Here is a 98,270-nt window from a genome sequence, read left to right as displayed (position 1 = left end):
AGGGCTTACCAAACCGCCTACGCTCCCTTTACGCCCAGTAAATCCGAACAACGCTTGCCACCTTCGTATTACCGCGGCTGCTGGCACGAAGTTAGCCGTGGCTGCTTCTGGAGGTACCGTCCGAACGATTGCTCGTCCCATCTTCCCTCCCGAAAGGGGTTTACAATCCGAAGACCTTCATCCCCCACGCGGCGTCGCTGCGTCAGGCTTTCGCCCATTGCGCAATATTCCTCACTGCTGCCTCCCGTAGGAGTCTGGCCCGTGTCGCAGTGCCAGTGTGGCTGATCGTCCTCTCAGACCAGCTACCCGTCGAAGCCTTGGTGAGCCGTTACCTCACCAACAAGCTGATAGGACATGAGCCCATCCTTGAGCGCCCTGCCCACGGCAGAGCTTTCCTTCCCAATCCGCAGACTGGGAAGCGTACGCGGCATTAGCCAACCTTTCGGCTGGTTATTCCCCTCTCGAGGGTAGGTTACCCATGTATTCCTCACCCGTTCGCCACTCTACAAGCGTATTGCTACGCCTTCTCGTTCGACTTGCATGTGTTAAGCGCGCCGCCAGCGTTCGTTCTGAGCCAGGATCAAACTCTCATTTGGTGTTTTGGAATTGGATCCAAGGGCCACCACTTCAATACACCTTACTCATTCGCTCTATTCAGTTGTCAAAGAACAAAGAAACCCGCGAACAAAAATCGTCCGCCAGGACCGCTAACTCTACTCCATCACTTTCGCGATGTCAAGCAGGGTATAAAACCGGCAGGACTGTCGAAGAACAGATGACGTTATACACGCGCAGCCGGAATATTGTCAAGCGTCCTTTTTTAATTATTTATCTACGTATGTTTCCAGGACGGCGCGTCGAATTAGGACGCCTTGCCCCTCGCCTACACCCAGAAGAACACCACGATGAGGCCTTCTCATACTGCTGCAGCGCGGCCTGTTGCGTCTTGGCCTCGTTGACCTTCACCTGGCAACCCAAGGCCGCGCACTGAACAACAGGCCCGTGATTGCCCAGCCGACGTTCGAATGCATGCGGGGCCGAACGTCCAGCAATCAGCTTGTATTGGAGGCCCAACCTCGTTACCCTGGTCAGACCATACCATCTGCACAAGGAGGCTCCCATGACCGCCTGGATCTCGGTTCTTGCCCTTATTGCCGCCCTGCTGGTCGGATGTTCACCGACGAAGCAGGCGCGATCCATGGAAACCTCCGGCTTCCTGGGCGACATCTACCCGCGCATGCACAAGGGCGGGGACAACGAAGGGCTGTTGCTCTACAAGAATCCGAAAATCCTCCTGATCCCGCGCGGCACCTACAAAAAGATTCTCCTGGATCCGGTCCAAATTTGGGGCGAGGCCTCAGCCGATCCGGCCAAACAGAAAGAGATGCAGCAGGTGGCAGAGATGCTGCACAGCCTGGTCTACCGAAGCCTGGAGAAAGACTATGAAATGGTCACGAGCCCAGGCCCGAACACCTTACGTATTCAAGCAGCGCTAACCAGAGCGGACAAGGCCGACGTCGTCCTGCGCGCCGCCTCCACCATACCCGCGCCGATGAACGTCCTGGCCTTGAGTTCCCTGGTGAAAAACCTGGGCACGGGCAAGCCGATGTTCGTGGGCGAGATCAGTGCCGAAATCAAAATGCTCGACGCGCAGAGCGGCGAGGTGTTGGCCGCGTCCGCGGATCGCCGGGTCGGCAACAAGCGCCTGGATGTGGACTCGTTTGACTCCTGGGACGACGTGCACAAAGCCATGGAGTTCTGGGCCGAACAGATACGGTACCGGCTGTGCCAGCAGCGGGGCGGGGGCAACTGCGTCATGCCGAAGAGCTGACCCTCCGGCCCGGCTTTGACAAGGGCCGGAGCCTGTGGGATGCTGATTGCACGATGAGTTTTTCGCGCCGCACCATACTGAAAGCCGCCGGCCTCGGCGCTCTGGCTGGCCTCACCGGCTGCGATGCCATGGGCAGCATGTTCGGACGCATGTTCGCCATGCCGCCGCGCGACACCCTCTACTTCACGCCCAACGACAAGTTCTACATCGTGAACTACGCGGACTCAGCCGTCAGCGTCTCGCGCGAGGTCAACATCGAGCAGTGGCAGGTGCACGTCACCGGCTCGGTCAAAAAGCCGATGAAGCTGGGCTGGCGCGACATTCTAAACCGCGATTCTTTCGACCAGGTCAGCACGCTCATGTGCATCGACACCCTCCCCGGCGGCGACAGCCTCGGCAACGCCCAGTGGCGCGGCATCTCGCTCAAGAAGTTGTTGCAGGATGCGGGCGCCGACGAGGACCTGGCGCGCGACGTGGTCTTCCGCGCCATCGACGGGTACCACGACAGCATCCCCTTCACCCGCGCCATGCAGGACGACGTGATGCTCGCCTATCTCATGAACGGCGAGAAACTCCCCAAGGCCCATGGGTTCCCGCTCCGGCTCATCGTGCCGGGCCTTTACGGGATCAAGAACGTGAAGTGGATCACGGAGATCGAGGTCTACCCCGGCGACTACAAGGGCTACTGGCAGCAAAAGGGCTGGACGGACGACGGCACGATCAAGATCTTCTCCCGCGTGGACAGCCCCGGCCACTACCAGGCGCTGCGGGGCCCGGAGCAGAAGTTCCGCGGCATCGCTTTCGGCGGGCCCAATAGCATCGCCAAGGTGGAGATCAGCTTCGACGCGGGCAAGACCTGGAATAGCGCCGAACTGGAAAAGCCCATGTCCCCCTACTCCTGGGTCATCTGGAACTATGCCTGGCGGCCGCCCAAGGCAGGCAAATTCCAGGTGGCCGTCCGCGCCACCGACAGCAAGGGCCAGTTGCAGATCGAAGAGATCGTCCGCCCTCAACCGGCCGGCGCGAGCGGGCTGCATACGATCATCGCCGACGTAGAGCAAATTTGAGCGGGGCGGCTGGGCGATCTCCTTGCTCGCAAAGCCCCCACGATAAAACGGTGGTCGCTCGATGCGCGCAGTCGAGATTATCCCAGCCACCCCTTGGGGAAGGCTAGAGGATGGACCTCGGTTGCACGCGTAGTGAATTAGGCTTGCCGCAGTCGCGGCAAGCCTAGCCGTACCACATTACTACTTACTCCAAGATCCAAATAGATCCGAATCATTGCCCTCAACTATCTGACCTTACATATGCTACGGCGCAAACCAAGCAGACTAAAACCCCAACAGCAATTTGCCAACTGAAAGCCTGCCCGCTTATTGCCCAATTGGCAAAATGTTCACAGTTTGCGTCAATCAGACTGTAGGGCTTGCCAATGACCCTCCGAGCCCTGCGCAAAATAGAAGCCTGCTCATCTAACGACTGTGGGACGCTACCAACTTCGATCGGCTTGCCTTGGGCGAACCCATTGAGAATTGTCCTCTCGACCCCGCATCCTTTTCGACTGTGCAAGACCATTTCCGTGCCGTCCTGCATCGGCCAGTCAATGATCCCATAATGAAACACCCCATCCCACACTCTCACTTTTGACCCAGGCACATATCGGCTCCTTCTACTTCCAAACATCCCAGCACCTCCATCAGTACAATCGTCAACGGAAAAGCGCTCTCAAACCTTAGACGAGATCGTGCAAGTCCACCTTGGATAATCGTCACCCTTGCCACGATTATTCTGCCAGTGAAGCGGTTGCAGATTTGCAAGATCGTCTGTTCCTCCCCTAGAAACTGGAAAAGCGTGATCAATTTCCCACCCATACTGAGAGACTGTCCCGTAAGCTGCTCTGTTGATCCAGACCCCGCATTGATCAACTCTCCACTGGTTTGAATCATAACCCGCAACAGCTCTTGCCTTTCTCCAAACGGCTTCGATGGTTAACTGATCAAAAGAACCCCCACGGGTTGTTGTGCTTGGATTTCTTGCCATGGCAACTTTCTCCTTTTTCTGATTGATAAATTTTGGCTCATGCTCCTTGTCATTGACTGCGTCACTCGGTCATCAATCCGCTATGCTTCACCTCCTTTCACCAAATAAAAAAGCCGCAGGCAGAGTCCCACAAGACTCCACTCTACGGCTTCAGCGCCCTTCTGCTTAGGCCTACTTGGCCAGGACGGGCTTCACGCCATTTTCAAAACTTATTCTCTTTATAACTCAACCAAAGCCTTGGGACGCCAAGGGCACCAACCAGGATAGGGCAAATGCTTTTTGCACTCAGGGCATTCGACAAACTCATCACCCCATACCCTACACTTCGTTATTGCCACGCGGCCTTCGACTCGAATGAGTTCTTGCCCACATGGGCATGCATAGATTCGACGAGCCATAACCTTCCGTACTTGCAGTTTGAATATACTCGCGTCATTAAAATGAAGCGCGATTTTAATCCTCTACGGATACGGCTAAACTATATATCGCGGCGTCAGAAGTTTGTCAATACTAAATGTTGTATGTACATGTGAAAATAAAGGGAAAACCTGTGAATAGCAGATTCAACAAGTACAGTGCGAAAGCTAGCGCAATCACCTAGTCATTATCCACAGGATAATTGGTATAAACTTGGGCACTTCTAAGACTACCGCGGGGAGAAAATCACTTGAACAGAATTATTCCACTGCCTTCTCCAGCAATTTACCCACCGGCTCAAGTCTCGCAGCCAACTCCGCAGGCAGGCCGTGGCGCTCTTGCAGTAGATCCGGCGCGTTGTAGGTGAGCCAGACCTTGCCCTCTTGATCTTCCCAGGCCAGGGCTTTCATGGGGAGGTCAATGGCGGCGGTCGGCCTGGCCACCATCAAGGCGGTTCCGCCTTTGGGATTCCCGAAAATGAGCAGCACCGTGGGTTTCATCTCAAGCCCTACGCTCTTCGCCTCTCCGCTATGGTCAATGCGGGCAAAGATTTTCATACCCTTCGCTGTGACGGCCTTCTCGATCCGGTCGATGGTGTCCTGGACCGAGTACTTGCTGGGCTTGGTGACCAGATTGCCGCCTGCGTGAGCCGTTCCAGCCGAGAGGGAGGCGACCGCCACGCTCGTCCAGAGCAGACCTTTCAGGAGTTCATTGGCAAACTTCATGAGTGACTCCTTTGTGCCTTCATCAACGATGACTCTCGCCCTTGGTTGCCGCAGGTGATCGCAGGGTCGCCAGGTAGGCCAAGAGATCATGGATGTCCTGATCGCTCAAGCTGACATCGGGCAGCATGCCGGTTCCGACATGGCCCTCTCGAATGAGCTGAAACCGTTCTTTGTCGCCAGCTATTTTCAGCCCAAGCGCCTCGCGCAAATGAGGGGGCTTAGGGTCGAGATGCGCGATATAGGCGGCAGTCTCCGGCGCCAGTTGCGGAAGCCGGTCCGGATGGGCATCCAGTCCATGGCAGTAGAGACAGACCCCCTTGCCGTTGAACAGGCTCCGGCCCCTGGTTGCATCCCCTGCTCCACCGGCCGGACTGCCAAAGACAGCAGTTGTGATGCCGACGGACCAGCCGGCAACGACCATGAGCCACAGGAGCGCGAGGCCAGCCCTGAACAGGGCCTGTCGTTCCCGCTTACGTTCCCTCGATTGCACTAGCCCTTCCCTTTCCATGGCCTCATCCCTTTCAGCAAGCAGCCTCTGCCCGGACAACCAGGCTTGATTGCCTCACGATCCCGGCTTGAAGCCATCCGTCACGCAATAGGTGGGCGACAGTTCGCCGCCGTGGCCTTCGGACTTGTGGGTCCAGTTGCGCAGAACGCCTTGCCGGTCGAAGGTGAGCACATATTCGTCACACCAGGTCCCTGGCGCGCCCCAGCTATTCTGATTGCTGGGGTCCTGCCACATGACCTGATAGACCCAGATCGGCTCGCCAGCCAGCGTGCTGGCCTGATACTTGGGCTGTCCCATCTTCTTGCGAACCTCTTCTTGAGTGGCCTGACCCTTCGCCGATTCGAGGTAGACCGTCTCCTTGCCCTCCACGTAGACACAACCGGCCCCCAACAGGGCCAGGCCCACCACGATCATCCTTGCGAACCTGTTCATGCCCCACCTCCCTGCTGCGCAGCCCGTTTTATCTGCTCAATCTCCCGGCTCGTCAAGTCTCGCCATTGGCCCGGCTGGAGATCGCCCAGCTCGATCGGCCCGATCGCCACCCGGACGAGCCGCAAGGTCGGATGGCCGACCGAAGCGGTCATGCGCCGCACTTGTCGGTTCGTCCCTTCCCGCAGCGTGATCTCCAGCCAGCCGGTCGGCACAGATTTGCGGAACCGGATCGACACGGGCCGTTCGGGCAACTCCGGCTCGTTCGGAAGCAGGCGCACCTCGGCCGGCCTGGTGCGCTTACCATTGAGCAGGACTCCCTGCCGCAGCCGTGCCAGCGCCTCTTCGTTGGGAAGACGTTCGATTTGCGCCCAGTAGACTTTCGGGAGTTTATGCCGTGGGTCGGTAATGTGGTGCGCCAACGAGCCGTCCGAGGTGAGCAGCATGAGCCCTTCGCTATCCAGATCCAACCGCCCCGCCGCATACACGCCGGGAATCGCCACGAACTCCGCCAACGTCGGCCGGCCTCCCGGATCGGTAAAACAGGGCAGCACCCCATAGGGTTTATTGAAGGCAATCGTGCAGGGCATCAGCCACTTCAAAAATGGAGATAGTGATCGCGAACTGGCAACACACGGGCGACATTCGTCTTTTCCATTTGCTCGCGATTGGAAAAGCTGCTACAGGGAAGCCTATCCGACCTGTAGCACTGTGTCCAGCGTGTACGACTCCCAGGGCCTGACCGGCAACGCACGCCTGTTCGCTGTGGTCGGCAACCTGTATCGTCATCACATCCGCTCCCTGTCTGGAGGCTCATCGTGCACCGATCCCCTTGCAAAGCATCTCGCCGGCATTCCTTCCCGCACAGCCTGGCCCTCCCGATTCTTTTCGTCGCCATGATCGTGGCGGGTGGCTGCGTCAGCCACGATCGCGGTCGCCACGGTGGCGACGCCCCCATAACCACGTCCACCGCTAAACAAACGGCCTCGCTTGGGCTTCCCTGGGAGAATGAATTCGGCTACGCCCAGGGAGTGAAAGCCGGCCCCGTCATCTACGTCGCGGGACAGATGAGTCTGGATGACACGGGCGCGGTGATGGGCACAGGGAACACCGAGACCCAGATGCGCCAAGCCTATGCCAACGTGAGAAAGGTCCTGTCCCAATTTAATGCCGAAATGGAGGACGTGCTGGAGGAAACCCTGTATGTCACGGACATGCTGGCGGCGCTCACGGCTGCGTCGAAAGTGAGGCGGGAGGTCTATCCCGGGCAGCCGGCCGTGGCGAGTACCATCGTGCAAGTCCAGCGACTCGCTCTCAAAGACGCCCTTGTCGAAATACGCGTGACCGCCAGGGCACAACAGGCCGCATCAGCCCGACCCTATGTCGAACAGCAAAGCCAACCATCCGGGAGGCGCGGAGGGGGGCGGGGAGGTGGCATGGGAGGCGGTGGTCCCCGCTAAGGATCGCATGCGATGTCAGGAGCCCGGCTTGAAACCGTCGGTCACGCAATAGGTCGGCATCCGTTCGCCTCCATGCTTCTCGGACTTGTGCGCCCAATGACGCAGAATGCCCTGCCGGTCGAAGGTGAGCACATACTCGTCGCACCAGGCCCCGAACGACGACCAACTGTTCTGACTGCCCGCCTCTACCTGCCGCACTTCGTAGACCCAGATCGGGTCTCCTGTCGACGCTTGGGCTTTCAGGCGAGGTTCCCCGAGTTCCTTCCGGACCTCCTCTTGTGTCGCCCGTCCCTGAGCCGACTCCAGATACAGTGTTTCCTTCGCGACGAACAGTGCGCATCCCGTCCCCACCAGAGCCAGACCGATGAGCAGCACCATCACGAACGCGTGCATATCATGCCATCCTGCTCGGCCAACCGCATGAGCGGCCCATCCTCCAGCAGGCCAAGGCTGCGACTTCGGGCCTGATCCGCTCCGCCGTCCCGTCCGGACCACGGCGTGCCATTATTTCTTAATCGGCGTGCGTGCTAGTTGCCTCAGACGCGGGTCCGCATCTTTTGCCAATCGGGCCAACACCTTGGCCACGCGGGGATCCGGGATCTGCGCAAGGGCGTGCGCCGCCGCAGCCCGGACATCAGCGGACCATCGCTTATGGAGGCGGAGGAAGCCCTTGGGCGCTACGATGCGTGCAAGCGGCTCGAATGCGGCAGGGTCGGCAACCTGACCAAGAGTCTGGCAACAGGCGACCTGTAACGCCGGATCTTTGGCCGACTTCATGATACCGAGCAGCAGGTTCGTAAATTTTGGCGGCTTGAGCTTGCCCAGGCACTTGATCGCCCCTGCCGCCATGACAGGATCCTTATGTGCGGCATAGTCCACGAGTAGAGGCGTGAGCCGCGCATCGTTCAGCCGCACGGCAAGCCCGTAGGCGGCTTCCCGCACTCCGGGGTTGGCGTCGCCGAGGGCGAAGGCCAGTTCTGTCCGAAGCGCCCGCGTCACTGTCTCCCCGACTTCCAGCATACGAACCCGCTCTTCCGGAGTGATCTCGAGCACCAATTCTTTCTTGTACGCCTTGGCGGCCCTCGCTCCCAATGGCGCAAGCAGGTTGGCTGCAAGCTGTCTGACCCGGAGGTCCGCTTCGTGCTTGATGACCTCGATCAGGGTCGGCACCGCCCCAAGCCCAAAGCTGCCCAGGAGCTGGAATGCCTGCTCCTGCCGCGTCGGGTCGGCGGACTTGAGATCGTCCATCAGCAGCCTTTGCATGGCAGGCTCCAACGGACGCTCCAGCACCTCAACGAGCACATCCGCCCTGGGATCGTGGGCCTGTTCGAGTCGCGCAAGCTTCGCCTTCAATCCCATGAGAAGCCGGCACGCCGGTCGGTATTCGGCAAACGGAACAACCGCGCATGCCATCTGGCGCGCGAGTCTCGCAAGCTCGCCGCCGGTCTTGGGATTCTGCTCCTCCTCAAGCGCCTGCAGAATTTGATCAATCGCCTGCCGGACGAACTCTTGCTGGAAGCCCACAGGGACGTTGAGAAAGGCAGCCTTGACCGCCTCCACGACTCTGCCGCGGGTTGCCTCGTCCTGCGTCCGAATTCCCTGGAACAACCTGGTCAACAGCGTGCCGAGTTGAGCGCCGCCGCCCCTGAGAAGGACATCGGTGGCAAGATCGGAAAAGCTCGACAGCAAGGCGTCCAGGGACGTGGCCGTCATCTCCTCGGCCGCCGTTTCTGCGCGGACCGGAGCTAGGGACTGTGCACTCCTCTGCACCACCGCGACCGGCGCCATGACGATCGGCTGAGTGAGCGCCTCCGCTTGCTCCGCAGGCACCCCGGCCGCCGGAACGGCCGTCTCTTCCGTCTCCCCGACCGGCGGCGTCGCTTCTCCCGCCATTGGCTCGATGGCCTCCGATTCGACGACGGCTTTCGGCAGCCCCGCCGTCTGTTTCAAGGCAATGTGGGCGAGTCCGTGGTCGGCGGCAAACCGGCTCCAATAGTGCTCGTCGATCTGCTCCGGTTTGGTTTGGGCGAAGCCTTCGAGGAGCCGGTTCAGCTCGTCGTCGGTCACCCCTTGTAGGACGGTCAACCCGCGGAGCGCGGCGGCGTCGAGAAACGCGCGGAACGGTTTGGCGACAAACTCGTATTCGCCGACATCGTTCACCCGCTGCCCATTCACCAGCAGAGATCGTCTCGTTTCCACGATGTCCAGCCGTTCATTTTTCGCGAGCACCTGCTGGACGTTCTTGATGAATTCCTGGCGTGGATTCACGACGTTTTTATTGTCGGCGGCATACAGTCTCCGGTTCCGCACCGCCGTCTGCAGACTCCTCACGACCGTGGGGACGAACGACAGACTGGCCGGATCAAGCGGCGTCTCCGTGCTTGTCGGCCCTTCGCTCTTATACGCGCCGGCCTCTTGGACATTGAAGAGCAACGTGTTGTCGGTGGCCACCACGCGCGCGTAGGCCGCCGCCTTCTGACTGTTCGTGGATCGCGTAAAGTGGTGGGCCAATGGCGCGGCCGACGGCAACAGGCGCTTCTTGAACAGGGTTTCCTGATAGTTGCCGACCTTTTCATGAAGCGCTTTCCTGGTGGCCTCACCGATGGCCTTGTAGGCGACGTCCAGCACTGTCTTGCCGGCAAACCGAATCTTTTCGTCGTTGACCTGATAGTCGGCGCTCAACAAGCCGAGCGCCGAGGCATGATCGACAAAATCCTGCACTTTGATTTCCGTCGCGTCGGCACTCCCCGTCAACACGCTGAGCGACACGTTCTCGCCGAGCACGGACGTTTGGGCGAGCAAATTCCTGCCCTCGGCATCCAGCGTGTCGATCTTCTGTTGCAGGAGTTCCTCGAGCGATGGCGGGAGGTCCCGCTCCTCGAAGGGATCGAGCACCCATTGCTCGCCCACCGGCCTGAGCTTGCGCTCCACCACCCATTTGCGGAGCAGTTCGTTGAGGAATTGCGGGCTCCCTTGCGTCACGCGGGCCAGCTTGATCTCGGTGTCCGGAGGCGCCGCCAGTTTGGGAAAGATTTCTCGCAGATGCGCGGCAATGTTGTCCGCCGTCAGCGGCTTGAGCGAGATTCTGACGATCGGCACCTCGGACGACCGATCCGCCAGCAGTTTCGCCAGCGGCGTTTCCTGCTCGGCCGACGACGACTCACCCGGCGCCATCGCCGTGCCGCAAAGTAACAGCGGCACCTCGTTGTGTGCCAGCAGCCGTTTTAGCACGGTCAGCGAGGCCTCGTCGGCATAGTGGAGATCGTCGATCAGCAACGCCAACGGCCGATAGTCGAGCAAGAGATATAGGAACTTGCTGACGGCGCTGAAAATACCTTCGCGCCGCATGGCTTGATCCGGCGCCAGTCGAAGCTCCTTTGGTCCCTCCATCTGCGGCAACAACGCGCCCAAAAACGACACCTCGACCTTCGTCAACCTGCGGTAGGCCGCCTCTCCCTTGTCGTCTCGCTGCCCCAGCAACGCGATCAAAATACTGGTCATCAGGTAGTACGGTCGATAGTCCTCCTGGAGCAACCCGATCGTTCGGACAACGTAGGCGTCGATCCCTTGCCCTTGCCCTTCTCCTCGCCCCTGCAACAGGCGACGCACGGTTTCCAGAAACGTCGTCTTGCCCATGCCCGCTACGCCGTCAACCAGGATGAATCGCCCCTTGCCCTGATCGAATTGCTGAATCGCGTTCTGGACCTGGTCCAGTTCCTCTTGGCGTGTACAGATGGCGCCGCCGACCAGTTGCTGCAGGACGAGCTTGTCGGAGACGACATCCGGCTGCGTGTCCGAGACATGCGCAATGCGATCGCGTCCGGCCCGCTTGGCCTGGTACAGGGCCGTATCAGCTTGCCGGACCAATTCTTTTCCGTTTTTTGCATTGTCCGGCGCGGTCGCGACACCGATGCTGAGCGTCAGCGGCAATTCCACCCCTCCGGCCAACCGCAGCGGTTCAGCATGAATCCGCTCCAACAACGTTTCCGCCAGGATCAGCGCCTCATCTTTCAGCCCGCCCGTCAGAATGATGAACTCATCGCCGGCATATCGAACCGGGATACTTTGCTCCCCCGACACATCCTTGAGCAGCCGGGCGACATGGGCCAAGGCTTGATCACCGGCATCATGCCCATGGGTATCATTGATCTTTTTGAAATAGTCGACGTCCATCATCAGGAGTGAGATCGGCGCGACATCGAGCGCATCCCAGCGCACCTGGTGCTCGAAGTAGTTGAGGAGGAAGCGGCGGTTCGGGATCGCGGTCAGTTCATCCTCAAAAATGAGGCGCGCTGGGTCTTTCCCGAGCTGTTGAATCGATGTGATGAGCTCTTCGTACTGCATCAACCGGACCGTAGAGCCGAACGCCGAGTACGCGCAACGCCGTGCTGCGCTTGGATTCGAGGCCTCAGCACGCCGGCGCCACCGTTATGTCGTCCAGCTTGCGCGAGGCGACTGAATACCAGATGTCGGAATCACTGTACCCGATAATGTGTGCGACCTGAAAGGTTTTTCACAAAGCGCCGCTGAAGCATTTCGGGCAAGGCTCACCCGCCGCCCAGCAGGAACGGACCGGCGAGTCACCGCGCAAACTGGCGGCATCGGCCCTACCACGTCGAAGCATGCCCTCCAGGCGCGCAATATTGAGGCATCCGTTCGCCGTCGTGCGTCTCTGAGCCGTGCACCCAGCCGATACGAGGGCCGACTACCTAGCCCTGCAGTCTGAGCAGGGCCAACTGTTCCTCGGCCATGACCTGCGGCAGGATCGAGTGCGCGGCATACTCGACTGCATTCCATGATGCTGCATACCTTGCCTCGCCACGAGAATTCGTTGGAACCTGCCTCACGCACCTCCATCCAGCACCTCCCGAACCCTCTTGGCCAACACCCTGGGGCTGAACGGCTTTTGCAAGAACGGCCGCTGAAGAACGCCGAGGCCGGCCTGTTCGGCACCGCCATTGGGGTGGCCGGACATGTACAGCACTTTCATCCCCGGGTAAAGCGGCAGCAAGCGCTCGGATAATTCCATCCCGCTCATCCCGGGCATGGCCATATCGGTCACAAGGAGATGCAGCGGCCCTTGGTGCTGTTGGCTCATCCGGATGGCTTCATGACCAGAAGACGCAACGAGAACATGGTAGCCCTGCGCCTGAAGAACCTTTTGCAGAATCATCCGAACGCCGTGCTCATCCTCCGCCAAGACGATGGTCTCCGATTGCCGGCCCGGAACAACCGGAGTCTCCGCGTCAACAATCGGTTCAGCCGTTTCGACGACCTCATTGACCCTCGGGAGATAGATGCGAAAGATCGTCCCCCGTCCGACCTCGCTCTCCACTTCGATGCTTCCATGGCTCTGCCGAACAATGCCGTAGACGGTGGACAAACCGAGCCCCGTCCCTTGTCCCTGCGGTTTCGTGGTAAAAAATGGCTCGAAGATACGGGCCTTGGTCGCTTCATCCATCCCGGTCCCCGTATCACTGACGGTGAGCATCACGAAAGAGCCGGGGCGCCCCGTCGCGAGCTTGTGCGCCGCATGCTCGTCGAACTCGACATTGGCCGTTGCAAATGCGAGCCGCCCTCCTTGCGGCATTGCATCGCGCGCATTGATGACCAAATTGATGATGACTTGTTCGAGTTGCCCGCGATCGGCCATAACTTTACCCGCGGTCAGGTCAAGATCGGTCGCCAACTCGATGCTCTCGCCCAGGAGACGCTGGAACACCCCGCCCATGTTGGTCACGAGCCCATTGAGGTCCAAGACCTTTGGCTGATTCGCCTGCCGACGGCTGAAAGCCAACAGTTGGCTTGTCAAAGACGCGCCCCGGCCCCCCGCCTTCATGATTTCCTCCAGGCCCTCCCGAGCAGGGTCTACAGGGGACAGTTGAAGGAGGATCACCTCGCTAAACCCGTTGATGATCTGCAATAAATTGTTAAACTCGTGCGCGATCCCGCCGGTAAGATTCCCAATCGCTTCCATCTTCTGGGATCGGAACAATTGCTCCTGACTCTGACGCAGGGCTTCCTCGGTCCGATTGCGCTGGTCGATCTCGCCCTGCAAACGGGCGTTGGCCTGGGTCAGTTCAATCGTACGGGCCTCGACTTCCTGCTGAAGGTGCGTCCGGTGTGCCTCCAGCTGCCGGTCGCGTTGTTGAATCTGGTCCAGCATGGAGTTAAAGGCATCCACCAAGGTGCCGACCTCATCGTGCGTCAGATGGCTGGCCCGAATCGAGTAGTCGCGTTGCTCTGAAACATCTTTGGCAACCTGAGCCAAGGCAAGCACGGGCGTCGAGACATACCGCTGGAGGCGCGCGGCCGCCACGAAGGCCACCAGCAGCGAGAGGCCGGTCACGAAGGCAATACCGGCCAGGGACATCCAGAGCTGCTGGTAGAGGGTGCGCAGGTCTGTGCGGACCAGCACCGTCCCCATGCGGACGCCGTTGAGATACACGGGCTCCACCACCACCAACCGATCGAAACCGAGCCGAGTTTTCGTGGAATCCGGCCGGGACGGTACCAGCGCCGGAGTCGCCTCGGATCCGAGATACGAGGCGAACAGCTTCCCGTCATGATCGTAGAGCGCGGCGGCCTGGATCTGCGGGGCCACGCTGAGGTGGCCGAGCACCTCGGTGGCCGCCTGTCGATCGTCGAAGGCCAGTGCGGCGGTGCTGTTCGCTGCGAGCACCTTCGCCTCGATGGTCATATCCTGGACCAGCGCGGCGCGGCTCTCGTAAAAATCAGCCACGAGGATGAGCATCCCGGCCAGAAGCAACGCCCCCGTGCTGGCCCCCATGATGATCGCGATCAGCTTGCCTTGCAGCGATCTCACATTCAACATACGCCTCATATACGACCTCTTCCCTTTATCTTCCTCAGGAGACCGGCACGCCGCCCCCGACCGCCAGGCATGGCTTAATAATGCCAGGCCACGCGGACAAAAAAGCTGCGCGGGACCGCACTGCTCTGATACAACGCGCTCGCCCCCGTGGGCTGCCACTCGAAATGCGACTTATCGAACAGATTTTGCCCCACGAGTTCCGCGTCGATCTGCTGATTCACCCGCCAGGCCAGACGGGTATCCACGCGCGTATAGCTGGGGACCATGGTGCTCATCAATCCGTCGGTGTAATAGATCCCCGTATCCCATTGCACGTCTTGAAGCACATCGTATTGGGAGCGGATGCGGAACTGCTGCTTGGGATTGAGCCCCGGATCGAGGTTCGCGTTGGCGGTATTCATTGCATTGATCTCCATCCGGAGCCAGGAATAGTTGGCGCTCAACCGCCAGGCCTTGGCGGCCTGCCACGCCGAGGTCACTTCCACGCCATACGTATGGCCAGAACCTTGATTCCGGTTCTGGAAGGGGGACACCACGTGCGCCGGACTTGGACTGGTCTCCAGGAATGACGCCCCGCTGGCCACGCCGACCAACAGGTTCCGGTAGACGTTGTAAAAACCCGTCACATCGAAGGTCAGCGCAGGCATCACTTGCGTCCGATAGCCAAGCTCATAGGCCACCATATCTTCGGCGCTCGCATTGGGATTTCCGAACAAGGACGACATGCCCACGGAAGGGACGCCCGTTCTGGCAGACGCGCCAGCGTTCAACCGCAGGGCGTCATCGGCCCGGGTCGGGAGGCGCACGGCCCTGGAGACGGCCAGCCAGACCGTATGGTGCTCATGCGGAGTCCAGAGCAACCGGCCGTTGGGCTGGTATTCCATGCCGGTGAAAGTATTGTAGAGAGCCTTGGCCCCCGCGATCAGCCGCAACTGCTGAGGAATCAACGTCACCTCGTCCTGCGCGAACCAGCTCACCACCTGAAAGTCATAACGGGGCGGTGAAAACGAGACCCGGAAATTATTGCCGACGTTGTCATGGGATATCTGATAGGACGCCCCCCAGACGATGTCATGCCGGTCGATCGGCTGGAACCGGTGCTGGAGATCCAGGTCGTAGGTGGTGCGATTCTCCCTGATGAACAGACTCTCCCGCTGGGTCCGGTCCACGTAGGTCTGAATCTTCAGATCCGAGGTGCTGGAAAACTGTCTCGTCCAGCGGGCCAGGAGATTCCCGCCCCCGACTTGCGCTGAATTGGGCGTGATGGGCAAAAAGGGTTGGGTCAGGGAGATCCCCCTCGCATCCTGCTGCTCGCTGCCCGAATAGCCGTCCCCTTGGACGGTCAAGCTGTCCCGGCCGGTCAGCTTCAGGTCGGTCCGAAATCCTCCCCGCCCCTGGTCCCACTGATCGTACGCCGCCGTGCCATTCGGGTTCGCGTAGCTGTTGCGGCTGAAAAATTTTCCGTAGACCCGGTATTCCCCCTGATCGCCGATCTTGCCGCCGTGCCGGGCGCCGGCAAATCCCCGTTCGAGGTTGCCGGCGCCGGCTTCGACAAACGTCCCCTGGGTCGCACTGGCTTTCTTCGTGATGACATTGATGACGCCATTGACCGCATTTTGGCCCCACAGGGTTCCCCCCGGCCCTCGAATCACCTCGATCCGCTCCACATCCTCCAGCAACAGATCTTGCACATCCCAGAACGTACCTCCAAAAAGCGGGGTATAGACCGAGCGGCCGTCGATGAGAATCAGGAGCTTGTTGGCATAGGGGGAATTGAATCCACGGATCGTAATCGCCCATTGGTTTGCATTGATCTGGGCCACCTCCACGCCCGGAGCCAAGCGCAACGCCTCGGGGACACTGCGAAAGCCGCCACGCTTGATGTCCTCGCCGGTAATGACGAAGATGGCGGAGGCCGTCTCTTCCAAACGCTGCGCCTTCTTGCCGGCCGACGTCACCTCGATATTCATGAGCTCTTCGAGGCTGAGTGCAAGCGCGCTTTTGGCGAGTTGGTCCGCGTCAGACGGCTCAGGTTCCACGGCCAGTCCGCGGCTGGCGGGCACAGCGGCTGCCCAGACCAATCCCAGCACGAGGACTCTCCCCCCACCACGCCCTCCACCACTTGGTGCTGGTCACGGCTCCCCTCCTTCTGACTTCCCGTGGCTCACAATCGTCGCCAGGCTCAGAAGCTTTGAGCTGATTCTTAACCCGGCTTTCCTCGCCGCTTCAGTATTGATTCCAAAACGAACCCTCTTCTCGACAGGGACAAATTCCACGATCCCGCCGGCCCCGGCAAACCCTTCCATATCGCTGACCGTGAGCAGGCGCCGGTGAGACAGGCTCGCCAAGATCGTCACCAACCGCTCCCGCTCCGAAGCACTGATGAACAACACGTGGCAGTCTCCCGCATTCCGTACCTGACGGATTCGACGCACTTGCAAGGGATGACTCTGTGATGTTTTTCGGGTCAGCGCGTCAAGGAATGGGCCGAAGGGATCATCCCCCAACACACACACCACGATCGGGTCGCTCGGATTGCCTAACGACTCCTCCGGCCACTCAACAAAGAGGGTAAATTGGTAGAGATATGCGGATTTAACGGCGAATTCTGGCAGGACCCCGATTTCAGCTTGGGCCACACCGGCCGATCCGGCCCAAACCCCTAGCCCGACGCATAGGACCATCGTCAGGATGATCCCACGGACGAGCTTGTGGAACAGTGATAGGCGAGATGGGCGAGAGAAACTCACAAGGCCGGCCCCTTGCCAGTATCTGTGGTGCAAACCGAAGACATCTCGCCCGATCCGATTCGGTTCAAGTCCTGAAATTGTAACAGGTTGGGACCGATCCAACAATGAAGAGGTATGCACAGATGCTATTCAGCCCGACACCACCACAAAATATATAGTCACGCGATTCAGCAAACCTGCCGGGAGTCGCATAACTCACCTTGCTGCATACCTCCCTATTTTTCTCCGGGAAAAATAATTTCGCCTTGGTTATACTCTCTGCTGCATCTTCGTCGCGATTACTTTTCGAATCAACCGAATCGAGGTCCGCCCATGATTCTTCCAACTCGAGCATGGCTGGCTACATGGCCGGCCGCCTTCATCCTCTTCGCCTCCTGGCTTCCATCGGCATCTGCCCAATCGCCAGAGGACCACCTCAGACAGACCGTCGAACGGGCCAAGCGGGCGACCGTCGGGATTTTGAACGCCACGCCGGACGCGCGCCAATCGGGCTACGATACCCAGCTGTCCTTCCGCGGCACCGGCGTCCACCTGCGCAACGGGTACATCCTCACTGCGCGCCACGCGGTGGAGCGCCAGAGCGGCAGCAATGCCACCATCCCCGACACCATCTTGATCCTCACGCAACGACTGGAGGAATTGCCCGCCAAACTCGTGGGTGACAATGCCTATCTGGACATCGTCCTGTACAAATTGCCCTATCTGGTCGATTCGCTCGAAAGCGCGGACCTGTCGTTCGGGGTCCTGGACGCCACGACCGGCCAGCAGGTGTTCACCGTCGGGTACCCCCTGGGCTGGGGCCCCACCATCGCCTTTGGCCGCGTCGGCAACCCCAACACCTTCCTGCAGACCGTGGACACGCGCCTGATCCAGTCCGATGTTCCCGTCTGCAGCGGCAACTCGGGAGGTGGGCTCTTCAATGCCGACGGCGCACTGGTGGGCATCATGCACGCCATCATCAAGACCGACGAGGCCCAGGGCGGCCATGGGTGCAGCCGGTTGGCCTTCTCCGTCCCCGGCGGGCTGGTCAACAAGATCGTCACCGCGCTGCTGGAAGGCAAGCAGCCCGGCTTTTCCCGGCTGGGCCTCCAGATGAAAGTCGTCAAAGTGAACAGCCGGTGGCGCGTGGCCGTCGGAGGCGTCTCCGAGCCGGCCTCCTTGGGCGGCGTGCAAAAGGGCGACCTCTTGCTGGCCATCAACGACACAGAGATCACCGACGCGGCGCAGTTGAAGAACTACCTGATGGAACGGACGACGCCCGGCCAAAAAATCACCTTGCGCGTCCTGCGCGGGGACAAAGAACTGGCCCTTACGATTACGCTGAGCGGAGTCTAGCCATGCACCCCATGACAAGCCACAAACCGAAGGTCGGGCTGGGTCTGTATATGGGCTTTGCGGGCCTGTGGTTGCTGACCGGCACGGTCGAGGCGGGAAGCAGCAGGATCGCCTTGAGCTTGAACGGCGAGGCCTGCGATCGTCAGCGGGCGACGATCGAGACGGCCCTCAAGCAACTTCCGGGGGTGCGAGCCGTGGATGTTCGCAGCGTCCCCGGCCACATCCTGGTTGACGTCGAGGAAGGCCGCGTCACCGCCGATGCAGTCGCCGCGACTGTAACCGGCCTTACGGACCAGGCCGGCGTCTGCACGGCCCAAGAAATGAAATCCTGCATCACCGCCGAGATGCCTAAATAGGTGCGATATCTTCGTCCGGCGGACGTTTGCGGGAGATTTGCGAGCAGAGAATCAGGATGTCCGCCAACTCTCTGGAGTGCGAGATCATCGGCGAGTGGTCGGATTCCAGCGTGAAGACGGCCTGAAACGAGAAGGGCTTCCGCATCTGCCGTTGACGGGCCAGGGAGATGGTCCGGTCGCGCGTACATTCGATGAAAAACTTGGTGAGCCCTCCGAAGGCGGTTTCATCATACGTCACGGGTTCCACGACGGGACGGAGCGGATCGGGACGGAGCTTGGCCTGCACCCATTTCACCGTTCCGGAATCACAGTCGCCGTACAGCACCTCCGCCACCCCCTGCGGTGAGATCTGCCGACTCAGGCCGTCCTTGGACGAGGTGACAAAGAGGTCGGCCCGCGCATCGGCATCGCCGTGCGACAGATCCTTCGACGACTGCCCGCTCTTGGGCACATAGGCGGTGAGGTACACCAGGCATTGCATGCGCGCCGGCAAGGCCGCCGCAACCGGCGTGATGACCATTCCTGCGAGGCTGTGCCCTACCAGAACCACCGGGTCCTTGCAGGACACGATGACCTGCTGGATGTCGTCGATGTAGGTTTTGAGGGTGATCTCTCCGAACGGCCGCCGATCCGTCCCGTGGCCCGGCAAGTCGGGGGCGATGACGGTATGGCCATGGGCCTTGAGCAGCGGGGCCACCCGATCCCAGGCCCACCCGCCATGCCAGGCGCTGTGAATCAAAACGAACGTGCTCATGTATGCCGCCTGTGCATCACGAGATGATTCCTGTCCGGGTTGTCGATCGCGGCCATTCGGCGAACGGGCGTTTCAACCTATCCAAAACAAACGAGACGGATCGCTCGTCGAACTCGGCGCAATGGTACCACAGCCGAGCGCTTTGCCAAATCCCCGGCTCTTCCTTTTTTTTGATTGTCGGTCGACCGACCGGTACAATGGCGCCGGATTCACACAGGGAGATTCGCTGATGCAGGTCTCAACAGAACAGAACCAGCCGACCGCGAAACCGTCTGGCAAGCTCTCCCCCGAAGTGGAGAAGCTGCAGACGCGCTTGTGCCGCTTGGTCGGCGAATCCATTGCCGACTATCGGATGATCGAGGACGGCGACAAGATCATGGTCTGCCTGTCAGGCGGCAAGGACAGTTACGGCCTGCTGGACATTCTGCGCGTCCTGCAGCGCCGCGCCCCGGTCCGCTTCGATCTCGTCGCCGTCAACCTGGACCAGAAGCAGCCGGGCTTTCCCGCCCACGTGCTGCCGGACTACCTGACCAGCCTCGGCGTGCCGTTTCACGTCGAGGAGCGGGACACCTATGCCATCGTCAAACGGATGATTCCCGAAGGGCAGACGACCTGCTCCCTCTGTTCGCGGTTGCGACGGGGCATTCTCTATCGTGTCGCCTCCGAACTGGGCGCGACCAAGATTGCGCTGGGGCATCATCGGGACGATATTCTCGAGACCCTCTTCCTGAACATGGTGTACGGCGGCAAGCTGAAGGGCATGGCCCCCATCTTCCGGGCTAAGGAACGGGGGCATGTCGTCATCCGGCCGTTGGCCTATGTCCCGGAAGCGGATCTGGCTCGCTACGCCGAGCTGATGGCCTTTCCGATCATCCCCTGCGACCTCTGCGGCTCGCAGGACACCCTGAAGCGCAAAGCCATGAAAGCGTTGTTGCAGGACTGGGGCAAGCGATTCCCGGGAAGCCTCGACAACATCTTCACCGCCATGGCCAACGTGGTGCCCTCGCGTCTCATGGACCGCCGGCTCCACGACTTCAGTTCAGGGCCGGCCTCAGAGCGGGAAGCCCGGATCGACATCGTCGGCAAGGACGAAGAAGAGGACGATCTTCCCGCCTAGCAGATTCCGAACCGGCCGCCCCCTACTTGGCCAGCATCGCGTTCAGAATCAGTACGATCCCGGAGACGAACAGGAAGCAGGCAAAGATCGCCCGGTAGTGGCCGGTGCCAATTTTGGCGTAGACAAGCTTGTCCGTCACCAGATACGTTCCCACCCCGGCCAGCACATAGAGGACCGCCTCCGAGAACCGGACCGGAAACCGTTCGAGCGTGACCAGCAAGGTCAGGAATTGGAAAAAGGCGAAGGTGCCATAGGCCACCGCCGTCGTCACCCGTTGCACATCCTTCTCATAGTGCTTGCTATGGACGATCGCCGTGAGGAGCGACCCGCCCAGATTGGTCAAGCCGTGGATAATCCCCATCGCCATGAAATAGGCGCGCTCATACCGGACCAGGGATTCGATCCACTGCTCCACCCGTTCAAACACGTCTTTCAACGCCACCAGAATCAGAAATAGTCCCACGATGGGCCCGATGTTGACCGTCATACGGGTGACCAGCACCAGACAGACGACGATGCAGGGCACCGACAGGGTCAAGATCTTCGTATAGAACGGCTGATCGATGTGCGCATGGTGTTGACTCACTTGCAGCAGATTGATGGACCAGGAGATGGGCAGCAGAATGGTCAACGCGGTGACGAAGGGATAGCCCAAGACCGGCAGGATGGGCGTGCCAAACAGCAGAACGCCGACCCCGAACAAGGATTGAATCGTGGCCGTGACGACAACCGCTGCAAGGATGTCCGGATGGATGGGCATGGCCTCCGAATCACCGGTCCCGCGACTCTCTGGCGATTCGGCATAGACCCGCCAGGCTCATGAGGCGGCGCAGTCTAGCATGGGCCTCCACGGGAACCAACTCCCTCTCACCCGATCTATTTGTGGGTTCAAACTTGGCGCGATTCGTGGTATCTTCACCCTCGTTTCGACCGGCCAGCCAACCGAGGAGATGACGGAGCATGTTGCTACAAGGAAAAACCGGCTTGATCGTCGGGGTCGCCAACAAGCACAGCATTGCCTGGGCCATTGCCGAGGCGGCGGCTCGCGAAGGAGCGAAACTCGCGTTCAACTACCAAGGCGAGCGGCTGAAGGAGAACGTCGAGGAACTCGCTAAGACCCTGCCCGGCGCCAGCGCCTTCGCCTGCGACGCCAGCCAGGACGACCAGATCGCCGCCCTGATGAAGCATGTCGAAGAGACGCTCGGGCGTCTCGACTTTCTCGTCCATTCCATCGCCTTCGCCCCGCGGGAGGAGCTGACCGGCGAATTCATCAACACTTCCCGCCAGGGGTTCGCCACCGCGCTGGACGTCAGCGCCTATTCCTTGGTCGCGTTGAGCCGGGCCGCGCTGCCGCTGATGCGGGAAGGCGGCTCCATCGTCACCCTGACCTACCTCGGCAGCGAACGAGTGGTGCCACACTACAACGTCATGGGCGTGGCTAAAGCGGCACTGGAAGCAACGGTCCGGTACCTGGCGAACGACCTCGGCCCGCGCGGCATCCGCGTCAACGCGATCTCCGCCGGCCCCATCAAAACCCTGGCGGCGCGCGGCGTTTCCGGCATCAGCAAGATGGTGGATCATCACCGCGAGGTGGCCCCGCTGCGCCATGCCACGGAGCAGGGCGAAGTCGGCGACACGGCGCTCTTTCTGATCAGCTCGCTGGGACGGGGGCTTACGGGAGAAGTGATCTACGTGGACGGGGGCTACCACATCCTCGGCTCGCTCGCCCCGCTGGGATAAGAACGGCGCGCAGCGGCCGCTACGCTGACCCGCCCCGCGCCGCCTCGGCAAGATCGGACACCGCCGGCACACGGCACCCCCCTTCGCTCAACGAGGCAGGCCTTCGTAAGAGCCACAGGCTGGCGGCGACACACCACAGCGCCATACCGATCCCCGGAATGCCCAGACGGCCCGCAAGACCGCCCGCCAGTTCGAGCGAGGCATAATGTGCCCACAGCAACGCGGCGGCCGAAACGGCCAAGGCTTGCGCGGCCCGATGCCGACCGGCGGCACACACCGCGAGAGGCACGAAGAGCGCGCCCGGGAGCAGCATCACGAAATGATGCCCCCAGGAAATCGGAGAAACCGGAAGCGTCATCGCACAGGCGAGCCCAAACACGGCGGCCTGGCCCAGCGCGTCAGCCGGCGGACGCCACCGCACAGCCACCGACACCAGCAACGCCAGCAGCAGCGCGCGCGCCGCCGTCACCATATGCCCGACGATCGCCGCATCCATGGGCAAGGGATCCCCGGCCGGCGCAAGATTGTCGGCGCGCCGGTCGTCCGGCCCGCCGCCCACCGCATGCTCGACCCAGTTTCCCAGCCGATAGACGGCATTGGCCAAGCTCTGATTCCGAACACTGTGGGCGTTGAACTGTTGATCCGGCCCGCGACGTTCGTTGGTCGCCACACGTGTGCTCCACGCCTCCAGGTGCCGCAGATTTTCCTGCCAGCCGACCGCGAGAGCCGGAATAAGGAGCACACACAGCGCCAGGCCGGTCAGAACGCCGCCCACCGCATGCAGAAACCGTTGCCGCGGCGGCGGCGGCCGGTCCCGCCGGAGGGCGCCGGCGAGCAACCCCAGGAGCAGCACACAGACCGGCAGGGCGGGCGTGACTTTGATCGTCACCGAGAGCGACAGGAAGAGGCCCCCCAAAAATGACCGCGGCCATCCGTCAGATTCGAGAATAAGCCGAAATCCGATCAAGAGCGGCCACAGAACGGCCAATCCAACCTGCCCCCGTTGCAAGGTGTCCAGGATGGGAAAGACGACGGCCAGGCCCGCTCCCACCACAACCCAGCGCCGGATTTTCCGCCAATCGGAACGGACACCCTCCCCGCCACGCAGAACCGTCCGCATGATCGCCTGACATTCGAACAGGCACCCGCCGGCCATGGCCAGGCTCAGCACAAACCAGATGACGCCTTGCCAGGCCGCAGGCAACGGGTGCAGCGGAGCGACAAGAATGGCAAAGAGGGGAGGGTACAGGTAATGCCAGCCCCGAACATTCGTGACGGCATACGGGTCTCGCCCGTCGAAGAAGGCGGCGCCTGCTTCGGTGTAGACGGTGAAATCCGTACGGTGCGCACCAATGTTGGCAGTGTCGATGTCCGCACGCCGGCGCACATCGGTCAATCCCCACACGAGCATGAGGAGAATCACCGCGAGGCAGATTCCGCGTGACGGCTGAGCCCCGTCGAACATCCCGCTTCCTTCCCGCTGGGAACGGCGCCGCACGCTATCCGCCGAACCGCAGCGTCCACGGCAAGAGGATGGCCTCGCACACGATCGACCAGCTCATCTTCGAAGCTCCGTGGGCGCGCTCCACAAAAGTGATCGGCACCTCATACACGGCAAACCCCGACCTCCACACCTGCCAACACATTCCGATCTGAAACCCGTATCCCTCCGTCGTCACAGCGTCCAGGTCAATGGCTTCGAGAACCTTGCGTCGCCAACACTTCATGCCGCCGGTCAAGTCCGACTGCGGCATGCCCGTGATCCAACGCGCATAAAGGTTGCCGGCGCGGGAGAGCAGTTTCCGCCGGCGCGACCAGTTTTGGACGCACGCGCCCCGCACGTAGCGCGCCCCCACGACCACGTCCCCTGCGCCGTTGCGGGCCTCATTGAGGATCTTCATCAGGTCCGCCGGCCGATGGGAAAAATCGGCGTCCATCTGGCAGATCAGTTCCGCGTCGGTGGACTGCAGCACCGCCTTAAACGCCTGACGGTAGGCGGAACCAAGGCCGAGCTTCCCGCGACGATGCATGACGGTGACCCGCCGCAGAGATGCGGCGAGCCGATCGGCTTCCCGCCCCGTCCCATCCGGTGAGGCATCGTCCACGATCACCAGACTGATGGAGGGCGAGAGCCCCAGCACCTCCACTGCAATGCGAGCCAGGTTCGCGATTTCGTTGTAGGTCGGAATGATGACGACGGTCGGAGGGAGATCGGCGGGTCCCAAGGGCGTGGACGGCCCCAGAGCCGACCGGGTGCCGGCTGGCTTACTCGACCACATCGAGCTTGATGCTCAGCTCTTTGAGTTGCGCGACTCCGACCGGTGACGGGGCCTCGGTCATGGGACACTGGGCCTTCTGGGTCTTGGGGAAGGCGATCACGTCGCGGATCGAGTCGGCCCCGCCCAGGAGCATGATCAGGCGGTCGAGACCGAAAGCGATGCCCCCGTGCGGCGGGGCTCCGTATTCGAGGGCTTCCAGGAGAAAACCGAACTTGCCCGCTGCCTCTTCTTTATTGATGCCGAGCAGGCCGAAGACGGTGCTCTGCACGTCCCGGCGGTGAATCCTGATGCTGCCCCCGCCGATTTCGTTGCCGTTGAGGACCAGATCGTAGGCCTTGGCCCGGACCTTCAAGGGGTCGGAGGAGAACAAGGGGATATCCTCATCCAGCGGCGCCGTGAACGGATGGTGAATGGCCACGTGCCGCTTCGCTTCCTGATCGAATTCCAGCAACGGGAAGTCGATCACCCACAAAGGCTTCCAAGCAGCCTTGTCAATCAAGTTCAATTCCTCGCCCAGCAGGAGGCGCAACCGCCCGAGCACATCGTGGACCACGTTCGGCTTGTCGGCCCCGAAGAGGAGCAGATCCCCGACCGCCGCGTCCGGCAGAGCCGCCAGCAGCGCCTTGGCATCCAGGAACTTGGCGATCACGGATTCCAGCTGGCCTTCTCCGGTGATCTTGACCCAGGCCAGTCCCTTGGCGCCGAATCCCTTGGCCGTTTCCCCCAGCGCGTCGATCCGGCTCCTGGGCATCGAAGCTCCGCCCTTGACGATGAGGGCCTTGACCAGCCCGCCCTTGGTCGCCGCCTCCTTGAACACCTTGAACTCGCTCTTGGCCGCGAACGCGCTGACGTCGTGAATGAGCAGGCCGAACCGCAGGTCCGGCTTGTCCGACCCGTACCGTCCGATCGCCTCCGCATAGCTCATCCGGGGAAAAGGCGCCGGCAATTCCACCCCCGCCGCCCGTTTGAACAGGACCCGGATCATCTCCTCCATCAGGCCCATGATCTGTTCCCGATCCACGAACGACATCTCGATGTCGATTTGGGTGAACTCCGGCTGCCGGTCGTTGCGCAGGTCTTCGTCCCGGAAACACCGGGCCACCTGGTAATAACGATCCACTCCGCTGACCATGAGGATCTGCTTGAACAGCTGCGGCGATTGGGGCAGCGCATAGAAATTGCCAGGATTCACACGGCTGGGCACCAGATAGTCCCGCGCCCCTTCCGGCGTGCTTTTGGTCAGCATGGGGGTTTCGACGTCGAGAAATCCCTGCTCGTTCAGGAACGACCGGGCCTCCTGCACCACCTCATGCCGGAGCTTGAGCAGCTTCTGCATCTTGGGGCGGCGCAAGTCCAGATACCGATACTTCAGGCGCAGGGCCTCCGTGACCTCCCCCTCGTCCTCGATCAGGAACGGCGGGGTCTTGGCCTCGTTCAAGATTTCGACGGACGTGACCAGCACCTCGATGTCGCCAGTCGCCAGGTTGGGATTGGCCGAGCCGTCCGGTCTGAGGGCAACGGTCCCCGACAGGGCCACGACGAATTCGTTACGGAGCGCGTGTGCGCCTTGATGGGCCGCGGCGCTGATCTCGGGATTGAAGACGACCTGCGTCAAACCTTGCCGGTCCCGCAAGTCGATAAAGATGACGTTGCCATGGTCCCGCCGGCGCTGGACCCAGCCGTTGAGGGTCACGGTCCGGCCCACGTGGGCCTTGGTCAGCTCTCCGCACCGATGCGTGCGCAGCATCATGCCTTGCGTCCCTTCTTGGCCTTGGCCCAACCCTGCGCTCCAGCCCTTCTTTTGCGGGTCTTGGCTGCAGTCGAACCAGATTCCGTTCCTGCCGCGACGTCCTTGATACGGTCGGTGACCACCGCACGCAAGGCGTTGGCTTCCCGATCGGTCAAGTACCGGAATTGACCCGGCGACAGGCTTCCGATCGCCAGGGGCCCGAACCGCACGCGGGTCAACTTGATCACCGGGTGCCTGACATAGTCCAGCATGCGCTTAACCTGATGGTTGCGTCCTTCATGAATCGTGACTTCCAGCCAGGAGTTCTCTTCGGCCTTCCGGATCTTTTTCACGACGGCCGGCTTGGTGAGCCCATCCTCCAGCTCCACTCCCCGCTCCAGCTCCGCAATCTGTTTTTCGTCCAGCACGCCTTTGACCTTGATGAGATAAGTCTTGGGCACATGGTAGCGCGGATGGAGCAGGGTCTGGGCCAAGGCGCCTTGATTGGTCAACAACATCAGCCCTTCGCTGTCATAGTCCAGGCGGCCCACCGGAAAGACCCGGACGCTCACCCCGCCGAGCAGGTCCGTGATCGTCGGCCGCCCCTCCGGATCGCTCAAGGACGAGACATAGCCCTTGGGCTTGTTGAGCATGATGAAGACCTGCGGCGGAGCCGGTTTGAGATGCCGGCCATCCACTTTCACGTGATCTTTTTCAACGTTGATCTTCGTGCCTTGTTCCCGCACCACCAGGCCGTTCACCGTCACCCGCCCCTCGGCGATCAGCATTTCCGCCTTGCGGCGCGAGGCAAGCCCCGAATCGGCAATGGCCTTTTGCAATCTGACTTCCATGGTCGTCAACCGCTCAACGTCCTTCTGCTATTCCCATTCTATGGTAGACGGCGGCTTCGAGCTGATGTCATACACCACTCGATTCACGCCTTTCACTTCGTTGATGATCCGGCTCGACATCTTGCCCAACAGCTCCGGCGGAATCCTGGCCCAATCGGCGGTCATGCCGTCAAGACTCGTCACGGCGCGAATGGCGATGACGTGTTCGTACGTTCGCTGGTCCCCCATGACGCCGACCGTGCGGATCGGCAGGAGCACGGCAAAGGCCTGCCAGATATCCTGATAGAGCCCCGCCGCCCGAATCTCCTGATCGACGATCGCTTCCGCGGCCCGCAAGATCGTCAGGCGCTCTTGCGTCACCGCCCCGAGCACGCGGATGGCCAGTCCCGGACCGGGAAACGGCTGCCGCCAGATAATCTCGTCCGGCAGTCCCAGCTCCTTCCCCAACACCCGCACCTCGTCCTTGAACAGCTCCCGCAAGGGCTCGATCAGGCGCAATTTCATCCTGGTCGGCAGCCCGCCGACGTTATGATGGGTCTTGATCGTCGCCGACGGCCCCTTGAAGCTCACGCTTTCGATCACGTCCGGGTAGAGCGTGCCTTGCACCAGGAACTTGGCGTCGCCCAACTTCATCTTGGCTTCGGCCTCGAATTGCTTGATGAACAGCTTCCCGATGATCTTCCGCTTCCGCTCAGGATCGATCACGCCCTTGAGCGCAGCGAGAAACGACTGCGACGCGTCAAGCAGACGCAAGTTCAAATGGAGCTGTCGGCCGAACGTCTGTCTGACTTGTTCTTTCTCTCCGCTCCGAAGCAGCCCATTGTCGACGAAGATACAGGTGAGTTGATCGCCGATCGCCCGATGCGTCAAGGCGGCCGCCACCGACGAGTCCACCCCGCCGCTCAGGGCGCAGATCACGTGGTTCTTGCCGACCTGCTCGCGGATCTGTCCGACCGCGGTCTCCACATAGGAACTCATGGTCCAGGTGGGCCGGCAGCCGCAGATGTCGTAGACGAAATTCCGCAGAATCTGGGTGCCGTTCGGCGTATGCGCGACTTCCGGATGAAACTGAAGACAGTAGATGCGCCGTGATCCGCCCACGGATTTCATGGCGGCCACCGGAGAATTGCCCGTGTGGGCGATGGCCCGGAACCCTTTCGGCATCCGCTCGATCCGGTCGCCGTGGGACATCCAGACCGGACAGGAGGACCCCTTCGTCACCCCCTTGAAGAGGTCCGAGGCGTCGTCCAGGATCAGGTCGGCCCGGCCATACTCCCGCTGGGAAGCCTTGGCGACCTCGCCGCCAAGCAGGTCCGTCACCAACTGCATCCCGTAGCAGATGCCCAGGACCGGAATGCCCTCATCCAGCAATTGCGCCTGGATTTTTGGCGCTTTTTTATCGTAGACGCTGGCCGGCCCTCCGGACAACACCAGCCCCTTGGGACGATGGGCCAGGATCGTGGTCAGCGAGGTCGTGCAGGGCAGGATCTGGGAGTAGACCTGGGCTTCGCGGATACGGCGGGCGATCAGCTGGGTGTACTGAGAGCCGAAATCAAGGATCAGGATTCTGTCGTGCCACAGTTCCATCTTCAACGTCCGAAAGTCTGAAAGTCGTCAAGTCTGCACGTCGGTGGCGGTCCCGACCGGAGGACTTTCGGACTCTCGACGTTTAAGACTCACTCCAATCGGTCCGGTAGTTGGGTGCTTCCTTGGTGATGATCACGTCGTGGACGTGACCCTCCCGGAGGCCGGCCAGGGTTTGCCGGATAAAGGTGGCGTTCCGCTGCAGGTCCGGGATGGTCCGGCAGCCGCAATAGCCCATGCCGGACTTGACTCCGCCGACCAGCTGATAGACGACGCCCGACAGAGTGCCTTTGTACGGAACTCGGCCTTCGATCCCCTCCGGCACCAGCTTGGAAGCCGGACGATCGCCCTGGAAATAGCGGTCTCGCCCACCCTTCTCCATGGCGCCGAGCGACCCCATGCCGCGGTAGACCTTGTACGTCCGCCCCTGGAACAGGACGGTTTCGCCCGGGGACTCTTCGGTGCCGGCCAGGATGCCGCCGATCATGACCGCCGAAGCCCCGGCGGCCAGCGCTTTGGTGATATCGCCCGAGTACTTGATGCCGCCGTCGGCGATCACCGGCACGCCCGTCCCGGCCAACGCCGCCACGCAATCCGCCACCGCCGTGAGTTGGGGCATCCCGGCGCCGGACACCATCCGGGTCGTGCAGATGGACCCGGGCCCGACTCCGACCTTGACCGCATCGGCCCCGGCTTTCACCAGGTCCTTGGCTGCCGCCGCCGTCGCGATGTTGCCCGCCGCCACCTCCAACGAGGGATACTTGCGCTTCACGGCTTTGACCGTGTCCAATACGCTCTGCGCATGGCCATGGGCCGTATCCACGACCACCATGTCCACCCCGGCCTTGATCAAAACCGGCACGCGCTGTTCCGCATCGGCCCCGACGCCGACGGCCGCCGCCACCCGCAGCCGTCCGTGCTCGTCCTTGCAGGCATGGGGATACTTGATGCGCTTTTCGATGTCCTTGATCGTGATCAGGCCCTTGAGCTCGCCGCGCTTGTTGACCACGGGGAGCTTCTCGATCCGGTATTCGTGAAGAATTTCCCGCGCCTTCTCCAAGCTGGTCCCCTCGGGAGCCGTGACCAGCTTGTCCTTCGTCATCACCTGCGACACCTTCAGATCCATCCGGCTCTCGAACCGCAAGTCCCGGTTCGTCAGAATGCCGACCAGCTTGCCCTGCTTGGTCACCGGAATGCCGGAGATCCGGTACTTCGCCATGATCTGATGCGCGTCGCGGATGGTCTGGTCCGGCGCGATCGTGATCGGGTCGATGATCATCCCGCTTTCGGACTTCTTGACCTTGTCCACTTCGGCCGCCTGATCGGCCGGCGGGAGAACGCGGTGAAGAACGCCGATGCCGCCTTCCTGGGCCAACGCAATGGCCAGCCGCGCTTCGGTCACCGTGTCCATGGCGGCGCTGACGATGGGAATGTTGATCGTGATGCGGCGGGAGACGCGCGTCTGGGTGTTCACCTCGGTGGGAAGTACTTCCGACTTACCGGGAACCAGCACGACATCGTCGTAGGTCAAGCCGATGCGGACGTCTTTATCCAACATAAATTGCTCGTGCGGACGCGAGGCTTGCCTGTGGTATGGGTCCCGACGTGAAGTTGGCGGAATCTATCACAGCCTCCCCCGAAGATTCAAGAAACGCGCCGACGGCCTTCGCCCTCAGGCGCACCGCGGGCCGCTGCGCCCGGCGCCATGGTTACCGATTCTGCGTCGGAGCGGCATTGTCGGTGATTTCCGCCGCCGCCTCGGCTTCTTCCTGCAAGCGTTCGCCGCCCTCGTCCGCGGGCATGAACTGCTGCACGCGGGTGTTCCCGCTGTCCACCACGAACACGCTGCCCTTGGCATCCACCGCGATCCCATAGGGGAAGTTGAATTGCCCGTTGGCGTTTCCGAAGCCGCCCCACTGGGTGATAAAATTCCCTTCGCGGTCGAACTTCTGCACGCGCTGATTTCCGGTATCGCTGATGTACACGTCTCCGTTGCCGTCCACCGCAATGCCCCAGGGCGACCGGAGTTGCCCCGCTTCCTGCGCCTGCGGGCTGCTGGCATGGCCAGGGCCAAGCCCGCCGCCCCATTTGGCGATCAATTGCGGCAGCACGTTGGTGCTCGTGTCGAATTTTTGGATCCGATGGTTGCCCATGTCCACCACGTACACGGACCCGTCGGATTGGTCCACGGCCACGCCGCGGGCAAAATAAAACTGCCCGTCGTTGGTACCGAAACTGCCCCAGGACATGATGAATTCGCCGCTCATATCGAACTTCTGCACCCGGAAGTTGGCGCTGTCGACGACGTAGATGTATCCGCGGACGCGATCCACGGCGATCCCCCAGGGCGAGCTGAACTGCCCTTCCCCGTTCCCGCGCGACCCGAACTTCATCAGATAGCCGCCCAACTTCCCGTCGAACTTCTGCACACGGTGGTTGTTCGTATCCACCACCCACACATCCCCCTTGGCATCGGTGGCAATGCCCGTCGGGTTGTGGAAGGCGCCGCTGGAAGAGCCGAAGTTGCCCCAGAGGATGATGAAATTCCCGTTGTTGTCGAATTTCTGCACCCGGTTGTTGCCGTTATCCACGACGAACAGCGAGCCCTGCTGGTCGATCGCCAGTCCGTAGATCGGGGCGCTGAATTCCCCGCCGTGCAACAGCGAGGCGCCGCGACCGGGCCTCCCCCAGTTGGACACGCAGAGGTAGCCGGACGTGTTGACCAGGATAGAGGAACTCGCCGGGACCGAGACGTTGTTACCCGCATCCTTGAACCAGACGTAGAGCGTCTTGTTCCCATCCCCCGTCGACAGAGTGAAGGGGATCGTGGCGCCGAACTTATGGGCCTGGGCGACCTCCACCCAGCCGGGCATGGAAGCGGTCGGCGCCATAGGACTTTCCGACACGTAGTAGGCGGCCACCCCTGTGTCCACGTCGATAGCCGAAACGGTCAGCACCACGTCCGGCGAACTGGTCATGAACGCCCCATGGTTGATCACCACGTTGGGGTTCTGCGGCGCGGTCATGTCGATGAGCACCGGAATGGCCGTAATCTCCTCCGAGAGGGCGCTTTCCTGCCCATCCCCGTAGACCGCCGCCAGCGCAAAGTAGTAGGGCATGTCGTTGGTCAGGCCGCTGTGGGTATAGGGGCTCGTCACCCCCTCCACCCGCGTGCCGGTTTGCTTCGTCACGCCCGGCGCGGTGTGGAAGTAGAGATTGTAGGACTGGGCGCCGGGCATCTCGAGCCAGCTCACGACCACTTCCGTGTCGCCCGGCTTGACGACCACGCTCCGCGGCACAGGCTGCTCGGTGGCCTCCTTCGGCTGGGTGGCCTGCTGAGTCCGGTTGATTTCCTCCTCGGTCGGGACATACTTCAGGACCCGGTTGTTGCCGCTGTCAACAACGTAGACGTTCCCCGCTTTGTCCACCGCAATACCGGATGGGAAGTTCAATTGGCCCTCGGTGATACCCCGATTGCCCCAGGCGCAAATAAACGTGCCGTTGCCGTCGAATTTCTGGATGCGGTGATTGCCCTGGTCCGCGACATAGACATTGCCCAGCGCATCACAGGCCACGCCCCAGGGCGCCTTGAACTGCCCGGGCCCCGCGCCATCCTTCCCCCACTTGGCCAGGAAGCTGCCCCGGGCGTCGAACTTCTGAATGCGGTTATTGCCCTCGTCCGCAATAAAGATGTTGCCGACGAAATCCACCGCCATGCCGCGCGGGAAAAAGAAGGCTCCGTCGAAGCTCCCGTCGCGCCCCCATTTCAGGAGCGGGGTGCCGTCCGGCTGGAATTTTTGAATGCGGGCGTTGCTCGTATCGGAGACATAGAGGTTGCCTTCCTTGTCAGTCGCCACCCCCCAGGGCACATCAAACTTGCCCATTCCCGCGCCGCGCCAGGCAAAGCCGAACTTGCCCCAGGCTTGCATGACATTGCCTTCAGCGTCGAACTTCTGGACCCGATTGTTCCCGCTATCGGCAATGTAGATGTCGCCTTCCTGTCCTGCAGCCAGGCCGCGCGGGTAATAGAACAGCCCTTCTTCGTTGCTGGCTTCCCCGCCCCACCGCGCCAGGAACTTCCCGTCCTTGTCGAATTTCTGGACGGAGTGGTTATCCGTGTCGGCCACGTAGATGTTTCCGTCCTTGTCCAGCGCGAGGCCGGTCGGGGAACTGAACTCCCCGTCGTCCATTCCCTCCTGCCCGATCTTCATCGCCAACAAATAGGGAGCCGGGATCGCCATGGCTTCGGCAGATTCCGGGCTTTCGCCCTTCGGCGTCACGACCGTCACGACATAATGGTAGCAAGTGCCGTTGGCCAGGTCGTCGTGGACATAGGGAGAGGAGGGGCCTTCAATGAGGTTGCCCTTTTCCTTGGTCACCCCGATGACCGGATTGAAGTCGGCCGCGCTGGCAATCGGCCTGGTCAATTCTGAGAACTTGATCTGGACGCCCTTGGAGGTGAGGAAGTACACGTTGTAATACATGGCTTCCGGAACCGGCTCCCATGTGAGCGTGACCCGTCCATTACCGGGCTTGGCCGTGAGGCCGGTGGGCGCGGGAGGCAGGTCTTCTTGTTCGGTGGCTTCACCCGCGCCCCATTCACCGGCGCTGCCTTCGACCATAAGGTTGCGCCGAACGGAGGAGCTCCTGTCCCATCGAAATTCCTGCAACAACCACTCTTTCATTGTGTCCCTCGTGGTGACCGAACCATGGAAAGAAGTCCGCGTGCTTTCAACGACTTAGAAGCGGTAACCTTAACAGAGCGAACGGAATCAAGTCAAGGCATCCGATTCCTCTATTCTGATCAGCGGGACTCGACGCGATGCGGTCTAGCAATAGCCCCAGGCAGGGACCCACAACCCGATTGTCCCGCCTCCTTCGATCCGTTAAGATTCGCTCCATGACCAAGCCAACCCTGTACGTTTCCAGACTCCTCGTCGCGCCGGTCATGGCTGCGATTCGAGAACGTTTTCGCCTCACTATCGAACCGGATATTTATCCGCCTTCTCGGGAAACTCTGGTCCAAGGCCTCCGGAACGCGCAGGCGATCATCACCACGCTGACCGAGCAGATTGACGAGACTCTTTTGCGTGCGGCCCCGCACTTACAAGTGATTGCCAATCATGCGGTCGGGTACAACAACATCGATCTCCAGGCGGCCAAGGCGCGCGGCGTGATCGTGACCAACACGCCGGATGTCCTGACCGACGCGACGGCAGACCTGACCTGGGCACTGCTCTTGGCCACAGCCCGCTGCGTCACCGAGGGGCACCAGCTCGTCCAGCGCGGAGCCTGGACCGGCTGGGAACCGACGCAATTGCTGGGAGCGGAGGTATCAGGGCAGACCTTGGGGATTGTCGGGATGGGCCGGATCGGACAAGCTGTGGCGCGTCGCGCGATGGGATTCGAGATGACGGTCCTCTATGCAAGCCACAAGTCCGTATCGTCGCCCGACCCCATGAAACCGTGGCAGCAGGTCATGCTTGAGACGCTGTTGCAGCAATCCGATTTCATCAGCCTCCATGTCCCATTGACCAGTGACACCCGCCATCTGATCGGCGAGCAGGCCTTTTCATTGATGCGTCCCACCGCCATCTTGCTCAATACGTCGCGCGGGCCGGTGGTCGACGAGGCCGCGCTCGTGGCGGCACTCACGGCAGGCCGCCTGGCGGGAGCCGGGCTGGACGTCTATGAGGACGAACCGCGGGTACACCCGGGCCTCCTGACGCTCCCACAAGTGGTCACCCTACCCCACCTGGGATCGGCAACCCTGGGCACGAGGGTCCGCATGGGCCTGCTGTGTGTAGAGAATGTTCTGGCGGTCCTGGAGGGACGACCGGCTCCCAGCCGGATCACTTAAGAACCGACGATGAGCACTTGACTCATGAATCATTGAGTCAATGACTATTGAATCAATGCCGCATGAATCAATTGTCGATGCTAGATGGCCAGGTTCAAGTCGCGGGCGACTTCCTTGATCAGGTCCGCGCAGATTTGGTCCCGTTTGCGGAGATAAGCCTCCAGCAAGGCGTTGTCGCAGAGCGCGTTGATCAGGCGGGGCGTCCCTTTCGTATAACGGCAGATCGCCTCGAAGGACTCGGGGGAGAACAGGGGCTTATGACAGCCGGCAATGTCCAGCCGATGGGTGACGTAGGCCTGCGTGCCCGGCACATCTAACTCGGTCAACCGGCAGCGGATGGCCACACGCTGGTGTAGCGGCGGATCCAAGGACAAGACCCGATCCAGATCCGAGAGGCCGAACAGGACGAACGTAACCGCCTTGTGCCCGTCCACCTCGATGTTCAGCAGGCCACGAAAATCCTCCATGAGCTCCTGGCTGCGCAACATCTGGGCCTCGTCGATGAGCACCACGGCTTTCTTCCCGCTTTCGTGGACCTCGACCAAGCGTCGGGACAGTTGCGTCAGCAACTCGGTCTTTGATTCGGCCGGATTCTCGATGCCCATCTGCAGGGCGATTTTGCGCAACATCCATTCGGAGGTCACCGCGGCATGGATCACGATCAGCAGCGCCGCTTCATAGGCTTCCTGTTCGAGCTCTTCCAGAAGCCTCGTCGCCAGGGTGGTCTTCCCCGCGCCGATCTCCCCCACGACCACCGCCAAGCCTTTCATGTTTTCGACGGCATATTTCAAACGCACCAGCGCATCGGCATGCTGCTGCGTGCTGTGAAAGAACCGGCTGTCGATCGTGATGGAAAAGGGGCTTTCGCGCAGTCCAAAGTGCTCAAGCAAACTCATCGTTTCTCAGCCTCAGAGGTAGGAAATCCGCCGTTTTTTCTTCTGCGTCCCCGATGCCTCGCCGGCCGCAGATTGGCGCCCGACGGCCACTGGTGTGGCGTCCATGAGCGCCTCCGACGCGGACGCAGGCGCCGTCTGGTCGCCCGTCCGGCCATCGCTCAATCGGGCCATGTGCTCGCGAACATCTCGAAACGTCGGAACCGCCGAAAAGGCTTGCAGCGCCTGCTCCACCTGTCCGCCGGCCTCGTAGAGCAGACCCAGCTCATACCGCAACAAGGCCACCGCCTCGCCGGCCAGCGGCCTGGGACTCGCCAGCCCCCGTTCGAGATAGTTGATCGCCTCTTGCACCTGGCCCTGTTCTTTGCTGCACAACGCCAACAGCCGGCAGCAGTCGGCGAAATGGTCGGCGCCGTTGATCGCCACCAACAGTGCCTCGATTGCAGCCTCCGGGAGTCCCATCTGCTGATAGGCCAGTCCGAGCTGATACTGTTCCTCAAAGTCCGGCTCGGCCGCGGCCGGCACAGGCCCCTCTGCCTCCCGTCCCCAGCCGGCCGGCTCCTGGATCGACTCGGCGGCGACCTCGGTGGGCGCTTCAGGCTCAGCCGGCGTGTCGGCTTGTCCGGCAAATCGGAAAACCATCGTGGAAGGCACCCGCTCGCGACTCTCCCGGTCCTCTGTTGCCTTGGCTTCATCCCTGCGCGCGGAATCTGCCTGGAACTCTGAAAACCGGAATGCCAGGGTGCCTCCCTTGGCCTCTTGAGGCTGCTCCGTCGGCTCGACGACCGTTGTCTCACCCGCTTCTCCCATAACAGGCACAGCAGTATCACCGACTGGTTGGGAGGAGACCGCGGAGGGAAACACGGCCGCATACTGGCTGATGAGCGGACTTGATGGGGCCAGACGCAGGATTTTCTCGTAGAGTTCGAATGGGAGCGTGGCCTGTTCAGGATCCGGCGTCGCAATCAATGCCTCCAGTGCCCGACCGTACTGAACCGCCGCCGCCGCCGCGTCGCCGTTCTGTTCGTAGAGGCGCCCGAGCAGTTCGCAGAGGGACACACATGAGGGATCCGCCTTGAGGTATTCCAGCAGCATGCTCTCGGCCAGGACGCAATCGTGCGCCCGCATGGCCGCTTCCGCCAAAAATTGGAACTCCGCCTTGGCGCATGCCAACTCGCCGCGCTTGAGATGGAGGGTCGCCAGCAACCGACAGACCTCCGGATCGCCCGGTTCCCGGCTGAGCATTTCCATGAGGACTGTTTCTGCGTCGGTGAACTGACCGGTCGAGGTGAGCTTGATAGCCTCACTCAAAAAACCTTGCCGCGTATATTCCGGCGGCAGTTTGAAGGAACCGTCCGGCGCGGGAGGTTCCGCCGTCGGCGATACCTGCAATTTCCCGGCTCCAGCCCCCCGTCCGCCATCGGATGGCCCCCCTCCCTGCCCCTGGCCTGGTCGTAAACCTCCAGAGACCGAGGTCTGCTCCCGTGCTGTCTGACCCGCCCCGCGGCTATCCCCGGCTCCCCCGCCAAGACGCTGCACGGCTTCGGCATTGGTCGGATCGAGGGCCGCGATCTTGCGATACACATCAAGAGCCTCGTCTTGCTTCCCCGCTTTGAGGAGCATTTTGGCCAGAATCAAATAATCCGCGACCGCGTTCCCGACCAGCCCCCGCTCGGCGTTCAAGTCCCCCATGCAGCAGTACGCGTCTGCGCGGCCCGGATCGACTTTCAGGATTTTTTTGTAGAGGGCGATGGCCTTAAGCGCCGCGTCCCCGGTTCGAAAAGCCGCAGCGGCCTGGAAAAAGGCTTCAATCGCCTCGGCTGAGGCGTTGCGTTTGAGGTGCAAGTCACCGATAGTGTTGAGGATTGTCCCGTCGGCAGGCGCCCCCGTAGTCAGTTTCTTCCATTCCGCAATGGCTTTGTCAAACTGGCCCTTGGACGTATAGAGCTGGGCGCTCTCCAGAATGGCGTGCTTATCAATCGCCACAAGCCCCTCCGACAGGACGTTGAACCGTATCAGGTCACTAGGGGGTTGTCAAGAAAGCGTGGCCCTGAACGGCCTCACCAGCAAGTGGAACAACGTAGGCCTGTCGGGGATAGCGCCGGCGGAAGAACCACCCAAATGAAAGGGCCCACAGCTCGGAGCCGAGGGCCCTTCCAGTAACTCGCCTAACTTGATAGATCAGACCCGCTCCTTGGCGGGCCAGCGGCGCCGCTACACCATCTTCAGCACGTTGGCTGCTTGCGGGCCTTTGGCTCCTTGGACGATATCGAATTCCACGTTCTCGCCTTCTTTTAACGTCTTGAATCCATCACCTTGCAGCGCCGAGTAATGCACGAAGACATCCTCTCCGCTCTCCAGTCGGATGAATCCGAACCCCTTGCGATCATTGAACCATTTCACTGTACCCTTACTTCTCACACGCTCCTCCTTTCCTGTACTGCCCCTCAGGCCTGATGACACCCAGGAGGCTGAACGATCCGGCCCGTGAACCCTTTGCCAAACCACGAATAAAAAAAGACCGCAGAAGGCACAAACCCTCTGCGGCGCTCAACTACAAAAGCATAGAGTCCATGACCAAATCCCGCGAACGGCGCAGCATTTAACATAGGCCTCCTGGCTTGTCAAGCGATTCTTTCTCGCACAGACTTGTGGCAGCCCCTCGCCGACACCGGCATCTGCTTACTACGGTTCGTCCGTGAAATATTTACAAGTCCTCGAAAATCCGTTATATTGTGGCCTCCGAAGGGCTACCCCCCACAGAGGTTGGCTTGCCTAAGCTCCTGGATCGGTACATCTTCGCAGAACTGCTCCCCCCCTTCTGCATCAGCCTCCTGGCCCTCTGCTTTGTGATGCTGACGAAAGAATTGCTCCGCCTCGTCGAGCTCCTGGTCTCGAAAGGCGTCGGGTTTTCGGCCGTTTTCAAGGTCTTTCTCCATCTCCTGCCCTCGTTCTTGGTCCTGACCCTCCCCATAGCCGGCATCATTGCCTCGATTACCGCCTTCAGCCGGTTGTCCTATGACAAGGAACTGGTCGCGATGCGCGCGGCGGGGCTGAGCCTGGTCCGCCTCTCGGCGCCGGTCCTCGTCTTTTCCTCCCTTGTGTTCGTTCTGACGCTCGTGTTGTCGCAATGGGGACAGCCCTGGACCAGCATCTCGCTCAAGAAGCTGGCCTTGAACCTGCTGCGGGACCAACTGACGCTGGCCCTGGACAAGGGAGTGTTCAACGAGCCGGTGCCCAACATGGTGATGTACGTCTCCGACAGCCAGGGAGGCGCCTACGATCGGAGCATTTTCATCTCCGACGAGCGCACCCCTGCCGAAGCCAAGATCATCGTCGCGAGCAACTATACCCTTCTGAACGAGACAGGGAACAATCACGTGGGCATCCGGCTGCTCAACGGAACCATTCACAGCCGCCCTCACGATTTGGAGCAATACCACCAAGTGTCGTTTTCATCCTACGACTTGCGGGTCAGCCTGGACCAAAGCCTCTACACCTCGACAGAGGAACGGCCCTCCCGTGAGGCGGTTCTTCAGAAGTTGAACGACACGAACTGGACCGACACCGGCGCCCTACGCCGCCTGATGGAATCCTACAAGGATCTGGCTTTCCCCACCGCCTCGCTCATCTTCGGGATGTTGGGCGTGCCCGTAGGCATCGTGTCCAAACGGTCCGGCCGCGTGGGTGGCTTTGCAGTCGGGGTCATGATCGTCATCGTTTACTACGTCTTGAACGTGCTCTGCGAGTTCTTCGTGACAACTCTGATCTTGCCCCCCTTTGCGGGAGCTTGGGCGCCCAACGGGGTGTTCCTTGTCCTCGGGCTCGTCCTGTTCCATCGCGTGAATCAACGATAACCGGCGCCGGCACCCCGATGACAATTCTCTTTCGTTATATGGTATCCGAGTACAGCAAAGTCTTTGCCATGTGCTTTGCCGGCCTGATGACCGTTTACCTCGTGGTGGACTTTTTCGAGAAGGTCCGCAAGTTCATCCGGTACGACGCGGAATTATTGGCCATCCTCTGGTATTTTCTCTGCCGCACCCCAGGGATTGCTTTTCAAATCGCGCCGCTCGGCGTCCTCATGGCCACCCTCTTGGCGTTGGGCGTGTTGTCTCGCACCCACGAAATCACCGCGATGCGCAGTTGCGGCATCAGCCTGTATCGCATCGCCGCCCCCTTCATCGCCGTCGCATTTCTGCTCTCGCTCACGTTGCTCAGCCTCAGCGCCCTGATCATGCCGTTCGCGACCGCCAAGGCCGAGTACATCAAGACCGCTTTGATCGAAAAACGAAGCGGCCTCGCCACATTCAAAGCCGACCGGCCCTGGATCCAGGCCGGCAACCGAACGCTCCTCAACATCGAGATGGTGGAACCGGACGGCAACACGCTGCGAGGCGTCAACCTCTACCGCCTGGCGCCGGACTTTCGACTGACCGACATCATCGAAGCAAAGGCCATCCGCTACGGAGAGCAAGGCTGGGTCCTGACCGATGGCGTGCAACGGACCCTCTCACCGGACGGACGGTTCACCGTCGAGCGGTTTCGCACCAGACCGATCGAGATGTCCCAGACTCCGGAGGACTTCAGCACCTGGGCGAAGGTGGAATCGGACGAAATGACCCTGCCCGCGCTCAACGCCTACGTTGAACGGCTGCGCCGGGACGGGTACAGCTTTTCGAGGATGCTGACCGATTACCACGGACGCGTGGCCTTTCCCTTCGTCTGCCTGATCATGGCCATCGTGGGGATCGCCTTGAGCCTCAGGCGGAGCGGCGTGCGCGGGAGCGGGATGGCCGTGGGGATCGGCCAGGCACTCGCCATCGGGTTTCTGTATTGGACCACGCACTCGGTCTCGATCGCCTTGGGGCGCAGCGGGGCCATGGCCCCGCTGTTGGCCGGGTGGATGGCCAACCTATTGTTTCTTTCCTTCGGCGGGTATCTGCTGTTGAAAGTCCGGCAGTAACGGTCCGACGTCCTGCCGGCAATCGGACCGCCGGTTGACTGTGCCTAGGCCATAGAGTAAAAGAACCGCTGTGATCATTTGCACGACATGCGGCGCAGGACTTCGATGAAAACGAGAGTCGTCGTGACTGGACTGGGCGTGGTGTCCCCGATCGGCATCGGAGTCCCCACCTTTTGGAAAGCGGCGCTGGAAGGGCGCTCGGGCATCACCGCGATCAAGCCGTTCGGCGACTTGCCGTTGGACGCCTATCGCTGCCGGGTGGCCGGCCAGGTGACCGGCTTCGAGTCGGCGCAGTTTCCACCGTCCGTCAATCCGGACCGCGTGGATCGGTACGCCCAATTTGCCCTGGTGGCCACGCAGGAGGCTCTGACCGATTCAGGCCTGCGCATGGACCGGGAACCACCCCACCGGGTCGGAGTCATCGTGGGCGCCGGCATGGGCGGCATGGTCATGGGCGAACGCGAGATCACCCAGCTGTACCAGAGTCTGAAACCCAACCGGGTGCATCCCAACTTCATCCCGGCGATCACCTTGAACTCGGCCTCCGGCATCGTGGCTATGGCGCACGGAGCCAAAGGCCCCAACCTGACCATCTCGACCGCCTGCTCCTCCAGCGCCCATGCGCTCGGCCAGGCCCTGACCTGTATCCGATCCGGCCAAGCCGACGTGATCATCACGGCCGGCGCCGACGCCAGCATCACCCCGTTGGTCTTCGCCGGATTCTGTTCGCTGCGGGTCCTCTCCACCGGCTTCAACGAGGAGCCGGAACGGGCCTCGCGGCCCTTCGACAATGCTCGTGACGGCTTCGTCATGGGCGAAGGGGCGGGCGCCCTGATTCTGGAGAGCTTGGCCCATGCCAAGAAACGCAAGGCCAGGATCTATGCGGAAGTGGCCGGGTACGCAGCCACCAGCGAGGCCTACCACATGGTCATCCCGCGCGAGGACGGGACGGACGTCGCCGCCACCATGAAGCTGGCCCTGGACGATGCGGAGGTCACCACGGCACAGGTGGACTACATCAACGCCCATGCCACCTCGACCCCGATCGGGGACGCAGTCGAAGCGAAAGCTATTCGACGCTTGTTCAAGTCGCGTGCGGAGCGGATCCTGATCAACGCCTCCAAGTCCTTGATCGGACATACCCTCGGCGCAGCCGGCGCCATGGGTGCCATTGCTTCTTCCTTGGCGTTGGAAACGGGGCAGGTGCATCCGACCGCGAATTACGAGGACCCGGACCCGGCTTGCGCCCTGGCTGGGATCTCACGGAACACACAAGAGCGGCCTCTCAGGGTGGCCCTGCTCAATGCATTCGGGTTCGGCAGCAACAACGCCGCGCTGGTCTTGAAACGCTTTGTCTGAGCGGCGCGCGCCGGCCCCTCAGGCACACTCTTTCGTAAAGGATTCAGTATGGGAGCTTCTTCTGCTATTGCGCCACGCATTCACCAGGCACTCGCCGACTATTTGAAACGGGACGTACAGACGATCAGACCCGACCAGGCCTTGCACGAGGATCTGGGCTTGGACTCCATGGCCACCATCGAACTCCTGTTCCGGATCGAAGAAGCCTTCGACATCCAGATTCCAGACGGTGACCTGCAGAAGCTCGTCACCGTCGCCGACGTGACCGGCTACGTCGAGGACAGGCTCGCGCCTGCGCCTCCAGCCGCGCCCCGCAAGCCGCCCCCCAAACAAGCGGCCGCCAAGCCGGCGAAAAAGAAAAAGCGCTGACCGGAAAGGATGCGTTCCATGGCCCTCTCCCCTACACAGCGGCTTCGTTTGGATGCGATCAGCGAGGCGGTCGGGGGCCGGCTTATCGGTCAACCGGATCTGCTCATCATCGGCGCCTCCAGCTTGGAGCAGGCAGGCTCTGGCGAGCTGACCTACGTGGAGGGAGACAAACACCTCAAGGCTGCGCTGACCTCGCAGGCCGCCGCCTTCGTCGTGGTCCGGCCGCTCCCGGAGCTGGCCCGTCCCCAGATCGTCGTCCCCAGCCCGAAGTATGCCTTTGCCCGCATCCTCCAGCGTTTTTTTGTCGCCCCCTACCAACCCCGCGGCATCGCCGAACAGGTCTGCCGAGGCCGGGACGTTCAGATCGGCCCAGATGCATCGATCTGGCCCTTTGTGACGTTAGGCCACCGAGCGAAGATCGGCTCCCGTGTCACACTCTACCCGGGCGTGTTCGTGGGAGACGATTCGGTCGTAGGGGATGACTCCATCCTCTACCCCAACGTGACCCTGCGGGAAGGCTGTTGCATCGGCAAGCGGGTCATTGTCCACAGCGGCACGGTGATCGGCAGCGACGGGTTCGGGTACGTGCTGCACGAAGGCCGCCACCACAAGATTCCCCAACTCGGCGGCGTCACAATCGAAGATGATGTGGAACTCGGCGCCAATGTAACGGTGGATCGGGCCACCTTCGGCCAAACGTTGGTCAAACGCGGCGCCAAAGTGGACAATCTCGTGCAAATCGCCCACAACGTGACGATCGGAGAGGACACGATCCTGGTCGCGCAGGTCGGCATCGCCGGCAGCACGGTCCTGGGGCATCACGTGATCGTCGGAGGACAGGCGGGGCTGGCGGACCACATCGAAATCGGGGATCAGGTGCTCATCGCGGCCCGTTCTGGGGTCAACCGAAGCTTGACGTCGAACCAGATCGTCTCCGGAGCGCCGGTCATGCCTCATGAAACGGCCATCAAGGCCCAGGCGGTCATTCCACGTCTACCGGAACTTCGTCAGCAGGTGCGCGACCTGGAGCAACGTGTTCGGTCCTTGGAGTCGGCCAAGCCCACAAATAAAAAGGCGCGAGGGAAAATAAAAAAATAGAAGCCCGTGCACGTTGCCTTTTTACTGTTTGCTTTCTCCCTGAGGAATCACTCCCTGCCAGCCGTACATCTTCACCCAAAAGAACCCGGCCCAGGGCATCAGCAGCGCCGCCATATAGTAGACATGGCCGAAGACCGCACTAACCACAGCGGCGCCGACCAGCACCAGCACCCCGCCCAGGTACAGCCAGGGAACGTAGTTCTGCCCCGGATGTTCGGGCGGTCGCGCGGCGGACTCCTTCTTGGGCCGCTTGGGCCCGGTCTTCGAAAACGACTTCAGCCGGCCGGCAAAATACCCCGGGTACTCACGGAGCAGGTATCGGTGGTACTTCGTTTGACCCCATCCGACCAATCCGCCCAGCAGCAGCAGGCCAGTGCTCTCGAAAAACGTTTGCCAGCCGTAGGTCTCGAACATGAACTGGTAGATGAGCGAGGCGCTTCCGGCCAGCAACATAATGAAACCCAGAAGCACCGACGGAAAGAGAATATGCGTCTTGACGTACTGCCTCGCCAGATCTGTTTCGTTATCCACACGTCTGGATGAAATAAGTTTTGGCATGATCTTGGCTACAGCTCACCCCTTCAGACGATCGCGATGCGCAAAGACGGCGGTTCGTAAGCCGCCATCGCAACCGGTTATTCCACGATACCGCGCAGAGAGGGCCGGCCCGTTCCGGCAAGCTGGACGCGGACATGAGGGGACCTTGCCTCGCCGCTCCTCGTCAGACCGGCTGTTCCGATCTTCGACCTTGTAAAATCTCACACCCACAAGGCCTTGCTCCGTCGTCGACGCAAAAGACTGTGCTCCATCGGCCATTCGAAGGCCCCATGGCAGAATCCGCGCGCTACGATTGCGACCCTGGCATCGGCGTCCTTGCCACCTCTGTCCCCCTGTCCACAAAAATTGTGGATGACATGGGGATAATCTTGTGAATCAAGCTCTGGCCCGGCGGTAACCATGCAGGGTCAGCAGTCTGCACAAATATTAGGCTATCATTCCATTGTATTGTCATGGGCTTGTGAATCTTGTTGGCCGTTTATTTATGCCCACAAGATACAGGGGTTGAGCCATGCTTTTTAAGCAGATTGGCTGGGATTGTCCGCCTGTGGGTGAACGACACGGTAATCTGGCTATCGGCTCACCGTTTGCTGGATCGCCGCGCGCTCGAGTCGGCCGGTTTCGAACCAGCGTTCGGTCCACCGCTGCACATCGCCCAGACGCGCTTCCACCTTCTCAACCCGCTGCGGGGGAATGACAAGACGCCGACGGCTCAGCACTCCGACGAAGATCTTCAGTCCGTCGCAGAACTGGGCGACCGGCACCGCCCCAACCGATGCGGCCGCGTCCTTCAAACCTTCCACCGTCTCGATCAACTGCTTCACCTGCTCGTCGGAGACCAAGGAGCCACCCGCCAACGATTTCATGTCGGACAGGCCCCCGATGAGCTGCGGCAACAGTTGCCGCAGTGTGTTCAGGAACGCTCGTTCCTGTCCCTCCATCTCCTCAACAACCCGCAGCACCGTCGCAGAATCCGGATCGGTGACTTCCCCTTCTAGTTGGCTTTTCAACCTGGTCAGAAGCCGGTCCAACACCCGATCCTTGGTTCCGGATTGGAGGTCCGGCGTTTTCCGAAGGGCCAGGAGCGCTTGCATGACGCCGGACGCGCCACCTGCCGGAGAGGACAGGACTGTGGCTGTGGCAAGAGGGGGCGCAGCAGAAGGAACGGCCAGGCCCGAAGGCCCAGGCTGGACCAGCGCTTCTTCAATCCGCCTCCGGATCGGTTCCAGGCCGACCGCCGCCGCCGATCCCCGCGCCGCCAAGTCCCTGAGTACCTGCGTCAGAGCGTCGAGCCCCTCTCCCAGCGCCTTCCAACACGGTGAGACATCAGGAGAGGCGTCGCCTTGGAGGGATTCGACCAGCGCGAGCAGGCCATGCGCAATCTGCTCGACAACCGTCAATTCGACCGTGGCTGCAGATCCGCCGAGACTCGCCAAAGCCCGCCGGATTGTCTCGCAGAGCTTCTTCACCTCGTCGGGAGGCGGGTGTTGTTCTAATTCCGCTTGGGCTGCGCGGATCTGCTCCAGCCATTCCTGCCCTTCGAGAGCGAAGAGCCCGATGACTTCTTCCAGAAACTGATCTTCCTGTTGATTCGGCTGCATGCAACTGCATCCTCATCCTTGACGCCTGATCGAGCACACAGGGGACGACTCAGGCATCGGACGCGGCAGGGCCTGGGCTGCGCCCCGGGACATCCGATCCGACTATTCCGGCCAGACGTTTTTCGATCTCCTCCAGCCGCAATTGCATGGCTGAGACAGCCTCTCCGGTTTCCAGCACTCGCTGCAGCAAACCGGTCGCCTGTTCCTGCTCCTGTCGCACCAAGGCACGGAACTCGGCCACTTTCTGCTCAGCCTCCGCCTCACTTGCCGAAGGGGCTGCGGAAGGCGGTGCGGATGACGTGCGCTGCAAACGTTGGAGCAAATAGGAGGACCGGGTTTGCTCCTGCGCCAGCAGTTCTTCCAGGTGTGCGATCTGTGGCGCGGCGTCTCCGGTCGCCGACGCCGGTTGAGCCAGACCAGCCTCCCGTCCCGCCCGCTGCGCCAACCCGGATTCGAGCGCTTGCACGCGCTGCTGTAACGCCTCCGCCAGGGATGCCTGTTGAGCCAAGCCGACAGATTTGACCCGCTCCTCCTCAAGTAGGCGCGCCAGTTCCGAGACCTGGCCCTCACGCTGCCCCGCTGCTTCCGCCTGCTGCGCCAACTTGGCCGAACGGGAAGTTTCCTGGGCGAGCGCTTGCTCTAATTCGACGATCCGTTGTTCCGCCTGAGTCAATCTGGATGCCTGCTCAGCCTGCCGGGCAGATTGCCCTTGCTCGGCTCCCAGCAACACCTCCAATTCCTGGATACGCGCCTCAGCCAGGCTTGCACGCCTGGCCTGCTCCTCAAGCTGTTGGGCACGGACACGCTCCGCCTCGAGGCCGGCTTCCAACTCCTTGATCCGTCCCTCCCCTTGTGTCACCTGTTCCGTCAGGAGCGCAACCTGAACCGGCTGGCTCTGCCCGCTGGTCAGCAAGCTCTCCAGCTCGCGAATCCTCGCTTCGGCATCGAGAAGCTTCTGCGCCTGTTCGGCGGCGCCGGCGGCTCGGCTCTGTTCCTCCGCCAACCGCATTTCCAGCTCCACAATCCGACTTCCCGCTTGGTCCGCCAGCTCCGCCTGGTGGGCCGCCTGCAAAGACTTGGCCTGTTCTTCGGCAAGGGCGGCTTCCAGGGCCGCGATGCGCCGTTGAGTCTCTTCGTTCCCCAACACCTGCCGGGCCAGGCCGGCCGACCGGGCCTGCTCCTCTGCCAACATTCCTTCCAATTCTTTGATCCGAGCAGAGGACTGACGGAACGATTGCAGCTGTTCTTCCGTGATCTTATACACTTTGGGAACAACAGGCGGCGCGGACACGGCCTGGACTTCTGCCGGAACGGAGATTTCAGCCGGGCCCGGCGCAGGTGCCGCAGCCGCCGACACGAGAGCTTCAACCGGCGACGGCGCGATTGCCGGGGCGGTTGGTTGTCCCTCCCGCTTCCGCAACAGTTCGATCACGCGGTCCTGCAGCGAAGTCCCTTGAAACGGCTTCTTGAGCACGCCGTCGGCCCGGCAGGACTCGGCTTGCCTGGTTACCTCGTCATTGACGATGCCGGAGATCAACAGCACGGGCGTGCCGGACAAGGCCGGCTGACGACGGACGAAATTGCACACGTCATAGCCGCTCTTGTCGGGCATAATCACATCGGTCACCACGACGTCCGGCCGCTCACTGGCCAGCCAGGCCAAGGCTTCCTCCGCGTTGGCCGCCAAAGCCACTTCCAGGCCGGCCCCCATTAAGAGACGTTCGGCCACCTTCCGCACGGCAATACTGTCATCCGCAACCAACACTCTCGCCATTACATCATCGCGGACTTTCGTCCGTCCCTTTCATGAACGCTTACCGCGGGGCCGTTGGGCCTGGCCTCCAGGCCCAACGTGGCCAAGGAATACACCGGGACCGCTTCCCCTCCGATCATGCAGGTCCCGGCCATGTCGGGGTCCTGGCTCGACGCAGGACGAATCCCGGCAGGGTCAACGGCATGCAAGGTCGGGATCTCGGCATCGATACGGACCGCCATCACTCCGTCGCGGCGCTTGGCAAAGAGGCACAGGGGATCACCTTCCGCGATCCGCACCCCAAGCCTGGCTGCCAAGTCATAGACCGGCAGCACCTCATCCCCATAACGCACCACCGCACTGATGAATGGAGTCCGGCTGGGCACCGGGAGCGCCGGGCTCCAGGCACGCACGCCGCCGATCTCTTCCGCCCGGGCGGCCAGGCGCTTGCCTCCAACCACGAAGACCACCAACGACGCCAGCGGAGTGGCGACTTTAGATATCGGCCCACGGGGCGTTTTCAGCATCGCTCACTTCCTCGATCGGCTCCACGTCCAACTGATCGGCAAGGTTTACCTCTTCGGCTTCGACCGTCTCCGGCTCCTGTCGCATCCCTCGCGCCGCAGAAACCTGGACCGGATTCGGGGATTCTTCGATCAAGGCCGCCGCTTGGGCTTCCTCCTGTGGCGATCCGATGAGCCAGGTTAGGTCCGGGACCAGGGCGAGGCTCTCACGAAAGAGAAAGAGCCCGGTGATCCATTTCCGCTCCGGTCCTGAAAAATGAGGGGGCAGTGGCTTGATCTGCCGCCGATCCACGTCCGTCAGCCCCATGACCCGGTCCACGGAAAACGCCAGCATGGAATTGCCCAGCCCAAAGAGAATGGCTCTTGTCTCAGGGGTCCAAGCCGCGCGGGACCAGCCAAACCGATCCGCCAAGCTGGTCAGGGGATAGGCGACGCCCAGCCAAATGATCGTCTGCTCACGCTGGCTGTCCTCCGGCTGAAGAATGCCGCGGACGAGGTCCGAGGGAATCGCCACCGGCACGCCCCCGGATACCACCACGAGAAACTGCGCCTCGGCCACGAGGGACGTCGTGCCGACTGTGCGGCCACGGAGGCTCATGTGCCGCTACCCTCCCCTGCCTGCGCCGGTTCGCCTGAAGACAAGCCCGCCGGCGGCGACTCAGGCCCTGGCCCCGGTCGCCCCGATGCGCTGCTCAACTTCCAAGATCAATGCCTTCTCTTCCACCGGCTTGGTAATGTAGCCCGTCGCCCCCATGCTCAACGCCATCTGACGGTGCTTCTCTCCCGCCCTCGTGGTCATCACCAAGATCGGCGTGTGCTTCGTCTGCTGCCTCGTTCTCAGCGCTTGGATCACTTCATAGCCGTTGAGCTTCGGCATTTCAAGATCGGTGATGATCAACTGATACGAACGGGCCGACGCCTTGCGCAAGCCGTCTTCTCCGTCCACGGCCGTATCGACTTCATACCCGCCGCCCTCCAACATGCGCCCGACGAACTTTCTGACACTCAAGGAGTCGTCGATGAGCAGAATACCGGAAGCGGGCGGGCCGAAACTCGGCAGGAGATCCTCTTCCTCCGTCCCTTCTCCCAGAAGCGCAGTCGGCGCGGTCTCGGACGCAGGCAAGGCCTCCGCGCGGCGGCCGCCGACCATGCGGCTCACGTCCACGACCAGCACCACACGGCCTTCAGGATCGATCGTGGCACCCACAAAACAGGACTCCCTGAACGGCTTGAGCGTCCCCAGGGCCTTGATGACGATCTCTTGGCGCCCCAGCAACTCATCCACCGCCAGACCGATCGCGCCGGTTGAGGTGCGGACGATGACGACCGGCAAAGGTCCGTCCGAAGATTGTTGGTCCAGTCCCAGTAAAAGGGCGAAGGATCGGACGTCGATGGCTTCCTCGCCGACCTGGAGAATCGCCCTGCCGCTGATCTCCTGAATGGCGCCCCGTGCCGGCAAGACCACCTCCCGGATGCTGGCCAGTGGAATCGCATACCGGTCCGTGCCCACCCGCACCAACAGCGCGGTGGAGATCAGCAGCGTAAGCGGCAGACTGAGGGTGAACTTGGTCCCGGCGCCTTTTTCCGTCTCAATGTCGATATGCCCGTTGATGGCCTCGATCGCCCGCTTCACGACATCCATGCCCACGCCGCGTCCCGCCTGGTCTCCGACCGTGTCGGCCGTTGAGAAACCGGGCAGGAAGATCAACTTCATGGCTTCCGAATCGCTCATGCTCGCCGCCAACTCCGGACGAACAACCCCCATGGCGACTGCCTTGGCCTTGATTTTTTCGACGTCGATGCCCCCCCCGTCATCTTCGACTTCGATGATCGCCGCGTTGCCCCGATGGGCGGCATGCAGGTAGACCGTCCCGGCCGCCGGCTTGCCCCTCGCCACGCGGACCGCCGTGGTTTCGATCCCGTGATAGACCGCGTTGCGCACCAGGTGCACGAGGGGGTCCACCAGCCGCTCCACCAGCACGGTATCCACTTCGGTCTGTTCGCCGGACGTGATCAAGTTCACATCCTTCCCGGTCGCCCGCGCCATCTCGCGGACTGCGCGCCGGAAACGGGTAAACGGGGTGCCGATGGGGACCATGCGAGCCCGCGCGATCTCGTCCCGCATCCCGAGCGTCAGCCGCTGGAGGTGGCCCATGTCCTCGCGCGCTTTGCGGATCGATCCGCTGAGCTGGGACATGGATTCGCCGACGTCCGCGGAAATCTCGGCCACGCGACGCGCCAGAATGTTGAAGTCGTCGTACTTGTCGAATTCCAGAGCCCCAAAATCGATCAGGGCGTTGAACCCAGCTCCCCCGACGTCACCGGTTCCCGCCGAGGGCGCCGGCAGCGTGAAGGCATGCTTTTCCTCAAACGACCGGACCGATTCCGAAAGGCGGTTCTTGTAGACCAGCACCTGGCCGGATAATTGTTCCAGTACCAACAGCCGCTGTTCCAACCGCCCGCGTCCGATGACCAACTCGCCCACCAGATTGAGCAGGCGCTCCAGCCGCTCCCGGCTGACGCGGATGACCGCTCCTTCCTCAATCTCTTTCGGAGCCGCCTTGGCCGCCTCGCCCGCGGCCGCTTCCTGTGCCTCGACCTGCGGCGGCGGCTCAGCCGGAACTTCCCGGGGAACAGCCACCGGGACGGGAGCAGCCACGACCACAGGCATAGCCTCGGCCGGAGTCGCCGCCATCCGCTGGAGTCGTTGCTGCACGGCGACGAATTCACCGCGCACTTGCGCCAGCAGGCGGGAGTCCCGCTTCAACAGCAATCGCACGACGTCGACTGACTTGAAAATCGCGTCCGCCATCCCGGAGGTGACCTGCATGCGGCCCTCTTGAACGGCGCCCATCAGGTCCTCGACGTGATGGATGAGATCGCCAATGGCCGTAAAGCCGACCGTGTAGGCGGAGCCTTTGAGCGTATGGGCCGTGCGGAACAAAAGCTGGATCGTCTCGGGATTGTGGGGCTCCTTGTCCAGCTTCAGCAGCGAGGCTTCGATCGCCTCCACGTATTCCTGCGCTTCGGGAGCGAAATAGGAAAAGACTTCCGCATCCAGTTCCGGCAACAGGTACACATCCGACAGCTGCGCCGCCGAAACGGAGGGCCCGGATGACGCCGCGGGTGACGGGATATGCTGGGCATGGCGCATCTTCCATTCTTCACAGGCGGCTTGATCCTCCGCCCCCAGACGATTGATCCGGTCGATCTGAACCTGCAAGGCCTCCAGAAGGTCACGCAAGACCTCGACGAATCCCGGCCATTCTGCGGACGGATACGCGGCCGCCCCTTCGAGCGCCCCCTCCATCACCTCGGCCAGCCCGGCCACGCCGATAAAACCGTACAAGGAGGCCGCTCCTCTGAGCCGGTGGGCGATAATGTATTCGGGCTGAACGGAGACCGGCGGGGGAACGGAGCCATCAGCCGGATGCAAGGCGGACCGCAGGCCTTCCAGACCTTCAGCCGCTTCCGCCAGAAACACGCCGACCAACGATTCGGGCTGGGAGTCGCCGCTCATCGAGACCTCATGCTCGCGCACCTCACCCGGGAGCCGGGTCGAATCGGAGACTAGGCCACTTTGAACTGCGCCACGGAGCTTGTGAGACCTTCCGCCAGTTTGGCCACCTCTTCGACGGTCTGCCTGGTCTGGTCGGCCGATTGCAGCGTCGCCGTCGCGCCGCCGGTGATGTCCTTGATGGTGCGCGCCACTTCCTCGGTCGCCGCCGTCTGCTGAATCGACGACTCGGCGATGACCTGGGCGATTTCCGCCGATCGTTGGGCGATCTGCGAAATCTCTTTGAACACGTCACCCGTACGCAAGGCGGAGGCCGAACCGGCTTCCACCGCCTGGGTTTCCTGCTCCATGGCCACCACGGCATCCTGGGTTTCCGTCTGAATGACCTTCACCAGGTCGGCGATTTCTTTCGTGGCCTGGGTCGAGCTCTCGGCCAACTTGCGGACCTGGTCGGCGACGACGGCAAACCGGGCCCCGGCCTCGCCGGCGCCGGCCGCCTCGATCGCGGCGTTCAACGCCAGCAGGTTGGTTTGAGAGGCAATGTCGCGAATCGTCGACACGATCTGAGAGATTTCCAGGGAGCGATCGCCGAGTCCCTTGACTTGCTTGGACATGCGCTGCACTGCCGCCCGGATGCTCTGCATGTCTTGCACGGTTTCCTGCACGGCCACGCGGCCGCGCTCCGTGGCAGTCAGGGCCTGCTTGGCGCTCTCGGACGAGGCGCCGGCGGTGTCGGCCACCTGCCGCATGGACTGGGTCAACCCTTCGACCGCCTTGAGTGTCCGCGTCGACTCATCCGCCTGGTGTTGCGCGGTCTGGGTCAGGCCGCCGGCGGTGTCGAGCAGCGCGCCGGCGGACGCGTTCACGCGGCCGGCCGCGTCACGCACTTGATTCATGAGCTTGCCGAACCGATCCAACATGAGGTTGAAGGCGTCCGCCAGATTGCCGAACATGTCGGCCGTGACCTGGCCGCGCTTCGACAAGTCGCCTTTGCTGACCTCGGCCACCAGCACGAGGAACTCCATGAGGCGCCGCTGCAACTGGTCGCGTTCGTCTTCCGTTTGCACCAGTTTGGTGATCCGGTCCAACATGGCGTTGAAGGAGGCGGCCATCTGGCCCAGTTCGTCCTTGCTGTCCACCTGGGCACGGGCCTGCAGATTGCCGGATGCCGCCTGTTGGGCGACCACCGCAATGTGGGTAACGCCCTCAGAAAAGAACCGGGCGAGGAGGTACCCGATGGCGCCGCCCAGCAAAATCGCAATCCCGGCTCCGATCAGCACGACCTGCGTACGCTGCTCGGCGACGGCCTGCCCCGTTTGGTTCAAGTCCTTGGCCACATCCTGCACGGTGTTCAGCAGCTCGCGCACACGGCTCGTCGCCACGCTGTATTTGGTGGACACGTCCACGGACAGAGCCAGCAAGCCGAGGTCACGCATCATGGCCCGCTGGTCGGGCGCCATCGTGGTCGAGAAGCTGTCTTCAAACGCGCTGATCGCCCCCTCGGCAGCCGTAAAGTAGGCGGTCAAAGCCTGCTGCAGCGCCTGGTAATCCTTCGTCTCGTCACGACCGCTGGCCGACACGTGCATTTGTCCCGAGGCATAGGCTTGGAGCGGCGCCAGTGTTTTGGCTTTGAGGCTTGCCAGCGGCTTCACCGCATCGTCGAAGTCGGCCTTCCGGGTCGCCCGCCCGGCCGTCAGGATCGCGTCGTGATAGAGACCCAGGTTCGAGCTGGTCGTCCCCAGATTGCCCAGGGCCACCGTGGAGCTTTCATACACGACCTGGAGTTGCTGGCGCAGTTGCTGGAGTCCGAGCAGCCCGACAATCCCGACCGCGACGATGATGACACCGACGGCGGCGAAGCCGAGCATCAGCTTGGTCAGCGTCTTTTGATCTTTAAACCACGTCAGGAGTCCAAACGTCGCCATGCCTCGCCTCCTTGTCGTCCGGGGGAGGGCCAAGGACGGGCCCTCAGGCCTATCCTTACCCGCGCCTCAGCTAGCTCTGTGGTTGTGCCGTCCCGCTCTCCACGTAACTCAACAGCGTCGGGACCTCCACGACGCCGCCGATTCGGTCGTCCATCTTCAGGATCGCGTTCACAAAGGGGGTGGGACCTTGCACGCCACGGGACGGAGCCGGCAAGAAATCCTCCTGATGAACCGTCCGAATCTCGGGCACTTGCTCCACCAATACGCCGACCTGATGTGTCCCGTGTTTCAGCACCACCGCAAAGGGCAACTTCGTCCCGCTTATGGGCAACCCGAGCAGGCTGCGCAAATCCACGACCGGGATCACCACGCCGCGCAAGTTCGCCACCCCGGTCAAGGCCGATGGCATCCCGGGAACCACCGTCAAGTTGTCCACTTCGAAGACTTCCCGCACATGCCGCAAGTCGATCGCGAACGATTCCCCCCCGAGACTGATCAGACAGACCCGCAAGGACGCCGCAGGCCTCGCGGCCACCGCACCGGGCTGTACGGTCTGGGGGACCTTGTTCTCAGCATTGCTCATGATTGCCCACCACGCCGAAACGGACCGGGATGTTACCCGAGCGCCTTCTTCACCGCAGCCAACAACTCTTCCGCCTTGAACGGCTTAACGACGTATCCGTTGGCACCTTGTTGTTGCCCCCAGAACTTGTCGCTGTCCCCGCCTTTGGACGTGCAGAGCACCACCGGAATGCCCTTGAAGCGATCGTCGTTCTTGAGGTCCCGGCAAGTCTGGAACCCGTTTCTGCCCGGCATGACCACATCCAGAATAATGAGTTCCGGGTGGTCGATGACCAAGCGGTCCTCAAGTTTCTCGGAACTCGGATAGGACACGACGGTATGCCCGGCGCCTCTCAAATAGCCCTCGATCAGCTGCAGCTCGGCGTTGGAATCGTCCACAACTACAATCTTACTCATTGGAACTAGGCCTCCCTTTCACTTCGTGCAACCGTCTCCTGCAACCCAGCTTGCCGCCATAGGCTGATGTTCCGCCTGGATTCCCGACGGAACATCGCGCCGACTCCCGCCAGCTCTCTAGCGAATCGGGATGGTCAGGCTGATCGCCCCGGCCAAATCCCCTTCTTTGAGCCCTTCTTTTTTCATACCCGTCTTGTCCCGTTCGCCTTTGGGTTCCCCATGGCACCCCAGGCATTTTGGCCCCACATACTCGGGCTTCATCATCCGCAACACCTGCCGGCCGTCCTGCACCAACACCCGGCTGAACTCCCGTCCCTTGGCATAGGAAGGCTCGGAAAATTGTCTGAGCACCTCGGACTCGAACTCATCCGGCTTGTTGCCTGGGTATCGGTATTCCATAGCCGTGAGTTTCAGTTTCACGCCGGTCTTCTTCGTGAACTTCTCGCCGGTTTTTCGTCCCCAGGCGGCGGGAATAAAGCCCTTGAAGGCAATGCCCTGCTTATTGAGAACCGGCTGGGCTTCCGCCACGACTTCCTTCCCTGATTCCAGCAGCGTGAGCAACAACCCCGTTTGCGGAGAGGGTGTGGCACGGCTCAGATCAATCTTGGCCACGTCCCTATATTTTTCGATGAGTTTAGCTCCGAAATATTCCGGCGTGAATCCCTTGTCACCCCTGGCAGGATCGTTGAGTAGCTCTTGATGTTCAGTAACGACCGTGCGCCCCGCTTGGACAAGCTCGATCAACAGCAACGCGGTTTCGGTCTCATTGGCTGCAAACGCCGACCAGGGGAGACACATGAAGACAGCAAACAGGCCGATCGCCAGGCCGCTTGGGGCAATCGTGACTCGCATAATGTCCTCCTCGGTTGTGCGGCCCAGGATCCGGACCACGCAAGATATCAGTGCTTCAGCCGTTTCGTCGAAGCACGCGATCATCTCTACAAAACCGTACCGCCGTTCAAGCGATACCAAAAATAAGGCCTTATGCTACAAGGATTTATCTTGCGCTGCAAGCGGGAAAGCTCTTTTCATGGCGGCCTGCCGATCGCCCTGGGCAAGCCTCCGTTTCAACCACCGCTCCGACCGCTTCAGCCCCTCGTTCACCCCCCGCATGACCAGCCGCCCGATCAGCTCTCCGATCTTGGTGTGGGTCCCGCTGTAACGGAGCTGCGGGCCACTCCGGCCGGCTCCGCAGGCAATGACCACCGCGTCGGTGCCGGTCCCGGTGGCTCCCCGACGGCCGCTCCAGCTGGGAACGCCCGCGGCAAGGAGCACCGCCGCCTTGCTTTCCGTCAACACTTGCACCGCCCCGACCATGGCCGAATCGGCCAGGCGCGCATTGGTGACCAGGATAATGTTGATCGTGCCAGGCTTGGCGTGTCGATCCGCCGCCGCCGGTTTCACCGGATCCCCGGCCCGCACGGCATTGGTCACGCCGACGGTGACAAACCCTTCGACCCACACACCGTCCGCTTCTTCACGCAACGTCACGAGTTGTTTCATCGGGACCGCGGTCATGAGCGCCACCGCTTCGCCGACCACTCCCAGCCCGCCGGCCACTTGCTTCAAGTACTTCGCGGGATCCGTCCACTTGCGTCCGGATGGAGCAGATGGCGCCGCGACCGGATTGGCCGGAACCTGATGGTTCATGATGTACCGGGCCCGGACCAGCCCGCCGTGACAGGAAGCGGAGGACAGGATCTTCAACCGCTTCTCCAGGTCGATCAGCAGAGTCTCGCTCTCCACCAGGAAGCGGGTTTCGATGGAAGAGCGGCGGGTCACGCTTGCGCTCCGATCCACTTGCACAGGGCGGTCACCAGACGGCAATTCTCCATCCGGCGGCGTACCGCCACTCGAACCGTTCGTCGATTCAAACCGGGCACCGAGGAGCAGTCCCTGATCAGCAGGCCTCGGCGGGCCAAGGCTTCGGCACAGACGCGAGCGGACAGTGCCATCGGCAATTCCAGCAGCAGGAAGTTGGCCTCCGAAGGATAGACCGTCACCCCTGGCAGGGCCTTCAGGTTCATAACGAAGCGGGCTCGCTCCTGTTGCACGGAGGCCAGGCTGCGGTTGGCGTGGCCTTGGTCTCCAAGAGCGGCCAGGGCGAACACCTGGGCCGGCGTATTCACCGACCAGGGGGGCTGGAGCGCACGGACCCGTTGAATGAGCGGCACGGCTCCAACCAGGTAGCCGAGACGAAGGGCCGGCATGGCGTAGAATTTAGTAAAGCTTCGCAGGACCAGCAGATTGGCCGAGCGCGGGACGTCACGGAGCACCGACCGCTCCGCGCAATACTCAACAAACGTCTCATCCAGGATAACCCGAATGCGGCGCCGAGCCGCCGCCCGCACCAGGGCCCGCACCGATGCCGCCCCGACGGCCCGACCGGTCGGGCTGTTGGGGTTGCAGAGGAAGATCGCATCCACCGGCTTTCGGCTGTGCTGCATCGCGTGCAGCACCCGCTCAAGCGGCGGACGATAGCCCTCGCTCCGCCTGGCATGCAGATAGCTGATCCGCCCTCCGGCCAATGCCACGGCGCGCGCATATTCTGAAAAGGTCGGGCCGATCAGCAGCGCATGGCGAATCCCAAGGGCGCGCGGGAGCAAATGGATCAATTCGGTCGAACCGTTCCCGACCAGGATCTGGTCGGACGCCAGACGCCAACGTTTCGCCAGGGCTCGCCTGAGCGTCAGGCAGTCTGGGTCCGGATAATGGACGAGCTGGGGCAGCGAATGCCGCAAGGCCCGGACGGCAGCCGGTGAGGGACCGAGCGGATTGATGCTGGCGCTGAAGTCCGTCAACCGGCCGATCGGGCGCCCGCTCGCGCGAGCGGCTTCGTACACATTGCCGCCATGGGCAGGAACCGTCTTCATGCGAACCGCCAGGCGGCCGCCAACCCGGTCGCCAAGACCGAAGCCGTCGCCATCAGGACCAACGCTTGTCGGATATGATCCGTCTGCAAGGCCTGGCCCGAGTCTCCGATGCGTGGCAGCTCGATGACGATCCCCTCGTAGACGTTCCGACCGCCGAGCTGGACTTGCAACGCTCCCGCCATGGCCGCCTCGGGCCAGCCGCTGTTGGGACTCTCATGCTTGCCCGCGTCGCGCATGACAATGGACCAGGCACGCACGACCAGGTCGGCACGGAACCTGGTGAGTCCCCCAGCCAGAACCAGCAAACAGGCAGCCAGGCGCGCCGGAATCCAATTGGCCGCATCGTCCAGGCGGGCGGAAGCCCACCCGAAGTCTCGATAGCGTGCATCGCGATGCCCCACCATGGAGTCCAGGGTGCTGACGGCCTTGAAGGCCAGCGCCAGGGGCGCCCCGCCCAGCGCCAGATAAAAAAGCGGAGCGATCCCGCCATCCGCCGTGCTTTCGGCGATGGTCTCCACCGTCGCCCGCACCACGTCGGGTTCAGACAAGGAGTCGGTATCACGCCCCACGATGTGAGAGACTGCGGCTCGTGCCTCCTCTAACGTACTGCCCCGTAGTGCGCGTAAGACGAGGGCCGCATGATCGGCCAGGTCTCTGACGGCCAGCGTGGTATAGGCCAGCAGGATTTCCACACCGGTCGCCGCCAGCGGATGCACCAACCCGGCCAGCCGGATCAGGCCCCACCCGGCGGCCCAGACGCCGATCGGCAAACCAATCGCGAGCGCAAGACCGGCCAATCGAAGCCCCACCGGACGCTGCGCGACTCGCCGGATCGTCGCTTCATACCGGGCGATGCACCGGCCCATGAGCCGCACCGGATGGGGAAACCAACGGGGATCGCCCAACCAGGCATCGAGCAGACAGGCCAGCAGAAGCGACGACCCGGTCATCGCTGACCGAAGAATAACGGAGCCGCCATTAGAAACAGGACTTCCACGATTTCATTGACCGCGCCCAAGGTATCGCCGGTGATGCCGCCGAAGAGCCGACGGGCGAAGAGGGTCATGGCATAGACCGCGATCCCCAGAACAGCCAGACAGGTCAAGGCGCTGACCGGACCGACGGCCCAGAGAAGCGCGAGTCCCAGCAAGCCGGTGGCCCAGGCCACATGCCGCATCGACAGGTGCGCAATGAACGGTTGGGCCAGGCCTCCTTCGGATCGTGCATAGGGAGCCGAGATCGCGCTCACCACCATGGCCCATCGTCCGGCCGCGGGCAGACAGAGCAGGAGGGACAGCCGCCCCTCGTCCGGCAGGTCCGTCAAGCCCGCATACTTGAGCCCCAAAACCAGCGCAAGGCCCGTGGCGCCGATCGCGCCGATCCGACCATCGCGCATGATCGCCAGCCGTTCGACCGGACTCCGCCCGCCCGCCAACCCATCGAGGGTATCGGCCAAGCCGTCCTGATGCAGGCCCCTGGTCAAGACGACCAGCAAAACGATGAGCAACCCGTTCACGACATGGTCCGAGAAGACCTGGGCGAGCAGGAAATCGCTTGCCGCAAGGATCACTCCCAGGATCAAGCCGACGAGCGGATACCAGCCCATCGACGAAGCCAGCTCCTCCGGCGTTGGATCGTCGCAGGAACGGGCCACCGGGATTGCGGTCAGAAACTGCCAGGCGATCACGAACGGCCGCACACAGTGCATGGTACATGATGAGGGGCCCGATGCACCGGTCTTCCCATTCACGTCTTACTGTTTACCTTTCACGTTCTGAGACGCCGGCTTCGCCGAAAGTGGCCATCTCGGTCAGAATCTTGAGGCTACCCTGTACGAGACCGATGCCCAAACAGGCGCCGGTCCCCTCGCCAAGACGGAGATCCAGGGCCAACAAGGGCTTGAGGTTCAGGTGGCGGAGCACAGCCTGGTGCCCTTGCTCCACGGAGAGATGGGAGGCCATCATGAATTCCCGGCAGAGCGGTTGCAAGGCCGCCGCCACCAGCGCCGCGGCGCCGGAAATGAAGCCGTCCAGAACGACCGGAATCCGGTGGCCGGCAGCCCCGATGATCAGTCCGGCGAGCCCGGCGATCTCAAACCCGCCTACCTTGGCCAGCAGATCCAACGGATCGTGAAGATCGGGCCGGTGCAGCGCCAAAGCCCGTTCAATGACCGCAACTTTACGCCTGTACCCTTCGTCATCAATGCCCGTGCCCCGACCGGTCACCACGGCGACCGGCGTCCCTGTCACAACGGCGGTGATCGCCGCACTGGGGGTCGTGTTGCCGATCCCCATGTCGCCCGTGCCGATGAGACCGATGCCTTCTTGCGCCGCTTGCGCAGCCAGTTCCACGCCGACCAGCAAGGCACACTCGGCCTCGGTACGGCTCATGGCCGGCTCCACGGAGAAATTCTTGGTCCCGGCGGCAATTTTCCGGCCGATCAATCCCGGCATTGGCCCGAAGTCATAGGCCACACCGATATCCACGACCCGGACCTCGGCCCCCGCGTGACGGGCCAGGACATTGACCGCCGCGCCGCCCCGAAGAAAGTTCAACACCATTTGTGGAGTCACGGCGCTGGGGTAAGCGCTGACCCCCTCGCCAGCTATTCCGTGATCGGCGGCAAAGGTGTAGATCGCGGCTCGCGGCATGGGAGGGGGAATCTTGCCCGTAATCGAGACATACCGAGCAGCCAGCTCTTCCAGCCGCCCCAGGCTCCCGACCGGCTTGGTCAGCCGATCCAGACGAGCCTGCGCACGAGCCTGGGCCTCCCGATCAACTGGCCGGACCGCATCGATGGCTTCCTTCAGCATCCTCTCGCAACTCCTTGCTGTCTGATCACGTTACTTGATTCGTACCGGCAGACCACTGACCACAAAATAGGCCTCATCCGCCTCCGCAGCAAACTGTTGGTTGACCCGCCCCGCCAGGTCCCGGAACCGCCTGGCGGAGACATCCGTCGGCACCAGCCCCAGGCCCAGTTCGTTGCTGACAACCACGACCCGTGCCTTAACGGCCCTGATCGCGCGCAGCAGCTCGGAAACCAGCGCCGGCACCTGCGATTCGGGAACGCCGCGGCCTTGCAGATTGCTCAGCCAGAGGGTCAGACAATCCACGAGGATGATCCGATAAGTCCGGCCCTGCTTGTCGAACCAGCCGGCCAGATCCACCGGCACTTCTTCGGTCCGCCAGTCTGCCTGCCGCGAGGCCTGGTGCCGGCGGATACGCTCGGCCATCTCGCCATCCAAGGGTTGCCCGGTCGCTACGAAGGCCCTGGGACCGGCGTTACCCGCCATCGCAAGGGCTGTCTCGCTCTTTCCCGACGCGGCTCCGCCCAGTATGAAAATCAGCCGCCCGCGCCGGGAAGACATGAAACGTGAGCGGCTTGGGCTCTTCCTTTTAGCCTTCACGCCTCCCCCCTGACGCCTGACCGATTTCACTGTTAGAGCCCCCGCTCAAGAATCGCATCAATGGCCGCCAGGTCCAGATGCTTGGCCATAAAATCGGCCAGCCGGTCGATCTGTTCATCCAGGGAAGTCCCCGGCTGCACCGGCAGGGGAGCCCAGCCTCGCGCCTCACGGAGCCAATTGAGAAAGACCCGTCGAAAGGCCACCGCATCGAAGAGTCCGTGAACGTAGGTGCCGAGCACAAGACCGTCCTCCGAGCTGGCCCCTTCAGGCCGCATGGCTGCCTCACCGGGGGCCCGGACCTCCAACCAAGGAACGGCTCCTGCGCCCAAACTGGTTCGGCCCATGTGCACTTCGTACCCTTCCACCGGAGAGCCGCTCGCCGGGTGACGTCCGCTCACCCCCACCGTAACCTTGTCTCGAGCAAAGCTGGTCGTCACATTCAGCAGCCCCAAGCCTTCAAGCTCGCCCTCCGACGATTCGACCCGGTCCGGATCGAGAATCCGCTTGCCCAACAGTTGAAACCCTCCGCAGAGCCCCACGATCTTTCCCCCGGCAGCCAGCACCTGCCGGGCAACCTGGTCGAGCGTCCGTGCCTTCACGAAACGCAGCGCTTCGGCCGTGTTCTTGGTGCCGGGGAAGAGCAACGCATCGAGCGGCTGGGTGATCGGCCCGGCGACCCGGACCAGACGGACATCCGGTTCACAAGCCAGCGCGTCGAAGTCGGTGAAATTCGAAATGGCCGGCACGTCCACGACGCCGACCGTCAGGGTATCCGTCAGCCGGGACGTGGCGTCATGCCGGTCTTCCCATCCCAGCGAGTCTTCCTGCGGCACCTGGAGATCGTGCCAATGGGGCACCACGCCCAGGCAAGGGATCCCGCACCGGGCTTCCACCATCTTGACGCCCGGCGTCAGCAGATCCGCATCGCCGCGAAACTTGTTGACCAGAAATCCTTTGACGTGGGCACGCTCCTCCGGCTCAAGCAAAGCCAAGGTCCCCACCAGTGCCGCAAAGACCCCGCCCCGATCAATGTCACCCGCCAGGATAACCGGCGCCTGCGCTTCCCGTGCCATGGCCATATTCACGATGTCCCGGTCGCGCAGATTGATTTCGGCCGGGCTGCCGGCTCCTTCGAGAATGACCACGTCGAACTCCCCGGCCAACCGGGCAAAGGCCTCGCAAACGGCAGACCAGTGCGCTCGCTTAACCAGGCCAAAATCGGAGGCCTCCAACCGCCCGGCCACCAGCCCGTTCACCACCAACTGGGCGCTCCGTTCGCCGGAGGGCTTGATCAGCACCGGATTGAAATCCGTCCGAGGGGCCAACCGGCAAGCCGTCGCCTGCACCGCCTGGGCGCGCCCGATTTCCCTTCCGTCCGGCGTGACGAAGGAATTATTGGACATGTTCTGCGCCTTGAAGGGCGCGACCTTGACCCCGCGCCGCGCGAACAGCCGGCAGAGGGCCGTCACGAGCACGGACTTGCCCACGTGCGACGCCGTACCCTGAACCATTAAGGTGCGTACAGCCATGAATTCTCAATGATGAAGGATGAATGATAAACGATGCACGAGAAGAACTCGCATCCGATTCCTCCGTTCATCATTCATCGTTCATTATCCCGCGTTTTCGTGGTCCGCTCCCAGAGAAACTCCGGTTCCCCCTGTTTCTTGGCGGCCCAGCGGGCCAGCACGAAGAGGGCGTCGCTGAGGCGATTTACGAACTTCACGATGACGCCATCCACCGGCTCTTCCTTGGCCAGCTTCACGCAAAGCCGTTCGGCCCTGCGGCAAATGGTCCGGGCTTGATGCAAGTGGCCGGACACCTTGCCGCCCCCCGGCAGGATAAACTCCTTGAGCGGCGCCAGATCTTTCTGACAGGCGTCGATCATTCGCTCCAGCCTGGTCACATCCTGCGCGGTCACTTGCGGCATGTTCGCAAACGTCTGGCCGGGGGCCGTAGCCAAGATGCCGCCGGTGTCGAAGAGCTTGTTCTGCACCCACCGAAGATACTCCTCAAGGACCGGTCCGGTCTTGGGCTCGGCAGCCTCGGCATTGAAGACCCGCGCCAAGCCGATCGACGCGTTGACCTCATCCAGCGTGCCGTACGCCTCTACCCGCAGACTGTCCTTCCAGATCTGCTGCCCGCCTGCCAGGCGAGTTTTGCCCGCATCGCCGGTGCGTGTGTAAACTTTGGTAATGCGCATCGCTCTTCCCCTAATGATGAGTGCGGAATACTGAAGGATGAATCGAAACTTTCTTGCTTCTTCCGTTCATCATTTATCATTCAGCCTTCATCATTATTTACTTCGTCCCCACCGTTCGTGGTAGACGAGTTGCTCCAGCGGCAGCCGGCTTCGCCAGCCGGCCCGTTCCAAGTCCGGCCGTCCGGCAAACTCGGAGACATACCCCAGGCAGAGGTAGGCCACCACCTTGATCGGCTTGGGAATCTCCAACACCTGCTTCAAGGCCTGATGGTCCAGAATGCTGACCCAGCCCACGCCGATCCCCTCGGCCCTCGCAGCCAGCCAGAGATTTTGAATGGCGCAGCAGGTGCTGTAGAGGTCCGTTTCCCGCACCGTCGAACGGCCCAACACCTGCCTTCCGCCCCTCTGCCTGCTGCAGGTCACGCAGAGGGACAGCGGCGCTTCTTCGATCCCTTCGAGCTTCAACCGCCGGTAGAGGGCTGCCCGTTCCCCCTTGTACTTGCTCGCGGCATCCTCGTTGGCCTGTCGGAACAAGTCCTTGACCGCGCGCTTGGTCGCCGCCTTACGGACGACCACAAAATTCCATGGCTGCATGAACCCCACCGAGCCTGCATGGTGGGCGGCCAGCAGCACCCTGGCGAGCACTTCGTTGGGAATGGGCGTCGGCAGGAACTTCTCCCGCACGTCCCGTCGCTCAAAAATAGCCCGATAGACGGCGGCCCGTTCCTCTTCGGAGAAGTGCCCGTTGCGCTCGACCGATGCAGGCTTGGGCAGGGCCATCAGGCGGTCCTTCGATCAGAAAGTGTCCCCGCAGCGACCGCCGCGAGGCACGTAGGACAAAGACAGTTGGCAAATGTCTGCTTGATCCAGGCAAGCTGCGCCGCATCCAGCTTGATCGTCCCGCACCAGCAGCCGCCGGCCTGCTGGCAGGTAAACGTTTGGCGGCACGCTCCGCATTGTTTCTGCATCTACTTCTCCAGGATGTTCAAAAAGGCCATCCAGCGAGACCGCAGGGAGCGAGGCCCCCGAGGAGGTACATACCAAGCTTCGCTTGAACCGCTCGCTTCGATCACCTGCGAGCGGATAGTTACTTTGCCTCTCGCTTTGTGCACGTTGAGGGGTTCGAGCGACCGAGAACAAAGCTGGGGGGCTTTTTCAACATCCTGTTTAGAACTCGACTCCCTTTTGGGCTTTGACGCCCTTCCGAAACGGATGCTTCACCTGTCCCATCTCCGTGACAAGATCGGCTGCTTCGATCAGCTCCTTCTTGGCGCCTCGGCCCGTGATGACCACGTGTTGCATGGGCGGCCTGGCCTGGAGCACCGGCAGCACGTCGGCAAGCTGGACATAGTCATGCTGGAGCGCGATGTTGAACTCGTCCAGAATGACCATCGCATAGGCCGGATCCCGAAGGAACTCCGACGCGGCGGCCCAGGCTTTCTGCGCCATGTCCGTGTCCCGCGCTCGATCCTGCGTCTCCCAGGTATATCCCTCGCCCATCCGCAGAAAGACGACCTGCGGACCGAAGCTCTTAAGAGCCCGCTCCTCCGCCGTATCGATCGCGCCCTTGATGAATTGCACGATGGCCACTTTCATCCCGTGGCCGATACAGCGCAGGGCCATGCCCAAGGCGGCGGTAGTTTTTCCCTTCCCCGCGCCTGTGTAGACGATCACCAATCCCTTTTCCTCCTGGGCCGCCTCGATGCGCCGGTCTACGGAGGCCTTCAGGCGTTGCATCCGGGCCTGATGCTCGGCATCGTCCGTCACAACGACACTCCTTTTCCCTCAGCACCCTGCGTGCGCCAGGCCCTTGCGGATGCCACCAGCGCACGTGCCGCAGCCGGCTGACTTGAAAAATGAAGATGGGCATAGAGGGCCACCGTATTGCCTCGTACCAACCCATCCGGCGACCGTGGCTGTCCCTTCGCATCCGTCACGGCACAGGCATAGTCGAGCGATCCCATGGAGACGAGCGAGGAGTAGTGAAACTCATGCCCTCGGACCTTCAGGCCGGCCGCTCCGATCACACAAGGCCTCATCAGTTCAATTTCACGATAGCCCAGGGTCAGGCCTGGCTTGCGCATCACAGCTTCGGCCGGGAATAGCCCGACCATCTCGTGGCCCCGCCCCTCGAAGTCGCGGATCGCTTGTGTCAGGTACATCATCCCCCCGCATTCGGCGTAGATCGCCCCTCCTCGGTCGGCAAAGCCCCGGATTGCCAGTCGCATGGCGCTGTTTCCTGATAACGCCTCGCCATACAACTCCGGATAGCCCCCGCCCAAGTAGAGCAGATCTATGGCCGGCAAGACTCGATCTCGAATCGGCGAGAACCGCACCAACTCAGCCCCCTCCGCTTCCAACAGCTCCAGATTTTCCTGATAGTAGAAGCAAAACGCCGCGTCGTAGGCAACACCGACGCGTACCGATTGGTGAGAAGTGAATGGTGAACCGTGAGAGGATGCCTTCATCCCTTTCACCTCTAACCATTCACCTTTCACGCTGCTCGCCAGAGCTTCCACCTTGTCCAAATCTACGGTCTCGGCCGCCGCCCGCCCCAGCTTGTCATAGAGGTCCGTCGAACCCTGTTCAATGGCGGTCCGCAACCCAAGATGCCGGTCGCCGATCGTCAGGGTTTTGTCCGGCTTCAGGTACCCAACCACCGGCACTCTGGTCTCCGTCTCTACCGCTTCCTTGAGCAACTGAAAGTGACCCTCGCTGCCCACACGATTGCAGAGGACGCCGGCCACCGTCAGGGCCGGATCGAACTTGGCATAGCCGGCCACCATCGCCGCCGCCGACCGAGCCATGGCACTCCCGTCAATCACGAGGAGAACCGGAGCCCCCAGCAGCTTGGCCATCTCGGCCGTGCTGCCGACCTCGCTGCTCGCCGAGCTGCTGTCGAAGAGCCCCATCATGCCCTCGATGACGGCCAGATCCGCATCGGCGGAGGCATGGGAAAATATCTCCCGATTGATTTCGGCCGTCAACATCCATCCGTCCAGATTGCGCGAGGGCCGGCCCGTGGCTGCCGTATGGTGCCCCGCGTCGATATAGTCCGGCCCCACCTTGAACGGCTGGACTTTCCGGCCCCGCTGCCGCAAGGCGGCCAGCAGGGCCAGGGTCACCGTGGTCTTGCCGACATTGCTCTGGGTCCCGGCAATGACGAGACGAGGAACTGCCATGAATGCCTACTCTCTATGAGAACAAGTCATGGTTGATCCGCACGCCGAAATAGATCGAACGGACCGGCGTCCCGGCGTTGAGAATTTCCTGGTAGCGCTGGTTGAACAGATTGTCCGCGCGCACGTAGGCCTCGATGTGCTTGGTCACGGTATAGTTGGTGGTCAAGTTCCACACATCGAAGGCCTGCATGCCCTGACGGTCGGCGGTCGTATTGAACCGCGAGCCCACGAAACGGCCGGTCAGAATGATGTGCAGCGGGTCGATGGGTTGGTACCCTGCCTGGAGGCTCCACTGGTCCACCGGCTGGCGCGGCAACCGGGCCCCGTTGCTCAGGTCGCGCGTCATCGTATTGGTGTACTGACCCTGAAAATCGAATGCTTTGATGAAGGGCAGTCCCAGAGTCTGCTTATAGGCGAAGCTCGCCTCAAAACCTTTGGTCGAAGAATTGCCGACGTTGAGCGGGCAGAAGCTGAACGTGCTGAACGGAGCGCAGACCACGGGATCGAATGTGGTGACGATCTGGTCGCGATACCGGTTCCAGAAATAGCCTCCGCTGAGTTTCAGCCGTTTCCCGAACAGTTCCTGGTCCACCCCCACGTCGAAACTCTGGCTTTTTTCCGCCTTGAGGTTGGGATTGCCGAAGTTGGCGAAATACAGTTCATTGACCGACGGAGCTCGGAATCCGGTGCCATAGCTGGTCCTGAGCTTCGTGTCCGTTTCCTTATGGAGATACCCGCCGGTCAGCCGGTAGGTCGTGGCCGTTCCGAACACGTTGTAGCTGTCCTGCCTGATACCGGCCGTGCCGAAGACCCGGTCCCAGAGATTCAACTGGGCCTGGGCAAACCCCGCGTTTGACGAGACGATTCTTTTCGCCAGCGTGTCATTCTCCCCCTGCTGCTCACGGAACTGGTAGCCGAAGGTGAGCAGCAGGGGATCGGCGACTTGCATATTGTGCTGCCACTCAAGACGGTTGCTGAGCGTCCGCGTGGTGTTCGGCGACCCGGATGGGACCGTCAGCGCGCCGGTGACAAGGTTGCGCTGAAGATTGCCGGGAAAAAACGGTGCATCTTCTTCTGCCCGTGCCAGCGTCAATTTCTGATTCCACCAATGGGTAATCGCCTGATCGTAGCTTCCACCGAATACAAACTGTTGGCTCTTGTTCTTGGAGTTAAACACATCGGCCGGAGGATTGCTGATGTTGTCGATGCTGGTCGAGCCATTCATCCAGCGGAAGTTGAACTCGAGGCGACCGTCCTTGGGCAAATCCACACCCAACCGCGAGGACGCGGTCCAGTTCCTGAACGAATCCCGCTCCGACGCGCCAAGCCGGGAGTCCGCCGCCGAAAATCCGGCGAAGTCCCATCGCGACAGATCCATGGAAAAGTCCACGAGTCCCTTCTTGCCCGTCACCTGGGCTCCCTCGCGGATGGAATTGAAGGACCCGTATTCGAAGAACGAACTCGCGGCGGTGGCCCCCGCGCCCCTCTTGGTGACGATGTTGATGACCCCGCCCATGGCGTCCGACCCCCACAACATGCTTTGGGCGCCGCGCAGGATTTCCACCCGCTCGATATTGTCGGTCGTCAGGTTGGCGAAATTGTAGGCGCCGGTCGTCGCGCTATTGACGATCGCCCCATCGATCAACACCAGGGTCTGCGCTGCGCCTCCGCCACGAATCCGCACGCTCGTATCGGTTCCAGGCCCGCCGTTGGAGAAGACCGCCAGCCCCTGCGCCAGCCGCAAGGCATCGGCCACCGTCTTGAATTTCTGCCGCTGCATCTCTTCGCCGGTGATGATCTCCACCGCGCTGGTCAGTTGACCGACCGGCACAGGCGTTTTTGTCGCGCTGGTCACGACCTCCTCGGTTTGCACGACCGGCGTCCCTTCTTCCGCATGGCCGACCCCGGACCCCCATAGCAACGCCAACAGAATGCCCGACCCAATGATAAACTTCCGCACAACCCACCTCCCCTTTGACTCGAAGGGTAGAGTGAACTGGCTCGACAGCCGGGTTTCCTGACTTGCGGATCATCGCTCTCCCGCGCCTTCCCATCTCAAAAGCTATCAGCTCTCAGCCTTTGGCCTTCAGCTTCAAGATTCAAGCTGACTGCTGATAGCTGATAGCTGACGGCTGACGGCTTCTTCCAGACAGTGGCGTTCTTGCGGAATCGCTCCTCGCTTACAGTGGCGGTACCGTGATGGTCTTGCACCATCTTCCCCGTTCTGCCTGCCTCTCCTCTCGACCTATCCCTCTCTGTGTTACGTGCCCCCATCCGCCCCAACGAGGAATGGGCACATCTTCCTCGCTGAAATCTATATGCGATCAGCTTTCAGTCTTCAGCTATCCGCCTTGATCTCTGGGCCGACCGCTGATGGCTGACGGCTGGCTGTTAGCTTCCGGCCCGGCAGCGTCACCCTCGGCAAGCCGGACTGGGGATGCCTGTCGACCAGGACCCGGCACCGATAGATCTCCTCCAGCACCTCCGGCGTCATGACCTCTTCAGGGGGACCCAGACGTACGGTCCGCCCCCTGTCCAACAGCAACAGACGATCGCAGTATTGGCTGGCCAGATTCAGGTCGTGGGACACCAGGACCACGGTCAGGCCCCGCTCTTCGTTGAGCCGGCGCAGGATCGAGCAGATATCCAATTGGTGGTGGAGATCCAGAAAGGCTGTCGGTTCATCCAGGAGCAACACCTTCGGCTCCTGGGTCAGCGCGCGGGCAATGACCGCCCGCTGGCGCTCCCCGCCCGACACATCGGTGATGGAGCGGTGGGCCAGGTGCAGCACATCGGTTTCCCGCATCGCCGCCTCCGCCACGCGGATATCTTCCGGCCCTTCCCAACCGAGACCGCTCAGGCCGACGTTTCGCCGATGGTGGGGAAAGCGCCCCATCAGCACCATTTCGGTGATCGAGAACGGAAACGCGATCTGGCTCTCCTGTGGCACCAGGGCCACGGCCCTGGCCACGTCATGCTGCGGCATGCCGGCAAGATCGTCACCAAAGAGCGTCACCAGGCCTTCCTGCGGACGCAGCACCTTCGCCAGAATCTTCAGCAGTGAGCTCTTCCCCGACCCGTTCGGACCCAAGACCCCCAGGATCTCCCCCGGGCGCACTTCGAAGGTCAGGCCGTCGAGGACCCAGCCGTTGACCGACCGCCCCGCCCCCGGATGGCCGTAGGAGAACCGAAGCCCGTCCACCGAGTAGGCGGGCACCCCTGTCGTCTCCTTGAAACTCATGCCAGCCGGCCCTTCCGTGATGTCAGGAGATAGATGAAAAACGGCCCTCCGGCCAGGGCGGTCACCACACCCACCGGAATCTCCGTCGGAGCCAGCAGTGTGCGCGCGATCGTATCCGCCGCCATCAGATACAAGCCCCCCATCAGAGCGGAGGCGGGCAAGAGCAGCCGATGGTCCGCTCCGGTGAGCAGGCGCATGGCATGCGGAATGACCATGCCGACGAACCCGATCATCCCGCTGACCGACACAACGGCGCCCGTCAGCAGCGCCGACGTAAAAAAGACGGTTTTCTTGACGGCCTCAACCTCCACGCCAAGCGCACGCGCAGACTCTTCCCCGAGCGTGAGGAGGTTAAGTGAGGCGGCCTGGCGGAATAGGACGAGCAGGCCGGCCAGGAGATAGCCGGCCAGGACAAGCATGGCCGGATAGTCCGGGGCGGTCAGCGTCCCCATCAGCCAGGACATCATGCCGAACGAGCGATTCGGCTCCATGATCGACGTCACGAACATGACCAGCGCGGAGAAGATGGCATTGAGAATCACCCCGGCCAGCAACAGGGTATGAATGGGCAGATACCCGTACGCGGTCGCAATGCGGTAGACCACGAGCACGGAGAGTAACCCTCCGGCCATGGCGCAAAGTGGCAGCGCTGAAAAGGCCAGGGCCGTGCCCGTCAACCCGAACAAGATCGCCAACCCGGCGCCCAGCGCCGCCCCGCTGGAAATACCAAGCACATAGGGATCGGCCAGAGGGTTCCGCAACAAGGCTTGAAGCCCCACGCCGACGGCCGCCAGACAGCCGCCGACCATGAAGGCCAACAGCACCCGCGGCAAGCGCACTTGCATGAGAATGACGCCGGTTGCGCCGGTCGAGTCAAGACCGGCCTGGCCGTCACGAACGGCCAGGCTCACGATCCGGATCTCTTCGGCCAGTCCGATGCGCTCCGCGCCGAATTGCAGGCAGATCAGCAGCACGAGGACGGCGGCCGCAGCCAAGGCCGACAGGGTGAGCAGCCACCGCAGGGGCGACAGCCTGGACGACCCGACCGGCGCGGCACGCGGCGGCTCCGCTGATTCCCCTGCCGCCACCACAGGCTCCGTCACGACAGCCCTCCCTCCTTCCGATTGGGTCTGTCTGGCCATCAGTCCCATTACGGCCCAGACCTTTGGTCGAAGGCCTCCGGATGGATGATTCTGGCCAATGCCTCCAATCCCTGGGCAATCCTGGGGCCAGGCCGGTTCAACAGATCGGCGGCGATCTGATGGAATCGCTGGTGTTTGACGGCTGAGAGTGTCGTCCATCGCCGCCACTGTTGCTGCTCGCTCTCGGGAACACTCTCGGCGCCGCCGACGGGAAAGATCAGAACCTCCGGGTCTTCCCTCAGCACCTCTTCCAGGCTGAGGCGCGGATATGGCACCAGGGCGCGGCCGGCGACATTGACACCGCCGGCCAGCTCGATCATCTGATGGATGAAACTCCCCGGCCCGACCGTGATGAGCGGCTGACTGTTCAGGACATAGAGCACGCGCAGACGCGGGCGTTCCCCCACCTTGGTCCTGATCGCCGCGATCTGTCGTCGCATCTCGGTGGCCACTCGATCGCCAGCCGGGGCACGATCCATCATCCGTCCGATAGTCTGGACATGGGAGGGAATCTCCTCGATGGCCTTGGCTTCCAAAATGAAGGTGGGAATTTTGAGCTGCTCGAGCTTGGCCAGGACATCGGCCCGGAGAAACGTACTGGGGGCCAGGACCAGGTCCGGCCTCAACGCGACGATGGACTCCAGATTCGGGTTCGAATATCCCACTTTAGGCTTGGCGCGGGCCTGCGGCGGATAGTCGCAATAATCGGTCACCCCCACGATTTCCTCGTCCAGTCCGAGGCTGTAGAGGATTTCCGTCATGCTGGGCGCCAGCGAGACCACTCGGATGGGCGGCTTGGCCAGGTACAACTTGCGGCCCAGATCGTCCACAAAGGTCCGCGAGGCCAGGTTGGCCATGAACGGCATGCCTGTGAGGATGCCTTGCTGCCGCCGCTTCAGAGCCATATCATCACTCTCGCCGGCCTGCGCAACGCCGGCGGTCCATAACAACGTCAGGCAGAAGCACCAGGCCCCAACCAGGACGCAACCCTGCTGTCGACGGTTCCGCAAACAAAAAATCCCCAAGGCCTGAAAGACCCTGAGGATTGCACCCGCTTCTTCACCCTCACCCTTTCCCCAGCCCACGAGGGAAAGACGGTCATGCTCCGGGGAGGTCTTCTGGCTTAGGGTTCGACTCTACTCCCCGCGCCTTCCCATCCGTCCGTGAATCGTGAATTGTAAAATGTGAACGGGGTTCATTCCCCATCCGCGTTTCACGTTTCACGCCTCACGGTTAAGACAGTGGCTTCCGCGGGTTTCGTCCCCATTACAGCGGCGGGACCGCGAGGGAGTTGCACCCTCTTCCCTTGACCCGGAGGTATATTTTGTGGGGACACTGTAGGGGAGGCCCTGGACCTCTGTCAAGGCTAATCTCCAGGGACGGGGCTTCGTCCGCCACAGCCGAACCATCGTTCTGCACTGATGCAGCTCCCTCGCCATCGCCGTCTCTTCACGCCGCGAAAATCGCCCATTCATTGGACTCACGGACACAAGCACAGTAGAATGCAACGTGCTTAGCCCATGCACGGCCCGGTGGAATCAGGCGCGAAAAGGAACCGGCAGGCGACCTAGCCATTCATGAAAAAGTCTTTCCTCCTCATCGTTCTTCTCGCACTCATTGTCATATTCCTCGATCTCGTGCGGAACGTATGGCTCGGCAAGGGCGAGGCCCCAAGCGAGGCCTACAAGACCTTACTGACGTCACCGCCCAGGCCCACCCAAGACTCGAAGAACAACGCCTACCTCCTGCTACTCGGATTTTCGGCAGGCCCTTCGGCCGACCCGTTGCACGTCGGCCACGACATGTGGCTCGAAGTGCAAAGCGACCGCGGGCACAGACCCTTCGACTATGGCAAAGAATCCCGCTTGGAGTTACGGGTGCCGGACGAGATACGGGAGGCATTGCAGCCACAAGGCACGGCGGGCAGGATCAGCCAACTCCGCGCCTTGGCTGATCCAGCCAAAAACATACTGTCCCCCCATGCGCTGCTCATCGACCGGTACCGTCAGTGGCTGACGCTTCCGTTTGACGATTGGGGCGATGGCCATCCGGGAGCGCCCAGGCTGATGGATCTCTATGCCGCACACCGGCTCTATCTGGTGGAAGCCTGGACGCAGGACACGTCAACCGCACTGGACCGGCTGGGCAAAGATCTCGCGGCTTGGCGCGGGGTCCTGAGCAATGCCAAGACGCTGTCGCTCAAGGTTTTTGCCGCCACGATCGTGGACGAAGACGCGGCCCTGGCGTCCGAAGCGCTCAATCTGCCCGACTTCGACGTGGCGCTCCTCCCTCGCTTGGACCCTTTGGTGCGCCCCCTGACGCCGACGGAGCGATCCCTGCGCTGGCCTATTCAAAACGAATTCGTGGTCGGGGTGTCACTCTTCGAACATCCGTTGACGAGCGCGGCGGCGCAGTTCCAGCCGGAATCAGAATCCCAGAAACGCTGGATCGCCGGCCTGGCCGGCATGGGCGCCGACTCGTTCCAATCGGTCGAACAGCCCATTCCCGCCAACATGCTGTCCCGCTCCCCCATGCAGAAGCAACGGACGCTGAATATCTATGCCGGCTATTGCGAAGCCACCATCAAGGCGGCCGATCTGCCGAACAGCCCGTTTCCCAAACTACTCGACATGGCCCGGCTGACCCACCGCCGATTTCTGGATTACTTCGTGAATCCGATCGACAATTTTTTCGCTTCCGGGCCGGAGCCGACCTGGGCTCCCTTTGCGGACCGCCTGTTGCGCACCGACGCACGGCTCAGACTGGCCGCCCTGCACGCCAGATTGCACCGGCCTGGACGGGACCTTGCAATGGCCTCCCGCATCGTCCAGGCCGGGTCCGCATTCTACGATCCGTTCTCCGGCTTTCCCATGCTCTGGTCCGCCGCATCGGACAAACTCTACAGCGTGGGAGAGGACCGGAACGACGACGGCGGCGACGAGCAGCGCGACATCCCGATTGTAATCCTTCCGGCCCCTGCCGCCGGCGTGATGACGCCGACACGCACACCGGCCCAGGCCAGGTAGTCGACCCGGCCGCCTTTACGGAAGCCCCACGTCTCGCACTCCCGTTGCTGCCTTATCCGTATTTGATCTTGAGCGCCAAAATGGCCCCGGCCAGGACCAGCGTGACGACATTGGCCACGATGACCGGAATGGAATGGATGAGCAGGCCGTAGAGCAGCCAAAGAAAGACGCCGGTGCAGAACGTCGCCAGCATTCCGAACGACATGTCCCGCGCCGACTTGGTTTTCCAGGTTTTGATCAGTTGCGGACAAAATGCGATGGTCGTCAATGCGCCCGCCGCCAAGCCAAGGAACATGATTGGGTCCATAACCTCCTCTTCCCGCCTCTGCGCATAAGAATACCTCGCGGGAGAATAGAGGGTTTTCACTCGGTGCACAAGCGTGAGACTAGATGTCCCTGGAAGAAACCTGACCGAAGAGTTGGTACCGGTAGCGGGCCACGACACGGTAGATGAGCAACGCCAGGGGGCGCGCGAGCGGAATCTTGAGCAAGGCCAGCCAGAAACGCCCCCCTCGGATGCCGGGCAGAAGCGGTAAGAAGGCATCCAACCCCCGGCTGATCCGACCGTCCCGTTCGACCAGAAAAGCCACATCCGGCCGGCCCGGCTTATAGTCGGCGCCGAGATGACAGGCCGCCTCCTCACTTTGATACGGGATGAAGCGAACCGTGTGCGCATCGCCCGACCGTTCCAGGCCGGCTTTCGCGGCCACGCAGAGGCGGCAGTTCCCGTCATAGATCAGGGTCCGCTCCGGCTGGCGCATACCATCCTGCCGATCCATGGCCCTCCCCATCCAGCGTATTCGCGCTAACACCGGTCCATCATAATGAGGTTTTAGAAAAACTATTGTACCACCGGGCAAGTGGCGCAGCATGGATTCAACTTGACGATGCCGCAAGGCATCACAGGATGGTCAAACAGGCAGGACAGCGAGGCCGCAGAGAGCGAGGCCCCCGAGGAGGTACATACCAAGCTTCGCTTGAACCGCTCGCTTCGATCACATGCGAGCGGATAGGTACTTTGCCTCCCGCCTTGCCGTACGTTGAGGGGTTCGAGCGACCGAGAACAAAGCGGGAGGCCTGTTTCAACATCCTGCCAAGGCAAGTCGCTTGTGCGCCCTACGTCTCTCCGCTATAGTCGCGGCATGTCCATCCATCGCATCATGGCCGGATTGCTCGCCATCCTGATCGCGCTGGCCGCTCTTTCACAGACAGGATCGGGAACCGGCGGGCACATCATCCGAAACGGCTTTCTGTACGGCCTGCCGTTGATCTTGATGGGCTTGCTGCTGGCTCACGTCCGCTGGGCCTTGATGGCGGGGGTGATGTACGGAACGGTGGGATTGGCGCTGGATATCTCCACGACGGTGCAAGACCTGACCAAGACCGGCGCCGGGACTGAGGCGCTGCTGATCAGCGGCGTGAGCGGGCTGGTGAATTTTATGCTGATCGTTCTCGGCGGGCGCGGCTTCCTGGACGTCGGGCCGGCAACGACGCCTCCAGAATCCCCCCGTCCCAATCCCCCGTCCCCGCCCGGAGCGTGACCGGCCGGACCCTGGCAAATCCAGCCAAGCGTAGCCAGCCTTCGGTCTCCTTAATGCCGTAGGTGTTCCCTCGCTCCGTGAACAAGAGCATGGTGACGGCGAACAAGTTGGCTTCCTGCGGATAGAGCCCGTCGGCATCCTGCAGGAAAGCATCCTGGATCAAGAGGCGCCCGCCAGGATTCAACGCGGCGGCGGCCCGGCGAAAGACCTGCCGGTTCTCCTCCGGCGAGTAGATGTGCAGCACGTTGGAATACCAGATCACGTCGTACTTGCCCGCGATCGGCTGCTTCACGAAATCCACCGGCACATAGGACAGGCGCTTCCCCTGGGGGACCGTGGCCGCGATCTCCCGCGCCACCGCCAGCGCCGGAGCCCGATCGGCCACCGTCGCCCGCAGCCTGGGGTTCCTCGCCAGAAACGCCAAGGCATAGGTGCCTGGGCCTCCGCCCAGGTCCAAGAAAGTCTGCGCGCCGTTGATATCGACTTGAGCCGCGACCTTGGGGGCCACCTCCATCGAACGGTGGTGCATGGCCCAGGTAAATTCCCGCCGATAGGCCGCCGCGTTCGGCTCGTCATCCTCCAGCGGCTTGCCGGACCTGACCTGCTCGGTCAAGTGCGACCAGTCGGCCCAGTGATTTTTCAGAAGGCGGAGATAGGCGCCCCGATATGCGGGGCTCTTGGCGTTGAGCTCGCCTGCTCCGAGCGGCCCGTTGCGATAGCCATCCCCCTGTTTCTTGAGCAGACCGACGCTGGCCAAATTCCGGCAGAGGATGTCGAGTCCACGCCGGCTTGCGCGGAGCCGCCGGGCCAGGGCCGGGATCGTCCAGACCCGCCCGCCCATCACCGTGAAAAGATCCAGTTCCAGGGCGGAGATCAGAATCCGGGGCAGCCGATAGGCGGAGACCGCGTCTCGGAAGTCTTCGAAGCTGCGAATAGGCGTCATAGGCATAATCGTGAGGCGTTAGGCGTAAAGCGTAAAGCGACAAGATTCCGGGCTCGCCTCACTCCTTCTCCCTCACGCCTCACGCTCTTGCGGCAAACTGCTGCTTGCACCAGCGGACGGTTTCCGTCACATCCTCCAGTTTGGCCAGGTCCACCGGTCGTTGAAACGTGACCGCCACGTACTCGTCGTTCATCTCGGTCGCCTCCTCGAAGCCGGCGCTCAGGAAGACCTTGCGCACCTTAGCCACCATGGGCTGCAAATAGTACTTGGCCTGCTTGGCCAGTTCATCGCTGCCCAAATCCTCGGGCGTGCCGTCTGACAAGAGGCTTTTGACGTCCTCCATATCGATGCCCGTCTGGCAAATCACGCGACCGTCCGGGGTCAGCTCCAGCATCCAGTTTTCGTCGTCCAGCGCCAGCGCCAGGGCTCCACCCGGTTCCAGCTCATAGAACGCCGGGTCTTGCCGGCACAACTGCGCGCGCGTTTCCGCCCAGTCTCCGCTCATGTCCGCCTCTCACCCGGCATCACCTGGCTGCGCCCGCCGGGCAAGCGAGCCTGCAACTGCTCCAAGCGCTTCGTATTTTCTTCCAGCTTGGGCAACCGGTACTTACGATCCATCTGCACCACCAACGCCAGCAGCTCGGCCGCTTCTTTGAGTCGCCCCAGTTCTTCGTAACACTGGGCCATCACGTACCTCGCACCCCCCGTCCGCAATTCATCGCCGCTCCGCTCCGCCACCGCCTGGCTCGTCTGGCAACAGGCGAGGGCTTCCTCATAGTGCTTCTGCACCAGATGCGTTCTGGCCATCATGCGCCAGACATCCGCCACGCCGCCCTGATCGTCCATTCGGCGCATCAAGGCCAGGGACTGCTCGTAATAGTGCATCGCTTCTTCGCACTGACCCGTTTCACGGGCCACCAACCCCAGATCCGAGAACAGCACGGCCAGCCCTTGTTCATCGCGGGACCGCCGCATAATGTCCAACGCCTCCAGGTAATAGGCGCGGGCCCGATCCCATTCGCCGGCATCGGCACGCAGGTTGCCCAGGTTGGCCAGGGTCGTGCCGATGCCCCGGTCGTCTCCCAGAATCTTTTGCAGTTCGAGCACTTCCTGGTAGTAGGCCTGGGCCTGCTCCCGCCGTCCGCTCACCGCGCAGATGTTCCCCAGATTGCCGAGCGTTGCGACCAGCGCCCGACGGTCCCCGGTGATCCGGTCATAGTCCAGGGCCTTGGCGTAGCAGACGTAGGCCTCGGTGTAATGGCCGTGCGAGAAAAAATCGTTGCCCTGGCGATTGAGCTGTTCGGAATGGGTGGTCTGCATGGTCAAACGAGCAGGGTCCGTTCAAGGACCTGTTTGGCGCCGGTGAGGATCGAGGCCCCGTCTCCCGCGAGGAGGGTCTCAAAGTTGTACTTCAGAAGCCGCTTGAGCCCTTCCCTGGCCTTGACCGGATCGGCATACTTCTCAGCCGGTAGCATAGCGAGCGATCCGGGAGGCTTCCCGATCAACGCATCGCCCAGGATCAAGATCCCCTTCCCCTGCTGCAGGAAGAGCGCGGATTCGCCGGGCGATTTCTGATCCTTGAGATGAATCGCCCAAATGCCGCCCGGCAGCAGCTCCCCGTCTTTGTAAGTCTTGTTGGCCTTGATCGTCATCTGCGGCGCATCGGCCTCCGGCACCATGACCTGGCAGCCGAACTCAGCCTGGCAGGCGGCTGCGTCCCGCTCATGGTCCCGGTTCGTGAGCAGGATATAGTCCAGCTGGCCGCTTTTCCTGATCTGAAGTTTGTCTTCCGACGCCATGGGCGGCGGGTCCACCAGCACACGATGCTCCCCCACAAACAGGAACAGACCGTTGAAGTCCAGCTGCTTCTCTTCCGAGAACCAGGACCATTGCCAGATGCCGGGCAGAAGTTGTTTCATAGCTAACGAAGAAGGCTAAGGTTGAGGTTTAGGCGAAACCCGAATTTGTCTGAACCCGCCATTTCAACCTTAACCTCAGCCTCAACCTGAACCTTTATAAGGCTGCGACCGCATCTTTCAAAACTTTCGTCACCTTCGCGAGAATGTCGGCTTCGTTGGGAAGGTCCAGGATGTCGTCTTCCGGCACGGTGATGAACTTCCGATTGGCCCCCTTGGTGAGCGAGATCAGAAACATGCTGTTCGAGGGAGTCACCGGAATCACCACCTGCACGGCCGCGTCGATCTCCTTGATCAGGCCGAGAAACTTCTGCTTCCCCGCTTCCATCTCATCCATCGAGCTGTATCCCTTCTCTGTCATGACACAGAGCCCTACATATTCCCCTTGCCGGCCCCGCCGGCCAGCAGCTTGTTCACTTCCTGTAGAATCACGTCCGCCCCGGCCAGGTCCATGTTCCCGACCCGCTGCCAGCAGATGACCCCCTCCTGGTCGATGATGTAGACGTTGGGGATGAACTTCCCCCCGCCATACAGCTTATCGGTGGTCTTCTTCGGATCGATCAAATAGGGGTAGGTCACCTTGACCGGAAAAGCCGACAAGAACTCCAGCACGTTCTCCTTCGAATCGCCCGAGGAATTCACCCCGAGGATCGCCACCGGCTTGCCCTGGGTCGCCTCGTACACCTTCTGCAAGTTGGTCCCTTGCATCATGCAAGGCTCGCAGATATGGAACAGCCCCAGCACGATCACCTTGCCTTTGAAACTGTCCAGCGACACGGTCTCGCCGCCGATGGAGGTCAAGGTAAAGCCGGGCGCCTTCTCCCCGATCTTAAAATAGCTCTTGGCCATAACCGACGCAGCCAGGAACACGACCAACGCCGGCGCCAACAACAAGGCCAGGGTCCGTTTCATAGCAGCCTCCATAGCAAAACTGGGAGCGAATGGCTGATGGCGCATGGCGGGAATGGATAAGAGAGCGGAAAGCATTGCTCGCTCGGAGCCATCAGCGATCGGCCATCAGCCATATGCTCCGTCTTCCGTGACTATCCTAGCACGCGTGAATTTTCATGGGCAACAGCAATGATGGCGGGAAAGTCGCGTCAGAAAAGGCCCAATTGCAATTCTTCGGCCTTTGTGAACGGGATGGGATACTTCTCGGTAAAGCAGGCGTTGCAGTAGTGACCGGGACTCCCCGGCGAGGCGTTCAACATGCCTTCCAGACTCAGATAGGCCAGGCTGTCCGCGGTGATGTACTTGCGAATTTCCTGGATCGTATGGCTGGAGCCGATCAATTCCTTCTTGGTCGGCGTATCGATCCCGTAAAAACAGGGCGAGACGATCGGCGGCGAGCTGATCCGCATATGCACTTCGCGCGCCCCCGCGTGGCGGAGCATCTTGACGATCTTCCGGCTGGTCGTCCCTCGCACGATCGAGTCATCCACCACCACCACCCGCTTGCCCTCCAGCACCTCGGACACGGCGTTCAGCTTGATCTTGACGCCGAAGTGGCGGATGGCCTGTTCCGGCTCGATAAAGGTCCGGCCGATATAGTGGTTGCGGATCAACCCGTTCTCGAAGGGAATGCCCGATCCTTCCGCAAAACCCAACGCGGCCGGCACGCCCGAGTCCGGCACCGGGATTACGATGTCGGCCTTGACCGGCGCCTCCTTCGCCAACTGCCGCCCCAGCGCCTTGCGCGTCAGATAGACCGCCTTGTCCCCGAAAATCTTGCTGTCCGGCCTGGCAAAATAGATGTACTCGAACACGCACTTGGCCGGCTCGGTCTTGGTGAAGGGCATATAGCTTTTCACCCCGTCCTGATTCAGCACCACCAGTTCGCCCGGCTCGATCTCGCGCACCGCTTCCGCCCCGATCAGATCGAACGCGCAGGTCTCGGACGCCACCAGCCAACTGTCCTTCAGCCGGCCCAGACAGAGGGGGCGGAACCCATGGGGGTCCCGGCAGGCGATCACCGCGTCGTCTGTCAACAGCACGACCGAGAAGGAGCCCCGTACCTGGCTCAACGCGTCGATGATCCGCGACAAGAGCGTATCGCCGCGCGAGTGGGCCATCAGGTGAATCATCACCTCGCTGTCGGTCGAGGATTGGAAGATCGCGCCGTACGCTTCCAATTCGTTCCTCAGCATCTGGGCATTGATGAGATTGCCGTTGTGCGCCAGGGCCAGATTGCCGAAAGCGAAGTTCACGGTCAGGGGCTGGACGTTCTTGAGGTTGTTCCCGCCCGCGGTCGAATAGCGATTATGGCCGATGGCCCTTGGCCCGGGCAGACGCTTCAGCACCGATTTGGTGTAGATGTCGGCCACCAGGCCCATGCCTTTTTCCTGGTGGAAATGCTCGCCGTCGGACGAGACGATGCCGGAGCCCTCCTGCCCCCGATGCTGCAAGGCATAGAGGCCGAGGTAGGTCAGGTTGGCCGCTTCCTTATGGCCGTAGATGCCGAAGACCGCGCACTCATCGTGGAATTTGTCCGGCGTGATCAGGTCCATCAAGGTAGCTCAACGATGAGTGATAAACGATAAATGATGAATTGCTGCGCCCGACCGTTCATCATTTCGCATTCTGCATTCATCATGATTGCTCAAGCGCCCGTTCGAGGCTGTTGCCCCAGCGGTCGAAGAGGGTGTTCAGATCCGTGTCGATCCGGCAACCGGCGCCCCAGCGATCTGCCGCCACGTCGATCACCAGCCGATCTCCCTGCACCGAGCCGATGGCCGCCGCCGGCACACCCATCTGCTCGGCCTGGTTGAGCACCTGTTCAGCCACAGACGGCTTGACCGACAGGACCACCCGAGACTGGCTTTCCCCGAAGAGCAGCGCATCCCGGCGGAGCCCGTTCGGCTCTAATCGTACCACAGCGCCGAGCCGAAGCCCAGGCGACGACACACAGCACTCAGCCAGCGTCACGGCCAGCCCTCCGTCGGAGCAGTCATGCGCCGACTGGACCAACCCCTCGCCGATCAACGCGAGCACGCAGGCCTGCAGCGACTTTTCCGCCTCCAGACTCAGGTGCGGCGGCGAGCCCTGCTCCCGATGGTGCACCACCCGCAGATATTCCGTTCCGCCCAGATCGTCCCTGGTCGTGCCCAGCAAGATGATCTGATCCCCGGCTTGTTTGAACCATTGGGTCGTGGCCCGGTCCGCCGGCTCGATCAGCCCCACCATACCCAGGATCGGCGTCGGATAGATGGACAGCCCGTTGGTCTCGTTGTAAAAGCTCACGTTGCCGCTGACCACCGGGACGCCGAAGGCCTCGCAGGCATCCTTAATTCCTTCGATGGACAGGATGAACTGCCACATGATGTCCGGCCGTTCGGGATTCCCGAAATTCAAACAGTCGGTGAGGCCGATCGGCAGGGCGCCGGAGCAGACCAGGTTGCGCGCCGCTTCCGCCACGGCGATGCCGGCCCCGACGTAAGGATTCAACAGACAGTAGCGCCCGTTGCAGTCCGTGGCGATGGCCAGGGCCTTGTTCGTCCCCTTGATCCGCACCACCGCCGCATCCGACCCGGGCCGCACCAGCGTGTTCGTCCGCACCATGTGGTCGTACTGTCGGTAAACCCAGGATTTGCTGGCGATGGTCGGCGATTCCAGAAGGGAGAGGAGGACTCCCGTCGCGTCCTTCACATCAGGCAGGACATCCAGGTTGAGCGATTGCAGATGTTCCTGATAGGGAGGCGGCGCGTTGGGCCGTTCGTAGCGGGGCCCATCCTCGGCCAAAGCCTTGGCAGGAATCTCCGCCACCACCTTGCCCTGGTCGCGCACACGCAGGATGCCGTCGTTCGTCACCCGGCCCACCACCGCCGCGTCCAGATCCCATTTCTTGCAGATCGCCAGGACTTCCGCTTCCTTCCCCTCCTTGGCGATCATCAGCATCCGCTCCTGCGATTCCGAGAGCATCAGCTCATACGGCGTCATGCCAGGCTCGCGCCGCGGGACCTCGGTCAAATCCAGGTCGATCCCGTTCCCGGCCCGCGAGGCCATCTCGCAGGAGGAGCTGGTCAGCCCAGCCGCGCCCATATCCTGGATGCCGACCAACAAATCCTTGTCCATCAATTCCAGGCAGGCTTCCAGCAACAGCTTCTCGGTGAAGGGGTCTCCGACCTGGACGGTCGGCCGCTTGGATTCGGAGGCTTCATCGAAGGCATCCGAGGCCATCGTGGCCCCATGAATCCCGTCCCGTCCCGTCTTGGACCCGACATACATCACCGGGTTGCCGATGCCCGCCGCCAATCCCTTGAAGAGCCGGTCTTTCTTGGCGATTCCCAGGCAAAAGGCATTCACCAATGGATTTTGGCTATAAATGTCGTTGAAGACCACTTCCCCGCCGACCGTGGGCACGCCCATGCAATTCCCGTAGCCGGCGATCCCGGCGACGACCCCCTTGAACAGATGCCGATTCAGCGGCTTGTCGAGCAGACCGAACCGAAGCGAATCCAACAAGGCGATCGGCCTGGCGCCCATCGTAAACACGTCGCGCATGATCCCGCCCACGCCGGTCGCCGCCCCTTGATAGGGTTCGATGAACGACGGGTGGTTATGCGATTCCATCTTGAAGACCGCGCAGAGCCCGTCGCCGATATCCACCGCCCCGGCATTCTCGCCAGGCCCTTGCACGACGCGCGGCCCGGTCGTCGGGAGCTTCCTGAGATGGACACGCGAACTCTTGTAGGAGCAGTGCTCGCTCCACATGACCGAGAACATCCCCAGCTCGGTCAGGTTCGGCTCCCGCCCCAGAATCTCGACGATCTTCTTGTACTCCTCGTCCGACAGCCCATGCTGCGCGATGAGGTCTTTGGTGATCACGGAACCCGGTGCCGTCATGCCCTCGCCTGCCTCTCCATGTCCGACTCTGCGTTGCCGAATGACCGTCCCATACACACCGACGCGGGAAGACATTGAATCCGAAATTGCTCGGTTTCCCGAATGGCTCGCGGCACCGCGTCTCGCGTCACTCGCTGGAACCCGAACTTCGCAAAGAAGCCCTCGGCCGTATCCGTCAGCAGATACCCGTCACGCACGCCAGCCGACCGCGCATGGGCGACCACCAGCCGATAGAGTTGCGCACCGATCCCTTGCCCGCGATACCCCGGATCGACCGCAAACGACCGAAACAGCCCCCCGCTGCCATGGATCTCGCATCCCGCCGTTCCGACAAGCCTTCCCCCTGCGACCGCCACCACAAAGTGCGGGAGATGCGGGGCGATTCCTTCGGACGACAACCCTGCTCGTTCGAGGAGCGATGCAACGGCCTGTTCATCAGCGGGCACGGCAAGCCGATACTCGATGGACACCGCCTGCCGCGCGACTTCTCCCTCTCCATCGCCCATAGCCCCGATGCGCTTCTTCTTTCGTCGCAGGTTCAATGATGCTGCGCGATGAGGTCTTTGATGATATGCGGGGCCTGTATTTTCATTCTTTATCTGCCGTCAGCTAAGCTGAGGTTTTTCAAATATTTCTCGTACAAGGGGGACCGAACTTCTTTTGGAAATTCCGCATCTGGGATTTTCAGAAGGTCTGGCTTTGGAGTCAGGAATATCCCCTTTTTCTGAAGCACATAACGATACTGAAGAGCCTTATCACCGTATAGTTCTCTGAGTAGATTGGTTGCGATCTCTTCATTGTGTTTTCCGCCAGCGCCCAATCGGCCCTCATTCCAGATCAACATGGCCGTGGTTTCTAAGGCTAGCTGCACGGTTTCCTTTGCTTTGCTGTTTATATCTTTTGCATCTTGCTTGATAGTATTGAATTCCATCCCACCGTATTTAATCGAATCTGGCCTCACAAGCGCCATTAGGATTAGCAATAAACTTAATGTCAAAAGACCCAAGAGTGGAGCATCGAACTTTTCCTTCCGCACAAACACAAACCATAGAAAGAGGCCTAGGATGGCGAGCCCTAAAACTCCTACTGTGCAGAATGCCCAATTTGCCATTGCATCATGCCCCCTTCTCTCATCAATGATTAGGCGAGTCATGCCGTGAGAGATCCGCTTACCCCCTACTTCAAAAGCGGTTGCTAGAGAACGTTTCCGCTTCGCACATTATCTCTGATACTGCATTAGCAAGCCACTCACGTCTTAATGATGTGGTGTCACTATTTACTGGCATTCTATTCAGCTTCCAAAGAGCCTCTCCTCTGGGGCCAATATCAACAACTCGCCCAGGTGCGGTCTGATGAGCAAGAGCATTTCGTATATCCTTCCATTCTTGGAGATCACTGGAAGCAGCTGTGCGATTGAGAATGGCCGTCAAACTTTCCGATGGAAATGCCATTTGAAACTGACTGGCGGTTTTCTTAGGATTAATGTTTCTTGCATCATCTAGCGGGAAGTTCTTTGCATTTAACAATGAACCTAACACGCATAGCGCGTAATAGAGACTTTCAATAGTCGCCAATCCGTTCATAAAAAAGTTAAAAAGCTCCTTCTCCTGTATATATCGCTCAACCCTAGGAGGAGCATTCCCCGCTTTCTTAATGCACTCAGAGAAATTTGCATCATGTTCTGCGCACGACATGAATCTATATAGAACAGCATTCCAGGCACCTAGGAATTGATCTAACTGATCCGAGGGATTAGTTATCTTGGGCGCAATGCGGTTGCGAATTGACTCATAAGCAATATTGGGAAAATCTTCAGGCAGTGTAAGCCCCTCTGTTATAGGCCTGATTCCTACCAGTGTTTTTATGGAACCTGTCATATTAGCTACTACCGAATCGTCACCGTACGGGCCACATCAAAACTCTTCTCTCTCCCATCCATCGTTCTCTTGAGCGTCACCTGGCCTATGTAAGTCCCGGCCGGCCAGCCATTGGTCTTCGGGCGTGATCCGGCGAAAGCGAACCGGCGGGCCTGGGTCCGATCCACAGGGCTTTCCTGCTCCAGCAGCGGCTTACCATCCGGCCCCATGATACGGAACTGTACTCGATCTCCTGCTTCAACCCCCAAAATGTCCACCCATAGGACCAAGGCGGGACTGGTCGCCGCCAGCGGCCCATCCTCACGCTTCCCGCTACGAATTGCCTCAATGTCCGGCTTGCCGGTCGAAAAACCCACGTTGTAGATCGCAGCCGGCTCATACTCGACGTGCTGATCCGCCCGCCACAAGGACTTCCCTTCCTGCCCACAGCCGGCGCTCATCTGCCGATTGGTGAAGGGGTCAATGGCCTTCCCATCCTTACGAACGGTCAGATGCACGTGGGGGAATTCCGTCTTGCCGGAGAGTCCGACCAAGCCTAACTGGCTACCTCGCTCAACCTTGTCCCCCGCCTTGACCTTGATGCTGCCTTCCTTCAAATGGCAATACTGGGTCTGCCAGTTGCCCTCATGGTCTATCACGACGCCGTTGCCGCATTCTCGTCCGGCAATACGCTTGCGCGAGGCTTCGTCGGTCAACGCGACATCCTGCATGCCATCCCGCACGTTCCTGACCGTGCCCGACGCGCCGGCCACCACCGGCACCCCTTGGACCATCACGGCCAGGTCGCGGATGGCGAAGTCCGTTCCGTCATGACCGTCGTAGGTCCGCCGATTGCAGCGGAAGTCGTGCGCTTCCACGGAGAGGTCCACATCCACGTAGTTCGCCACCCAGCAGGTCTGGCCGATGACACAGGTCAACGGCAGGCCCAATCCTTCCGTCTCGATAGGATCGGCGGCAGCAGAGACGCCCTGGCTCAACCAGATAGCCAACAAGCACAGCGGCAAGCCGCTTCTCTTCCACCCCATGGCTCGCATCGGTTACGTCAGGACTGCCTTGAGTTTGGCTTTCTGCAGCGCGTCCAGCATGGAAAGAAAGATCAGACGCCCGTCATCGTTCCCCAGGACTGCTTCCGCGCTGCGCTCCGGATGGGGCATCATGCCCATCACGTTGCCCGCCGCGTTCCTGATGCCGGCGATATTGTCCAGCGACCCGTTGGGGTTGGCTTCCGCCGTGACCTTGCCCTCCGGCGTGCAGTAGCGAAAGACGATCTGCGCCGCCGCCTTCATCTGGGACAAGGTGACGTCGTCCGTGTAGTAGTTGCCGTCCGCATGGGCGATGGGGATTTTCAGGACCTGGCCAGGCTGGCACCGGCCGGTGAAGGGGGTCGCCGCATTCTCGACCGTCACGTAGACATCCTTGCAAATGAACGACAGCGACCGATTCCGCAGCATGGCGCCGGGCAGAAGGCCCGCTTCCAGCAGGATTTGAAAGCCGTTGCAGATGCCCAGGACCATCCCGCCTTCATGGGCGAACTGTTTCACCGCCCCCATGACCGGCGAGAAGCGGGCAATCGCGCCGGTCCGCAAATAATCGCCGTAAGAAAACCCGCCCGGCAGGATGATCGCATCCAGACCGTCCAGCTTGGTTTCCTTGTGCCAGACCGGGATGGCCTTGTGCCCGAGCACATCCGACAGGACGTGAATACAATCGTGATCGCAGTTACTGCCCGGAAAAACGATGACACCGAAATTCATAGCCCCTCACAAGGCTGAGGCTCAGGTTAAGGTTGAGTCCCCACTTCCTCAGCCTCGACCTTAACCTCAACCTGCCAATTCGAATCGGTATTCCTCAATGATCGTATTCGCCAGCAACTTCTCACACATCGCTTTGACCTCAGCCTCAGCCTTAGCCTTATCTTTTTCTGCCAGGTCCAGTTCCATATACTTACCCACCCGCACGTTGCCGGCCGACTTGAACCCCAACGTCTCCAAGGCATGTTCGATGGCCTTCCCCTGCGGATCGAGAATGCCTTGCTTCAGCGTCACATGAATCTTCGCTTTCACGCCTTCCTCCTACCGGCTCTCTTCTTTCTGCTCTTGCGCCATCAGCACCAGCTTTTTCCTCGCCCAGTTAATGACCGCCGCCAGGACCAGCCCCCCCGCCGACAAAGCCAGAAACGACCAGCGCCAGAACAGGTCAACCGTGTTGATCGCCATCAAGGCCACGGCCGCCGCCCAGACGACGATGGCCCAGATCAACCCGTGTTCCATGAACTTCAGGACCAGGCGCTTCACCTTCTCACTCCCCCCAAAAGATCGGGCAGTTCCCAGGGGATGCGGCGGTCGGCCTCACCTGCGCGCATCGAGCGAGCACATTTTCATTGCGCGCTCTGCGAGCAAGAGGCCAACTGATGCGTCCCCAATCTTCATCCGCACACCCGCTTCAGCACTTCCTGATAGGCCTCTTCGATCTTTCCCAAATCCTTCCTGAAGCGATCTTTATCCATAGATTCTTTGGTCTTCTGGTCCCAGAACCGGCAGGTGTCCGGAGAAATCTCGTCGGCCAGGATCAGACTCCCCTTGTGCCGCCCGAACTCCAGCTTGAAATCCACCAGGATCAGGTTCCGTTCCTGAAAGAAGGGCGTCAGGAGCCGGTTGATCGTGAGCGCCAGGTCCTTGATCTGGCCGACCATCGCCGGCTCAGCCAGGTTCAACAGACGGATATGCTCCTCGGTGATCAGCGGATCGCCCAGCGCATCGTTCTTGTAATAAAACTCGACGATCGGCGGCGCAATCGCCTCCCCCTCCTTCAGCCCGAGGCGTTTCGCCAGGCTCCCGGCGATGATGTTCCGCACCACCACTTCGATCGGCACGATCCGGACTTTCTTCGTCAGCATTTCGCGGTCGTTGAGCCGCTCGATGAAATGGGTGGGCACGCCGCCGGCTTCCAACAGACGAAAGAGCTTCTCGGAGACCTTGTTGTTCACCACGCCTTTTTCGACGATCGTCCCCTTCTTCTGCGCGTTGAAGGCCGTGGCGTCGTCTTTGAAATATTGGATGACGCGATCCGGGTCCACCGTCTCAAAAATCTTCTTCGCCTTGCCCTCATAAAGCATCGTGCCTTTCATCAATGTCATTAGCGCCCTCTTCCTGTCCGTCTCGTACCGGCTCCCCTGCCGAAGACCCGCTGATAAATCTTGCCCAGGTGCCGCAAGTAGTACCGGGGGTCGAAACAGGCGGCAATCTGCGCCTTGGTCAGCGCCTTGCTGATCACCGGGTCCTTGCCGACCAAATCCTGGAACCCGGCCTTCCCCTTCCAGGCCTCCATGGCGCAGCGCTGCACCGCTTCGTAAGACTCTTTGCGCTGGGCGCCCCGCTCCACCAGTTCCAGCAACAGTCGCTGCGAATAGACCAGGCCGCCGGTCAGGTCCAGGTTCCGCCGCATCCGCTCCGGATAGACCAGGAGGTTTTTGATGAGGTCGGTCAGCCGGACCAGCATGTAGTCCACCAGGATCGTGCTGTCCGGCATGATCACCCGTTCGACGGAGGAGTGGCTGATGTCCCGCTCATGCCAGAGGGCCACGTTCTCCATCGCCGCCAGGCTGTTGGCCCGCACGACGCGGGCCAGGCCGCAAAGGTTTTCCGAGGCGATGGGATTTCTCTTGTGGGGCATGGCGGAGGAGCCCTTTTGCCCGGCGGAGAAATATTCCTCCGCCTCCAACACTTCCGTCCGCTGCAAGTGCCGGATCTCGGTTGCGAACTTTTCGATGCTGGCCGCCAGCAAGGCCAGGGCCGAGAGGTAGGCGGCATGCCGATCCCGCTGCACCACTTGATTGGACACGGGGTCCGGTTGGAGCCCCAGCTTCTTGCAGACATAGGCTTCGACGTGGGGGCCTTGATGCGCAAACGTCCCCATCGCGCCGGAGAGCTTCCCGACCGCGATTTCATCCCGCACCGCCTTCAGCCGAGCCAAATGCCGCCCGGCCTCCTCGTACCAGATGGCCAGCTTGAACCCGAAGGCAATCGGTTCGCCGTGAATTCCGTGGGACCGTCCGACCATGATCGTGTCGCGATGTTCGAACGCCCGTTTTTTGAGCACGGCCAGCAAGCCCTCGACATCCTTCAGAATCAGGTCCAGGGCCTCGGTCATCTGCACGGCCAGCGAAGTGTCCACGATGTCGGACGACGTCAGGCCGATGTGCAGGAACCGGACTTCCTTTCCCACCGGCAGGGCCAGGGATTCCAGAAACGCGATCACGTCGTGCTTGGTGACCTTTTCGATCGTGGCAATCCGTGCCGGATCAATCTTGGCTCTGCGCCGGATGCGGGCCGCCACCCCGCGCGGCACTTCGCCGGCCTTTTCCAACGCTTCGCAAGCCAACAACTCGACCTCCAGCCAGATCTCATACTTGTGCCGGAGGTCCCAGATGGCTTTCATGCCGGGCAGGGTATAGCGCTCAATCATGATGGTCTCGTCGTTCCCGAAACGTATCTCGTATCTCGTCGTTCGTATGTCGTTATTTGGTAGAGCGGCCGTCTTTCTTCACGCTTCACGCTTCACGCTTCACGCCAACCAGTTCGGCCCGCTTGGCCTCCAGTCGCGGGTCTGATTTGAGCACCTGATCCAGAATCCCGTTGACGAACTTTTTTGTCTCCTCGTCCGCGAATCGTTTGGCCAGCTCGAGCGCTTCATTGACCGTGACCTTGGCCGGCACGTCGGGCATATAACAGAGCTCATACAACGCCGCCCGCAGAATGTTGCGGTCCACGATCGGCATGCGGCTCACTTTCCAATTCGTCGCATGGGTGCCGAGCAGCTTGTCCAACTCCGGCCGGTTCGTCAGGACCCCCTCGACGAGCTGATCGGCAAACCGCTTCACCTCCGGTTCGACCTGGTGTTGGGCCTCGAAATCGGTGAGCCAATGTCCGCCCTTTCCATGGACGTCCCATTGGAAAAGGATTTGCAACGCTCGCTCGCGGGACTGTCGGCGAATACCCATATGGCCTTCGGCTTATGCGCCCTCAACCGGATTCATCGTTTCCTTCGGCTGCGAGAGCGTCTCGCGCTGGCTCTGGCGGGCCGGTGCGCGGGCTGCTTCACACCCGGGGTCTTCATCTGCTTCAGCAGGTTCGCCATTTCGATGGCGGTTCTGGCCGCGTCCGCGCCTCGATTGCGCTCGGCGTTTCCCGACCGCTCCAGTGCCTGTTCCACGTTCTCCGTCGTCAACACGCCGAACACGACCGGGATGTCCGCTTCCCAGGCCGCCTGGGCGATGCCCCGGCTGGCTTCCGCGCTGATGTATTCGAAATGGGGAGTCTCGCCGCGAATCACCGCGCCCAGGCAGATCACCGCATCGAAGCGTCCGGAGCGGGCCATGCGGCGCGCCACCAATGGAATCTCGAAGGCGCCCGGCACCATGACCACCTGGATCGCCGGCTCGGCCGCGCCGGCTTTGCCGAGTGCCTCCAGCGCCCCGGCCAGGAGCCGGCCGGTGACAAACTCGTTGAACTTGCTGACGACCAGGCCGAATCGCAAGTCCTTGGCGTCGAGCTGTCCTTCGAGCGGCTTCATGCAGAAACCTTCAGCCGGGCCGAGCCCGGTGGTGTGGCGGCGTTCCGTGAACAACGAATGAGGCAAGTCCGGACGCACCTTAGCAGGTTCGCCCAAAAACTGGCAAGGACTACATGGGCGGAAAGGGTCACACTTTATTTAAGATATGGCCCAGCTTGTTCTTCTTCGTGCGCAGGTAACGCTCGTTGGCCGCGCGGGGAGCGATTTCGATCGGCACGCGCTCGGTCACCTTGAGTCCATAGCCTTCGATGCCGACGATTTTGCGCGGATTGTTGGTGATGAGACGAATCTTCTGGAGCCCAAGATTGACCAGGATCTGGGCGCCGATCCCATAATCGCGCAGGTCCGGTTTGAATCCCAGTTGGAGATTGGCCTCGACCGTGTCGCTGCCTTCATCCTGAAGCTTGTAGGCCCGGATCTTATTGAGCAGGCCGATCCCCCGCCCTTCTTGGTTCAGATAGAGCAACACGCCGCGGCCTTCTTTCTCGATGATCTGCATGGCGCTCTGCAACTGATCACGGCAATCGCAGCGCAACGATCCGAACACGTCGGCCGTCAAGCAGCCCGAGTGAACCCGCACCAGGCAGGGGGAGCCGTCCTCCACCCTCCCCTTGACCAGGGCAATGTGCGTGCCGCCGTCCACCTCGTTTTCGAAGACCACGGCCTCGAACTCGCCGAAAAGCGTCGGGAGCTTCGCACCCGCGATCCGCTTGATAAAGGTTTCGCGATGCATGCGGTATTCGATCAGGGACTTGATCGTGACCAGCTTGATCTTGTGCCGCCTGGCGAATTCCATGAGTTCCGGCACCCGCGCCATGGTCCCGTCTTCGTTCATGATCTCGCAGATCACCCCGGCCGGATAGAGTCCGGCCAGCCTGGACAAGTCCACCGAGCCTTCGGTTTGGCCGGCCCGTTTGAGCACCCCGCCTTTCTGGGCTTTGAGCGGGAAGATGTGCCCCGGCCTGGCCAGGTCGGCCGGCTTGCTCTTCGGATCGATGGCCGTATGGATCGTGGTGGCACGGTCGGCCGCGGAAATGCCGGTGGTGATGCCCTTCCGCGCATCGATGGACACGGTGAACGCCGTCCCGAAGCTGGCCGTGTTCTCGGCCGCCTGAGGCGGCAACTGAAGATCCTCGACTCGTTCCGGCGTCAGCGCCAGACAGATTAAGCCGCGGGCATGTTTTGCCATGAAGTTGATGGACTGCGGGGTGACTTTTTCCGCCGCCATCACCAAGTCTCCTTCGTTCTCCCGATCCTCGTCGTCCACGAGGATCACGAAGCGGCCCTTCTTGATGTCCTTGATCGCCTGTTCGATCGTGTCGAATTCCTGCGCCATGCCCGTCATTCCTCTACGTTCATTCCGGACTGATGTGCCGCCCATTATAGGGGGTCGGCTTGAAAAACGCCACTGCACGGCCTTCCGGAGCGGCATCGGCGCCTGCTTTTGTTTCATTCAGCTCGACTCCTTCGAATCGCGACGACGACGCTCGCCAACGCCATGAGGCTCGCTCCGCCGAATATCAAGAACCCCATCCCGTAGCTGCCGGTGTGATCCTTCAGCAGGCCGAATGAGAGGGGAATCACCATGCCGCCGAACCCGCCTGCCGCCCCGATGACGCCCGATGCCAGGCCGATCTGCTTGGACAGCCGTTCGGAGACCACCTGAAACACCACGCCGTTGCCGAATCCCATGCAGGCCAGCGCCGCCACCATCAACGGACCGGTCCACACCAGACCAGGCAAGGACGCCAGCGTCATGGCGAGGAACGCCAGAACCGGAAACAGCCCCCGCAGCACCGCCAGGCCGCCGACACGATCCGCCACATAGCCGCCGAACGGCCGGGCCAGGCTCCCGGCCAGGCCGCAGAGCGCCGCCCAGGACCCGGCCAGCACCAGATCCAGCCCGTATTGATCATGGAGGAACAAGGGCAGGAAACTGCAAAACCCGACAAAGCCGCCGAACGTCACCGCATAGATGAAGCACAGCCAGTAGACCGAGGGCAGCCTGCCGATATCCTTCAGCCTGCTCCACCAACCGGCTCCCCGTTCCACACGCCCGGCGCCTCCGTCTCCGCGCACCAGCAAGGCGAACCCGGCGGTCGTCGCCAGCACGGGGAGCGCCATGAACCCGAAGACTCCGTGCCACCCGGCCGTTTGCGCCAACCGAGGGGCGAAGAACGTCGCCAGCACCGTCCCGCTGTTGGCCGACGCGGCGATGCCCATGGCCAGCCCCTGGTAGGCCGGCGGATAGGCACGGCTGGCCAGCGGCAGCGCCACCGCAAAACTCGCTCCGGCCGTGCCGAGCAGCAGCCCGATCCCCAGCAGCTCGACAAAACTCTTGGCTCCCATCCAGCCCCAGAGCAGCGCCAGCAGCTCGCTGCCCAGCAGCACCAGGCCCACGGTTTTGGGCCCGAAGGCATCGCTGAGCATCCCGACTGGAATCCGCAGCAACGCGCCGCCCAACAGGGGGACGGCGACCAACAATCCCTTCTGCGTCGCGCTCAGCGCAAAGTCCTCCGCAATGGACACACCCAAGGCCGCGACCAGCAGCCAGACCATGAAGCTGACTTCAAAATGCAGCCACGCCCCCAAGAGCGAGGGCCAATGCCCGCTCCGGATGGCCCTGACGATCTTCTGCACCCAACCCCTCCGTTCCGTCCGACCAAGCCGTCGCCCGCAACGCACACCGGCTCACAGCCGACTCACTGTTTACTATAGGATCGCCCGTTCCCATTTCGCAACCGACACCCCGAGGCTTTGTTCTTGTCCCGGTTGCGTTTATAATCATCCGACCGGGGAAAACCCGCATCCGATACGTCCATACAAAATCACATGACGGACCAGCCACGCCAGACCGACGAAGAGATCGAGGACGCCGAGGTCCTCGACGACGCGAGCCTCGAGCCGGACCAGGCCGAGCTGACGGAAGAGCTGTCCCCGCTCACGGCGTCGGACACCGAAGAGTCGCAGAAAACCGTCATCACGACGGTCGCTCCGGTCACCGCGCTGCAACAGTATCTTGCCGAGATCCGCCGCTACCCCTTTTTGTCCAAAGAGGAAGAGCTCCGGCTGTTTCAGGAATACCAGGTCCAGGGCAGCCGCGAAGCGGCGGTCAAGCTGATCCTGGCGAACCTGCGCGTCTCCGTGTCCATTTCCTCGGAATATCTCCACACAGGCGCGGACCAGATGGACCTGATCCAGGAAGGCAACGTCGGCCTGATGCAGGCGATCAAGAAATTCGACCCGACGAAAAACGTGCGCTTCTACGCCTATGCCGCCTGGTGGGCCCGCGCCTACATCTTGCGGTACTTGCTCAACACCTATCGCCTGGTCAAAGTCGGCACCACCCAGGACCAGCGCAAACTCTTCTACAACCTCAAGAAGGAAAAGGCCAAGCTGGAACGCGAGGGGTTCGTGCCGGACGCGAAGTTGCTGGCCGACCGGCTGAACGTCCGCGAACGGGATGTGATCGAGATGGATCAGCGCCTGGGAAGCTGGGAGCTTTCGCTCGACCAGCCGCTGAACCAGGAAACCGAGGGGACACTCCTCGACATCCTGCCTTCGAAGGAGCCGGCGGCCGACGACCAACTGGCGGACCGCCAATTAAAGGCTCTGTTCCGGATGAAACTGGCCGAGTTCACCAAGGGGCTGCCCGAGCGGGACGAAGACATTCTCCGCAACCGCATCCTCTCGGAAACGCCCCTGACGTTGGACGATCTCGGCCAGAAGTACGGGATCACGAAGGAACGGACCCGCCAGCTGGAAGCCAGGCTGATCAAGCGATTGCGCGACTATCTCAAGAAGGAGATCAAAGACTTCGACCTGCTCCGATCCTAGCCTGACCACCCGGCATATCGCTCGCAAGTATTTGATTTTCAATCACTTATTGGCTCTTTATGGCAAACATCTGAACGCCAAAGAAATTCTCCGCGGCAGCCCTTGACTTGCCCGGTCCCGGCGCTATCTCTCGAGACATCTGCGGCAGCGTCTCGAATCTTCCATTCAGACTGTCTGTTCGAACCCGTTGATGCAGAACTTCGTACATTAAACCCGGTTCGTTCAAGTTAACTTAAGGAGGGAAGTGTTATGTCGACCAAGACCCACCACGAGGAGAAGGAAAAGAAGGGGACGTCCGCCAAGGGATTTCAGCCGCTTGGCGATCGCGTATTCGTGACCTACACCGAGGAGATGGAGCGGACCGCCGGCGGCATTTATGTGCCGGAAACCGCCAAGGAAAAACCCCAGCGGGGCACGGTGCAGGCGATCGGCAAGGACGTGAAGAACCTCAAGGTCGGCGATCAGGTGCTCTTCGACAAGTATTCCGGCAGCAAGCTCCACATCGACAACGAGGACTGCCTGATCCTGAAGGAAGAGGATATCCTGGGCGTCTTCACCAACTAAGCGTTCCGCTCACCACACATCACGACGACACCACGATTAAGGGAGGAAGCAATGGCTAAGCAACTACTGTACAGCGATGCGGCGCGGGCCGCCATCCTGAAGGGCGTCAATCAGCTCGCCGACGCCGTGAAGGCGACGTTGGGCCCGAAGGGACGCAACGCGATCCTGGATAAGAAGTTCGGCGCGCCGACCATCACGAAAGACGGCGTGACCGTGGCCAAGGAAATCGAGCTCAAGAACCCCTACGAAAACATGGGCGCCCAGCTGGTGCGCGAAGTCGCCAGCAAGACCAGCGACACGGCCGGCGACGGCACCACCACCGCGACGGTGCTCGCCCAGGCCATCTACCGCGAGGGGGCGAAGAACATCACCGCCGGCGGCAACCCGATGGAGATCAAGCGCGGGATCGATCGCGCGGTCGAGGTGGTGATTGCGGAGCTCAAGAAGCTCAGCAAGCCCTGTCAGGCCAAGACCGAGATCTCCCAGGTCGGGACCATTTCGGCCAACAACGACAAGACCATCGGCGACCTGATCGCGGAAGCGATGGAGAAGGTCGGCAAGGACGGGGTCATCACGGTCGAGGAAGCCAAGTCCATGTCCACCTCGCTGGACGTGGTCGAGGGCATGCAGTTCGACCGCGGCTACATCTCCCCCTACTTCGTCACCAACGCCGAACGGATGGAAGCCTCCGTCGAGGAACCGTTCATCCTCATCAACGAAAAGAAGATCAGCGGCATGAAGGACCTCCTGCCCCTGCTGGAGCAGGTGGCCAAGATGGGCAAGCCGCTCGTCATCATCGCCGAGGAAGTCGAGGGCGAAGCCCTGGCCACCCTGGTGGTGAACAAGCTGCGCGGCACCCTGAACGTGGCGGCCGTGAAGGCTCCCGGCTTCGGCGACCGCCGCAAGGCCATGATGGAGGATATCGCCATCCTGACCGGCGGCCAGGTGATTTCCGAGGAGTTGGGCCTGAAGCTCGAGAACATTAAGCTCGCCGACCTGGGCCGCGCCAAGCGCGTCACGATCGACAAGGACAACACCACGATCGTGGAAGGCTACGGCGATCCCAAGAAGATCGAAGGCCGCGTGAAGCAGATCAAGGCCCAGATCGAAGAAACCACCTCGGACTACGACCGCGAGAAGCTCCAGGAGCGGCTGGCGAAGATCGTGGGCGGCGTCGCGGTCATCAACGTGGGCGCGGCGACCGAGACCGAGATGAAGGAAAAGAAGGCGCGCGTCGAAGACGCGCTGCACGCGACCAAGGCGGCCGTGGAAGAGGGCATCGTTCCCGGCGGCGGCGTGGCGCTCCTGCGCTGCGTATCCTCGCTGGAAGGCATCAAGGATCTGCCGGCCGAGCAGCTGGTGGGCGTCACCATCGTGCGCCGGGCCCTCGAAGAGCCGATCCGCCAGATCGTCGGCAACGCCGGCATGGAAGGCTCGGTCGTCGTGGACAAGGTGCGCCAGGAAAAGAGCCCCTCGTTCGGGTTCAATGCGGCCACCGAGCAGTATGTGGACATGCTCAAGGCCGGGATCATCGACCCGACCAAGGTCACGCGCTGCGCGTTGCAGAACGCGGCCAGCGTGGCGGGCTTGATGCTCACCACCGAGGTCATGATCACCGACCTGCCGGAAGAGAAGAAGGAACCGGCCATGGGCGGCGGCGGCCACGGCCACGGCATGGAAGGCATGTACTAAGCGAAGCGCTGACAGCCAACAGCTTTCAGCAGTCAGCGGACGGGCCGGGTGGCGAAAGCTACCCGGCCCGTTTGTTTTTGGGCCCATTAGGAGAGACCGGCCGCGGACGGAGACGCGATTCGCTCTGGCTGGCAAGAAGTTTTTAAATGCCAGCTTTAGGGGACAGATACAAGCAAACCGCAGCATTGAGAAACAATGAAAAACATATCCTTTGAGGAGCTAAATAGCATTTTAGCTAGAGGAGCATTTGACGAACTTACGGGCAGACTTGAGTCTGAAACCCTTGAATGCAAGCGAGCGCCGTATCAACTTGACCATGAACGGCAAAAACTTGAGCTAGCAAAAGACGTTTCAGCTCTAGCTAATGTGTCAGGTGGTTATATTTTAATTGGCCCTCAGACCGACAAGTGCGCCTCACAAAGATTAGCAGATGAGATCAAGGAAATAAGCAGATTCGAGGCAAACTTAGTAAATGAGGAACGCTATCATCAAGTGTTAAACGAATGGATATACCCTCGTATCAATGGTGTCGCAATAAAGTGGCACCCTTCAGTGGACGATTCGACTAAAGGAATCGTAGCCATTGCAGTTCCTTCTCAACCGAACCACTCCAAACCATTTCTGATCACAAAAACTCTTGACGAGGAAAGCGGGAAGACAACTCAGCTGATATTCGGATATGCAGAACGCCGGCGGTCCAATGCCGAGCCTACGTCAATAGAAGCAATTCACGCCATATTGAGAGATGGCAACCTCTATAGACCACTCATGGAGAAGCTCGATGCTATTGGCGAGGCAGTCCAAGCAACACAACGTCAACAACTGGAAATCATCGGCAGCCGGCAACCACTAGCCCTGCCAACGCGCCCCTCCCCTGTCGAACTCCTAGATGGTCGAATTGGGATTGTTTTAGGCGAATTAGAACTTGGGCCATTGCACCCCACCTACGTGCTTGCAGCGGCTCCACTTGAGCCTCTTGAATTTCCATCTATCTTCGAATCAAGCGACACAGAGCTTGCGCGTCTTATTGAAAGCCCACTAAAGATTAGGCGTAGCGGCTTTGACATTACTGTCGGCGAACCTACCCGTATCGTAGCAGGAGAACGTCTGCGCACCCTTCTCACAAAAAGTGGCACCTTAAATCTCTGGGCCGACGGAACCGCGATATTCGCCGCGCCTGGAGATGATTTCCTTTCTTGGGGAAGATCGTTGGACATCGGCCCTCCACTCCGCATTAATACACTAGCACTGGCAGAGTCGGCATACATTTTTTGCGACCTAATTCAAAAAGCGTTTGGGCATGCTATTTCGCACCCTCGGACGGTCCATTACAGGCTTGAAATTAAGAACATGACGATAAATCAAACGCCAGCGATCTTAATTCCAGCACCAGTAACTAGCACTGACTGGACATTTGGCCATAAGCTGCACGAAGCACCGGGGGCGTCGAAGGTAATAGATGTTCGCTGGAGTGAACCTACGCTGGATCCTGGCATCATATCCTTCAAACTAATTAGCGCTCTTTATGCCTGGTTCTCGATACCAGAAGATAAGATTCCCTATAGTGAACGTGCAGGAAGCAATAGAGTAATAAGTCTTGAAGAGATCAGACGGCTCAATCCTGGATGAGTCACTAACGTGTGAACTAGGTTGGCTGAGCGTAATCAGGGCAACCTACCACCCTTCGCGCTTTTCTGACCCTCAGGCGAGTTTCTTCAACGCGACTTTGAGCAGGCGGGATTTGGCCGGCGCGGCGAAGAGGTCGCGGAAGGCGCCGTTGACGAGCGTGGTATGTTGCCGGCAGGCTTTCACAAAGGCGGCGCGGCTCGCCTCCCGATTCTTGACCCCGTAGCCGAGACGGACCGCGCATTGCGCCAACTCCTCGTCCCCTTCCGGCAGGGCATGGGTTTGCAGATCGTGCACCATTTGCAGCTTATGTTCCACGTCGCGCAGGAACAGATAGGCTTTGGCCAGCGCCGCCTCCTGATCCGCCGACAGAAACCGCTGCCGGCGCAGGCGCGCCAGGCTGCCCAACGTGCTGCGGTCGAGGATCGCCGGGAGCCGGCGACCGCACAGGACTTGCAGCGCCTGCACCGTGAACTCGATTTCCCGGATGCCGCCGGTCCCCAGCTTGACGTTGCGCCGATCCTGCCCTCTCTGGCTCATCTTCTCGTCGATCATATCTTTCACGGCTTTGACCTGCGCCAGGATGGTCGTGGCCCCTTTCACATCGGACGGTCCTTGCCGCAAGCCCAGGACGAAGGGCTTG

At 61.4% G+C, this 98,270-nt stretch carries 92 protein-coding genes, 1 rRNA gene and 2 riboswitches (1 of these 95 only partly in view); of the genes, 19 read left to right on the top strand and 74 right to left on the bottom strand.

Features of this window, described 5'->3' with window-relative positions:
- Positions 1-592: ribosomal RNA gene (locus EPO61_12215) — 16S ribosomal RNA — on the bottom strand; the annotation flags it as partial.
- Between the two features lie 528 nt (positions 593-1,120).
- Between EPO61_12215 and EPO61_12210 the strand changes: the two genes are divergently transcribed.
- Together EPO61_12210 and EPO61_12205 are read left to right on the top strand one after the other, a co-directional pair.
- Positions 1,121-1,831: a DUF3313 domain-containing protein gene (locus EPO61_12210; protein ID TAJ07885.1), complete on the top strand. Its 711-nt coding sequence runs from the start codon at positions 1,121-1,123 to the stop codon at positions 1,829-1,831.
- Between the two features lie 53 nt (positions 1,832-1,884).
- The gene (locus EPO61_12205) at positions 1,885-2,898 is read left to right on the top strand and encodes an oxidoreductase (GenBank protein ID TAJ07884.1); all 1,014 of its coding nucleotides are present in this window, start codon (positions 1,885-1,887) and stop codon (positions 2,896-2,898) included.
- Positions 2,899-3,118: 220 nt separating this feature from the next.
- Here EPO61_12205 and EPO61_12200 read toward each other — a convergent pair whose 3' ends face one another.
- From EPO61_12200 to EPO61_12175, 6 genes are all read right to left on the bottom strand, one after another.
- Positions 3,119-3,514 carry a hypothetical protein gene (locus tag EPO61_12200; protein ID TAJ07883.1) on the bottom strand — a complete coding sequence of 132 codons (396 nt, stop codon included), beginning with the start codon at positions 3,512-3,514 and terminating at the stop codon, positions 3,119-3,121.
- A gap of 42 nt (positions 3,515-3,556) precedes the next feature.
- On the bottom strand, positions 3,557-3,871 hold the full coding sequence (locus EPO61_12195) for an HNH endonuclease (GenBank protein ID TAJ07882.1): 315 nt from the start codon (positions 3,869-3,871) through the stop codon (positions 3,557-3,559).
- 677 nt (positions 3,872-4,548) lie between these two features.
- The gene (locus tag EPO61_12190) at positions 4,549-5,013 is read right to left on the bottom strand and encodes a DUF302 domain-containing protein (GenBank protein TAJ07881.1); all 465 of its coding nucleotides are present in this window, start codon (positions 5,011-5,013) and stop codon (positions 4,549-4,551) included.
- Between the two features lie 22 nt (positions 5,014-5,035).
- Positions 5,036-5,521, bottom strand: a complete 486-nt coding sequence (locus EPO61_12185; GenBank protein ID TAJ07880.1) for a c-type cytochrome — start codon at positions 5,519-5,521, stop codon at positions 5,036-5,038.
- A 54-nt stretch (positions 5,522-5,575) separates the two neighbouring features.
- Positions 5,576-5,953 (bottom strand): hypothetical protein, encoded by a 378-nt coding sequence (locus tag EPO61_12180; GenBank protein TAJ07879.1) that lies wholly within the window; start codon positions 5,951-5,953, stop codon positions 5,576-5,578.
- Complete coding sequence (locus tag EPO61_12175) at positions 5,950-6,540, bottom strand: pseudouridine synthase (protein ID TAJ07878.1); 591 nt, start codon at positions 6,538-6,540, stop codon at positions 5,950-5,952. The genes EPO61_12180 and EPO61_12175 overlap by 4 nt, the downstream gene beginning before the upstream one ends.
- A gap of 306 nt (positions 6,541-6,846) precedes the next feature.
- Between EPO61_12175 and EPO61_12170 the strand changes: the two genes are divergently transcribed.
- Positions 6,847-7,410 carry a RidA family protein gene (locus tag EPO61_12170; GenBank protein TAJ07894.1) on the top strand — a complete coding sequence of 188 codons (564 nt, stop codon included), beginning with the start codon at positions 6,847-6,849 and terminating at the stop codon, positions 7,408-7,410.
- Positions 7,411-7,425: 15 nt separating this feature from the next.
- Here the strand turns inward: EPO61_12170 and EPO61_12165 are convergent, their stop codons facing one another.
- The 5 genes from EPO61_12165 to EPO61_12145 all read right to left on the bottom strand — a co-directional run bounded on the left by EPO61_12165 (position 7,426) and on the right by EPO61_12145 (position 16,995).
- The gene (locus EPO61_12165; protein ID TAJ07877.1) at positions 7,426-7,803 is read right to left on the bottom strand and encodes a hypothetical protein; all 378 of its coding nucleotides are present in this window, start codon (positions 7,801-7,803) and stop codon (positions 7,426-7,428) included.
- Positions 7,804-7,914: 111 nt separating this feature from the next.
- Positions 7,915-11,754: a diguanylate cyclase gene (locus EPO61_12160; protein TAJ07876.1), complete on the bottom strand. Its 3,840-nt coding sequence runs from the start codon at positions 11,752-11,754 to the stop codon at positions 7,915-7,917.
- A gap of 499 nt (positions 11,755-12,253) precedes the next feature.
- Positions 12,254-14,254, bottom strand: a complete 2,001-nt coding sequence (locus EPO61_12155; GenBank protein ID TAJ07875.1) for a response regulator — start codon at positions 14,252-14,254, stop codon at positions 12,254-12,256.
- A gap of 65 nt (positions 14,255-14,319) precedes the next feature.
- Positions 14,320-16,335, bottom strand: coding sequence for a TonB-dependent receptor (locus EPO61_12150; GenBank protein TAJ07874.1), 2,016 nt, complete (start codon positions 16,333-16,335; stop codon positions 14,320-14,322).
- 42 nt (positions 16,336-16,377) lie between these two features.
- Complete coding sequence (locus EPO61_12145; protein TAJ07873.1) at positions 16,378-16,995, bottom strand: YfiR family protein; 618 nt, start codon at positions 16,993-16,995, stop codon at positions 16,378-16,380.
- 114 nt (positions 16,996-17,109) lie between these two features.
- Here EPO61_12145 and EPO61_12140 point away from each other — a divergent pair, with 114 nt between their 5' ends.
- Together EPO61_12140 and EPO61_12135 are read left to right on the top strand one after the other, a co-directional pair.
- On the top strand, positions 17,110-18,330 hold the full coding sequence (locus EPO61_12140; GenBank protein TAJ07872.1) for a PDZ domain-containing protein: 1,221 nt from the start codon (positions 17,110-17,112) through the stop codon (positions 18,328-18,330).
- A gap of 2 nt (positions 18,331-18,332) precedes the next feature.
- The gene (locus EPO61_12135; protein TAJ07871.1) at positions 18,333-18,686 is read left to right on the top strand and encodes a hypothetical protein; all 354 of its coding nucleotides are present in this window, start codon (positions 18,333-18,335) and stop codon (positions 18,684-18,686) included.
- Here the strand turns inward: EPO61_12135 and EPO61_12130 are convergent.
- The gene (locus EPO61_12130) at positions 18,679-19,440 is read right to left on the bottom strand and encodes an alpha/beta hydrolase (GenBank protein ID TAJ07870.1); all 762 of its coding nucleotides are present in this window, start codon (positions 19,438-19,440) and stop codon (positions 18,679-18,681) included. The genes EPO61_12135 and EPO61_12130 overlap by 8 nt on opposite strands.
- 229 nt (positions 19,441-19,669) lie before the next feature.
- Here EPO61_12130 and ttcA point away from each other — a divergent pair, with 229 nt between their 5' ends.
- Positions 19,670-20,557 carry a tRNA 2-thiocytidine(32) synthetase TtcA gene (gene ttcA / locus EPO61_12125; GenBank protein ID TAJ07869.1) on the top strand — a complete coding sequence of 296 codons (888 nt, stop codon included), beginning with the start codon at positions 19,670-19,672 and terminating at the stop codon, positions 20,555-20,557.
- A gap of 22 nt (positions 20,558-20,579) precedes the next feature.
- Here the strand turns inward: ttcA and EPO61_12120 are convergent, their stop codons facing one another.
- On the bottom strand, positions 20,580-21,317 hold the full coding sequence (locus tag EPO61_12120; protein TAJ07868.1) for a sulfite exporter TauE/SafE family protein: 738 nt from the start codon (positions 21,315-21,317) through the stop codon (positions 20,580-20,582).
- Between the two features lie 200 nt (positions 21,318-21,517).
- Here EPO61_12120 and EPO61_12115 point away from each other — a divergent pair, with 200 nt between their 5' ends.
- Positions 21,518-22,297 (top strand): enoyl-ACP reductase, encoded by a 780-nt coding sequence (locus EPO61_12115; protein TAJ07867.1) that lies wholly within the window; start codon positions 21,518-21,520, stop codon positions 22,295-22,297.
- A 19-nt stretch (positions 22,298-22,316) separates the two neighbouring features.
- On the opposite strand, the gene EPO61_12110 is transcribed toward EPO61_12115, so the two are convergent.
- From EPO61_12110 to EPO61_12080, 7 genes are all read right to left on the bottom strand, one after another.
- Positions 22,317-23,795: a DUF2029 domain-containing protein gene (locus EPO61_12110; protein ID TAJ07866.1), complete on the bottom strand. Its 1,479-nt coding sequence runs from the start codon at positions 23,793-23,795 to the stop codon at positions 22,317-22,319.
- Between the two features lies 1 nt (position 23,796).
- A complete protein-coding gene (locus tag EPO61_12105) occupies positions 23,797-24,576 on the bottom strand; it encodes a polyprenol monophosphomannose synthase (GenBank protein ID TAJ07865.1) in 780 nt (259 codons plus the stop codon).
- Entirely contained in the window at positions 24,563-26,326 is a 1,764-nt protein-coding gene (gene aspS / locus EPO61_12100) for an aspartate--tRNA ligase (GenBank protein ID TAJ07864.1), read from the bottom strand. The genes EPO61_12105 and aspS overlap by 14 nt, the downstream gene beginning before the upstream one ends.
- Positions 26,323-27,156, bottom strand: coding sequence for an rRNA pseudouridine synthase (locus tag EPO61_12095; protein ID TAJ07863.1), 834 nt, complete (start codon positions 27,154-27,156; stop codon positions 26,323-26,325). The genes aspS and EPO61_12095 overlap by 4 nt, the downstream gene beginning before the upstream one ends.
- Before the next feature lie 27 nt (positions 27,157-27,183).
- Positions 27,184-28,743 (bottom strand): glutamine-hydrolyzing GMP synthase, encoded by a 1,560-nt coding sequence (locus tag EPO61_12090; GenBank protein TAJ07862.1) that lies wholly within the window; start codon positions 28,741-28,743, stop codon positions 27,184-27,186.
- Positions 28,744-28,825: 82 nt separating this feature from the next.
- The gene (gene guaB / locus EPO61_12085) at positions 28,826-30,298 is read right to left on the bottom strand and encodes an IMP dehydrogenase (GenBank protein TAJ07861.1); all 1,473 of its coding nucleotides are present in this window, start codon (positions 30,296-30,298) and stop codon (positions 28,826-28,828) included.
- A gap of 151 nt (positions 30,299-30,449) precedes the next feature.
- A complete protein-coding gene (locus EPO61_12080) occupies positions 30,450-33,425 on the bottom strand; it encodes a hypothetical protein (protein TAJ07860.1) in 2,976 nt (991 codons plus the stop codon).
- A 215-nt stretch (positions 33,426-33,640) separates the two neighbouring features.
- Here EPO61_12080 and EPO61_12075 point away from each other — a divergent pair, with 215 nt between their 5' ends.
- Entirely contained in the window at positions 33,641-34,600 is a 960-nt protein-coding gene (locus EPO61_12075) for a D-glycerate dehydrogenase (protein ID TAJ07859.1), read from the top strand.
- 80 nt (positions 34,601-34,680) lie between these two features.
- On the opposite strand, the gene EPO61_12070 is transcribed toward EPO61_12075, so the two are convergent.
- The 3 genes from EPO61_12070 to EPO61_12060 all read right to left on the bottom strand — a co-directional run bounded on the left by EPO61_12070 (position 34,681) and on the right by EPO61_12060 (position 37,914).
- Positions 34,681-35,496 (bottom strand): DUF2075 domain-containing protein, encoded by an 816-nt coding sequence (locus tag EPO61_12070; protein ID TAJ07858.1) that lies wholly within the window; start codon positions 35,494-35,496, stop codon positions 34,681-34,683.
- A gap of 12 nt (positions 35,497-35,508) precedes the next feature.
- Entirely contained in the window at positions 35,509-37,479 is a 1,971-nt protein-coding gene (locus EPO61_12065; GenBank protein TAJ07857.1) for a tetratricopeptide repeat protein, read from the bottom strand.
- 228 nt (positions 37,480-37,707) lie between these two features.
- The gene (locus EPO61_12060) at positions 37,708-37,914 is read right to left on the bottom strand and encodes a cold shock domain-containing protein (protein TAJ07856.1); all 207 of its coding nucleotides are present in this window, start codon (positions 37,912-37,914) and stop codon (positions 37,708-37,710) included.
- A 284-nt stretch (positions 37,915-38,198) separates the two neighbouring features.
- Here EPO61_12060 and EPO61_12055 point away from each other — a divergent pair, with 284 nt between their 5' ends.
- The 5 genes from EPO61_12055 to lpxD all read left to right on the top strand — a co-directional run bounded on the left by EPO61_12055 (position 38,199) and on the right by lpxD (position 43,285).
- The gene (locus EPO61_12055) at positions 38,199-39,350 is read left to right on the top strand and encodes a YjgP/YjgQ family permease (GenBank protein TAJ07855.1); all 1,152 of its coding nucleotides are present in this window, start codon (positions 38,199-38,201) and stop codon (positions 39,348-39,350) included.
- 17 nt (positions 39,351-39,367) lie between these two features.
- Complete coding sequence (gene lptG / locus EPO61_12050; GenBank protein TAJ07854.1) at positions 39,368-40,459, top strand: LPS export ABC transporter permease LptG; 1,092 nt, start codon at positions 39,368-39,370, stop codon at positions 40,457-40,459.
- Positions 40,460-40,564: 105 nt separating this feature from the next.
- On the top strand, positions 40,565-41,818 hold the full coding sequence (gene fabF / locus EPO61_12045; protein TAJ07853.1) for a beta-ketoacyl-[acyl-carrier-protein] synthase II: 1,254 nt from the start codon (positions 40,565-40,567) through the stop codon (positions 41,816-41,818).
- A gap of 48 nt (positions 41,819-41,866) precedes the next feature.
- Positions 41,867-42,187, top strand: a complete 321-nt coding sequence (locus tag EPO61_12040) for a hypothetical protein (protein ID TAJ07852.1) — start codon at positions 41,867-41,869, stop codon at positions 42,185-42,187.
- A 9-nt stretch (positions 42,188-42,196) separates the two neighbouring features.
- Positions 42,197-43,285, top strand: coding sequence for a UDP-3-O-(3-hydroxymyristoyl)glucosamine N-acyltransferase (gene lpxD, locus EPO61_12035; protein ID TAJ07851.1), 1,089 nt, complete (start codon positions 42,197-42,199; stop codon positions 43,283-43,285).
- Positions 43,286-43,306: 21 nt separating this feature from the next.
- Here the strand turns inward: lpxD and EPO61_12030 are convergent, their stop codons facing one another.
- From EPO61_12030 to EPO61_11905, 26 genes are all read right to left on the bottom strand, one after another.
- Positions 43,307-43,816, bottom strand: coding sequence for a hypothetical protein (locus EPO61_12030; GenBank protein TAJ07850.1), 510 nt, complete (start codon positions 43,814-43,816; stop codon positions 43,307-43,309).
- A 599-nt stretch (positions 43,817-44,415) separates the two neighbouring features.
- The gene (locus tag EPO61_12025) at positions 44,416-45,444 is read right to left on the bottom strand and encodes a hypothetical protein (GenBank protein ID TAJ07849.1); all 1,029 of its coding nucleotides are present in this window, start codon (positions 45,442-45,444) and stop codon (positions 44,416-44,418) included.
- A gap of 49 nt (positions 45,445-45,493) precedes the next feature.
- Complete coding sequence (locus EPO61_12020; GenBank protein ID TAJ07848.1) at positions 45,494-47,218, bottom strand: response regulator; 1,725 nt, start codon at positions 47,216-47,218, stop codon at positions 45,494-45,496.
- Positions 47,218-47,724, bottom strand: coding sequence for a hypothetical protein (locus EPO61_12015; GenBank protein ID TAJ07847.1), 507 nt, complete (start codon positions 47,722-47,724; stop codon positions 47,218-47,220). Before EPO61_12015 ends, EPO61_12020 begins: the two co-directional genes overlap by 1 nt.
- A complete protein-coding gene (locus EPO61_12010) occupies positions 47,693-48,319 on the bottom strand; it encodes a chemotaxis protein CheW (GenBank protein TAJ07846.1) in 627 nt (208 codons plus the stop codon). The genes EPO61_12015 and EPO61_12010 overlap by 32 nt, the downstream gene beginning before the upstream one ends.
- 60 nt (positions 48,320-48,379) lie before the next feature.
- Positions 48,380-51,241 carry a response regulator gene (locus EPO61_12005; GenBank protein TAJ07845.1) on the bottom strand — a complete coding sequence of 954 codons (2,862 nt, stop codon included), beginning with the start codon at positions 51,239-51,241 and terminating at the stop codon, positions 48,380-48,382.
- Positions 51,242-51,291: 50 nt separating this feature from the next.
- On the bottom strand, positions 51,292-53,163 hold the full coding sequence (locus EPO61_12000) for a methyl-accepting chemotaxis protein (protein ID TAJ07844.1): 1,872 nt from the start codon (positions 53,161-53,163) through the stop codon (positions 51,292-51,294).
- Between the two features lie 70 nt (positions 53,164-53,233).
- The gene (locus EPO61_11995) at positions 53,234-53,746 is read right to left on the bottom strand and encodes a purine-binding chemotaxis protein CheW (protein TAJ07843.1); all 513 of its coding nucleotides are present in this window, start codon (positions 53,744-53,746) and stop codon (positions 53,234-53,236) included.
- Between the two features lie 32 nt (positions 53,747-53,778).
- Positions 53,779-54,141, bottom strand: a complete 363-nt coding sequence (locus EPO61_11990) for a response regulator (GenBank protein TAJ07842.1) — start codon at positions 54,139-54,141, stop codon at positions 53,779-53,781.
- 117 nt (positions 54,142-54,258) lie between these two features.
- On the bottom strand, positions 54,259-55,077 hold the full coding sequence (locus EPO61_11985) for a DUF3365 domain-containing protein (GenBank protein TAJ07841.1): 819 nt from the start codon (positions 55,075-55,077) through the stop codon (positions 54,259-54,261).
- 51 nt (positions 55,078-55,128) lie between these two features.
- Positions 55,129-56,034, bottom strand: coding sequence for a hypothetical protein (locus tag EPO61_11980; GenBank protein ID TAJ07840.1), 906 nt, complete (start codon positions 56,032-56,034; stop codon positions 55,129-55,131).
- Positions 55,920-57,014, bottom strand: coding sequence for a threonine-phosphate decarboxylase (locus EPO61_11975; protein ID TAJ07839.1), 1,095 nt, complete (start codon positions 57,012-57,014; stop codon positions 55,920-55,922). Before EPO61_11975 ends, EPO61_11980 begins: the two co-directional genes overlap by 115 nt.
- Positions 57,011-57,964: a cobalamin biosynthesis protein CobD gene (gene cobD, locus EPO61_11970; GenBank protein ID TAJ07838.1), complete on the bottom strand. Its 954-nt coding sequence runs from the start codon at positions 57,962-57,964 to the stop codon at positions 57,011-57,013. Before cobD ends, EPO61_11975 begins: the two co-directional genes overlap by 4 nt.
- Positions 57,961-58,722 carry an adenosylcobinamide-GDP ribazoletransferase gene (cobS, locus tag EPO61_11965; protein TAJ07837.1) on the bottom strand — a complete coding sequence of 254 codons (762 nt, stop codon included), beginning with the start codon at positions 58,720-58,722 and terminating at the stop codon, positions 57,961-57,963. The genes cobD and cobS overlap by 4 nt, the downstream gene beginning before the upstream one ends.
- Positions 58,723-58,774: 52 nt before the next feature.
- The gene (gene cobT / locus EPO61_11960) at positions 58,775-59,827 is read right to left on the bottom strand and encodes a nicotinate-nucleotide--dimethylbenzimidazole phosphoribosyltransferase (protein TAJ07836.1); all 1,053 of its coding nucleotides are present in this window, start codon (positions 59,825-59,827) and stop codon (positions 58,775-58,777) included.
- Between the two features lie 30 nt (positions 59,828-59,857).
- Positions 59,858-60,385 (bottom strand): bifunctional adenosylcobinamide kinase/adenosylcobinamide-phosphate guanylyltransferase, encoded by a 528-nt coding sequence (gene cobU, locus EPO61_11955; protein ID TAJ07835.1) that lies wholly within the window; start codon positions 60,383-60,385, stop codon positions 59,858-59,860.
- Between the two features lie 71 nt (positions 60,386-60,456).
- Entirely contained in the window at positions 60,457-61,953 is a 1,497-nt protein-coding gene (locus EPO61_11950) for a cobyric acid synthase (GenBank protein TAJ07834.1), read from the bottom strand.
- A gap of 74 nt (positions 61,954-62,027) precedes the next feature.
- Positions 62,028-62,627: a cob(I)yrinic acid a,c-diamide adenosyltransferase gene (locus EPO61_11945; protein TAJ07833.1), complete on the bottom strand. Its 600-nt coding sequence runs from the start codon at positions 62,625-62,627 to the stop codon at positions 62,028-62,030.
- Between the two features lie 93 nt (positions 62,628-62,720).
- A complete protein-coding gene (gene bluB, locus EPO61_11940) occupies positions 62,721-63,407 on the bottom strand; it encodes a 5,6-dimethylbenzimidazole synthase (protein TAJ07832.1) in 687 nt (228 codons plus the stop codon).
- Positions 63,407-63,595 (bottom strand): hypothetical protein, encoded by a 189-nt coding sequence (locus EPO61_11935; protein TAJ07831.1) that lies wholly within the window; start codon positions 63,593-63,595, stop codon positions 63,407-63,409. The genes bluB and EPO61_11935 overlap by 1 nt, the downstream gene beginning before the upstream one ends.
- A 199-nt stretch (positions 63,596-63,794) precedes the next feature.
- Entirely contained in the window at positions 63,795-64,394 is a 600-nt protein-coding gene (cobO, locus tag EPO61_11930; protein ID TAJ07830.1) for a cob(I)yrinic acid a,c-diamide adenosyltransferase, read from the bottom strand.
- Positions 64,391-65,809 carry a cobyrinate a,c-diamide synthase gene (locus EPO61_11925; protein TAJ07829.1) on the bottom strand — a complete coding sequence of 473 codons (1,419 nt, stop codon included), beginning with the start codon at positions 65,807-65,809 and terminating at the stop codon, positions 64,391-64,393. Before EPO61_11925 ends, cobO begins: the two co-directional genes overlap by 4 nt.
- Before the next feature lie 13 nt (positions 65,810-65,822).
- Positions 65,823-67,769, bottom strand: a complete 1,947-nt coding sequence (locus EPO61_11920) for a TonB-dependent receptor (protein TAJ07828.1) — start codon at positions 67,767-67,769, stop codon at positions 65,823-65,825.
- Positions 67,770-67,798: 29 nt separating this feature from the next.
- A riboswitch (cobalamin riboswitch) is annotated at positions 67,799-68,073 on the bottom strand.
- A gap of 74 nt (positions 68,074-68,147) precedes the next feature.
- Positions 68,148-69,050 (bottom strand): ABC transporter ATP-binding protein, encoded by a 903-nt coding sequence (locus EPO61_11915; GenBank protein TAJ07827.1) that lies wholly within the window; start codon positions 69,048-69,050, stop codon positions 68,148-68,150.
- A complete protein-coding gene (locus EPO61_11910; GenBank protein ID TAJ07826.1) occupies positions 69,047-70,201 on the bottom strand; it encodes an iron ABC transporter permease in 1,155 nt (384 codons plus the stop codon). The genes EPO61_11915 and EPO61_11910 overlap by 4 nt, the downstream gene beginning before the upstream one ends.
- Positions 70,201-71,097: a cobalamin-binding protein gene (locus tag EPO61_11905; protein ID TAJ07825.1), complete on the bottom strand. Its 897-nt coding sequence runs from the start codon at positions 71,095-71,097 to the stop codon at positions 70,201-70,203. Before EPO61_11905 ends, EPO61_11910 begins: the two co-directional genes overlap by 1 nt.
- Before the next feature lie 185 nt (positions 71,098-71,282).
- A riboswitch (cobalamin riboswitch) is annotated at positions 71,283-71,560 on the bottom strand.
- 269 nt (positions 71,561-71,829) lie between these two features.
- Between EPO61_11905 and EPO61_11900 the strand changes: the two genes are divergently transcribed.
- Positions 71,830-73,218, top strand: a complete 1,389-nt coding sequence (locus EPO61_11900; protein ID TAJ07824.1) for a hypothetical protein — start codon at positions 71,830-71,832, stop codon at positions 73,216-73,218.
- Between the two features lie 52 nt (positions 73,219-73,270).
- Here EPO61_11900 and EPO61_11895 read toward each other — a convergent pair whose 3' ends face one another.
- Together EPO61_11895 and EPO61_11890 are read right to left on the bottom strand one after the other, a co-directional pair.
- The gene (locus EPO61_11895; GenBank protein ID TAJ07823.1) at positions 73,271-73,525 is read right to left on the bottom strand and encodes a hypothetical protein; all 255 of its coding nucleotides are present in this window, start codon (positions 73,523-73,525) and stop codon (positions 73,271-73,273) included.
- Between the two features lie 79 nt (positions 73,526-73,604).
- Positions 73,605-74,090, bottom strand: coding sequence for a DUF393 domain-containing protein (locus EPO61_11890; GenBank protein ID TAJ07822.1), 486 nt, complete (start codon positions 74,088-74,090; stop codon positions 73,605-73,607).
- 270 nt (positions 74,091-74,360) lie between these two features.
- Between EPO61_11890 and EPO61_11885 the strand changes: the two genes are divergently transcribed.
- Complete coding sequence (locus EPO61_11885; GenBank protein TAJ07821.1) at positions 74,361-74,759, top strand: hypothetical protein; 399 nt, start codon at positions 74,361-74,363, stop codon at positions 74,757-74,759.
- Here the strand turns inward: EPO61_11885 and EPO61_11880 are convergent.
- The 21 genes from EPO61_11880 to EPO61_11780 form a co-directional block, all read right to left on the bottom strand.
- Positions 74,656-75,708: a methyltransferase domain-containing protein gene (locus tag EPO61_11880; GenBank protein ID TAJ07820.1), complete on the bottom strand. Its 1,053-nt coding sequence runs from the start codon at positions 75,706-75,708 to the stop codon at positions 74,656-74,658. The two genes, EPO61_11885 and EPO61_11880, sit on opposite strands and share 104 nt — an antisense overlap.
- A gap of 73 nt (positions 75,709-75,781) precedes the next feature.
- Entirely contained in the window at positions 75,782-76,207 is a 426-nt protein-coding gene (locus EPO61_11875; protein ID TAJ07819.1) for a hypothetical protein, read from the bottom strand.
- On the bottom strand, positions 76,204-77,022 hold the full coding sequence (locus EPO61_11870) for a tetratricopeptide repeat protein (protein ID TAJ07818.1): 819 nt from the start codon (positions 77,020-77,022) through the stop codon (positions 76,204-76,206). Before EPO61_11870 ends, EPO61_11875 begins: the two co-directional genes overlap by 4 nt.
- A gap of 2 nt (positions 77,023-77,024) precedes the next feature.
- The gene (locus tag EPO61_11865) at positions 77,025-77,621 is read right to left on the bottom strand and encodes a hypothetical protein (protein ID TAJ07817.1); all 597 of its coding nucleotides are present in this window, start codon (positions 77,619-77,621) and stop codon (positions 77,025-77,027) included.
- A gap of 94 nt (positions 77,622-77,715) precedes the next feature.
- Positions 77,716-77,955 carry a hypothetical protein gene (locus tag EPO61_11860; GenBank protein ID TAJ07893.1) on the bottom strand — a complete coding sequence of 80 codons (240 nt, stop codon included), beginning with the start codon at positions 77,953-77,955 and terminating at the stop codon, positions 77,716-77,718.
- Between the two features lie 35 nt (positions 77,956-77,990).
- Positions 77,991-78,542, bottom strand: coding sequence for a TlpA family protein disulfide reductase (locus EPO61_11855; GenBank protein TAJ07816.1), 552 nt, complete (start codon positions 78,540-78,542; stop codon positions 77,991-77,993).
- Between the two features lie 176 nt (positions 78,543-78,718).
- Positions 78,719-80,125, bottom strand: a complete 1,407-nt coding sequence (locus EPO61_11850; GenBank protein TAJ07815.1) for an amidophosphoribosyltransferase — start codon at positions 80,123-80,125, stop codon at positions 78,719-78,721.
- 82 nt (positions 80,126-80,207) lie between these two features.
- Positions 80,208-82,460, bottom strand: coding sequence for a phosphoribosylformylglycinamidine synthase subunit PurL (purL, locus tag EPO61_11845; GenBank protein TAJ07814.1), 2,253 nt, complete (start codon positions 82,458-82,460; stop codon positions 80,208-80,210).
- A complete protein-coding gene (locus tag EPO61_11840; protein TAJ07813.1) occupies positions 82,457-82,966 on the bottom strand; it encodes a GNAT family N-acetyltransferase in 510 nt (169 codons plus the stop codon). Before EPO61_11840 ends, purL begins: the two co-directional genes overlap by 4 nt.
- 89 nt (positions 82,967-83,055) lie before the next feature.
- A complete protein-coding gene (locus EPO61_11835) occupies positions 83,056-83,613 on the bottom strand; it encodes a hypothetical protein (GenBank protein TAJ07812.1) in 558 nt (185 codons plus the stop codon).
- Positions 83,614-83,641: 28 nt separating this feature from the next.
- A complete protein-coding gene (locus tag EPO61_11830) occupies positions 83,642-84,337 on the bottom strand; it encodes a hypothetical protein (protein TAJ07811.1) in 696 nt (231 codons plus the stop codon).
- 8 nt (positions 84,338-84,345) lie between these two features.
- Positions 84,346-85,371, bottom strand: coding sequence for a M23 family metallopeptidase (locus EPO61_11825; GenBank protein TAJ07810.1), 1,026 nt, complete (start codon positions 85,369-85,371; stop codon positions 84,346-84,348).
- Positions 85,372-85,374: 3 nt separating this feature from the next.
- Positions 85,375-86,091 carry a phosphoribosylformylglycinamidine synthase subunit PurQ gene (purQ, locus tag EPO61_11820; GenBank protein ID TAJ07809.1) on the bottom strand — a complete coding sequence of 239 codons (717 nt, stop codon included), beginning with the start codon at positions 86,089-86,091 and terminating at the stop codon, positions 85,375-85,377.
- Between the two features lie 66 nt (positions 86,092-86,157).
- Entirely contained in the window at positions 86,158-86,400 is a 243-nt protein-coding gene (purS, locus tag EPO61_11815; protein TAJ07808.1) for a phosphoribosylformylglycinamidine synthase subunit PurS, read from the bottom strand.
- A 9-nt stretch (positions 86,401-86,409) separates the two neighbouring features.
- Complete coding sequence (locus EPO61_11810; protein ID TAJ07807.1) at positions 86,410-86,631, bottom strand: hypothetical protein; 222 nt, start codon at positions 86,629-86,631, stop codon at positions 86,410-86,412.
- 131 nt (positions 86,632-86,762) lie between these two features.
- A complete protein-coding gene (locus tag EPO61_11805; GenBank protein ID TAJ07892.1) occupies positions 86,763-87,467 on the bottom strand; it encodes a phosphoribosylaminoimidazolesuccinocarboxamide synthase in 705 nt (234 codons plus the stop codon).
- 5 nt (positions 87,468-87,472) lie between these two features.
- Positions 87,473-88,801 (bottom strand): adenylosuccinate lyase, encoded by a 1,329-nt coding sequence (locus EPO61_11800; GenBank protein ID TAJ07806.1) that lies wholly within the window; start codon positions 88,799-88,801, stop codon positions 87,473-87,475.
- 85 nt (positions 88,802-88,886) lie between these two features.
- Complete coding sequence (nusB, locus tag EPO61_11795; GenBank protein ID TAJ07805.1) at positions 88,887-89,336, bottom strand: transcription antitermination factor NusB; 450 nt, start codon at positions 89,334-89,336, stop codon at positions 88,887-88,889.
- Between the two features lie 32 nt (positions 89,337-89,368).
- Positions 89,369-89,908, bottom strand: coding sequence for a 6,7-dimethyl-8-ribityllumazine synthase (locus tag EPO61_11790; GenBank protein ID TAJ07804.1), 540 nt, complete (start codon positions 89,906-89,908; stop codon positions 89,369-89,371).
- A gap of 127 nt (positions 89,909-90,035) precedes the next feature.
- Positions 90,036-91,244, bottom strand: a complete 1,209-nt coding sequence (locus EPO61_11785) for a bifunctional 3,4-dihydroxy-2-butanone-4-phosphate synthase/GTP cyclohydrolase II (GenBank protein TAJ07803.1) — start codon at positions 91,242-91,244, stop codon at positions 90,036-90,038.
- A 113-nt stretch (positions 91,245-91,357) separates the two neighbouring features.
- Complete coding sequence (locus EPO61_11780) at positions 91,358-92,548, bottom strand: NarK/NasA family nitrate transporter (GenBank protein TAJ07802.1); 1,191 nt, start codon at positions 92,546-92,548, stop codon at positions 91,358-91,360.
- Between the two features lie 192 nt (positions 92,549-92,740).
- On the opposite strand from EPO61_11780, the gene EPO61_11775 reads away from it, so the two are divergent.
- The 4 genes from EPO61_11775 to EPO61_11760 all read left to right on the top strand — a co-directional run bounded on the left by EPO61_11775 (position 92,741) and on the right by EPO61_11760 (position 97,630).
- Positions 92,741-93,745, top strand: a complete 1,005-nt coding sequence (locus EPO61_11775) for a sigma-70 family RNA polymerase sigma factor (protein TAJ07801.1) — start codon at positions 92,741-92,743, stop codon at positions 93,743-93,745.
- Between the two features lie 249 nt (positions 93,746-93,994).
- Positions 93,995-94,309: a co-chaperone GroES gene (locus EPO61_11770; GenBank protein TAJ07800.1), complete on the top strand. Its 315-nt coding sequence runs from the start codon at positions 93,995-93,997 to the stop codon at positions 94,307-94,309.
- Positions 94,310-94,360: 51 nt separating this feature from the next.
- Positions 94,361-96,001 (top strand): chaperonin GroEL, encoded by a 1,641-nt coding sequence (gene groL, locus EPO61_11765; GenBank protein ID TAJ07799.1) that lies wholly within the window; start codon positions 94,361-94,363, stop codon positions 95,999-96,001.
- A gap of 195 nt (positions 96,002-96,196) precedes the next feature.
- A complete protein-coding gene (locus EPO61_11760) occupies positions 96,197-97,630 on the top strand; it encodes an ATP-binding protein (protein ID TAJ07798.1) in 1,434 nt (477 codons plus the stop codon).
- 72 nt (positions 97,631-97,702) lie between these two features.
- Here the strand turns inward: EPO61_11760 and EPO61_11755 are convergent, their stop codons facing one another.
- On the bottom strand, positions 97,703-98,270 hold the 3' portion of the coding sequence (locus EPO61_11755) for a hypothetical protein (protein TAJ07797.1). The gene runs 1,130 nt beyond the window's last position; 568 of the gene's 1,698 nt are visible here — the last part of the coding sequence; its start codon lies beyond the right edge, outside the window; the stop codon is at positions 97,703-97,705.

The sequence above is a fragment of the Nitrospirota bacterium genome, assembly GCA_004296885.1.
GTDB lineage: Bacteria > Nitrospirota > Nitrospiria > Nitrospirales > Nitrospiraceae > SYGV01.
The sequence above is the reverse complement of the archived record's forward strand: the minus strand, read 5'-3'. Positions and strand labels throughout refer to the sequence as shown.

What these genes read in the sequence shown, in the direction of transcription:
- EPO61_12210 (TAJ07885.1), top strand. Translation starts at nt 1,121, where the DNA reads ATGACCGCCTGGATCTCGGTTCTTGCCCTTATTGCCGCCCTGCTGGTC.
- EPO61_12205 (TAJ07884.1), top strand. Translation starts at nt 1,885, where the DNA reads ATGAGTTTTTCGCGCCGCACCATACTGAAAGCCGCCGGCCTCGGCGCT.
- EPO61_12200 (TAJ07883.1), bottom strand. Translation starts at nt 3,514, where the DNA reads ATGTTTGGAAGTAGAAGGAGCCGATATGTGCCTGGGTCAAAAGTGAGA.
- EPO61_12195 (TAJ07882.1), bottom strand. Translation starts at nt 3,871, where the DNA reads ATGGCAAGAAATCCAAGCACAACAACCCGTGGGGGTTCTTTTGATCAG.
- EPO61_12190 (TAJ07881.1), bottom strand. Translation starts at nt 5,013, where the DNA reads ATGAAGTTTGCCAATGAACTCCTGAAAGGTCTGCTCTGGACGAGCGTG.
- EPO61_12185 (TAJ07880.1), bottom strand. Translation starts at nt 5,521, where the DNA reads ATGGAAAGGGAAGGGCTAGTGCAATCGAGGGAACGTAAGCGGGAACGA.
- EPO61_12180 (TAJ07879.1), bottom strand. Translation starts at nt 5,953, where the DNA reads ATGAACAGGTTCGCAAGGATGATCGTGGTGGGCCTGGCCCTGTTGGGG.
- EPO61_12175 (TAJ07878.1), bottom strand. Translation starts at nt 6,540, where the DNA reads ATGCCCTGCACGATTGCCTTCAATAAACCCTATGGGGTGCTGCCCTGT.
- EPO61_12170 (TAJ07894.1), top strand. Translation starts at nt 6,847, where the DNA reads ATGATCGTGGCGGGTGGCTGCGTCAGCCACGATCGCGGTCGCCACGGT.
- EPO61_12165 (TAJ07877.1), bottom strand. Translation starts at nt 7,803, where the DNA reads ATGCACGCGTTCGTGATGGTGCTGCTCATCGGTCTGGCTCTGGTGGGG.
- EPO61_12160 (TAJ07876.1), bottom strand. Translation starts at nt 11,754, where the DNA reads ATGCAGTACGAAGAGCTCATCACATCGATTCAACAGCTCGGGAAAGAC.
- EPO61_12155 (TAJ07875.1), bottom strand. Translation starts at nt 14,254, where the DNA reads ATGAGGCGTATGTTGAATGTGAGATCGCTGCAAGGCAAGCTGATCGCG.
- EPO61_12140 (TAJ07872.1), top strand. Translation starts at nt 17,110, where the DNA reads ATGCACAGATGCTATTCAGCCCGACACCACCACAAAATATATAGTCAC.
- EPO61_12135 (TAJ07871.1), top strand. Translation starts at nt 18,333, where the DNA reads ATGCACCCCATGACAAGCCACAAACCGAAGGTCGGGCTGGGTCTGTAT.
- EPO61_12130 (TAJ07870.1), bottom strand. Translation starts at nt 19,440, where the DNA reads ATGAGCACGTTCGTTTTGATTCACAGCGCCTGGCATGGCGGGTGGGCC.
- ttcA (TAJ07869.1), top strand. Translation starts at nt 19,670, where the DNA reads ATGCAGGTCTCAACAGAACAGAACCAGCCGACCGCGAAACCGTCTGGC.
- EPO61_12120 (TAJ07868.1), bottom strand. Translation starts at nt 21,317, where the DNA reads ATGCCCATCCATCCGGACATCCTTGCAGCGGTTGTCGTCACGGCCACG.
- EPO61_12115 (TAJ07867.1), top strand. Translation starts at nt 21,518, where the DNA reads ATGTTGCTACAAGGAAAAACCGGCTTGATCGTCGGGGTCGCCAACAAG.
- EPO61_12105 (TAJ07865.1), bottom strand. Translation starts at nt 24,576, where the DNA reads ATGTGGTCGAGTAAGCCAGCCGGCACCCGGTCGGCTCTGGGGCCGTCC.
- aspS (TAJ07864.1), bottom strand. Translation starts at nt 26,326, where the DNA reads ATGATGCTGCGCACGCATCGGTGCGGAGAGCTGACCAAGGCCCACGTG.
- EPO61_12095 (TAJ07863.1), bottom strand. Translation starts at nt 27,156, where the DNA reads ATGGAAGTCAGATTGCAAAAGGCCATTGCCGATTCGGGGCTTGCCTCG.
- EPO61_12090 (TAJ07862.1), bottom strand. Translation starts at nt 28,743, where the DNA reads ATGGAACTGTGGCACGACAGAATCCTGATCCTTGATTTCGGCTCTCAG.
- guaB (TAJ07861.1), bottom strand. Translation starts at nt 30,298, where the DNA reads ATGTTGGATAAAGACGTCCGCATCGGCTTGACCTACGACGATGTCGTG.
- EPO61_12080 (TAJ07860.1), bottom strand. Translation starts at nt 33,425, where the DNA reads ATGAAAGAGTGGTTGTTGCAGGAATTTCGATGGGACAGGAGCTCCTCC.
- EPO61_12075 (TAJ07859.1), top strand. Translation starts at nt 33,641, where the DNA reads ATGACCAAGCCAACCCTGTACGTTTCCAGACTCCTCGTCGCGCCGGTC.
- EPO61_12070 (TAJ07858.1), bottom strand. Translation starts at nt 35,496, where the DNA reads ATGAGTTTGCTTGAGCACTTTGGACTGCGCGAAAGCCCCTTTTCCATC.
- lptG (TAJ07854.1), top strand. Translation starts at nt 39,368, where the DNA reads ATGACAATTCTCTTTCGTTATATGGTATCCGAGTACAGCAAAGTCTTT.
- fabF (TAJ07853.1), top strand. Translation starts at nt 40,565, where the DNA reads ATGAAAACGAGAGTCGTCGTGACTGGACTGGGCGTGGTGTCCCCGATC.
- EPO61_12040 (TAJ07852.1), top strand. Translation starts at nt 41,867, where the DNA reads ATGGGAGCTTCTTCTGCTATTGCGCCACGCATTCACCAGGCACTCGCC.
- lpxD (TAJ07851.1), top strand. Translation starts at nt 42,197, where the DNA reads ATGCGTTCCATGGCCCTCTCCCCTACACAGCGGCTTCGTTTGGATGCG.
- EPO61_12025 (TAJ07849.1), bottom strand. Translation starts at nt 45,444, where the DNA reads ATGCAGCCGAATCAACAGGAAGATCAGTTTCTGGAAGAAGTCATCGGG.
- EPO61_12020 (TAJ07848.1), bottom strand. Translation starts at nt 47,218, where the DNA reads ATGGCGAGAGTGTTGGTTGCGGATGACAGTATTGCCGTGCGGAAGGTG.
- EPO61_12015 (TAJ07847.1), bottom strand. Translation starts at nt 47,724, where the DNA reads ATGCTGAAAACGCCCCGTGGGCCGATATCTAAAGTCGCCACTCCGCTG.
- EPO61_12010 (TAJ07846.1), bottom strand. Translation starts at nt 48,319, where the DNA reads ATGAGCCTCCGTGGCCGCACAGTCGGCACGACGTCCCTCGTGGCCGAG.
- EPO61_12005 (TAJ07845.1), bottom strand. Translation starts at nt 51,241, where the DNA reads ATGAGCGGCGACTCCCAGCCCGAATCGTTGGTCGGCGTGTTTCTGGCG.
- EPO61_12000 (TAJ07844.1), bottom strand. Translation starts at nt 53,163, where the DNA reads ATGGCGACGTTTGGACTCCTGACGTGGTTTAAAGATCAAAAGACGCTG.
- EPO61_11995 (TAJ07843.1), bottom strand. Translation starts at nt 53,746, where the DNA reads ATGAGCAATGCTGAGAACAAGGTCCCCCAGACCGTACAGCCCGGTGCG.
- EPO61_11990 (TAJ07842.1), bottom strand. Translation starts at nt 54,141, where the DNA reads ATGAGTAAGATTGTAGTTGTGGACGATTCCAACGCCGAGCTGCAGCTG.
- EPO61_11985 (TAJ07841.1), bottom strand. Translation starts at nt 55,077, where the DNA reads ATGATCGCGTGCTTCGACGAAACGGCTGAAGCACTGATATCTTGCGTG.
- EPO61_11975 (TAJ07839.1), bottom strand. Translation starts at nt 57,014, where the DNA reads ATGAAGACGGTTCCTGCCCATGGCGGCAATGTGTACGAAGCCGCTCGC.
- cobD (TAJ07838.1), bottom strand. Translation starts at nt 57,964, where the DNA reads ATGACCGGGTCGTCGCTTCTGCTGGCCTGTCTGCTCGATGCCTGGTTG.
- cobS (TAJ07837.1), bottom strand. Translation starts at nt 58,722, where the DNA reads ATGCACTGTGTGCGGCCGTTCGTGATCGCCTGGCAGTTTCTGACCGCA.
- cobT (TAJ07836.1), bottom strand. Translation starts at nt 59,827, where the DNA reads ATGCTGAAGGAAGCCATCGATGCGGTCCGGCCAGTTGATCGGGAGGCC.
- cobU (TAJ07835.1), bottom strand. Translation starts at nt 60,385, where the DNA reads ATGTCTTCCCGGCGCGGGCGGCTGATTTTCATACTGGGCGGAGCCGCG.
- EPO61_11950 (TAJ07834.1), bottom strand. Translation starts at nt 61,953, where the DNA reads ATGGCTGTACGCACCTTAATGGTTCAGGGTACGGCGTCGCACGTGGGC.
- EPO61_11945 (TAJ07833.1), bottom strand. Translation starts at nt 62,627, where the DNA reads ATGCGCATTACCAAAGTTTACACACGCACCGGCGATGCGGGCAAAACT.
- bluB (TAJ07832.1), bottom strand. Translation starts at nt 63,407, where the DNA reads ATGGCCCTGCCCAAGCCTGCATCGGTCGAGCGCAACGGGCACTTCTCC.
- EPO61_11935 (TAJ07831.1), bottom strand. Translation starts at nt 63,595, where the DNA reads ATGCAGAAACAATGCGGAGCGTGCCGCCAAACGTTTACCTGCCAGCAG.
- EPO61_11925 (TAJ07829.1), bottom strand. Translation starts at nt 65,809, where the DNA reads ATGGCAGTTCCTCGTCTCGTCATTGCCGGGACCCAGAGCAATGTCGGC.
- EPO61_11915 (TAJ07827.1), bottom strand. Translation starts at nt 69,050, where the DNA reads ATGAGTTTCAAGGAGACGACAGGGGTGCCCGCCTACTCGGTGGACGGG.
- EPO61_11910 (TAJ07826.1), bottom strand. Translation starts at nt 70,201, where the DNA reads ATGGGACTGATGGCCAGACAGACCCAATCGGAAGGAGGGAGGGCTGTC.
- EPO61_11905 (TAJ07825.1), bottom strand. Translation starts at nt 71,097, where the DNA reads ATGGCTCTGAAGCGGCGGCAGCAAGGCATCCTCACAGGCATGCCGTTC.
- EPO61_11895 (TAJ07823.1), bottom strand. Translation starts at nt 73,525, where the DNA reads ATGGACCCAATCATGTTCCTTGGCTTGGCGGCGGGCGCATTGACGACC.
- EPO61_11890 (TAJ07822.1), bottom strand. Translation starts at nt 74,090, where the DNA reads ATGCTGCGCCACTTGCCCGGTGGTACAATAGTTTTTCTAAAACCTCAT.
- EPO61_11885 (TAJ07821.1), top strand. Translation starts at nt 74,361, where the DNA reads ATGTCCATCCATCGCATCATGGCCGGATTGCTCGCCATCCTGATCGCG.
- EPO61_11880 (TAJ07820.1), bottom strand. Translation starts at nt 75,708, where the DNA reads ATGCCTATGACGCCTATTCGCAGCTTCGAAGACTTCCGAGACGCGGTC.
- EPO61_11875 (TAJ07819.1), bottom strand. Translation starts at nt 76,207, where the DNA reads ATGAGCGGAGACTGGGCGGAAACGCGCGCGCAGTTGTGCCGGCAAGAC.
- EPO61_11870 (TAJ07818.1), bottom strand. Translation starts at nt 77,022, where the DNA reads ATGCAGACCACCCATTCCGAACAGCTCAATCGCCAGGGCAACGATTTT.
- EPO61_11865 (TAJ07817.1), bottom strand. Translation starts at nt 77,621, where the DNA reads ATGAAACAACTTCTGCCCGGCATCTGGCAATGGTCCTGGTTCTCGGAA.
- EPO61_11860 (TAJ07893.1), bottom strand. Translation starts at nt 77,955, where the DNA reads ATGGATGAGATGGAAGCGGGGAAGCAGAAGTTTCTCGGCCTGATCAAG.
- EPO61_11855 (TAJ07816.1), bottom strand. Translation starts at nt 78,542, where the DNA reads ATGGAGGCTGCTATGAAACGGACCCTGGCCTTGTTGTTGGCGCCGGCG.
- EPO61_11850 (TAJ07815.1), bottom strand. Translation starts at nt 80,125, where the DNA reads ATGGACCTGATCACGCCGGACAAATTCCACGATGAGTGCGCGGTCTTC.
- purL (TAJ07814.1), bottom strand. Translation starts at nt 82,460, where the DNA reads ATGACGGCACCGGGTTCCGTGATCACCAAAGACCTCATCGCGCAGCAT.
- EPO61_11840 (TAJ07813.1), bottom strand. Translation starts at nt 82,966, where the DNA reads ATGGGCGATGGAGAGGGAGAAGTCGCGCGGCAGGCGGTGTCCATCGAG.
- EPO61_11835 (TAJ07812.1), bottom strand. Translation starts at nt 83,613, where the DNA reads ATGACTCGCCTAATCATTGATGAGAGAAGGGGGCATGATGCAATGGCA.
- EPO61_11830 (TAJ07811.1), bottom strand. Translation starts at nt 84,337, where the DNA reads ATGACAGGTTCCATAAAAACACTGGTAGGAATCAGGCCTATAACAGAG.
- EPO61_11825 (TAJ07810.1), bottom strand. Translation starts at nt 85,371, where the DNA reads ATGCGAGCCATGGGGTGGAAGAGAAGCGGCTTGCCGCTGTGCTTGTTG.
- purQ (TAJ07809.1), bottom strand. Translation starts at nt 86,091, where the DNA reads ATGAATTTCGGTGTCATCGTTTTTCCGGGCAGTAACTGCGATCACGAT.
- EPO61_11800 (TAJ07806.1), bottom strand. Translation starts at nt 88,801, where the DNA reads ATGATTGAGCGCTATACCCTGCCCGGCATGAAAGCCATCTGGGACCTC.
- nusB (TAJ07805.1), bottom strand. Translation starts at nt 89,336, where the DNA reads ATGGGTATTCGCCGACAGTCCCGCGAGCGAGCGTTGCAAATCCTTTTC.
- EPO61_11790 (TAJ07804.1), bottom strand. Translation starts at nt 89,908, where the DNA reads ATGAAGCCGCTCGAAGGACAGCTCGACGCCAAGGACTTGCGATTCGGC.
- EPO61_11785 (TAJ07803.1), bottom strand. Translation starts at nt 91,244, where the DNA reads ATGGCGCAGGAATTCGACACGATCGAACAGGCGATCAAGGACATCAAG.
- EPO61_11775 (TAJ07801.1), top strand. Translation starts at nt 92,741, where the DNA reads ATGACGGACCAGCCACGCCAGACCGACGAAGAGATCGAGGACGCCGAG.
- EPO61_11770 (TAJ07800.1), top strand. Translation starts at nt 93,995, where the DNA reads ATGTCGACCAAGACCCACCACGAGGAGAAGGAAAAGAAGGGGACGTCC.
- groL (TAJ07799.1), top strand. Translation starts at nt 94,361, where the DNA reads ATGGCTAAGCAACTACTGTACAGCGATGCGGCGCGGGCCGCCATCCTG.
- EPO61_11760 (TAJ07798.1), top strand. Translation starts at nt 96,197, where the DNA reads ATGAAAAACATATCCTTTGAGGAGCTAAATAGCATTTTAGCTAGAGGA.